The organism is Micromonospora sp. Utrum1 (assembly GCF_057197805.1).
Genome location: NZ_CM170071.1, coordinates 2,579,574 through 2,694,916, shown reverse-complemented (window position 1 = coordinate 2,694,916; position 115,343 = coordinate 2,579,574). Strand labels below are relative to the sequence as shown.

At 73.4% G+C, this 115,343-nt stretch carries 99 protein-coding genes, 3 rRNA genes, 2 pseudogenes and 1 riboswitch (2 of these 105 cut by a window edge); of the genes and pseudogenes, 18 read left to right on the top strand and 86 right to left on the bottom strand.

Features of this window, described 5'->3' with window-relative positions; genetic code table 11:
• The 7 genes from AC0OLQ_RS12885 to recN all read right to left on the bottom strand — a co-directional run.
• Positions 1–2,170 carry the 5' portion of a hypothetical protein gene (locus AC0OLQ_RS12885; RefSeq protein ID WP_484531498.1) on the bottom strand. It extends 185 nt beyond the left edge of the window, so the window shows 2,170 of its 2,355 coding nt (coding positions 1–2,170); its start codon is at positions 2,168–2,170; its stop codon lies beyond the left edge, outside the window.
• Positions 2,170–3,303 carry a glycosyltransferase family 4 protein gene (locus AC0OLQ_RS12880; RefSeq protein ID WP_484531497.1) on the bottom strand — a complete coding sequence of 378 codons (1,134 nt, stop codon included), beginning with the start codon at positions 3,301–3,303 and terminating at the stop codon, positions 2,170–2,172. The genes AC0OLQ_RS12885 and AC0OLQ_RS12880 overlap by 1 nt, the downstream gene beginning before the upstream one ends.
• Positions 3,300–4,994 (bottom strand): murein biosynthesis integral membrane protein MurJ, encoded by a 1,695-nt coding sequence (gene murJ, locus AC0OLQ_RS12875; protein ID WP_484531496.1) that lies wholly within the window; start codon positions 4,992–4,994, stop codon positions 3,300–3,302. Before murJ ends, AC0OLQ_RS12880 begins: the two co-directional genes overlap by 4 nt.
• Position 4,995: 1 nt before the next feature.
• Positions 4,996–5,859: a hypothetical protein gene (locus AC0OLQ_RS12870; RefSeq protein WP_484531495.1), complete on the bottom strand. Its 864-nt coding sequence runs from the start codon at positions 5,857–5,859 to the stop codon at positions 4,996–4,998.
• Between the two features lie 65 nt (positions 5,860–5,924).
• A complete protein-coding gene (locus AC0OLQ_RS12865; RefSeq protein ID WP_484531494.1) occupies positions 5,925–6,866 on the bottom strand; it encodes a copper transporter in 942 nt (313 codons plus the stop codon).
• A 27-nt stretch (positions 6,867–6,893) separates the two neighbouring features.
• On the bottom strand, positions 6,894–8,072 hold the full coding sequence (steA, locus tag AC0OLQ_RS12860) for a putative cytokinetic ring protein SteA (RefSeq protein ID WP_357340766.1): 1,179 nt from the start codon (positions 8,070–8,072) through the stop codon (positions 6,894–6,896).
• Positions 8,073–8,190: 118 nt separating this feature from the next.
• Positions 8,191–9,948 (bottom strand): DNA repair protein RecN, encoded by a 1,758-nt coding sequence (gene recN / locus AC0OLQ_RS12855; protein WP_357340763.1) that lies wholly within the window; start codon positions 9,946–9,948, stop codon positions 8,191–8,193.
• Positions 9,949–10,027: 79 nt separating this feature from the next.
• On the opposite strand from recN, the gene AC0OLQ_RS12850 reads away from it, so the two are divergent.
• Positions 10,028–11,011 (top strand): helix-turn-helix domain-containing protein, encoded by a 984-nt coding sequence (locus AC0OLQ_RS12850; RefSeq protein ID WP_484531493.1) that lies wholly within the window; start codon positions 10,028–10,030, stop codon positions 11,009–11,011.
• 39 nt (positions 11,012–11,050) lie between these two features.
• On the opposite strand, the gene AC0OLQ_RS12845 is transcribed toward AC0OLQ_RS12850, so the two are convergent.
• The 5 genes from AC0OLQ_RS12845 to AC0OLQ_RS12825 all read right to left on the bottom strand — a co-directional run bounded on the left by AC0OLQ_RS12845 (position 11,051) and on the right by AC0OLQ_RS12825 (position 18,120).
• Positions 11,051–14,779, bottom strand: a complete 3,729-nt coding sequence (locus tag AC0OLQ_RS12845) for a S8 family peptidase (protein WP_484531492.1) — start codon at positions 14,777–14,779, stop codon at positions 11,051–11,053.
• 707 nt (positions 14,780–15,486) lie between these two features.
• Complete coding sequence (locus tag AC0OLQ_RS12840) at positions 15,487–16,371, bottom strand: NAD kinase (protein WP_355666292.1); 885 nt, start codon at positions 16,369–16,371, stop codon at positions 15,487–15,489.
• The gene (locus tag AC0OLQ_RS12835; RefSeq protein WP_484531491.1) at positions 16,368–17,222 is read right to left on the bottom strand and encodes a TlyA family RNA methyltransferase; all 855 of its coding nucleotides are present in this window, start codon (positions 17,220–17,222) and stop codon (positions 16,368–16,370) included. The genes AC0OLQ_RS12840 and AC0OLQ_RS12835 overlap by 4 nt, the downstream gene beginning before the upstream one ends.
• Before the next feature lie 23 nt (positions 17,223–17,245).
• Entirely contained in the window at positions 17,246–17,491 is a 246-nt protein-coding gene (locus AC0OLQ_RS12830) for a hypothetical protein (protein WP_484531490.1), read from the bottom strand.
• Entirely contained in the window at positions 17,488–18,120 is a 633-nt protein-coding gene (locus AC0OLQ_RS12825; protein ID WP_484531489.1) for a phasin family protein, read from the bottom strand. The genes AC0OLQ_RS12830 and AC0OLQ_RS12825 overlap by 4 nt, the downstream gene beginning before the upstream one ends.
• A gap of 111 nt (positions 18,121–18,231) precedes the next feature.
• On the opposite strand from AC0OLQ_RS12825, the gene AC0OLQ_RS12820 reads away from it, so the two are divergent.
• Positions 18,232–18,567 carry an SCP2 sterol-binding domain-containing protein gene (locus tag AC0OLQ_RS12820; RefSeq protein WP_484531488.1) on the top strand — a complete coding sequence of 112 codons (336 nt, stop codon included), beginning with the start codon at positions 18,232–18,234 and terminating at the stop codon, positions 18,565–18,567.
• Between the two features lie 9 nt (positions 18,568–18,576).
• Here the strand turns inward: AC0OLQ_RS12820 and AC0OLQ_RS12815 are convergent, their stop codons facing one another.
• Positions 18,577–19,572 (bottom strand): HAD-IIA family hydrolase, encoded by a 996-nt coding sequence (locus AC0OLQ_RS12815; RefSeq protein ID WP_484532337.1) that lies wholly within the window; start codon positions 19,570–19,572, stop codon positions 18,577–18,579.
• 484 nt (positions 19,573–20,056) lie between these two features.
• Positions 20,057–20,789, bottom strand: a pseudogene (locus AC0OLQ_RS12810) (hypothetical protein); the annotation flags it as partial.
• Here AC0OLQ_RS12810 and AC0OLQ_RS12805 point away from each other — a divergent pair.
• Positions 20,766–22,532 (top strand): hypothetical protein, encoded by a 1,767-nt coding sequence (locus tag AC0OLQ_RS12805; RefSeq protein WP_484531487.1) that lies wholly within the window; start codon positions 20,766–20,768, stop codon positions 22,530–22,532. The pseudogene AC0OLQ_RS12810 and the gene AC0OLQ_RS12805 overlap by 24 nt on opposite strands.
• A gap of 91 nt (positions 22,533–22,623) precedes the next feature.
• Here AC0OLQ_RS12805 and rrf read toward each other — a convergent pair.
• From rrf to tyrS, 4 genes are all read right to left on the bottom strand, one after another.
• A 5S ribosomal RNA gene (gene rrf / locus AC0OLQ_RS12800) occupies positions 22,624–22,740 on the bottom strand.
• Positions 22,741–22,814: 74 nt separating this feature from the next.
• Positions 22,815–25,922: ribosomal RNA gene (locus AC0OLQ_RS12795) — 23S ribosomal RNA — on the bottom strand.
• A 375-nt stretch (positions 25,923–26,297) separates the two neighbouring features.
• Positions 26,298–27,812, bottom strand: a 16S ribosomal RNA gene (locus tag AC0OLQ_RS12790).
• Together the 16S, 23S and 5S rRNA genes form the textbook arrangement of a ribosomal RNA operon.
• Positions 27,813–28,456: 644 nt before the next feature.
• Positions 28,457–29,740, bottom strand: coding sequence for a tyrosine--tRNA ligase (tyrS, locus tag AC0OLQ_RS12785; protein WP_484531486.1), 1,284 nt, complete (start codon positions 29,738–29,740; stop codon positions 28,457–28,459).
• A 103-nt stretch (positions 29,741–29,843) separates the two neighbouring features.
• On the opposite strand from tyrS, the gene AC0OLQ_RS12780 reads away from it, so the two are divergent.
• The 4 genes from AC0OLQ_RS12780 to AC0OLQ_RS12765 all read left to right on the top strand — a co-directional run bounded on the left by AC0OLQ_RS12780 (position 29,844) and on the right by AC0OLQ_RS12765 (position 32,218).
• Positions 29,844–30,227, top strand: coding sequence for a PaaI family thioesterase (locus AC0OLQ_RS12780; RefSeq protein ID WP_484532336.1), 384 nt, complete (start codon positions 29,844–29,846; stop codon positions 30,225–30,227).
• A gap of 83 nt (positions 30,228–30,310) precedes the next feature.
• The gene (locus tag AC0OLQ_RS12775; RefSeq protein ID WP_484531485.1) at positions 30,311–31,537 is read left to right on the top strand and encodes an NRAMP family divalent metal transporter; all 1,227 of its coding nucleotides are present in this window, start codon (positions 30,311–30,313) and stop codon (positions 31,535–31,537) included.
• Positions 31,534–31,914: a hypothetical protein gene (locus AC0OLQ_RS12770; RefSeq protein ID WP_484531484.1), complete on the top strand. Its 381-nt coding sequence runs from the start codon at positions 31,534–31,536 to the stop codon at positions 31,912–31,914. The genes AC0OLQ_RS12775 and AC0OLQ_RS12770 overlap by 4 nt, the downstream gene beginning before the upstream one ends.
• Positions 31,901–32,218 carry a PRC-barrel domain containing protein gene (locus AC0OLQ_RS12765; protein ID WP_484531483.1) on the top strand — a complete coding sequence of 106 codons (318 nt, stop codon included), beginning with the start codon at positions 31,901–31,903 and terminating at the stop codon, positions 32,216–32,218. Before AC0OLQ_RS12770 ends, AC0OLQ_RS12765 begins: the two co-directional genes overlap by 14 nt.
• A gap of 3 nt (positions 32,219–32,221) precedes the next feature.
• Here the strand turns inward: AC0OLQ_RS12765 and AC0OLQ_RS12760 are convergent, their stop codons facing one another.
• From AC0OLQ_RS12760 to AC0OLQ_RS12750, 3 genes are all read right to left on the bottom strand, one after another.
• Complete coding sequence (locus AC0OLQ_RS12760; RefSeq protein WP_484531482.1) at positions 32,222–33,556, bottom strand: hemolysin family protein; 1,335 nt, start codon at positions 33,554–33,556, stop codon at positions 32,222–32,224.
• A gap of 126 nt (positions 33,557–33,682) precedes the next feature.
• Positions 33,683–34,309 carry a hypothetical protein gene (locus AC0OLQ_RS12755; RefSeq protein ID WP_484531481.1) on the bottom strand — a complete coding sequence of 209 codons (627 nt, stop codon included), beginning with the start codon at positions 34,307–34,309 and terminating at the stop codon, positions 33,683–33,685.
• 10 nt (positions 34,310–34,319) lie between these two features.
• On the bottom strand, positions 34,320–34,823 hold the full coding sequence (locus AC0OLQ_RS12750) for a GNAT family N-acetyltransferase (RefSeq protein ID WP_484531480.1): 504 nt from the start codon (positions 34,821–34,823) through the stop codon (positions 34,320–34,322).
• A gap of 229 nt (positions 34,824–35,052) precedes the next feature.
• On the opposite strand from AC0OLQ_RS12750, the gene AC0OLQ_RS12745 reads away from it, so the two are divergent.
• Complete coding sequence (locus AC0OLQ_RS12745; RefSeq protein ID WP_484531479.1) at positions 35,053–35,313, top strand: hypothetical protein; 261 nt, start codon at positions 35,053–35,055, stop codon at positions 35,311–35,313.
• Here the strand turns inward: AC0OLQ_RS12745 and AC0OLQ_RS12740 are convergent.
• The gene (locus AC0OLQ_RS12740; protein ID WP_484531478.1) at positions 35,277–35,753 is read right to left on the bottom strand and encodes a cyclic nucleotide-binding domain-containing protein; all 477 of its coding nucleotides are present in this window, start codon (positions 35,751–35,753) and stop codon (positions 35,277–35,279) included. The two genes, AC0OLQ_RS12745 and AC0OLQ_RS12740, sit on opposite strands and share 37 nt — an antisense overlap.
• A gap of 230 nt (positions 35,754–35,983) precedes the next feature.
• On the opposite strand from AC0OLQ_RS12740, the gene AC0OLQ_RS12735 reads away from it, so the two are divergent.
• Positions 35,984–36,874: a universal stress protein gene (locus AC0OLQ_RS12735; protein WP_484531477.1), complete on the top strand. Its 891-nt coding sequence runs from the start codon at positions 35,984–35,986 to the stop codon at positions 36,872–36,874.
• A 21-nt stretch (positions 36,875–36,895) separates the two neighbouring features.
• Here AC0OLQ_RS12735 and AC0OLQ_RS12730 read toward each other — a convergent pair whose 3' ends face one another.
• From AC0OLQ_RS12730 to AC0OLQ_RS12715, 4 genes are all read right to left on the bottom strand, one after another.
• A complete protein-coding gene (locus AC0OLQ_RS12730; RefSeq protein WP_484531476.1) occupies positions 36,896–37,522 on the bottom strand; it encodes an FMN reductase in 627 nt (208 codons plus the stop codon).
• On the bottom strand, positions 37,519–38,658 hold the full coding sequence (locus tag AC0OLQ_RS12725) for an LLM class flavin-dependent oxidoreductase (protein ID WP_484531475.1): 1,140 nt from the start codon (positions 38,656–38,658) through the stop codon (positions 37,519–37,521). The genes AC0OLQ_RS12730 and AC0OLQ_RS12725 overlap by 4 nt, the downstream gene beginning before the upstream one ends.
• Before the next feature lie 139 nt (positions 38,659–38,797).
• Entirely contained in the window at positions 38,798–39,073 is a 276-nt protein-coding gene (locus AC0OLQ_RS12720; RefSeq protein WP_484531474.1) for a ubiquitin-like small modifier protein 1, read from the bottom strand.
• Positions 39,074–40,156 (bottom strand): WD40/YVTN/BNR-like repeat-containing protein, encoded by a 1,083-nt coding sequence (locus AC0OLQ_RS12715; RefSeq protein ID WP_484531473.1) that lies wholly within the window; start codon positions 40,154–40,156, stop codon positions 39,074–39,076.
• A gap of 143 nt (positions 40,157–40,299) precedes the next feature.
• Here AC0OLQ_RS12715 and AC0OLQ_RS12710 point away from each other — a divergent pair, with 143 nt between their 5' ends.
• The gene (locus tag AC0OLQ_RS12710) at positions 40,300–40,932 is read left to right on the top strand and encodes a DNA-3-methyladenine glycosylase (RefSeq protein ID WP_484531472.1); all 633 of its coding nucleotides are present in this window, start codon (positions 40,300–40,302) and stop codon (positions 40,930–40,932) included.
• 73 nt (positions 40,933–41,005) lie between these two features.
• Here AC0OLQ_RS12710 and AC0OLQ_RS12705 read toward each other — a convergent pair whose 3' ends face one another.
• On the bottom strand, positions 41,006–45,238 hold the full coding sequence (locus AC0OLQ_RS12705; RefSeq protein ID WP_484531471.1) for a S8 family serine peptidase: 4,233 nt from the start codon (positions 45,236–45,238) through the stop codon (positions 41,006–41,008).
• A 190-nt stretch (positions 45,239–45,428) separates the two neighbouring features.
• Here AC0OLQ_RS12705 and AC0OLQ_RS12700 point away from each other — a divergent pair, with 190 nt between their 5' ends.
• Positions 45,429–45,863 carry a DNA-binding protein gene (locus tag AC0OLQ_RS12700; RefSeq protein ID WP_484531470.1) on the top strand — a complete coding sequence of 145 codons (435 nt, stop codon included), beginning with the start codon at positions 45,429–45,431 and terminating at the stop codon, positions 45,861–45,863.
• A 63-nt stretch (positions 45,864–45,926) separates the two neighbouring features.
• Complete coding sequence (locus AC0OLQ_RS12695; RefSeq protein ID WP_484531469.1) at positions 45,927–46,280, top strand: MmcQ/YjbR family DNA-binding protein; 354 nt, start codon at positions 45,927–45,929, stop codon at positions 46,278–46,280.
• A gap of 58 nt (positions 46,281–46,338) precedes the next feature.
• Here AC0OLQ_RS12695 and AC0OLQ_RS12690 read toward each other — a convergent pair whose 3' ends face one another.
• The 21 genes and pseudogenes from AC0OLQ_RS12690 to AC0OLQ_RS12590 form a co-directional block, all read right to left on the bottom strand.
• Entirely contained in the window at positions 46,339–46,908 is a 570-nt protein-coding gene (locus tag AC0OLQ_RS12690) for a glycoside hydrolase family 15 protein (RefSeq protein WP_484531468.1), read from the bottom strand.
• Positions 46,821–48,167, bottom strand: a complete 1,347-nt coding sequence (locus tag AC0OLQ_RS12685) for a glycoside hydrolase family 15 protein (RefSeq protein WP_484531467.1) — start codon at positions 48,165–48,167, stop codon at positions 46,821–46,823. Before AC0OLQ_RS12685 ends, AC0OLQ_RS12690 begins: the two co-directional genes overlap by 88 nt.
• 46 nt (positions 48,168–48,213) lie before the next feature.
• Positions 48,214–49,023, bottom strand: coding sequence for an SDR family oxidoreductase (locus AC0OLQ_RS12680; protein ID WP_484531466.1), 810 nt, complete (start codon positions 49,021–49,023; stop codon positions 48,214–48,216).
• Between the two features lie 203 nt (positions 49,024–49,226).
• On the bottom strand, positions 49,227–50,690 hold the full coding sequence (argH, locus tag AC0OLQ_RS12675) for an argininosuccinate lyase (protein ID WP_484532335.1): 1,464 nt from the start codon (positions 50,688–50,690) through the stop codon (positions 49,227–49,229).
• Between the two features lie 79 nt (positions 50,691–50,769).
• On the bottom strand, positions 50,770–51,975 hold the full coding sequence (locus AC0OLQ_RS12670; protein WP_357342551.1) for an argininosuccinate synthase: 1,206 nt from the start codon (positions 51,973–51,975) through the stop codon (positions 50,770–50,772).
• Positions 51,972–52,487 (bottom strand): arginine repressor, encoded by a 516-nt coding sequence (locus AC0OLQ_RS12665; protein ID WP_484531465.1) that lies wholly within the window; start codon positions 52,485–52,487, stop codon positions 51,972–51,974. The genes AC0OLQ_RS12670 and AC0OLQ_RS12665 overlap by 4 nt, the downstream gene beginning before the upstream one ends.
• Entirely contained in the window at positions 52,484–53,458 is a 975-nt protein-coding gene (gene argF, locus AC0OLQ_RS12660; protein ID WP_484532334.1) for an ornithine carbamoyltransferase, read from the bottom strand. The genes AC0OLQ_RS12665 and argF overlap by 4 nt, the downstream gene beginning before the upstream one ends.
• Positions 53,415–54,654 (bottom strand): annotated as a pseudogene (locus AC0OLQ_RS12655) (acetylornithine transaminase); the annotation flags it as partial. The gene argF and the pseudogene AC0OLQ_RS12655, both read right to left, overlap by 44 nt.
• Positions 54,651–55,538: an acetylglutamate kinase gene (argB, locus tag AC0OLQ_RS12650; protein ID WP_484531464.1), complete on the bottom strand. Its 888-nt coding sequence runs from the start codon at positions 55,536–55,538 to the stop codon at positions 54,651–54,653. The gene argB and the pseudogene AC0OLQ_RS12655, both read right to left, overlap by 4 nt.
• 58 nt (positions 55,539–55,596) lie before the next feature.
• The gene (argJ, locus tag AC0OLQ_RS12645) at positions 55,597–56,769 is read right to left on the bottom strand and encodes a bifunctional glutamate N-acetyltransferase/amino-acid acetyltransferase ArgJ (RefSeq protein WP_484531463.1); all 1,173 of its coding nucleotides are present in this window, start codon (positions 56,767–56,769) and stop codon (positions 55,597–55,599) included.
• Positions 56,766–57,767 (bottom strand): N-acetyl-gamma-glutamyl-phosphate reductase, encoded by a 1,002-nt coding sequence (gene argC, locus AC0OLQ_RS12640; RefSeq protein ID WP_484531462.1) that lies wholly within the window; start codon positions 57,765–57,767, stop codon positions 56,766–56,768. The genes argJ and argC overlap by 4 nt, the downstream gene beginning before the upstream one ends.
• A gap of 160 nt (positions 57,768–57,927) precedes the next feature.
• Positions 57,928–60,477 (bottom strand): phenylalanine--tRNA ligase subunit beta, encoded by a 2,550-nt coding sequence (gene pheT / locus AC0OLQ_RS12635; protein ID WP_484531461.1) that lies wholly within the window; start codon positions 60,475–60,477, stop codon positions 57,928–57,930.
• Between the two features lie 40 nt (positions 60,478–60,517).
• Positions 60,518–61,591 (bottom strand): phenylalanine--tRNA ligase subunit alpha, encoded by a 1,074-nt coding sequence (gene pheS, locus AC0OLQ_RS12630; RefSeq protein WP_484531460.1) that lies wholly within the window; start codon positions 61,589–61,591, stop codon positions 60,518–60,520.
• Positions 61,592–61,761: 170 nt separating this feature from the next.
• Entirely contained in the window at positions 61,762–62,646 is an 885-nt protein-coding gene (locus AC0OLQ_RS12625; RefSeq protein ID WP_484531459.1) for a TrmH family RNA methyltransferase, read from the bottom strand.
• A 32-nt stretch (positions 62,647–62,678) separates the two neighbouring features.
• A complete protein-coding gene (gene rplT / locus AC0OLQ_RS12620) occupies positions 62,679–63,071 on the bottom strand; it encodes a 50S ribosomal protein L20 (RefSeq protein ID WP_091263835.1) in 393 nt (130 codons plus the stop codon).
• 32 nt (positions 63,072–63,103) lie between these two features.
• A complete protein-coding gene (gene rpmI / locus AC0OLQ_RS12615) occupies positions 63,104–63,298 on the bottom strand; it encodes a 50S ribosomal protein L35 (protein ID WP_132265097.1) in 195 nt (64 codons plus the stop codon).
• Positions 63,299–63,317: 19 nt separating this feature from the next.
• Positions 63,318–63,968, bottom strand: a complete 651-nt coding sequence (gene infC / locus AC0OLQ_RS12610; protein ID WP_357342532.1) for a translation initiation factor IF-3 — start codon at positions 63,966–63,968, stop codon at positions 63,318–63,320.
• A gap of 326 nt (positions 63,969–64,294) precedes the next feature.
• Positions 64,295–64,756: a PH domain-containing protein gene (locus tag AC0OLQ_RS12605; RefSeq protein WP_357342530.1), complete on the bottom strand. Its 462-nt coding sequence runs from the start codon at positions 64,754–64,756 to the stop codon at positions 64,295–64,297.
• Positions 64,753–65,715: a DMT family transporter gene (locus AC0OLQ_RS12600; protein ID WP_484531458.1), complete on the bottom strand. Its 963-nt coding sequence runs from the start codon at positions 65,713–65,715 to the stop codon at positions 64,753–64,755. Before AC0OLQ_RS12600 ends, AC0OLQ_RS12605 begins: the two co-directional genes overlap by 4 nt.
• A complete protein-coding gene (hisG, locus tag AC0OLQ_RS12595; RefSeq protein ID WP_357342525.1) occupies positions 65,712–66,557 on the bottom strand; it encodes an ATP phosphoribosyltransferase in 846 nt (281 codons plus the stop codon). Before hisG ends, AC0OLQ_RS12600 begins: the two co-directional genes overlap by 4 nt.
• Before the next feature lie 44 nt (positions 66,558–66,601).
• Entirely contained in the window at positions 66,602–66,865 is a 264-nt protein-coding gene (locus AC0OLQ_RS12590; RefSeq protein WP_456178755.1) for a phosphoribosyl-ATP diphosphatase, read from the bottom strand.
• 481 nt (positions 66,866–67,346) lie between these two features.
• On the opposite strand from AC0OLQ_RS12590, the gene AC0OLQ_RS12585 reads away from it, so the two are divergent.
• Positions 67,347–68,312, top strand: a complete 966-nt coding sequence (locus AC0OLQ_RS12585) for a helix-turn-helix domain-containing protein (protein ID WP_484531457.1) — start codon at positions 67,347–67,349, stop codon at positions 68,310–68,312.
• Positions 68,313–68,396: 84 nt separating this feature from the next.
• Here the strand turns inward: AC0OLQ_RS12585 and AC0OLQ_RS12580 are convergent, their stop codons facing one another.
• From AC0OLQ_RS12580 to rpe, 8 genes are all read right to left on the bottom strand, one after another.
• Entirely contained in the window at positions 68,397–72,230 is a 3,834-nt protein-coding gene (locus AC0OLQ_RS12580; RefSeq protein ID WP_484531456.1) for a S8 family serine peptidase, read from the bottom strand.
• Positions 72,231–72,448: 218 nt separating this feature from the next.
• Positions 72,449–72,946 carry a 6,7-dimethyl-8-ribityllumazine synthase gene (gene ribH / locus AC0OLQ_RS12575; protein WP_357342515.1) on the bottom strand — a complete coding sequence of 166 codons (498 nt, stop codon included), beginning with the start codon at positions 72,944–72,946 and terminating at the stop codon, positions 72,449–72,451.
• Between the two features lie 2 nt (positions 72,947–72,948).
• Positions 72,949–74,214, bottom strand: coding sequence for a bifunctional 3,4-dihydroxy-2-butanone-4-phosphate synthase/GTP cyclohydrolase II (locus AC0OLQ_RS12570; protein ID WP_484531455.1), 1,266 nt, complete (start codon positions 74,212–74,214; stop codon positions 72,949–72,951).
• The gene (gene pnuC, locus AC0OLQ_RS12565; RefSeq protein WP_484532333.1) at positions 74,211–74,903 is read right to left on the bottom strand and encodes a nicotinamide riboside transporter PnuC; all 693 of its coding nucleotides are present in this window, start codon (positions 74,901–74,903) and stop codon (positions 74,211–74,213) included. Before pnuC ends, AC0OLQ_RS12570 begins: the two co-directional genes overlap by 4 nt.
• Positions 74,903–75,514 (bottom strand): riboflavin synthase, encoded by a 612-nt coding sequence (locus AC0OLQ_RS12560; protein WP_484531454.1) that lies wholly within the window; start codon positions 75,512–75,514, stop codon positions 74,903–74,905. Before AC0OLQ_RS12560 ends, pnuC begins: the two co-directional genes overlap by 1 nt.
• A 1-nt stretch (position 75,515) precedes the next feature.
• Entirely contained in the window at positions 75,516–76,577 is a 1,062-nt protein-coding gene (gene ribD, locus AC0OLQ_RS12555; RefSeq protein ID WP_357342508.1) for a bifunctional diaminohydroxyphosphoribosylaminopyrimidine deaminase/5-amino-6-(5-phosphoribosylamino)uracil reductase RibD, read from the bottom strand.
• 172 nt (positions 76,578–76,749) lie between these two features.
• A riboswitch (FMN riboswitch) is annotated at positions 76,750–76,922 on the bottom strand.
• An 81-nt stretch (positions 76,923–77,003) separates the two neighbouring features.
• Positions 77,004–77,960 (bottom strand): GGDEF domain-containing response regulator, encoded by a 957-nt coding sequence (locus tag AC0OLQ_RS12550; protein WP_357342506.1) that lies wholly within the window; start codon positions 77,958–77,960, stop codon positions 77,004–77,006.
• Position 77,961: 1 nt separating this feature from the next.
• Positions 77,962–78,642, bottom strand: coding sequence for a ribulose-phosphate 3-epimerase (gene rpe / locus AC0OLQ_RS12545; RefSeq protein ID WP_357342503.1), 681 nt, complete (start codon positions 78,640–78,642; stop codon positions 77,962–77,964).
• Between the two features lie 259 nt (positions 78,643–78,901).
• Between rpe and AC0OLQ_RS12540 the strand changes: the two genes are divergently transcribed.
• Both AC0OLQ_RS12540 and AC0OLQ_RS12535 read left to right on the top strand, forming a co-directional pair.
• Complete coding sequence (locus tag AC0OLQ_RS12540) at positions 78,902–79,789, top strand: septum formation family protein (protein WP_484531453.1); 888 nt, start codon at positions 78,902–78,904, stop codon at positions 79,787–79,789.
• An 87-nt stretch (positions 79,790–79,876) separates the two neighbouring features.
• A complete protein-coding gene (locus AC0OLQ_RS12535; protein WP_484531452.1) occupies positions 79,877–80,767 on the top strand; it encodes a septum formation family protein in 891 nt (296 codons plus the stop codon).
• 42 nt (positions 80,768–80,809) lie between these two features.
• Here AC0OLQ_RS12535 and AC0OLQ_RS12530 read toward each other — a convergent pair whose 3' ends face one another.
• From AC0OLQ_RS12530 to pyrR, 20 genes are all read right to left on the bottom strand, one after another.
• Positions 80,810–82,531: a M28 family metallopeptidase gene (locus AC0OLQ_RS12530; RefSeq protein ID WP_484531451.1), complete on the bottom strand. Its 1,722-nt coding sequence runs from the start codon at positions 82,529–82,531 to the stop codon at positions 80,810–80,812.
• Positions 82,532–82,745: 214 nt separating this feature from the next.
• Positions 82,746–84,320 (bottom strand): RsmB/NOP family class I SAM-dependent RNA methyltransferase, encoded by a 1,575-nt coding sequence (locus tag AC0OLQ_RS12525; protein ID WP_484531450.1) that lies wholly within the window; start codon positions 84,318–84,320, stop codon positions 82,746–82,748.
• Positions 84,317–85,243: a methionyl-tRNA formyltransferase gene (fmt, locus tag AC0OLQ_RS12520; protein WP_484532332.1), complete on the bottom strand. Its 927-nt coding sequence runs from the start codon at positions 85,241–85,243 to the stop codon at positions 84,317–84,319. Before fmt ends, AC0OLQ_RS12525 begins: the two co-directional genes overlap by 4 nt.
• A 5-nt stretch (positions 85,244–85,248) precedes the next feature.
• Positions 85,249–85,809, bottom strand: coding sequence for a peptide deformylase (gene def / locus AC0OLQ_RS12515; protein WP_484531449.1), 561 nt, complete (start codon positions 85,807–85,809; stop codon positions 85,249–85,251).
• 42 nt (positions 85,810–85,851) lie between these two features.
• Entirely contained in the window at positions 85,852–87,153 is a 1,302-nt protein-coding gene (locus AC0OLQ_RS12510; RefSeq protein WP_484532331.1) for a cytochrome P450, read from the bottom strand.
• A gap of 103 nt (positions 87,154–87,256) precedes the next feature.
• On the bottom strand, positions 87,257–88,240 hold the full coding sequence (locus AC0OLQ_RS12505; protein ID WP_357342483.1) for an AAA family ATPase: 984 nt from the start codon (positions 88,238–88,240) through the stop codon (positions 87,257–87,259).
• A gap of 226 nt (positions 88,241–88,466) precedes the next feature.
• Positions 88,467–90,557, bottom strand: a complete 2,091-nt coding sequence (locus AC0OLQ_RS12500) for a primosomal protein N' (RefSeq protein WP_484531448.1) — start codon at positions 90,555–90,557, stop codon at positions 88,467–88,469.
• Between the two features lie 59 nt (positions 90,558–90,616).
• Positions 90,617–91,822 carry a methionine adenosyltransferase gene (gene metK / locus AC0OLQ_RS12495; protein WP_484531447.1) on the bottom strand — a complete coding sequence of 402 codons (1,206 nt, stop codon included), beginning with the start codon at positions 91,820–91,822 and terminating at the stop codon, positions 90,617–90,619.
• Positions 91,823–91,904: 82 nt separating this feature from the next.
• On the bottom strand, positions 91,905–93,113 hold the full coding sequence (gene coaBC, locus AC0OLQ_RS12490) for a bifunctional phosphopantothenoylcysteine decarboxylase/phosphopantothenate--cysteine ligase CoaBC (RefSeq protein ID WP_484531446.1): 1,209 nt from the start codon (positions 93,111–93,113) through the stop codon (positions 91,905–91,907).
• A 15-nt stretch (positions 93,114–93,128) separates the two neighbouring features.
• Positions 93,129–93,392, bottom strand: coding sequence for a DNA-directed RNA polymerase subunit omega (rpoZ, locus tag AC0OLQ_RS12485; RefSeq protein WP_007075826.1), 264 nt, complete (start codon positions 93,390–93,392; stop codon positions 93,129–93,131).
• A 46-nt stretch (positions 93,393–93,438) separates the two neighbouring features.
• On the bottom strand, positions 93,439–93,972 hold the full coding sequence (locus AC0OLQ_RS12480) for a nucleoside/nucleotide kinase family protein (protein ID WP_357342473.1): 534 nt from the start codon (positions 93,970–93,972) through the stop codon (positions 93,439–93,441).
• A 25-nt stretch (positions 93,973–93,997) separates the two neighbouring features.
• Positions 93,998–94,315, bottom strand: a complete 318-nt coding sequence (mihF, locus tag AC0OLQ_RS12475) for an integration host factor, actinobacterial type (RefSeq protein WP_013285515.1) — start codon at positions 94,313–94,315, stop codon at positions 93,998–94,000.
• Positions 94,316–94,494: 179 nt separating this feature from the next.
• Positions 94,495–95,331 (bottom strand): orotidine-5'-phosphate decarboxylase, encoded by an 837-nt coding sequence (gene pyrF, locus AC0OLQ_RS12470; protein WP_484531445.1) that lies wholly within the window; start codon positions 95,329–95,331, stop codon positions 94,495–94,497.
• A gap of 145 nt (positions 95,332–95,476) precedes the next feature.
• A complete protein-coding gene (locus AC0OLQ_RS12465) occupies positions 95,477–96,751 on the bottom strand; it encodes an adenosylmethionine--8-amino-7-oxononanoate transaminase (protein WP_484531444.1) in 1,275 nt (424 codons plus the stop codon).
• Positions 96,752–96,856: 105 nt separating this feature from the next.
• On the bottom strand, positions 96,857–97,876 hold the full coding sequence (locus AC0OLQ_RS12460) for a quinone-dependent dihydroorotate dehydrogenase (protein ID WP_484531443.1): 1,020 nt from the start codon (positions 97,874–97,876) through the stop codon (positions 96,857–96,859).
• Positions 97,877–97,973: 97 nt separating this feature from the next.
• Complete coding sequence (gene carB, locus AC0OLQ_RS12455) at positions 97,974–101,321, bottom strand: carbamoyl-phosphate synthase large subunit (RefSeq protein WP_484531442.1); 3,348 nt, start codon at positions 101,319–101,321, stop codon at positions 97,974–97,976.
• Positions 101,314–102,459 (bottom strand): glutamine-hydrolyzing carbamoyl-phosphate synthase small subunit, encoded by a 1,146-nt coding sequence (gene carA, locus AC0OLQ_RS12450; protein ID WP_484531441.1) that lies wholly within the window; start codon positions 102,457–102,459, stop codon positions 101,314–101,316. Before carA ends, carB begins: the two co-directional genes overlap by 8 nt.
• Complete coding sequence (locus AC0OLQ_RS12445) at positions 102,460–103,737, bottom strand: dihydroorotase (protein ID WP_357342455.1); 1,278 nt, start codon at positions 103,735–103,737, stop codon at positions 102,460–102,462.
• On the bottom strand, positions 103,734–104,660 hold the full coding sequence (locus AC0OLQ_RS12440; protein WP_189198367.1) for an aspartate carbamoyltransferase catalytic subunit: 927 nt from the start codon (positions 104,658–104,660) through the stop codon (positions 103,734–103,736). Before AC0OLQ_RS12440 ends, AC0OLQ_RS12445 begins: the two co-directional genes overlap by 4 nt.
• Complete coding sequence (gene pyrR, locus AC0OLQ_RS12435) at positions 104,657–105,238, bottom strand: bifunctional pyr operon transcriptional regulator/uracil phosphoribosyltransferase PyrR (protein ID WP_484531440.1); 582 nt, start codon at positions 105,236–105,238, stop codon at positions 104,657–104,659. Before pyrR ends, AC0OLQ_RS12440 begins: the two co-directional genes overlap by 4 nt.
• Positions 105,239–105,522: 284 nt before the next feature.
• Between pyrR and bldD the strand changes: the two genes are divergently transcribed.
• Entirely contained in the window at positions 105,523–106,011 is a 489-nt protein-coding gene (gene bldD / locus AC0OLQ_RS12430) for a transcriptional regulator BldD (RefSeq protein ID WP_013285505.1), read from the top strand.
• 69 nt (positions 106,012–106,080) lie between these two features.
• Here the strand turns inward: bldD and nusB are convergent, their stop codons facing one another.
• The 4 genes from nusB to aroB form a co-directional block, all read right to left on the bottom strand.
• Positions 106,081–106,491: a transcription antitermination factor NusB gene (nusB, locus tag AC0OLQ_RS12425; RefSeq protein WP_357342604.1), complete on the bottom strand. Its 411-nt coding sequence runs from the start codon at positions 106,489–106,491 to the stop codon at positions 106,081–106,083.
• Between the two features lie 23 nt (positions 106,492–106,514).
• Positions 106,515–107,072: an elongation factor P gene (efp, locus tag AC0OLQ_RS12420; RefSeq protein ID WP_355639802.1), complete on the bottom strand. Its 558-nt coding sequence runs from the start codon at positions 107,070–107,072 to the stop codon at positions 106,515–106,517.
• 308 nt (positions 107,073–107,380) lie between these two features.
• The gene (aroQ, locus tag AC0OLQ_RS12415) at positions 107,381–107,824 is read right to left on the bottom strand and encodes a type II 3-dehydroquinate dehydratase (protein WP_484531439.1); all 444 of its coding nucleotides are present in this window, start codon (positions 107,822–107,824) and stop codon (positions 107,381–107,383) included.
• Positions 107,821–108,897, bottom strand: coding sequence for a 3-dehydroquinate synthase (aroB, locus tag AC0OLQ_RS12410; protein ID WP_357342446.1), 1,077 nt, complete (start codon positions 108,895–108,897; stop codon positions 107,821–107,823). The genes aroQ and aroB overlap by 4 nt, the downstream gene beginning before the upstream one ends.
• A 137-nt stretch (positions 108,898–109,034) precedes the next feature.
• Between aroB and AC0OLQ_RS12405 the strand changes: the two genes are divergently transcribed.
• The gene (locus AC0OLQ_RS12405; protein WP_484531438.1) at positions 109,035–109,559 is read left to right on the top strand and encodes a DUF2243 domain-containing protein; all 525 of its coding nucleotides are present in this window, start codon (positions 109,035–109,037) and stop codon (positions 109,557–109,559) included.
• Complete coding sequence (locus tag AC0OLQ_RS12400) at positions 109,556–110,329, top strand: cytochrome c oxidase assembly protein (protein ID WP_484531437.1); 774 nt, start codon at positions 109,556–109,558, stop codon at positions 110,327–110,329. Before AC0OLQ_RS12405 ends, AC0OLQ_RS12400 begins: the two co-directional genes overlap by 4 nt.
• Here the strand turns inward: AC0OLQ_RS12400 and AC0OLQ_RS12395 are convergent.
• From AC0OLQ_RS12395 to alaS, 6 genes are all read right to left on the bottom strand, one after another.
• A complete protein-coding gene (locus AC0OLQ_RS12395; protein WP_357342439.1) occupies positions 110,319–110,828 on the bottom strand; it encodes a shikimate kinase in 510 nt (169 codons plus the stop codon). The genes AC0OLQ_RS12400 and AC0OLQ_RS12395 overlap by 11 nt on opposite strands.
• Complete coding sequence (gene aroC / locus AC0OLQ_RS12390; protein WP_484531436.1) at positions 110,825–112,003, bottom strand: chorismate synthase; 1,179 nt, start codon at positions 112,001–112,003, stop codon at positions 110,825–110,827. Before aroC ends, AC0OLQ_RS12395 begins: the two co-directional genes overlap by 4 nt.
• Before the next feature lie 114 nt (positions 112,004–112,117).
• Positions 112,118–112,933: a shikimate dehydrogenase gene (locus tag AC0OLQ_RS12385; RefSeq protein ID WP_484531435.1), complete on the bottom strand. Its 816-nt coding sequence runs from the start codon at positions 112,931–112,933 to the stop codon at positions 112,118–112,120.
• The gene (mltG, locus tag AC0OLQ_RS12380; RefSeq protein WP_484531434.1) at positions 112,933–114,153 is read right to left on the bottom strand and encodes an endolytic transglycosylase MltG; all 1,221 of its coding nucleotides are present in this window, start codon (positions 114,151–114,153) and stop codon (positions 112,933–112,935) included. Before mltG ends, AC0OLQ_RS12385 begins: the two co-directional genes overlap by 1 nt.
• A complete protein-coding gene (gene ruvX, locus AC0OLQ_RS12375; protein ID WP_357342430.1) occupies positions 114,150–114,611 on the bottom strand; it encodes a Holliday junction resolvase RuvX in 462 nt (153 codons plus the stop codon). Before ruvX ends, mltG begins: the two co-directional genes overlap by 4 nt.
• Before the next feature lie 75 nt (positions 114,612–114,686).
• Positions 114,687–115,343: the 3' end of an alanine--tRNA ligase gene (gene alaS / locus AC0OLQ_RS12370; RefSeq protein WP_484531433.1), read on the bottom strand. The gene runs 2,022 nt beyond the window's last position; the window shows 657 of its 2,679 coding nt (coding positions 2,023–2,679); the start codon falls outside the window, past its right edge — the gene reads right to left on this strand; its stop codon occupies positions 114,687–114,689.

The window sequence follows — 115,343 nt, the reverse complement described above, 5'->3', positions numbered from 1 at the left end:
CGCCGCTGGGACGGTCGCCGGTGGGGCCGCCGGGCGGGGCCGACCCGCCCTCGTCGCCCGGACGGCCGCTGCCTGGCTGGGTGCGGTCGGTGGAGTGGTCGAGCACCCGCAGGGCCGCCAGGGCCGCCATCGGCACCACCAGGGCCCCCGCCGCCCCGGCCACGTCCAGCGCCGAGCCGCCCAGCACACCGCCGAGACCGGCGGCCACCCCGGTGCCGGCCATCGCCGCCCGGATCGCCGGGTAGATGCCGAACAGCCGCAGCAGGCCGCCCCAGGGCTGGAGCAGGGCGAACCAGACCAGCGCCGCGCCGGCCAGGGCCAGCACGGTGAGCGGGCTGTTCACCAGGGTCTGGAAGTTGGCGCTGCTCGACCGGTGCACGGTGAGCCCGCCGGTGCCGTCGCCCAGCGCGGCGAGGAACCGGCCCAGGCTGCCCCGCTCGGCCTCCGGCCGACCCACGTCGACCACCGCGAAGCCGATGGTGACCGCCAGCCCGGCCATGGTGGCCCAGGCCAGCCGGCTCACGGTCAGCCAGCCGCCGGAGCAGATCGCGGCGGCGACGCTCACCCCGGCGGTGAGCGCGATCGCACCGATCGAGTCGGCCCCCAGGTAGGGGCTGCCCACGATCACCACGGCCGCCCCGCCGACCGCCACCATCACCATCGGCCGCCAGGCCCGGCGGACCCGCTGGGCCAGCCACCCGCCGCACAGCAGCGAGCCGGCGATGAACACGCCCAGCCCGACGGTGCCCAGCCCGGCGTACCGGCCGCCCTCCAGGGCGGAGTAGCCGACCACGCCGTTGAGCTGCAACCGGGAGCCGGTGAGCACGTCCACCCCGACCACCAGGGTGGCCAGGCCGGCCACCGCGCCGAGCGGCCCGAGGGTGCGCTCGTGGCCGGGGCTGAACCGGACCGCGGCGGTGCCGCCGACGGTCAGCAGGGCGGTCACCGCGGCGAACCACCAGCCGGCGTGCTCGCCCCGCCACCACGGCACGGCGTCGGCGAGCAGGGCGGCCGGCACGGCGAGCGCGGCCGCGATGAGCAGCAACTCCACCACCGCCACCACCCGCCGGGACACCGGCTCGGGTCCGTGCGGGCCGGCGTGCCGGCGGGCCCGGCGCAGCAGCGGCAGCACCGCCACGGCGAGGGCCACCTGCGCGGCGGCGAGCAGGGTGAAGAACCAGCCGGCGACCCGGCGCTGGGCGGCGGCCTCCCGGTCCGCGTCGGCCGGCGCGTCGATCGCGGCGCGCAGGTCGCCGGGGCGGTCGTCGACCGACACGGCGGGCCGGCCGAGGAAGAGCCGCTCGGGCATCGGCCGGCCCAGGGCGGCCAGCGCCGTGGGAGCCAGGTCGACCAGTTGCAGGTAGCCCTCACGGGCGGTGCTCGGCGAGGTCAGCCAGCCCTTGTTCCACCCCGGGCCGTCGGCCACCGCGACGTGCAGCCGGGACGGCGTGTCGGTGTCCGAGACCCCCGCCACCAGGACCAGCGAGCGCGACGGCCGGGCCGCGAGCACCCGGGCGAGCTGAGCGTCCACCTGCCGGGCCTGGGCGGCCCGGCTGGTCGGGTCCTCGCCGTCGACGGTGCCCAGGTCGACGATGCTCAGCACACAGGAGCCGAGCAGCTTCGCCGGGTCGGCGGGGAGCACCGGCGCGTACCGGTCGACCCGGCCGAACGGGCGGGCGGCGGCCACCGCGGCGCCCGGCCCGACCGCCACGGAGCAGCGCACCGACTCGGACAGCGCGCCCGGGGTGGTCCCCCAGGAGAGCCGGTCCTGGTTGTACGCGACCACGCCCTCCTGGTCCGGCAGGTTCGCGCCGATCCCGTCCGGCTGCTCGACGGTCACCCCGCCGGCCGGGCATCCGCCGCCCGGCCGGCTGCCGTTCCAGGCGGCGAAGTTGCCGGCGCCCAGGGTGAGCCAGCCGTCGACCGGGCAGGTGGGCCGGTGCGCGGAGCGGACCGAGAGCGAGCCGATCGAGCCCTGCTCGGCCATCCGCCACAGCGTGGGGGTGGTCTGCGGGTCGACGTCCTCCCAGCGCAGCCCGGCCGCCCCGGCCACCACCACGAAGTCGGCGCTGCGCTCCGGCGCGCCCTGGTCCGGGCGGGCGGCCAGCGCGGTGATGCCGAGCGCCACCACGACCAGGGTAAGCAGCACCGGGGTCAGTCTGCGCAGCATCACCGGTTCCCCGTCGAGTGCTCGGGCGTCAGCTCGGCGTAGAGGTCGAGCAGGGCGCCCGTGGTGTCCGCCTCGGTCGGCCAGGTGGCAGCCCGGGCGGCGCCCCGGCGGGCCAGGTCGGCCCGGCGCGGCTCGTCGTCCAGCAGGTCGCGCACCGCCGCGTCGACGGCGTCCACGTCGCCGGCGGGGACCAGCACCGCGGCGTCGCCGACCAGGTCCGGCAGGCCGCCCACGGCGGTCGCCACCAGCGCCACGCCGGCCCCCAGCGCCTCCTGGGCGAAGAGCTGGCGGGCCTCCCAGTCGCTGGTCACCACGGCAAGGTCGGCGGCGGCGAGCAGGTCGGCCACGTCGGTGCGGTGCCCGAGCAGGGTCACCGGCGCCCGGGTCGTGGAGATCCGCGCGGCCAGCGGCAGGTAGGCGGGCCCGCTCCCGGCGATCACCACCAGCGGCGCGGGCTTCCGGGCCCGCCACCGGGCGGCCGCGTCGACCAGGATGTCGTACCGCTTCTGCGGGTGCAGCCGGCCGACGGAGAGGATCAGCGGGCGGTCGGCCGCGACCCCGAACTCGGCGCGGACGGCGGCGCGGCGGCGGCGCGGCGCGGGGAGCGCCGGCGCGGCGACCGGGGCTAGTCGGGCGTCGGCGGCACCGAGCGCCGCGGCCCGCTCGACCAGGTCGGCGGAGGCGCCCAGCGCGACCCGGACGTTGCGGGCGACGATCCGCTCGGCCAGCCGGGACAGCCCGCCGCGCAGCCCGCCGGCCAGCACGGCGTTGTGCCAGGTGACCACGAGCGGAGCGGCCGGGCGGGCCAGCACGGCGACCAGGCCGGCGCGCAGCCCGTGCGCGTGCACCACGTCGACCGGCGGGTCGGCCAGCGCCCGGCGCAGCGCGGCGACGGCCCGCGCGTCGGCCGGGGTGGGGCTGGCCGGGATCTCCACCGGCGTGAACCGGGCGCCCACCCCGGTGAAGTCGAACTGGTCCTGGGTGGCGGCCGGGCCGCAGACGAGCACGGACGCGCCGGCCTCGGTGAGGCCCCGGGCGATCGAGCGGACGTGCTGCCCCACCCCGCCGGTGCTGGAGGCGAGCACCAGGGCCACCGAACCGGGCCACCGCGGCGCCGACGAGGCGTCCGTCATGAGGAAACGGTCTCCTTTCCGTCGCCCCGCTCCCCGGGGTGCTGCTGCGCCCGCGGGCCGCCGCCCCCGTTGCCCGGGCGCCGCCGGCCGAGCCGGCGGGTCACGGCCGCGAGCAGCGGCCGGAGGTCGCGGGCGTCGGTCAGCCAGGCGACGGCGAGGAACAGGGCGCCGACCACGACCCCGGACAGCATGCCCTGAGCGAGGGCCTCCGCTGTCGTCGGGGTCCCGTCGGAGAGCCCGGCGAGTCCCCGGGCGGTGGCCGCGCCGCCGAGCGCGGCGACCGCGGCGGCGAGCAGGCCGGCGGCCCCGGCCCGCCCCACGCCGGCCAGTGCGGCCGGGCCGGCGGAGCGGACCACGGCGGCGATCAGCAGCCCGCCGAGGAGCAGCATGCCGGCCGAGGTGGCCAGGGCCACCGCGAGCACCCGGTCGGCGAGGGGCAGCAGGTGCCCGAGCAGCACGGCCAGCGCCGGCACGCTGAGCCAGCCGAGCGCGGTGGCGATGGTGGCCGACCGGGTCTCGCCCCGGGCGTAGAGGGCCCGGGTGAGCACCGCGAACAGGCCGTAGCCGAGCAGGCCGGGGGCGAAGCCGGCGATGCCCGCCGCGGCCGTGCCGGCGTCCGCCGGGTCGAAGAAGAAGTGCCCGACCGGGACGGCCGTGCCGACCAGCGCGGCGGCCCCGAGCAGGCTGAACAGCACCACCCCCCGGACCGCCGGGGCGAGCGTCTCCCGATACGCCGGCTCGTCGCCGGCCGCCCGGGCCGCCACCAACGTCGGGTACGCGGCCACCGCCAGCGGCACGGCCAGCACCGCCCAGGGCAGGAAATAGATCGTCTGGGCGAGGTTGTAGACGCCGACGTCGGCGGTCCGGCCGTAGGTGACCTGGTTGAGCGCGACGACCAGGGCGATCTGCTGGGCGGCCACGGTGACCACCCCGGCGGCGGCCAGCCCACCGACCCGGGCCCGGGCGTCGGCGGGGAACCGGAAGCCGGGCCGCGGCCGCAGCCCGAGCCGGCGCAGCGGGATCAGCAGGGACAGCGACAGCACCACCACGCCGAGCGTGGTGCCGGCGGAGAGCAGCAGCTCACCGCCGGGGCCGACCTCGCCGACGCCGGCCAGCCGTCCCTCGACGGCGGTGAAGCCGAGGTAGACCACGATGACGGTCACGCTGGACAGCAGCGGGGCGATCACCGGCCAGGCGAACCGCCGGTGCGCCTGGAGCACTCCGGTGAGCACGATGCCGACGCCGTAGAGCGGCAGCTGGGGGGCGAAGACCCGCAGCATGCGCGCCCCGGACTCCTGCTGGGCGCCGTCCAGGCCGTGGCCGAGCAGCCCCATCAGCGGGTCGGCGAGCAGCGCCACCAGCACCGCGAGCGGCACCAGCAGGCTGAGCGTCCAGGTCAGCAGCGCCCCGGTGGTGGCGGCCACCGCCCGCCGCTCCCCCGCCTCGACCGCGCCGGCCAGCAGCGGTACGACGAGACTGGCCAGCGCCCCGCCGGCGACGATCTCGAAGATGAAGTTCGGGACGTAGTTCGCCACCAGGTAGGCGCCACCGAGGTCGGTGGGGGCGAGCGTCCAGGTGAAGACGGCGGTGCGGCCGAAGCCGGCGAGCCGGCTGACCACGGTGAGGACGGCGATGAGGGCGGCCGCTCCGGCCACGCGGCCGGCGCCGGCGAGGGGAGCCGGTTTCGTCACGTCAGTCGGCGAGCCGACCCAGCTCGTCGAGGTGGCGCAGCCCCGGGGTCCGCTGGATCACCTGGGTGAAGCTCACCTTCTCGCTGGCGGCGGTGAGCGCGGCGAGCACGGCCAGCACGCCGGCCCGGCCCAGCGGCCCGGTGCGCGCGGCCAGGCTCACCCCGAGCAGCGCGCCGAGCGCGTTGGCGCCGCTGTCGCCGAGCATGACCCGCTCGTCGAGGTCCTCCCGGACCAGCCCGGCGGCCGCTCCGACGGCGCCCGCCGCGATGCCCCCGTACGGGCCGGTGGCGAGCGGGGCGCCGAGCAGCATGCCGGACTTCAGCGCCCGGCCGGGGCGCAGGTCGAGCAGGTTGACCAGGTTGGCGGTGCCGGCCACCACGCCGGCGCCGAGCAGCACGTCCAGCCCGCGGCTCAGGGCGCCGGAGCGCTGCCGGCGGGGGTGCGCGGCGACCCGCGGGTCGGCGGCCAGCAGCGCCGCGGCGCCGAGCCCGGCCGCGCCCACCCCGACGATCTTGACCAGCCCCGCGGTGACCCGCCCCTCGCGCAGCGCGGCCAGATGCCCGGCGAAGCCCTTGGCGGCCTTCTGCTCGGGACGCGCGCCGACGATGTCGTCGTAGAGCCCGACGGAGCCCGCCCCCACCCCGGCGACCAGGGCCGCGGCGCCGGCCGGGGCGCTGCCCGCGCTGAGCGCGCCGGCGGTGGCCGCGCCGAGGGCGAGGGCCGGCCCGGCGGCCAGGGTGACGGTGCGGCCCCGGAAGTTGGTGCGCTCCAGCGCCGGGGCACCCGGCGAGCTGCACACCTCCCGCAGCACGTAGCGGGCGGCCAGCGCCCCCGCGCCGACGGCCAGCAGCCGACCCAGTCTCACGCGACCCCTCCGATCCGGATGCCCAGCACGACACGGTACGGACCGGACATCAGCCGGCCCACCGGTCACTGGGGCAGTTTAGGCAGCAGCGCGGCGGCGTTGTCACCGACGCCGTACTGGCCGGCCTTCTTCTCGGTCAGCTGCTGCAGCAGGGCGAGGCTGGTGACCAGCTGCCCCTGCACGGTGTTGGCGTTGTCGACGGTGGAGATGGTCTGGGCGAGCACCGGGTCACCCCGGACCACGGAAACCACGTTGCCGCCGGCCGAGCCCATGCCGCCCACCACGATCGCGCCTGTGCGGTCGAACTGCTCGGCGATCTTCACCACCGACTCGTCCTTCTCCGCCGAGAACTTGTCGACGTACGGCTGGCCGCTGACCAGCACGACCGCCTCGGCGGCGCCGGTGATCTTGTCTTCTGCGGTGAGGTAGCCGGAGCTGACGTACTGCTGGACCACCGCGCGGCGGTCCGCGTCGGTGACCGCCGGGCTGCCCTGCGGCCGGTCCAGCAGCACGCTGGCCAGCAGGGCGCTGGAGGTCTCCACGCCGTGCCCGTTGCCCGGCAGGCCGGCGGTGGGCACGCTGTTCGGGCGGGCGGCGGTGACGGCCAGCTCCAGCAGGTTGTTGTTGCTGTCCGGGTTGATGAACTTGTCCTGCACGTCGAGCCGGCCGGTGACGTTGGCGCCCGCGAGCTGGAGCATCTTCACCACGCCCTCGGTGTGGTCGCGGCCGCTGGGCAGGCTGAGCACCAGCACCCGCCGGCCGCTCAGCTTGCCGGGGAGGACGACCTGCGCCATCTCGGCGGCGAAGTCCTCCTCCATGTCGAGTTCCTTCTGGAGGTTGTTGACCGACTGGCGCATCAGCGAGTTGTCCTTGCTGAGCCCGTTGACCCGCTCCTTGAGCGAGTCGGCCACCGGCCCGTTGAGCGCGGCCGTGCCGACCACCAGGCCGATCGCCAACGCCAGGAAGACCGCGGTCAGGGACACCACGTGGTAGCGGAAGTTGATCACGCTTGCAGCCTCTTGATCGTCGGGGAGCTAGAAGAGCTGGCCGAGCTGGAACACGAAATTGTCCCACCACTCCGACACCACACCCAAATACGCCTTGCCGACCGTGGAGACCGCCACCGCGGAGGCCATCGCGGCCACCGCCGAGAGGATGAGCAGCAGCAGGGAGGAACCGGAGATGCTCTGCCGGTAGAGCCGGCTGACGCCCTTGGCGTCGACCAGCTTGCCGCCCACCTTCAGCCGGGTCAGGAAGGTCGAGGCCATGCCGCCCCGGCCCTTGTCGAGGAACTCCACCAGCGTGGCGTGGGTGCCGACCGCCACCAGCAGCGAGGCGCCCTTCTCGTCGGCCAGCAGCATGGCCAGGTCCTCGCTGGTGGCCGCGGCCGGGAAGGTGATCGCCGGCACCCCGAGGCCGTTGACCCGGGGCAGGCCCGGCGCCCGGCCGTCCGGATAGGCGTGCACGATCACCTCGGCGCCGCAGCGCAGCACGTCGTCGGTGACCGAGTCCATGTCACCGATGATCATGTCAGGGGTGTAGCCGGCCTCGACCAGCGCGTCGGCGCCGCCGTCCACGCCGATCAGCACCGGCTTGAACTCCCGGATGTAGGGGCGCAGCACGTCCAGGTCGGCCTTGTAGTCGTAGCCGCGGACCACGATCAGGCAGTGCCGGCCCTGGAGCTGGGTCTGGATCTCCGGCACGCCGACACCGTCGAGCAGCAGGTCGCGCTCCTGCTTGAGGTAGTCCATGGTGTTGGCGGCGAACGCCTCCAACTGCACCGACAGCCCCTCCCGGGCGTCGGCCATCGACTTGGCGACCGTCTCGGCGTCCTGCAGGGTTCCGTGGGCCACCGGCTCCTCGCCGACGAAGACCGTGTTGCCCTCGATGCGCACCACGACGCCCTCGCGGATCTGCTCGAAGACGCTCTCGCCGAGGTCGTCCAGGAGCGGGATGCCGGCCGAGATCAGCACCTCGGGGCCGAGGTTCGGGTAGCGCCCGGAGACCGACGGCTTGGCGTTGAGCACGGCGCCGACACCGACAGCGACCAACGAGTCGGCCGCCACCCGGTCCAGGTCGACGTGGTCGATCACCGCGATGTCACCGGGGCGGAGCCGGCCGACCAGGCGTTTCGTCCGGCGGTCGAGGCGCGCGGTACCGAGGATCGAGCCCGGTTCCGCGTTCCGGGTCCGGCGCAACGTGGGTAGACGCATCGTGACCATCCTGGCATGTGAGGCAGGTATTGCTGTCGCGACATGCCTGAGCAGGGCCGCCTACCCAGGGAAGCACACCGGAGCGCACCCCGGTGTGCTTGCGCTCACAATCTCGGGATCACGGGCGCCTTTCCTTGGCCGCCACGGCCAGGAGTTCCTCGGCGTGGGCGATACCCAGATCGGAATCCGGCAAACCCGCGAGCATCCGGGCCAGCTCCCGGGCCCGCTCGGTGTCCTCCACCACCCGCACACCGCTGGTGGTGACCGCTCCCCCGGTGTCCTTCGCCACCACCAGGTGCCGGTCGGCGAACGCGGCGACCTGCGGCAGGTGGGTGACCACGAGCACCTGGTGGCTGCGGGCCAGCCGGGCCAGCCGGCGGCCGATCTCCACCGCCGCCTGCCCGCCGACGCCGGCGTCGACCTCGTCGAAGACCAGGGTGGGCGGGCCGCCGGAGCCGGCGAACACCACCTCGATGGCGAGCATCACCCGCGACAGCTCGCCGCCGGAGGCGCCCCGCTGCAACGGCAGCGCCGGCGCACCCGGGTGGGCGAGCAGCCGCAGCTCCACCTCGTCGGCGCCGTCCGGGCCGACGCCGGCCTCGACCCCGTTGACCGGCAGGCTCGGCTCGGCCCGCCCGGCCGGCCGGGGCAGCACGGCCACCTCGATCCGGGCGTGCGGCATGGCCAGCCCGGCCAGCTCGACGGTGACCTGCTCGGCGAAGCGGACCGCGGCCTCCTGCCGGGAGGTGGAGACCCGGCCGGCCAGGTCGGCCACCTCACCGGCGAGCCGGGACGCCTCCTTGTCCAGCTCGTCCAGCAGCTCGTCGGAGGTGTCCAGGTCGGACAGCCGGGTGCGGGCCCGCTCGGCCCAGGCGATCACGCCGTCGACGTCGTCGGCGTATTTCCGGGTGAGCCCGCGCAGCGCGGCCCGGCGCTCGTAGACGGTCTGCAGGCGGGCCGGGTCGGCGTCCAGCGCGGCCAGGTAGGTCGACAGCTCGGCGGAGACGTCGGTGACCAGGGTGGCCGCCTCCTCCAGCCGGGCGGCCAGCTCGCCGAGGGCGGGATCCGTGCCGGCCTGCGCCTCCAGCGTGCGCCGGGCGGTGCCGAGCAGCGCGGTGGCGTCGGGGGTGTCGTCGGCCGCCTCCACGCCGCCGGCCACGCACTGCTGGGCGATCTGGGCGGCGGTGCGCAGCCCCTCGGCGTGCTCCAGGCGCTGCGCCTCGGCCTTCAGCTCGTCGTCCTCGCCGGGCTGGGGGTCGACCCGGGTGATCTCGTCGAGGCCGAGCCGGAGCAGGTCGGCCTCCTGGTTGCGCTCGCGGGCGTTGCGCCGCCGGTCGGCCAGGTCGTCGACCACCGCCCGCCACCGGGTGTACGCCTCGCGCAGCGCGTCGAGCAGCTTCTCGTGCTCCGGACCGGCGAACCGGTCGAGCGCGGCCCGCTGCTCGGCCGGACGCAGCAGGCGGAGCTGGTCGGACTGGCCGTGCACGGCCACCACCTGCTCACCGACCTCGCCCAGCATCGACACCGGCATGGCGCGGCCGCCCAGGTGCGCCCGGGACCGGCCCTCGACGGTGACGGTGCGGCTCAGCAGCAGCGAGCCGTCCTCGTCGGGCTCGCCGCCCGCGTCGGTGATCCGGGCGTGCACCGTCCCGGCCACCCGGCCGTCCAGGCGCAGCCGGCCCTCCACCACCGCGCGGCCCGGCTGGGCCCGGACCCGGCCGGCGTCGGCCCGGCCGCCGAAGAGCAGGCCGAGGCCGGTCACCACCATGGTCTTGCCCGCACCGGTCTCGCCGGTGATGACGTTCATCCCGCCGGTCAGCGGCAGCGTGGTGTCCTCGATGACGCCCAGTCCGGTGATGCGCAGCTCTTCCAGCACAGCACCCGACAGTAGACGCGTCCTCCGACACTTGACCAGCCGGCGCGGGGCAGCCGGCGGGGTCGTACAGTTCTGCCCCGTGCTGGACGTGATCGGCCTGACCCCGGACGAGGAGCAGCTCTACCGCTGCCTGGTGCAGCTCACGACCGCGCGGGTCGGGGAGCTGGCCGAGCGGCTGGGCCGCCCACGCGCGGACATCCTGGCCCAGCTCGACGCCCTGCGCGGCAAGGGACTGGTGCTGCCGACCGGGCCGGATCCCGACGCGCCGCTGCGGCCGCTGGCGCCCGACGTCCCGCTCGGCCAGGCGCTGCTGCGCCGCCAGGAGGCGCTGGAGTCGGCCCGCGCGGCGGTCACCCAGCTCACCGAGGAGTACCGGGCCGGGATGCGCCGGCACGACGTCGGGCACCTGGTCGAGGTGGTCACCGGCGGCGGGGCGCTCCGCGAGCGCCTGCGCGACCTGCAGAACGGCGCCCGGATCGAGGTGCTCTGGTTCTGCCGGGCCAACCCGCTGGCCATGTCGGGCCAGGAGAACGTCGAGGAGTTCGACGCGCTGGCCCGCGGGGTCCGCTACCGGGCCATCTACGAACGCGAGATGCTCCTCGAACCGGGCGCCCTGGCGGACATCGAGCAGGGCGTACGCGCCGGTGAGCAGGCCCGGGTCCTCGACCGGCTGCCCGTCCGGCTGGCCATCGTGGACGGCCGCACGGCGGTCTGCCCGCTGGTGCCGGAGCGGGGCAGCGGCGAACCGACGGCCGCGGTGATCGGCCGCAGCCAACTGCTGGACGCGCTGCTCGCCCTCTTCGAGAGCCACTGGCTGATGGCGACGCCGCTGGGCTCGTCCGCCCCACCGGTCGGGCAGGACGGGGACGGCTACCGGCCGGATCCCGACGAGGCCCGGCTGCTGTCGCTCTTCGTGGCCGGGGTGCCGGACAAGTCGATCGCCTCGCAGCTCGGCGTGAGCCGGCGTACGGTGCAACGCCGGCTGGCCGACCTGATGGAGCTCGCCGGCGTGGACACCCGGCCGGGGCTGGCCTTCCAGGTCGCCCGGCGGGGCTGGATCTGAGCCGGGCGGGGCGGCACCGGGCCGCCCCGCCCGCCCCGCTCAGCGCAGCCCGTACGCGTCCAGCACGGTCTGCTCGACGGTGTTCCCGGCGCGGTCCCGGGCGTGCGTCCGCAGCGACACCGCCCCGTGTCCCGCGGGCACCACGGCGGCGAACCCGGTGCCGGAGCCGTGCACCGGCACCGCCCGCCAGGTCTTCCCGCCGTCGAACGACACCTCGACCCGGACCTCGCCGCCGGTCGGCGCCGGCAGTCCGGCCGGCTGGCGCAGCGTCAGCTCCAGCCGGTGCGGGCGGCCGGCGGCCACCTCGCCGTGCAGGTCGGCCGGGACCCGGTAGTCGACCTGGAGCAGCGGCAGCGGCCGGGCGGCGTCCCCGTCCGGGCGGGCCGAGGTGAACTCCCAGGCCGTCTCGGTACGCGTGGCGAACCGCCACTCGGCCGAGGAGCGCTCGGTGGTGACGTCCAGCCGGTAGCGGGCCGGACCCGGGGTGGTCGGCACGGGCGCCCAGCCGCCGGAGAGGTCGGCGATCTGCTGCCCATCCCGGCTCAGCCGGGCCTGCACGGTGTCCTGCTCCTCGCTGAACCCGGCCGCGCCGTAGTGGCCGTCCGCGTCGACGAACTCGGCCACCCGCAGGTCCAGGGTGTCGCCGGTACGGGTGGGCGCCGTCGCGCCCGCCGGCACGGCCGGCCGGACCACCGGGGCGTGCCAGGTCTCGCTGACCCGGTCGTCGGCGGCGTACCGGCGGGGCTGCTCGGTGAGCCCGCCGGTCAGCGGCCCCCAGTCGGACCAGCCGAGCTGGTGCATCACCCGCTGCTGCCACCAGGAGTCACCGGCGCTGACGAACTCCTGCCGCACGGTGCCGGTACGCACCATCCGCTGGTCGTCGTTCCAGGAGTACTCCTGCCACGGGCGCCAGGCGAAGCGCTGCTCGCTGGCCCAGTCGAACCCGCCGGTGTCGGCGTAGCGGGCGGTCACCTCGGCGGTGTTGTCCGCGGTCACCCGGTGCCGGATCCGGTCCGGGACCCGTCCCTTCGACACCTGGAACACGTCGTAGAGGTAGGGGCTGTCCACGGTCAGCGTCAGGTCCAGCGTCGCGCGCCCGGTCTTCGCCGCGGCGATCATCCGCTGCCCGTCGTCGTACGCGACCACCAGCGACGGAAGCGGCAGACGGTCCCCGGTGGGGCGCCAGACCGTCCACGCGCTGAAGTCCGCCGGCCGGACGATCAGCACCGCCGCGGCGCCGGCCGCCGCGGCCGCGGCGATCTGCTCGTCCTCGGCGCGGTCCGGGCTGCCCGCGACCAGCGCCGCGGCGCCCCGGGCCCCGGCCAGCTCGGCGGCGGTGCCGTCACCCGCCCAGACCAGCGGCAGCTTCCGCCGGCCGGCCGGCGCCGGCGACTGGCCCAGCAGGTTGATGTCCAGCGGACCGGCGACGTTGCTGACCTGGGCGTCCACCATGGGCGCGACCAGCTGCCAGCGGGAGGAGAACTCGAACTCGCCCCGGCGCACCGACCGGGTCGGCGTGACGTTCACCTGCTGGACCGTGCTGAACGCCATCACGCCGTGGTCCACCTCCCGGCCGTTGCCGAAGACCCGGTGCTCGTAGAAGCTGATCGTGTCGCGCTGCTCGGTCGGCTTCGGCGTCTCGATCCGCACCGGCGTGCCCTTGCGCGGGTCGAGTACCACGGTCAGGTCACGGTCGACGGTCAGCTCCGGGTCGGTGACCAGGGTGAGCTGCTCGTCCAGCGGGGCGCCGTGCTCGATGAGCGCCTCGACGAGGTACGGGCCCTCCTCGACCTGCACCTGCCACTCCATGCCGGGGAGAAGGAATCCGAGTTGGTCGGACTCCCGGTGCTCGCCGAACAGGGTCACCACCGGCGCCGCGCCCGGCTGCCCGCGCAGGTCCAGCGCCTTGAGGGTCACCGAGTGCTGCGGGCCGCTGAGGGTCAGGCCCACGGCGGTACGCACGGCGACGCCGTCCGCGCCGGTCGCCACCAGCCACCCGCCGTGCACGCCGCGGTCCAGCTTCGCGGGGTCCGCCCGCAGCGGGACGGCCACGCTGCCACCGGCCGGCACGGTCACCTCCGTGCCCGGCAGCGACACCCCGTCCGGCTCGGCCGCGTCGTTGTCCAGGTTGCGCAGCTCCAGGGCCAGCCGCAGGGTCTGCGGGGACGCCGTGCCGTTGGTGTACGTCACGGTCCGCTCCACCGCCGCACCGCCGGTCGACATCCGGCCGAAGTCGGCGGTGGCCGAGCCGTACACCCGCTGGCTCAGCGCGCGCGCCACGTCGACGCGGCCGCCGCCCTGCTCGAAGACGGTCAGCGTGGGATTGGCCCGCGTCGTGCTGACCAAGGCGTCCTTGAGCTGCCCGGCGGTCCAGTCCGGGTGTTCCTGAGCGATGATCGCAGCCGCGCCGGCCACGTGCGGGGTGGCCATCGACGTCCCGGACGCCGCGGTGTACGCGTCGTCCACCGGCGTACCCATGCTCGTGCCGGAGGCGCGGGCGGCGACGATGCCGACGCCCGGCGCGGTGATCTCCGGCTTGAGGCCGTTGTCGCCCACCCGGGGCCCGCGGCTGGAGAAGTCCGCCAGGTTGTCGTCGCGGTCCACCGCGCCGACGGTGAGCGCCCCGCTGGCCGCGCCCGGCGTGCCGACGGTGCCCGCGGCGCCCTCGTTGCCGGCGGCGATCACGAAGAGTGTGCCGGTCTCGGCGGTGAGGTCGTTGACCGACTGGCTCATCGGGTCGGTGCCGTCGGTGGCCGGGCCGCCGAGGCTCATGCTGACCACCTTCGCGCCGGAGTGGGCGGCCCACTCCATGCCCGCGATGATCCCCGAGTCGTAGCCGCTGCCGTCGTCGTCGAGCACCTTGCCGATGAGCAGCCGCGCACCGGGCGCGACGCCCTTGCGCAGCCCGTCGGAGGCGGCGCCGCTGCCCGCGATGGTGGCCGCCACGTGGGTGCCGTGGCCGTGCCCGTCGCGGGTGCTGCCGCCGCCGGTGAAGTCCTGCGCCTCGGCGATCCGTCCGGCCAGGTCGGGGTGGGTGGCGTCGACGCCGGTGTCGAGCACCGCGACCCGCACGCCGGTGCCGTCCCGGCCGGCCGCCCAGGCCGCCGGGGCGCCGATCTGCGGCACGCTGTGCTCGAGCGCCGGGTGCACCCGTCCGTCGAGCCAGACCCGGGCGATACCGGCGCCGAGCCGGGGCGTGGCGCCGGCGGTCCGGGCCGCCGGCGCGCCGCGCAGCGTGGTCCAGAGGCCGCCGAGGTCGGCCTTGCCGACCCGCATGGCGGCCCCGTTGATGCTCTCCAGCGGGCGGGCCGCGGTGGCGCCGGCCAACGGCCGGACGCGACCGGAGGCCGGTTCCTGGTACCGCACGATCAGCGGCAGCGCGCTCTGCGCGGCGTCGCCGTAGCCCTCGGCGGCCAGCTCCTCCACGTCGAACAGGTTCGGGTCCAGCAACCCGGCGGAGAGGTACGGGACGACGTCGCTGGGCAGCACGCGCAGCCCGCCGTCGGCCGACACGGTGTGGAAGGTGACCCGCTCCCGGCCGGGGGCGGGACGGACCGTGGCGGCGACCCGGCCGGACGCGGCCTGGACCAGATCGACCTGGTCGCCGGTGATCAGGGTGATGCGGGCGGGCGCGACGCCCGGTGCGGGGGTGGCGGCCGGGCTCGGGCCGGCGGGCCGTGCGGGCGGGTCGGCGGACGCCGGTGCGGCGAGTCCGACCACCAACGCGCCGACCGCGCCGGCGGCCAGCCAGCGTGGGGACCGGTGCATGCGATGCGCTCCTCTGCTCGGTGGCCGGCCTCGGGGGGGTGAGGCCGGCCGACCGGAGTCTGCGACGGAGATCATCGGTTGGTCACTAGGTACGCCACGCCGCACCAGCGACATGTCGCCAGGTGGACACGGCACGACCGCGGTCGGACCACCCGGTGTCGGGCGGGTTGCCGCTGGACGGGGTGCGGGATGGCGGCCGGGCGGGGCGGCCGATGGCCGGGGTGCCGGAACGAGCGCGTCGCCGCCCGGTTCGTGAGCCGCCGTTTCCTCCGACGGCGGCTCGCCGATCCGGCCGACCCGACCGGGGTCGAAACCCGGCCGGGCGCGGCTCGCCGTCCGCCCGCCGCGGCCGGCCGCGACTCCTCCGACACCCCGACCGTCGTGGACCCGACCACCCCCTGGTCAGGGCCACGACCGCCGGACTGCGCGGCCCGGGCGGACACGGGCCTCACCGCCCCGCCCGGACTCCACCTCGGCGCAGCCCGGGCGCCCCGATCGCCGTCCCGCGGACGGCGTGCCGGCCCCGGCAATCGCGCCCCGCCGCAGTGGCGGGACCACCCGCCCAGCCCGTTCCGGCGTATGCCGGGACCCGGCGCGGCGTGCCGTCGTCGGGGGAGGCTCCTACCGTAACCCGCCCACGGCCGGGCCCGGGTACGCCGAACGGGCCGACGCGAGGTCGGCCCGACGGGTCTTCGCTGAGTCGCCGGTCAGCGACGACTGCCGCGCCAGCCCTGCACGGGCAGGTCGAACTTGGCCACCAGCCGGTCGGTGAACGGCCGCTCCTGCAACCGGACGATGCGCACCGGCAGCGCGCCCCGGCGCACGGTGACCCGGGCGCCCGGGGGCAGGTCGTAGACCCGCCGGCCGTCGCAGCTGAGCACCGCCAGCGTGGTGAACGGGTCCACGGTGATCGCGAAGGTGGAGGTCGGCGCCGTGACGAGCGGGCGGCTGAACAGCGCGTGCGCGCTGATCGGCACCAGCAGCAGCGCCTCCACCTCCGGCCAGACCACCGGCCCGCCGCCGGAGAACGCGTACGCGGTGGAGCCGGTCGGGGTCGCGCAGACCACGCCGTCGCAGCCGTAGCGGGACAGCGGCCGGCCGTCCACGTCGACGAGCAGCTCCAGCATCTGGGCCCGCTCGCCCTTCTCCACGCTGATCTCGTTCAACGCCCACGACTCGATGGTCGGGCCGCCCTCGAACTCGGCGGTGACGTCGAGGGTGAGCCGCTCGTCCACGGTGTAGTTGCGCCCGACCACGTCGCGCACCGCGCGGTCGAGGTCGTCGATCTCCGCCTCGGCGAGGAAGCCGACCTTGCCGAGATTGATGCCGAGCAGCGGCGCCTTGGCCGGGCGGGCCAGCTCGGCGGCGCGCAGGAAGGTGCCGTCCCCGCCGAGCGCGAAGACGATCTCCGCGCCCTCGGCGGCCTCCGGGCCGGTGACCGGCACCACGCCGGGCAGGTCCAGGTCGTCGGCCTCCTCGGCGACCACCCGCACCTCGAAGCCGGCGGCGATGAGGTCGGCCGCCACCGCGCGGGCGTGCTCCGTGCTGCGCCGACGGCCCGTGTGCGTCACCAGCAGAGCGGTCCGGCTCACCCGGGCACCTCCTCAGTCGTGGCCTCCGGCGCGGGGGCCGGAAATCCCTGCGGGCCGGCGGCGACCACCGCGCGTACCCGGTCGGGGTCCGCGGCGGGCGCGTCCCGGCGTAACCATACGAAGAACTCCACGTTGCCGCTCGGCCCGGGCAGCGGGCTGGCGGCCACGCCGGCCAGGCCCAGCCCGAGCCGCGCGGCCGCGGCGGCCACGTCGAGCACGGCCTCGGCGCGCAACTCCGGGTCGCGGACCACCCCGCCGGCGCCGACCCGCTCCTTGCCGACCTCGAACTGCGGCTTGACCATCAGCGCCAGGTCGCCGTCGGGCCGCGTGCAGCCGGCCAGCGCGGGCAGCACCAGCCGCAGCGAGATGAACGACAGGTCGGCCACCGTCAGGTCGACCGGGCCGCCGATCGCCTCCGGCGTGAGGGTACGCACGTTGGTGCGCTCGAAGACGTGCACCCGGTCGTCGTTCCGCAGCGACCAGGCGAGCTGCCCGTAGCCGACGTCGACCGCCACCACCTCGGCGGCGTCGGCGCGCAACAGCACGTCGGTGAAGCCGCCGGTGGAGGCGCCCGCGTCCAGGCAGCGCCGGCCCGCCACGGTCAGCCCGCCGGGGGTGAACGCGGCGAGCGCCCCGGCCAGCTTGTGGCCGCCCCGGGAGACGTACTCCGCGGCCGGGTCCTCGCCGGTGACCAGCAGCGGGTCGGCCGGGTCGACCATCGCGGCGGCCTTGCGGGCCGGCACCCCGCGGAGCTGGACGCGACCGGCCTCCACCAGCGCGGCAGCCTGCTCCCGGGAGCGGGCCAGGCCGCGGCGGACGAGTTCGGCATCCAGCCGGATACGACGTGCCATCGGTGGTTCTTCTCCGCCTCGGTTCAGGCCTGGTCGATGCTGGCCAGGGTCTCGCGCAGCGTCTCGTACGCCGCCTCGTACTGGGCGATCTGGTCCGCCGGGGAGAGCGGCTCGGCGTTGATCATGGCTTGCACGGCGGCGTCCACCGCCGGGTGCCGCGCCTCGCCGATCTCCTCGACCGGCGCCGGCCGCACGCCCGGGGGAGGGCCGGGCCGGGGACCGGCCGGCGACGGTCCGGGCCGCGGGCCGGGACGGAAGGGTGCGGTCACGAGCCGGCACCGCCGGTCGGCTTACGGCCGGCGGCCTTCTTCGCTAGGCGGGCCGGCGCGGCCGGCGACTCCTCGGCCGGGGTGCGCGCGACGGTGGCCGCCGGCTTTTTGGCGATCGCCTTCTTCGCCACGGGCTTCTTCGCGACCGCCTTGGTGCGTGCGGGCGCGGGAGGCGCCGAGACCGGTACCTCCGCGCCGGGCGTCGTCGCGGGCGGCTCCTCGGCGGCCAGGTCCCCGGAGGGCGTCACCTCGCCGGCTCCCGCCGTCTCGGCGGCCGGGCCGGGGCCGGCCGGCGCGGGCGCGGCGGCGGCCTCCGGCGCGCCGGTGACCTTCGCCTCGCGCAACTGCCGCTCCAGGTCGTGCACCCGGCGGGTCAGCTCGGCGACCTCATCGGCCGTGGCCAGCCCGACCGCGCCCAGCGCGCGGTCCACCTCGAAGCGGACCAGCTTGGTCAGCGCCTCCCGGTTCGCCAGGCCGGTCGAGACCAGCTCCTCGGCGAGCGTCTGGAGCTGGGCGGCGGTCGCGCCGCCCTGGCCGACCACGCGCTTCACCGCGTCCTGGGCCTTCTTCCGAGGCGCCTCCGTCAGGCCCATGGCCAGCTCGAGGTAGGCGCGCCACGCGTCCTGCATGCCTGATTCCTTCCGCGGAGCGGGGTGTGCAGGTGCCACGCTACCGGGCGCCCCGGACGCCCCATTGCGGTACGGTGCCGGGAACGGCGTGGCGCGTGACGAGGAGACGATGTGGCCAGCGTGGACGAGTGCCGGCAGGCGTTGCAGGACCTGGCCGCCCGGCTGGACCGGCACGCCGACGTGCAGGACCGGATCGACCTCGACCGCACCCTCGCCTGCCGCGTCACCGACCTGGACACCGCGTTCCACGGGCGCCTCGAGGGCGGCCGGCTCGTCGACCTGGCCGACGGCGACGACCCGAAGGCGAAGATCGCGCTGAGCATCAGCAGCGACGACCTGATCGCCCTGGTGCGCGGTCAGCTCGACATCATGAAGGCGGTGGGCTCCCGACGGGTGTCCGTCAAGGCCAACCCGTTCGACCTGATGAAGCTGCGCAAGCTGCTCTGAGCCGGGCGGTCAGTCCGCCAGGCCGAGCGCGGCCAGGGCCCTGTCCGCCGCCGCCGACACCGGCCGCACCCGCGGGCGGGCCGCCGTCGACCAGGCCACCGCGCAGAGCGCCGCGAGGGCGTCCAGCGGGCGTCCCGCGCCGTCGAGGGCGAGCCCCCGGTCGGTCACCGTCGCCGACCAGCCGCCGGCGTCCGCCGCGCCCGGCACCCGCACCACGGCCGCCGGGTCGAAGAGCCCGGCCAGGTCGAAGGAGACGTACGCGGGCCGGCGCGACTCGGGCGCGGCCAGCAGCTCGGCCACGTCGCTGACCCCGGTGAGCACCAGCAGGCTGTCCAGGCCGGCCCGGCGCGCGCCCTCGATGTCGGTGTCCAGCCGGTCGCCGACCACCAGGGTCCGCCCCGTGCCGGCCCGGCGCGCGGCGGTGGCGAACAGCGCCGGCTCCGGCTTGCCCACCACCACGTCGGGATCCCGCCCGAGCGCCGTGCGGAGCACCGCCACCAGCGAGCCGTTGCCCGGCAGCGGGCCCCGCGGGCTGGGCAGGGTCCGGTCGGTGTTGGTGGCATACCAGGGCGCGCCCGCCCGAACCGCCAGGGACGCCTCGGCCAGGTCGGACCAGCCGACCTGCGGGCCGTACCCCTGGGCCACGGCCGCCGGCTGCTCGTCGACGGTCGACACCGGGCGCAGGCCCACGGCGCGCAGCTCCGCGCGCAGCGCCTCGGCGCCGACCACCAGCACCGGCGCGCCGGCGGGCAGCCGGTCACGCAACAGCTCGGCGGTGGCGGCCGCGGAGGTGAGCACCTCCTCCGGCCCGGCCGGCACACCCATGCCGGTCAGCAGGTCGGCCACCTCGCTGGAGCGGCGCGAGGCGTTGTTCGTCGCGTACGCGACCGCCCGCCCCTCGGCGTGCAGCCGGGCGACCGCCTCGACCGCGCCGGGGATCGGCCGGTCGATCAGGTAGATCACCCCGTCCAGGTCGAAGACGACCAGGGTGTACCCGTCGACCAGCCGGCCGCCCGTTCCGGCCCGGTCGCGTTCCCCGCGATCCGGACCGGAACCCGCGTCCCCGGCGCTCCCGGTCACCGGCGCTCCGACTCCGCCGGCCCTTCGCCCGTCGCGTCCCCGCCCCGGGCGTCCTCGCCGGTGGCGTCGACGGCGGCGGCGCGGGTGTCGGCCGCGAGCGAGCGCGCCTCCGCGTCGGTCAACTCGTCGTCGCCCAGGTCCGCCGCGTTCCGGTCCCGGTACCCGGCACCCTCGCCGGCCGGCGCCGCGTCAGCGGAGTCGACGGCCATGGCGTCGGCCGTGTCGGCATCGGCCCGCAGCCGAGCGTCGCCCTCGAGGTCGTCGTCCTCGTGGCCCTCGTCGCCCTGGTCCGCGTCGCCGTCCTGGTCGTCGTCCTGGTCGAGGTCGTCGTCCTCGTCCTCGTCGTCGTAGTCGTCGTCGTCCTCGTCGAGGTCGTCGTCGTCTTCGTCGTCGCGGTCGTCGTCCTCGTTCTCGTCGAGGTCGTCGTCGTCGCGGTCGTCGTCCTCGTCGTCGTCCTCGTCGGAGCCGCCGGTCAGGTCGGCGTCGGGACGGGCCGGCACGGCGCCCGGGGTGCCGGGGCCGGCGGCGAGCTCCTCGTCCTCCTCGTCGTCACCTTCGATGACGACGCCGTCCAGCTCCAGCAGCCGCTCGGCGGCGTCGGTCTCGCCCTCGGCGTCCACGTCGGCGGCCCGGGAGAACCACTCCCGTCCCTCCTCGCGCCGGCCCACCGCCAGCAGCGCGTCGGCGTACGCGTAGCGCAGCCGCGCCGCCCACGGCTCGGTCGACTCGGCGGTCAGCTCGGGCACCTGGAGCATGGCCACGGCCGCGTCCTTCTGCCCGAGGTCGCCCCGCGCCCCGGCGGCCACGATCAGCAGCTCGATGGCGACGGCCTGGTCGAGCTTGTCCCGGTCCGCCCCGCGGAACAGGTCGATGGCCCGCTCCGGGCGGCCCAGCGCCCGCTCGCAGTCGGCCAGCACCGCCAGGTGGCTCTGCAGCCCGGTCATCCGGTGGTAGGTGCGCAGCTCGGCGATGGCCGTCTGCCACTCCCCCGCGTGGTACGCGGCCAGCCCGACGGCCTCCCGCACCGCGGCGATCCGCGAGGCGAGCCGGCGGGCGGCCATGGCGTGCGCCAGGGCCTCGGGCGGGTTGTCGTCGATCAGCAGCCCGGTCGCGACCAGGTGCCGGGCGACGGTCTCCGCCACCGGCTTGGCGAGCGAGAGCAACTCGGCCCGGACGGCCGAGTCGAGGTCGCTGGCGACCACGTCGTCCGGCAGCACCGGCGCCGCACCCGTACGCCCCTCGGCGCGCTCGTCCTGCCGCTCGCGGTACGCGCCCTCCTCGCGACGGTCGTCGCGGCCGTAGCCCCGGCGCTCCCCGTCCCGCTCGGTACGCTCCCGACCGCCGCGGAAGCCACCCTCGCGCTCGTCGCGACGGGGGCCGGCGGGCCGCTCGTCACGACGGAAGCCCTCGCGACGCTCACCCCCAGCGAAGCCCTCACGGCGCTCGCCACCACGGAAGCCGCCCTCGCGGCGCTCACCGCCACGGAAACCGCCACCCTCACGGTCGCCACCGCGGAAGCCACCCTCACGGCGCTCGCCGCCACGGAAGCCACCTTCGCGGCGCTCGCCACCGGCGAAGCCCTCACGGCGCTCGCCACCACGGAAGCCGCCCTCGCGACGCTCACCGCCACGGAAACCGCCACCCTCACGGTCGCCACCGCGGAAGCCACCCTCACGGCGCTCGCCGCCACGGAAGCCACCTTCGCGGCGCTCGCCACCGGCGAAGCCCTCACGGCGCTCGCCACCACGGAAGCCACCTTCGCGACGCTCACCGCCACGGAAACCGCCACCCTCACGGTCGCCACCGCGGAAGCCGCCCTCGCGGCGCTCGCCGCCACGGAAGCCACCTTCGCGGCGCTCGCCGCCGGCGAAGCCCTCACGGCGTTCGCCACCACGGAAGCCGCCCTCGCGGCGATCGCCGCCACGGAAGCCACCTTCGCGGCGCTCGCCGCCGGCGAAGCCCTCACGGCGCTCGCCACCACGGAAGCCGCCCTCGCGGCGCTCGCCACCACGGAAGCCGCCCTCACGGCGCTCGCCACCACGGAAGCCACCTTCGCGGCGCTCACCGCCACGGAAACCGCCCTCACGGTCGCCACCGCGGAAGCCACCTTCGCGGCGCTCGCCGCCGGCGACGCCCTCACGGCGCTCACCACCACGGAAGCCGCCCTCGCGGCGCTCACCGCCACGGAAACCGCCACCCTCACGGTCGCCACCGCGGAAGCCGCCCTCACGGCGCTCACCGCCGCGGAAACCGCCCTCACGACGGTCCCCGCCACGGAAGCCACCCTCACGGCGCTCACCGCCGGCGACGCCCTCACGGCGCTCACCACCACGGAAGCCACCTTCGCGGCGCTCACCGCCACGGAAGCCGCCACCCTCACGGTCGCCACCGCGGAAGCCGCCCTCACGGCGCTCACCGCCGCGGAAGCCACCTTCGCGGCGCTCACCGCCACGGAAGCCGCCACCTTCACGGTCACCACCGCGGAAACCGCCCTCCCGACGGTCCCCGCCACGGAAGCCACCCTCGCGGCGCTCACCGCCGGCGAAGCCCTCACGGCGCTCACCACCGCGGAAGCCACCTTCGCGGCGCTCACCGCCACGGGAGCCGCCCTCGCGGTCGCCACTGCGGAATCCGCCCTCACGACGGTCCCCACCAGCGAAGCCCTCACGGCGCTCACCACCGGCGGAGCCCTCGCGGCGGTCGCCGCCGCGGAAACCACCCTCACGGCGGTCGCCGGCGCGGGACGCGCCCCGCGGACCGCCCGAGCGGTCGTCGCGGTCGCCCCGGTACGACGGACGGTCGTCGCGGCGGGCGTCGCCGCGCCCCTGCCCACGCTCGGCGCGGTCCTCGTAACGACGGGGGCGATCCTCGCCCTGCGGTCCTGAACTCACAGGTACATCCTTCCTCATTGCGTCTCCAAGGACGCTAACGCAGTCGAGGGCCGACCCTGCTGGGGCGGCCCTCGACTGGAAGATTGTCCGGCGGTGTCCTACTCTCCCACACCCTCCCGAGTGCAGTACCATCGGCGCTGGAGGGCTTAGCTTCCGGGTTCGGAATGTGACCGGGCGTTTCCCCTCCGCCATGACCGCCGTAACTCTATGAACATGTCAAAACAACCCGTGGTTGTTCGCTCGTTCAGAGTTGCACAGTGGACGCGTAGCAGCTTGGTAGTCAAGTCCTCGGCCTATTAGTACCGGTCAACTGAACCCGTTACCGGGCTTACATTTCCGGCCTATCAACCCAGTCGTCTAGCTGGGGGCCTTACCCCACAAAGTGGGTGGGATACCTCATCTTGAAGCGAGCTTCCCGCTTAGATGCTTTCAGCGGTTATCCCTTCCGAACGTAGCTAACCAGCCGTGCCCCTGGCGGGACAACTGGCACACCAGAGGTTCGTCCGTCCCGGTCCTCTCGTACTAGGGACAGCCCTTCTCAAGTATCCTACGCGCACGGCGGATAGGGACCGAACTGTCTCACGACGTTCTAAACCCAGCTCGCGTACCGCTTTAATGGGCGAACAGCCCAACCCTTGGGACCTGCTACAGCCCCAGGATGCGACGAGCCGACATCGAGGTGCCAAACCATCCCGTCGATATGGACTCTTGGGGAAGATCAGCCTGTTATCCCCGGGGTACCTTTTATCCGTTGAGCGACACCGCTTCCACATGCCAGTGCCGGATCACTAGTCCCGACTTTCGTCCCTGCTCGACCTGTCAGTCTCACAGTCAAGCTCCCTTGTGCACTTGCACTCAACACCTGATTGCCAACCAGGCTGAGGGAACCTTTGGGCGCCTCCGTTACCCTTTAGGAGGCAACCGCCCCAGTTAAACTACCCACCAGACACTGTCCCTGAACCGGATAACGGTCCGAAGTTAGATACCCAAATCAACCAGAGTGGTATTTCAAGATTGCCTCCCCACCAACTGGCGTTGATGGTTCACCGGCTCCCACCTATCCTACACAAGCTAATTCGGATACCAATGTCAAGCTATAGTAAAGGTCCCGGGGTCTTTCCGTCCTGCCGCGCGTAACGAGCATCTTTACTCGTAATGCAATTTCGCCGGGCCTGTGGTTGAGACAGTGGGGAAGTCGTTACGCCATTCGTGCAGGTCGGAACTTACCCGACAAGGAATTTCGCTACCTTAGGATGGTTATAGTTACCACCGCCGTTTACTGGCGCTTAAGTTCTCCGCTTCGCCCCGAAGAGCTAACAGGTCCCCTTAACGTTCCAGCACCGGGCAGGCGTCAGTCCATATACATCGAATTACTTCTTCGCATGGACCTGTGTTTTTAGTAAACAGTCGCTTCCCCCTGCTCTCTGCGGCCATACAACGCTCCACCCGCGCGGGGCTTCACGTCTCCGGCCCCCCTTCTCCCTAAGTTACGGGGGCAATTTGCCGAGTTCCTTAACCACAGTTCGCCCGATCGCCTCGGTATTCTCTACCTGACCACCTGTGTCGGTTTGGGGTACGGGCCGCTAAGAACTCGCTAGAGGCTTTTCTCGGCAGCATAGGATCACTGACTTCACCTGAATCGGCTCGGCATCACGTCTCAGCCTATATGCGCCGCGGATTTGCCTACGGCACGGCCTACACGCTTACCCCGGCACAACCACCGGCCGGGCTCAGCTACCTTCCTGCGTCACCCCATCGCTTGACTACTACCCGCCAGGTTCCCACGCTCCCCACCATTGACCCGAAGGTCGCCGGCGGTTCGGGTGGTTAGCACAACGAGGTTCGTCAGGGTCGCTCTTTCGCGGGTACGGGAATATCAACCCGTTGTCCATCGACTACGCCTCTCGGCCTCGCCTTAGGTCCCGACTCACCCAGGGCGGATTAGCCTGGCCCTGGAACCCTTGGTCATCCGGCGGAAGGGTTTCTCACCCTTCTTTCGCTACTCATGCCTGCATTCTCACTCGTGCCGCGTCCACAACTGGGTCACCCCGTTGCTTCACTCGCGGCACGACGCTCCCCTACCCATCCACACACCTGCACAAGGAATCAAGTCCCAGCGAGGTTGAAATGTGAATGCCACAGCTTCGGCGGTGTGCTTGAGCCCCGCTACATTGTCGGCGCGGAACCACTTGACCAGTGAGCTATTACGCACTCTTTAAAGGGTGGCTGCTTCTAAGCCAACCTCCTGGTTGTCTATGCGACCCCACATCCTTTTCCACTTAGCACACGCTTAGGGGCCTTAGCTGGTGATCTGGGCTGTTTCCCTCTCGACTACGAAGCTTATCCCCCGCAGTCTCACTGCCGCGCTCTCACTTACCGGCATTCGGAGTTTGGCTGATTTCGGTAAGCTTGTGGGCCCCCTAGACCATCCAGTGCTCTACCTCCGGCAAGAAACACGCGACGCTGCACCTAAATGCATTTCGGGGAGAACCAGCTATCACGGAGTTTGATTGGCCTTTCACCCCTAACCACAGGTCATCCCCCAACTTTTCAACGTTGGTGGGTTCGGCCCTCCACGCGGTCTTACCCGCGCTTCAGCCTGCCCATGGCTAGATCACTCCGCTTCGGGTCTAGAGCATGCGACTACAGCGCCCTATTCAGACTCGCTTTCGCTACGGCTCCCCCACACGGGTTAACCTCGCCACATGCCACTAACTCGCAGGCTCATTCTTCAAAAGGCACGCCGTCACCCCGCAAGGCTCCGACGGATTGTAGGCGAACGGTTTCAGGTACTATTTCACTCCCCTCCCGGGGTACTTTTCACCATTCCCTCACGGTACTCGTCCGCTATCGGTCACCAGGAAGTATTTAGGCTTACCAGGTGGTCCTGGCAGATTCACGGCAGATTTCAGGGGTCCGCCGCTACTCGGGAACACCCACAGAAGGTCAGCAACTTTCACCTACCGGACTATCACCGTCTACGGTCAGCCATTCCAGACTGTTCGACTAGCCACTGACTTTGTAACTCCTCGAGTGCATGTCAGTACACTCAGCGGGGTCCCACAACCCCGACCACGCAACCCCTGACAGGTATCACACGCAGCCGGTTTAGCCTAGATCCGCTTTCGCTCGCCACTACTCACGGAATCACTTGTTGTTTTCTCTTCCTACGGGTACTGAGATGTTTCACTTCCCCGCGTTCCCTCCACACACCCTATGTGTTCAGGTGTGGGTGACACCACATGACTGGTGCCGGGTTTCCCCATTCGGACACCCTGGGATCACAGCTTGGTTGACAGCTCCCCCAGGCCTATCGCGGCCTCCCACGTCCTTCATCGGCTCCTGGTGCCAAGGCATCCACCGTTCGCCCTTGACAACTTGACCACAAAGATGCTCGCGTCCACTGTGCAATTCTCAACAAACGACCAACCCACAACCTGATACGCCCCACACCAGCCCGGCAATTCCGCCGGCGGTATGCGAGGCCAGGTCATGCCTGGCAGCCTACGGAGCTCACGCTCCGCTCAAGGCTCTGAAAGACAACCAATGGTTGTTCCTTCAGGACCCAACAGGGTGCTTTACATCCTCCCCCAGCCGCACCAGGACCTCGTTCCACACCACCAGTGAAGGTGGCCGTACTAGAAGGAACCCAGCCGTTGCCAGGGAAAGACTCGCCAGTGTCTCCGCCATTGAGCACCCCGACCCGACATCCGCGGGCCGCGGGCTCCTTACACCCTTTCGGGTGAAGGTGCTCCTTAGAAAGGAGGTGATCCAGCCGCACCTTCCGGTACGGCTACCTTGTTACGACTTCGTCCCAATCGCCAGCCCCACCTTCGACGGCTCCCTCCACAAGGGTTGGGCCACCGGCTTCGGGTGTTGCCGACTTTCGTGACGTGACGGGCGGTGTGTACAAGGCCCGGGAACGTATTCACCGCAGCGTTGCTGATCTGCGATTACTAGCGACTCCGACTTCACGGGGTCGAGTTGCAGACCCCGATCCGAACTGAGACCGGCTTTTTGGGATTCGCTCCACCTCACGGTATCGCAGCCCATTGTACCGGCCATTGTAGCATGCGTGAAGCCCTGGACATAAGGGGCATGATGACTTGACGTCATCCCCACCTTCCTCCGAGTTGACCCCGGCAGTCTTCGATGAGTCCCCGCCATAACGCGCTGGCAACATCGAACGAGGGTTGCGCTCGTTGCGGGACTTAACCCAACATCTCACGACACGAGCTGACGACAGCCATGCACCACCTGTGACCGCCCCCGAAGGACCCGACATCTCTGCCGGTTTTGCGGCCATGTCAAACCCAGGTAAGGTTCTTCGCGTTGCATCGAATTAATCCGCATGCTCCGCCGCTTGTGCGGGCCCCCGTCAATTCCTTTGAGTTTTAGCCTTGCGGCCGTACTCCCCAGGCGGGGCGCTTAATGCGTTAGCTGCGGCACAGGGAACCGGAGAGGCCCCCCACACCTAGCGCCCAACGTTTACAGCGTGGACTACCAGGGTATCTAATCCTGTTCGCTCCCCACGCTTTCGCTCCTCAGCGTCAGTATCGGCCCAGAGACCCGCCTTCGCCACCGGTGTTCCTCCTGATATCTGCGCATTTCACCGCTACACCAGGAATTCCAGTCTCCCCTACCGAACTCTAGCCTGCCCGTATCGACTGCAGGCCCGCAGTTGAGCTGCGGGTTTTCACAGTCGACGCGACAAGCCGCCTACGAGCTCTTTACGCCCAATAAATCCGGACAACGCTCGCGCCCTACGTCTTACCGCGGCTGCTGGCACGTAGTTGGCCGGCGCTTCTTCTGCAGGTACCGTCACTTACGCTTCGTCCCTGCTGAAAGAGGTTTACAACCCGAAGGCCGTCATCCCTCACGCGGCGTCGCTGCATCAGGCTTCCGCCCATTGTGCAATATTCCCCACTGCTGCCTCCCGTAGGAGTCTGGGCCGTGTCTCAGTCCCAGTGTGGCCGGTCGCCCTCTCAGGCCGGCTACCCGTCGTCGCCTTGGTAGGCCATCACCCCACCAACAAGCTGATAGGCCGCGAGCCCATCCCAGGCCGAAAAACTTTCCACCAAGCCTCATGCGAGGCCAGGTCATATTCGGTATTAGCCCCGGTTTCCCGGGGTTATCCCAAAGCCTAGGGCAGGTTGCTCACGTGTTACTCACCCGTTCGCCGCTCGAGTACCCCGAAGGGCCTTTCCGCTCGACTTGCATGTGTTAAGCACGCCGCCAGCGTTCGTCCTGAGCCAGGATCAAACTCTCCAACAAAAATCTTTGTTGAACAATCATCCTGACAACAAAAGTGTTGCCAAAGGAATCCCAACCAGCCAAACCAAAAGGCCTGACCAGTCCGGGGTATAAATCAATTTGGCACTGGCTTAACAAGCACCCTGTTGAGTTCTCAAAGAACAACCACACACCATCCGGAAACCCCGCACCAGCAGGACCCCCGTCCGGGGCATTTCGTTCAACCGCCCGCCGCTCTCGCGCCGGGCACTTTTACTACGTTACCCGGCGGTTTCCGCGGTGTCAAACCGGTGTTTCGCGGTTTGTCATTGCTTCCACCCTTTTGCCGGGCACCACTATTCGACCGACTCGCGCCGGGCGCCTCGTGGATTTCGGCAGGACGGCCGCCGCGGTTTCCCGCTCGCTCGTCCGTGTCCCTGCCGGTCGACAACCTTACCCGGTCGGTTCCGCCTCGCCAAATCCGCCTCGCGGCGGATCCGGGGCACCGCCCGGTCCGGGTTCCGATGGAGTCAACCATCCTCGCCCGGCGGTCATTCCCGCGCTCCGGCCTCTCAGGTCTTTCGCCTGTTTCGTCCGTTCCGCGCTGGCAGAGAGAAAGTTACGCGCCCAGCGGATTGATCGTCAAATCCGCTGGGCGCGTCCCGCGTCACACTGTCGACGGAGAGCTATTTGCGCAGCTCAACGCCCGCGAACGAGCGCTTGCCCCGGCGCAGCACGAGGTAGCGGCCGTGCAGCAGGTCCGCCGGCGACACCGTCGCGTCCACCTCGGCGATGCGGACGTTGTTGACGTAGGCGCCGCCCTCGGCGATGACCCGCCGGGCCTCCTTCATGCTCGGTACCAGGCCCGACTCCTTGAGCAGGCCCGCGACGTCGGGCAGCTCGTCGAGGTGCACCAGACCGGCCTCGGTAAGCGCGGCGCGCAGGGTCTCCGGGGACAGCTCCTCCAGCGAGCCGCGACCGAAGAGCGCCTGACTGGCCGCGACGGCCTGGGCCATCTCCCGCTCCCCGTGCACCAGGGTGGTCAGCTCCTCGGCGAGCGCCCGCTGGGCGAGCCGCGCCTGCGGCCGTTCCGCCGTGGCCTTCTCCAACTCCTCCAGCTCCTCACGGGAGCGGAAGCTGAAGTAGCGCAGGTAGCGGGTGACGTCGCGGTCGTCGGCGTTGACCCAGAACTGGTAGAAGGCGTACGGGCTGGTCATCTCCGGGTCGAGCCAGACCGCGCCGGTCTCGCTCTTGCCGAACTTGGTGCCGTCGGACTTGGTGACCAGCGGGGTGGTGAACGCCTCCACCGGGCCGGCGCCACGGCGGCGGATGTAGTCCACCCCGGCGGTGATGTTGCCCCACTGGTCCGAGCCGCCGTACTGGAGCTGGCAGCCGTGCCGGCGGTGCAGTTCGAAGAAGTCGTTGGCCTGCAGGAGCTGGTAGCTGAACTCGGTGAAGCTGATGCCGGACTCCAGCCGGGCCCGCACCACCTCGCGGGCCAGCATCTTGTTCACCGGGAAGTGCTTGCCGACGTCGCGCAGGAACTCCACCACCGACATCTCGCCGGTCCAGTCCAGGTTGTTGACCAGCCGGGCCGCGTTCTCCCCGGTGTACGAGACGAACGGGGCGAGCTGGTCGTGGATGCGCTGGACCCAGCCGGCCACCACCTCGGGCGGGTTGAGGGTCCGCTCCGCGGTCTCCTTCGGGTCCCCGATCTGGCCGGTGGCGCCGCCGACCAGCAGCAGCGGCCGGTGCCCGGCGAGCTGGAGCCGGCGCGCGGTGATGACCTGCATGAGGTGGCCGACGTGCAGGCTGGGCGCGGTCGGATCGAAGCCCACATAGAAGGTGGCCACCCCGCCGTCGAGCAGCTCGCGCAGCTCGTCGAGGCCGGTCGAGTCCTGGATCAGGCCCCGCCACAGCAGGTCTTCGGTCAGGGAGTCCCGCGCCTGCGGGAGGTTGCTGTCGGTCACGGCTACCGATTCTCCCCCATCACCGGCCTCGGCCCGTACCGGGTTTGCCGAAGGCGGGCGACTAGGCTGGCGGCTCCACCGACAGGAGGGGGCCGCCGTGGAGATGCCGGACGTGACCGGGGGCTTCGTCGCCCTGTTGGGTCTGAAGTTCGACGAGGTGAGCGGGGACCGGGTGGCGATCCGCTGGCAGGTCCGTCCGGAGCTGCACCAGCCGTACGGGATCCAGCACGGTGGGGTCTACTGCTCGGTGGTGGAGACGGCGGCCAGCATCGGCGGCGCGCTGTGGCTGGGTGACAAGGGCAAGGTCGTCGGGGTCTCCAACCAGACCGACTTCCTGCGGGCCGTCCGCGACGGCGAGCTGACCGCGGTCGGCACCCCGATCCACCGGGGCCGCAGCCAGCAGCTCTGGCTCGTGGAGATCACCGACGAGGGCGGCCGGCTGGTCGCGCGCGGCCAGGTGCGGCTGCAGAACCTCACCGCCGCCTGATCCCGGGCTGGCCGATTCGCCCGAGAACGGGGATCTGACGCCGATATCGTCGCGTCGATGAGACCGCCCGTTCCCGAGCCGACGTGAGGAAGCTCCTCGCGGCCACGCTCGGCGTGCTCTCCGCCGTCGGCGGTTTCGTCGACATCGGCGACCTGGTGGCGGCGAGCCAGGCCGGCGCCCGCTTCGGGATGGCCCACTCCTGGGTGCTGCTCGTCGGGGTGGTGGGCATCTGCGCGTACGCGGAAATGGCCGGCCGGATCGCGGCGGTGAGCGGCCGGGCGGTGTTCGACCTGGTCCGGGAGCGGCTGGGGCCGCGGGTGGCGCTGCTCAACCTGGTCGCCTCCTGGCTGGTCACGGTGATCACCCTGGCCGCCGAGCTGGGCGGGGTGGCGCTGGCGTTGCAGCTCGCGACCGGGTTGAGCTACCTGCTCTGGGTGCCGGTGGCCGCGGTGGCGGTCTGGCTGGTGCTGTGGCGGATGCGCTTCGCGCTGATGGAACGGGTCTTCGGGCTGGCCGGGCTGGCGCTGCTGGTCTTCGCGGTGGCGCTGTTCGCGCTGCCCACCGACTGGGCGGAGCTCGGGCACGGGGCGCTGCGGATCAGCTCCGCCGGCGAGGGCTGGTCGGTGTACTGGTTCGTGGCGGTGGCCCTGTTCGCCTCGACGGTCAGCCCGTACGAGGTGTTCTTCTTCTCCTCCGGCGGGGTCGAGGAGCGGTGGAGCGCCGCCGACCTGGCGCACGCCCGGTCGAACGTGCTGATCGGCTTCCCGGTCGGCGGCTTCCTGGCGCTGTCGTTGATCGCCGTGGCGACGGTTGCCTACCACCCGTCGGGGGCGTCGCTGGACACCCTCGACCAGGTGGCTCGGCCGGTGGTGACCGCGCTGGGCGGGGCCGGCCTGGCCGTCGCGGTGCTGGCGTTCTTCGCGGTGACCTTCGGGGCGGCGTTGGAGACCGGGCTGTCGGCGGCGTACGCGGCGTCGCAGTACTTCGGCTGGCAGTGGGGCAAGCGGGTCAGCCCGCGGGAGGCGGCCCGGTTCCACAGCGTGCTGCTCGTCGGGCTGCTGCTGGGGGTGCTGCTTCTGATGACCGCCGTGGACCCGGTCCGGCTCACCGAGTACATGCTGGTGCTCAGCGCGGTGGTGCTGCCGCTGACCTACCTGCCGATCCTCGTGGTGGCGAATGATCGCAACTACCTCGGCGACCGGGTCAACGGGTGGTGGACGAACCTGCTCGGGGCGGTGTTCCTGCTGCTCATCGTCGCCGCCTCGGTGGCGGCGATCCCCCTGGCGATCATCACGAGGATGGGGCGATGAGGATCCAGCTCGCCAAACAGTTGCTCGACCGGCAGATCGTCGACGTCGACGGCCGGCTCGTCGGCCGGGTCGACGACATCGCGCTCGCCATCGACGAGGAGGGCTACCCGTACGTGGACTGCCTGCTCAGCGGCCAGGCGGCGCTCGGGCAGCGGATCGGCGGCCGGATCGGGCGGCTCCTGGTGGCCGTCGCGGACCGGTTCACCGACGACCCGCCGGTGCCGCCGCTGCGCATCCCGCTCACCCAGATCGACCGGGTGGACAGCGTGGTGCGGCTGCGCTGCCCGGCGGCCGACCTGCCGCCCTCGCCGGTGGAGTCCTGGCTGCGCCGGCACCTGATCGACCGGATTCCGGGGGCGAACCGTGCGGGCGGGTGAGCTGCTCGGCCGGACCGCGTACGACCTGCGCGGGCGGCGGTTGGGCCGGGTGGTCGACGTGGTGGTGCGGGGCGGCTGGCCGCCGGAGCGGCTGCGGGTCACGGACGTGATCGTCGCGGGCCACTGGTGGACCCGGGTCACCAGCCGGCTGATCGGGCCGGAGCGGCACCCGTCGGGACCGTGGCTGCTGCGCGCGATGACCCGGGTGCTGGGGCGCAGCACCCGTCAGGTGTCCGCCGACTCGGTGCAGTTGCTCCCGCCGGTGCCGGACTTCCCGTTCGGCCCGCCGGCCGAGCACCGCTGAGGGTCAGCCGCGCGCCTGGTCGAGCACCGGGGCGTCGGCGGCGTCGGCGTCCTCGGGACGGTCACGGCGGACGTGCCGGCGGACCCGGACCTCGGTGATGGCGTGATGGTCGACGCCGCCCACGGCGAGGTCCCAGCCGTCGACCCGGACCCGCTCCCCGGCCACCGTGGGGATGTGCCCGAGGCAGATGAGCACCAGCCCGGCGATGGTGGTGTAGTCGCCGGCGGGGCGGTTGGGCAGCTCGACGCCGAGGTCGGTGAGGTCGTGCACCGGGAAGGTGCCGGGCAGCACCAGCGTCCCGTCCTCCTCGGTGCGCACCGAGCTGAGGTCCCGGTCGGTCTCGTCGTAGATCTCGCCGACGATTTCCTCGAGGATGTCCTCCAGGGTGACGATGCCGTCGACCGCGCCGCGCTCGTCGACCACCAGCGCGATGTGCTGGCGCTCCGCTTTGAACTGGCGCAGCGCGTCGACCACCGGCAGCGAGTCCGGCAGCAGCATGGGCGGCCGGGCGATCTCGTCCACCGGCCGGTCGTCGGGGACGCCGACCAGGTCGCGCAGGTGGATCACCCCGACCGCGTCGTCCAGGCCACCGTGCCGGACCACCGGCGCCCGGGAGTGGCCGGTCGCGGCCAGGACCAGCCGGGCGGCCTCCGCGGTCGTCCCGCTGTCCAGGGTGAAGACCTGCAACCGGGGTACGAGCACCGCGCGCAGTTGCCGGTCCGCGATCTCCACGGCGCCGGCGATGATGGTGCGCTGCTCCTTGGTGAAGCCGTGGTTGCCGGCCACGATGTCGCGCAGCTCGTCCGGGCCGATCTCGTCCGGCTCGTGCTTCGGGTTCAGCCCGAACAGGCGGACCACCAGGTCGCTGGTGGCGCCGAGGGCCCAGACCGCCGGGCGGGTGAGGGCGGCCAGCAGGTCGAGCGGGCGGGCCACGACGAGGGCCCACCGCTCGGCGGACTGCATGGCGATCCGCTTCGGCGCCAGCTCGCCGAAGACCAGGGTGACGAAGGTGAGCGCCAGGGTGACCGCGACGATGGCGACCGTCTCGGCGGCGTCGCCGAACACCCCGAGCAGTGGGACGAGGGGCTTCGCGAGGGACACCGCCGCGGCGGCGGAGGCCAGGAAGCCGGCCAGGGTGATGCCGATCTGGATGGTGGCGAGGAACCGGTTGGGGTCCTTGGCGAGCCGGGCCAGGGTGCGGCCGGCGCGGCTGCCGCGTTCCAGCCGCTGGAGCTGGCTGTCGCGCAGCGAGACCAGGGCCATCTCGCTGCCGGCGAAGGCCGCGTTGACGATCACCAGAACTCCGACCAGGGCCAGCTGGCTCCAGTAGCTCTGCACGCCCGGTTCTCTCCCCCTCGACCCGCCCCGGGCCGGCCGCCATGGCCGCCCCGTCGCCGACCGGTGCCGGGCGGCGTCGCCCCTCTGTGCCCCGCGGGCGGGCCGGGCAATCCTCCGGGCGGCCGATCAGGCGGGCGCGGACAGGTCCAGCACGTACGCGTCGCCCTCGGGGCGGAAGCCGAGCCGGTGGTAGTAGGGGGCGACCATGCCGCGCGGGCTGACCACCCGGCGGAAGCCCCGGTCGGTGAAGAGCCGGCTGCGCCGGTAGACGAACTCGCCCGGGGTGAAGTCGCGGAACGGCGGGGTCACGTAGTCGAGGTCGATCTGTGCCACCCCGCCGGGCTCGGCGTGCGAGACCACCACGCCGACCACCTCGTCGGCGCGGACCACCAGGAACGCCGAGCGGTCGGCGGCGGCCGGGTCCCAGTGGAAGTCCGGGTTGAACCGGGCGATGTCGGCGGCGTGCACCCGCAGGGTGTGGGCCAGGAAGGCGTCGCCGGTGCCCACCTCGACCACCTCGTAGGTCCGCTCGTCGTGCCGGGTGGCGAGCATCTTCCGCAGGTACCACACGTTGATCACGGCGAGCACGACGTTGAGCCCGACCATGGGCCACACGTGCACGGCGGCGTTGTAGCCGATCAGGATGAGGCAGCCGAGCAGGTTGAGCGCGCGCAGCCGCAGGAGGCGGGTCTGCAGCAGCGACCAGACCAGCAGCGCGGAGCCGGCCCAGCCGACGAGTTCCAGCCAGTTCACCCCGGGGAGACTAGTGGTCGCCCTGGTCAGCCGCCTCGCCGGGCAGCTCCAGGACGTACTCCTCGACCTCGGCGCCGCGGCCCTCGGCGTATCCGGAGTCCTCGCCGACCACCACGAAGCCGCACTTGCGCAGCACGGCGAGGGAGGCGGCGTTGTCCTTGGCGGCGCGCGCGTGCACCGGCCGCTGCGGCAGCTCGCGCAGCAGCGCGGCGAGCGCGGCGGTGGCGTGCCCCCGGCCCCAGCGGGCCGGGTCGATCCAGTAGCTGACCTCGGTGCGCTCCCCCACCGGGAACGCGGCCACGCGGCCGACCACCGCGCCGTCGACGGTCACGGTGCGGTTGACGATGCGCGGATCGGCGCGGATGCGCGCCCAGTGTGCGTCGAAGGCGGCCCGGTCGGCCGGATCCTTGGGGCCGAAGGCGGCCATCCAGTTGGCCTGCGGATCCTGCTCGTGGGCGAAGAACGCGGGCAGGTCCTCGTCACGTACCGGGCGGAGCCGCACCTCACTGGTCACCGCCGGAGGATAACCGGGGCCACCGACAGGACCGGGACGTCCGACGCGGTCCGCGTCCGGCTGCGCCGCCCCGCCTCCGGTATCGGGGCGAGGCAGTCCGCCGACGGGCGGACGTCAGGTCACCCGGGCGATGGACCGGCGCCGGGATCGGCGCCGGACGAGCCGGGTGGGAGCAGAGGATCCACGGGTGAACAGGATGCTTCAGCGCCCGCGCAGGCGAGCTCTTTCGATGCGCACCCTCCGACCTTCCGTCACCGGGCCGACGGCGGCCGGCCCGCGGGCCCTGGGCCCGACGGCGGCCGCGCCGCTGGCGCTCGCCGCGGCGGCGCTCGGCGCGGTGGCGATCGGCCGGCTGATGATCGCCCGCCTGGCCGTCCGGCGGGCGGTGATCCGGGAGCTGCGGATCGGCCGGCTGGAGGTGGACGACCTGGTCGTCCACCGGCACACGGTCGGTCAGCCGGTCGGCGGCAGCACCGCCGGGAGATCGTAGAGGTCGAGCAGGCGGACCCGGGCGGCCTGGAGCCGGTCCACCACGACGCTCATGAAGCGGGTGGTGAGCTGCCGGCCCAGCGCGTCGTCGGACTCCATCAGCCGGCGCACGCCCGCGGCGCTGAGTTCGACCGCGGTGCTGCGCTGGACGGCGACAGCGCCGAACTGCCAGCGGTAGGGCGGGAAGAGCCAGGACCAGCCGAGCACCCCGCCCGGGCCGATCGTCTCGATCCCCACGTCACCGCGGCGGGGCACCGGGAAGTCCAGCGCCACCTGGCCGCCGCGGACCAGCCAGAACCTCTCGGCCGGCTGCCCGGCGCGGAACAGCCGGTGCCCGGGGTGCCAGACCACCGGGCGGGCGTAGCCGGTCAGCGGGGACAGCCACTCCTCGGGCAGCCCGGCGAGGAAGGGGTGTGCGCGGAGCATCTCCAGCGGGGTCATCGGTCGCTCGCCTCCCAGGTGGGACGAGGAACCCGGCCGCCCACCGGGTCCCGGTGGGTGCGGGTCACTGTCGGGCCGGATCGTCCCGACTCCAGCTGACACCCGTCCGGCCCGAACCGCCAGGGCCGTTGGTCCCGGGCCGCGCGGGCGCAAGGCCTCCGCCGGCGGCCGTCGGAGTTCGGGCGCCACGGGCCCGGCTGTCGTCGACAATGGGCGGAGCCACCGGAAGGATGCCGATGAACCGACCTGTCGTGGTGGGTGTCGACGGATCGTCGACCAGTCTCACCGCCGCCGAACACGCCGCCCGGGCCGCCGTCGCGCGGTCCCGGCCGCTGCACCTGGTGCACGGCTACCTGCACCCGCTCGGCTACGGCGTGCCGCTCAACCCGTACGACCTCGGGGTGCCGGCGCCGACCGCGGAATCGCGGAAGATGCTGGAGCAGGCGGCCGCCGAGCTGGTCGACCGGCATCCGACCCTGCGGGTGGAGGTGCGCCAGGTGGCCGGCGGCCCGGGCGTCACCCTGATCGAGGAATCCCGCCGGGCCGAGCTCGTGGTGGTGGGCAGCCGGGGCGTGGGCGGCTTCGCCGGGCTGCTGCTCGGCTCGGTCAGCAACCAGGTGGCGCAGCACGCGCACTGCCCGGTACTGGTGGTCCGCCCGGCGGAGCAGCCCATCCCGGTGCGGGGGCCGGTGCTGGTCGGGGTCGACGGCTCCGAGTCGGCCGGGTACGCCGTCCGGCTCGCCGCCGACGAGGCGGTCCGCCGGGACGCCGACCTGGTGCTGGTGCACGTGCGCGTGCCGGAGCGGGGCGCGGTGGCGCCGGAGGCCGCGGCGGAATCCACCGCCGCGGCGCAGGCCGAGTCGGCGGAGCTGCTGGCCGGGGCCGCCGCCCGGATCCGCACGGACCATCCGGTGCTGAGCGTGGTCGAGCGGCCCATGCGGGGCGAGTCCCCGGAGCGGGCGCTGATCGAGGCGAGCGGGGAGGCGGCGCTGGTGGTGGTCGGCTCCCGGGGCCGGGGTGGCTTCGCCGGGCTGCTGCTCGGCTCGGTCAGCCAGGCGCTGGTGCAGCACGCCCACTGCCCGGTGCTGGTGGCCCACCCCTACGAGCCGGCCGACGACTGAGGTCGCCGGCCGGCGTCGGGGTCAGGCCCCGTTGCGGCCGGCGAGCAGGTCCTCGAAGCTGGTGGTGAGGGCGAACGGGTCGGCCGGGCCGGTCGCCGCCGGGCGGCGGTCCACCTGCTCGGCCAGCTCGATCCCGGCCCGCCGGATCCGGGCCCGCAGCGCGCTGTCCTCGCCGTCGCCGGCCCAGTCCTCCGGCGCGGCGAAGACCGCCGTCGGCATCACCACCGCCCGCAGGTACGCGAACATCGGCCGGACCGCGTGCTCCAGGGCGAGCGAGTGCCGGGCGGTGCCGCCGGTGGCGCCGATCAGCACCGGCCGGTCGGCCAGCGCCTCCTTCTCCACCACGTCGAAGAACGACTTGAACAGCCCGCTGTACGAGGCGGTGAAGATCGGGGTGACGGCGATCAGACCGTCGGCCCCGGCCACGGTGTCCAGCGCCGCGCGCAGGGCAGCCGGCGGGAATCCGGTGAGCAGGTGGTTGACCACGTCGTGGGCGTGCTCGCGCAGCTCCACGGTGTGGATCTCCACCTCGGCGCCGCGCCGGACCAGCTCGTCGCGGGCGGCCGCGGCGAGCTGGTCGGCGAGCAGCCGGGTCGACGAGGGCTGACCGAGGCCGGCCGAGACGACCGCCAGGGTCCGCCGGGTCATCGGTCCTCCTCGGGCGCCTTGCCGGTCACGTCGTCGACGGCGTGGACCGGGCTGTCCTTGGCGCCGCCTGCCGCGGCCAGCAGCGAGGCGTGCGTCGGCGCCTCGGGCACGTGCGCGGGACGCAGCGAGTCGAACTCCTTGCGCAGCACGGGAACGACCTCCTCGCCCAGGAGGTCGAGCTGCTCCAGGACGGTCTTCAGCGGCAGCCCGGCGTGGTCCATCAGGAAGAGCTGGCGCTGGTAGTCGCCGACGTACTCGCGGAAGCCCAGCGTCCGGTCGATGACCTGCTGCGGGCTGCCCACGGTCAGCGGGGTCTCCCGGGTGAACTCCTCCATCGACGGCCCGTGCCCGTAGACCGGGGCGTTGTCGAAGTACGGCCGGAACTCGCGTACCGCGTCCTGCGAGTTCTTCCGCATGAAGACCTGGCCGCCGAGGCCGACAATGGCCTGGTCCGCGGAGCCGTGGCCGTAGTGCGCGAAGCGCTGCCGGTAGAGGTCCACCATCCGCTGGGTGTGCTCCTTCGGCCAGAAGATGTGGTTGGCGAAGAAGCCGTCGCCGTAGTAGGCGGCCTGCTCGGCGATCTCGGGGCTGCGGATCGAGCCGTGCCAGACGAACGGCGGCACGCCGTCGAGCGGGCGTGGGGTCGAGGTGAACGACTGCAGCGGGGTGCGGAACCGGCCCTTCCAGTCGACCACGTCCTCGCGCCACAGCCGGCGCAGCAGGTCGTAGTTCTCGATGGCGAGCGGGATGCCGTTGCGGATGTCCTGCCCGAACCAGGGGTAGACCGGGCCGGTGTTGCCGCGGCCCATCATCAGGTCCACCCGGCCGTCGGCCAGGTGCTGCAGCATCGCGTAGTCCTCGGCGAGCTTCACCGGGTCGTTGGTGGTGATCAGCGTGGTCGCGGTGGACAGCAGCAGCCGCTCGGTGCGGGCCGCGATGTGGCCGAGCAGGGTGGTGGGCGACGACGGCACGAACGGCGGGTTGTGGTGCTCGCCGGTGGCGAACACGTCCAGCCCGACCTCCTCGGCCTTCAGCGCGATGGCCACCATGGCCTTGATCCGCTCATGCTCGGACGGCAGCCGCCCGTTGGTCGGGTCGACCGTGACGTCGCCGACGGTGAAGACTCCGAACTGCATGACCAGCTCCTTGCGTGGGGTCCGGACCGATGCGGCCCGGAATCGCTGCGCACAACATATTTGACGCAGCAACTATTCCGCCCCGGCCCCACCGCCGCGTGGCCCGGCTCACCCACGGCACGCCCGCAGTGAGGGTGGTTCAGCCGCCGGCCACCGAGGGCAGCACCTGCACCTCGGCGCCGTCGGCGACCGCCGCGTCCAGGCCACCGACGTGGCGGCAGTCCTCGCCGTCGACGTAGACGTTGACGTACCGGCGCAGCTCGCCGCGCTCGTCGCGGATCCGGCGGGCCAGCCGGGGCCAGGCGGTGGCCAGCTCGTCGAGGACCGCGCGCAGCGTGCCGGTGGCGGCCACAGTCAGCCGGCCCTCGCCGCCGGTCTCGGCGCGGAGCGGCCCGGGCAGCAGCACAGTGACCACTCAGACCTCCACGGCCCGGACGCAGAGCACGTCCGGCAGGTGCGCGGCGACCAGCGACCAGGAGTCGCCGTCGTCGGCGCTGGCGTAGACCTCGCCCGAGCGGGTGCCGAAGTAGACCCCGGCCGGGTCGTGGTCGTCGGCGCACATGGCGTCGCGCAGCACCGAGGGATAGAAGGGCCCCTCGGGCAGGCCGGCGGTGAGCGGCTCCCAGCTCTCGCCCGCGTCGGCCGAGCGGTAGACCCGGCAGCGCCGGTCGACCGGGAACCGCTCGGCATCGGCGGTCAGCGGGAAAGCGTAGACCGTGCCCGGGCGGGAGGGGTGGGCGACGATCGGGAAGCCGAAGTCGCTGGGCAGGCCCGCGGCGATCGAGGTCCAGCTGCGGCCGTCGTCGTCGGAACGGTAGACGCCGTGGTGGTTCTGCGCGTACAGCCGGGCGGGGTGGCCGGCGTCGCGGGCGATCTTGTGGACGCACTGGCCGAACTCGGGCCACTCGTCGGGGAGGAAGTACGCCCGGATGCCGGTGTTGCCCGGCGCCCAGCTCGCCCCCGCGTCCTCGGTGCGGTAGACCCCGCCGGTGGACATCGCCACCGTCATCCGGGCCGGGTCGCTCGGGTGCGGGAGCACGCTGTGGACGGCCTGGCCGCCGAAGCCCGCGCCCCACCGCTCCCGGTGCGGGTGGTCCCAGAGCGCCCGGACCAGGCTGAAGCTGCGCCCGCCGTCCTGGGAGCGGAACAGCGCGGACGGTTCGGTGCCCGCCCACACCACGTCGGGCTGGTCCGGGCCCGCCGGGGTGAGCTGCCAGACCCGCCCCAGGCTGGCCCCGGTCTCGGCCGGGAACGCCACCGGCGCCTGCTCCGGCTCCTGCCAGGAGTCGCCCAGGTCGTCGCTGGTGGCCACGCTGGGGCCGAAGTGCGAGCTGGTCATGCCGGCCAGCAGCCGGGGCCGGTCGGGGCGCTTGTCGACGGCGACCGCGTAGACCCCGGTCATCGGGAAGTGCGGGCCGCTCACCGCCCAGTCGCGCCGGTCGGGGCTGGTGGCCAGGAAGAGGCCCTTGCCGGTGCCGATCGCGAGCAGGGTCGCCATGACGTCCTCCATCGTCGGGGTGCCGTGATTATCGCCACACCCACCGACAGGATTCCCACCCGACGCGCCCAGCGCCGGTCACCGTCCGGCGGCGTCATCGCTGTCGGTTTGTCGATCGCCGGTTTCCGTCGTTTCCTGGACCGGTGGACTACTCCTGGCTTCATGCTCCCGCCGCAGAGGTGCCCGAGACGGCGCAGACGCTCCTCGGCTGGGAGCTCTCGGCCGGGGGCGTCCGGATCAGGCTGACCGAGGTCGAGGCGTACGCGGGCACCGGCGAAGACCCCGCCTCGCATGCTCATCGGGGGCCCACCCCCAGGACCAGGGTCATGTTCGGGCCGCCCGGGCATGCCTACACCTACTTCGTGTTCGGCGTTCACTGGTGCTTGAACATCGTCTGCGGCCGGGAGGGAGAGGCGGCGGCGGTGCTGCTGCGAGCGGGCGAGGTCGTGGACGGCTTGGACCTGGCCCGCAAGCGCCGCGGGGAGGTGGCGGACCGCGACCTCGCGCGGGGGCCGGCTCGGCTGGTCGTCGCGCTGGGAGTCAGCGCCGAAGCGAACGGCACTTCGGTCCTCGACGGGACGGGCCCGCTCCTGTTGACGCCACCCACCCGTCCGGTTGCGCCGGCAGCAATCTCCGCAGGCCCGCGGGTCGGGGTGGCCGCTGCGCACGACGTTCCATGGCGTTTCTGGATCACCGGTGATGCCACGGTGAGCACCTACCGTCGTCACGTACCCAGGCGTCGAAATGGAGAGCGGACCGCCGGGCCTCGCGCGTAGGCGATCTCTCGACCGTCGTCGGCCGAGCCGCTGGGACGCCATCGACGCGGCGCCCCAGCGACACGGCTGTCGGTCAGTCGCGGATCGGCAGCCGATAGACGCCACCGGAGCCGGTGCCGGCGTACAACCAGCGGCCGTCGGGACTGGTCACCAGGGCGCGCACCGACGGATCGGGCAGACCCGCGCCGATGTTCACCCAGGTACGACCGCCGTCCGTGCTGCGCAGCACGCCCCGGCCACCGCGGATCAACCCGGCCGGCGAGTACGCGCCGGTGCCGGCGTACAGGTTGTCCCCGGACGCGACGATCTGGCTGACCTGGATGGGCAGCCCGTCCCGGCCGGCACCCAGCTGGTGCGCCGCCGTGAAGGTACGTCCCCCGTCGGTGCTCACCCGGATCTCCGCGCCCCCGACGACGATTCGACGCTTGTCGACGCTCAGCGCGGTCACCGGACCGTCGAGCACCTTCACCCGGGTGGCGCCGCCGTCGTCGGAGCGCCACAGGCCGTCCTCGTCGCCCAGCCACACCCGCCTGGCGTCCCCGGGGTCACCCGCGACCGCCGAGTACAGCGCCTTGTGGTCGATCTTCTTCCACGACGTGCCGCCGTCCCGGCTGACGAAGAGCCCTCTGCCCCGCAGGTCGACGTAGGGGATGAAGATCTGCCGGGGGTCGGCCGGGTGCACCGCGAGCCCCAGTGGGGTGCCGTCGAGCTGGACGACGTCGGACCAGGTGGCGCCCGCGTCCCGGCTGCGCACGAGCCGGCCGAGGGACAGGGCGTCCCGGTAGAGCTTCCAGACCGTCCGGGGATCGGACGGCGAGACCGCCAGCCCGCTGACCGTCAGTCCCGCCTGACCCTCGGCGCCGGAGGCGCCCCAGTCCAGTTGGGCCGGATCCGCCGGGAGTTGCGCGCTGTACAGGTCGACGTCCGTGCCGGCGAGCAGCTTCTCGTCGGTCACCGCGAGCTCGTTGACCGACTGCCCGGGTACGCCGACGCGGGTGAAGGTCTTCGCGTCGCCGGTGGCGTACACGCCCACACCCTCCATGCCGAGCAGCAGCGTACGGTCGTCGCCCGGCCACTGCGCCACGTCGTACGTGGTCGCGTGGACCGGCTTCTCGACCCGGCTCCAGGTCCGGCCGCGGTCGCGGCTCAGCTGCGCCTCGTCGGACCCGTCGGCCAGCAGGGTGTCGCCCGTGCCGCTGACCGCGGCCAGGTTGTCAACTGCCGTCATCCGCTGCCAGTTCCTGCCGCTGTCGGTGGTGCCCCAGACGCTGTCGTCGATCTGGCCCACCACCACGGTCTCGCCGACCACGGCCAGGCTCCTGGGCCAGGTGGTGTAGTCGCCGACGGCACGGACGAGCTGCGGGACACCGGACAGACCGGCCCACCGCCAGATGCCGTCGTCGGTCGCCACGTACAGGTCTTCCCCGGCGAACTCCGTGCCCCAGACGCCACCCGTCCACGGGGCGGCCGTCGCCGTCCAGGTCTCACCACCGTCCCGGCTGGTCCGGAGGGTGTCACCGGTCACCGCGACCAGCGTGCCGGACGGATCCTGGGCGAACCCGTCGACCCACGCGTCCGGGAAGGACAGCGTCTGCCAGGTCCTGCCGGCGTCGTCCGTGCGCAGCACCCTGCCGTGGTAGGTGTCCCAGTTGTTGACGGCGACCCACATCCGGTCCGCCCGCTTCTGGTCGATCAGCACCTTCGGCTGGCTCGCGGTGCCGGCCACCGGGGTGAGCCGCTCGTACCGCCAGGTACGGGCGTGGTCGGTGGTGAGCCAGATACCGGCGGTGTAGGACGGCGCGACCACGAGCCGGTTCGGGTCGGCGGCGGTGGTGCTCACCGTGCCGCCGGTCGAGTTCGGCCCGACCAGTTCCCAGCGGCTGTCGCCCTGCGGCTCCGCGACGTCGAACGTGGTCCGCCCGACCAGCGTCGGTCCGGACGCCGTGGGCACCGTGACCGTCGCCGTGTGGACGCCGGGCTCGGATCCGATGACCGGGGCCCGCCACCACAGGTCGTGGTCGGCCTGCATGGTCACCGCGGTCTGCTGGCCGCTCAGCGAGCGGATCGTCACGGTGGGCGCGGCGGCGGCCGACTCCAGCGTGTACGTGAAGACCTCGGTGTGGCCGTCGCTCGGGTCGGGCGAGACGTACACCTCGGGGGTACGCACCGCGAGCAGGTACGGCACCCGCAGGTCCGGCGTGCCCTCGGGCGCGTCGACGGTCAGCCAGCCGGAGACGTCGCCACTGCCCTGGTCCGGACCGGTGGTGGTGATCCGTACGGTCACCGTGGCTCGGCCGCCGGCGGCGACCGTCACCGTGCTCGGTTCGACCTGGGCCGTACCGGGACTGCCGGCCGCAGGGGTGATGCCGAGACGCAGCCGCTGGGGCTCGTCACCGTCGTTGCGCAGCGCCACCGTGCGGGTGGCCCGCACCTGGTCGCGGGACAGGTCGGCCAGGCCGAACGACAGCGCGGGCGGATCGGCGGTCACCACGGCGCCGACCGCCGAGGCGACGTCCAGCCGGCCGGCCCCCGCCACGGCGGGCCCGTTCGGCACGGCCCTGGCCGAGCCGATCAGCGCGGCGGCGACCCGAGGCGCGGGCAGCTCCGGCCGGAGTTGACGCAGCAGCGCGGCCGCTCCGGCGACGTGCGGGGCGGCCATGCTGGTGCCGCTGAGCCGGAAGACGCCGGACGCCCAGAGGTCGGTCGGCACCGACGAGCGGATCTCCACCCCGGGGGCGACGATCTCGGGCTTGAGCTGCCAGCGCGGGCCGGGGCCGCGGGAGGAGAAGTCGGCGATCTCGTCGGTGGCGTCCTCGCCGGAGATGGTGATCCGTGTCCGACCGGCGGCCAGCAGGGTGTGGAACTGCAGGTACTGGTTGGGGTCGAAGGAGTCGAGGATGACCAGCCGGTCGAAGCGCAGGTCGTCCTCGGCGCCGAGGGTGGTCGACGCCTTGGCGGGCAGCACCCCCGGCTCCATCGGCCCGAGGTCGACGCCGGGGTTGTAGCGGATCGCGGCGATGGCGCCCCGCCGTTCCGCCTCCATCAGGAGGTCCACGTCGAAGTTCACCACGCCGGCGAGGAGCACCACCTTGCCGCGGATGTCGCCCGCCCTGGCGAGGTCGTCCGGGGTGCCCTCGCCGAGATCCACCACGTCGCCGGTCACCGGCCTGGCGGGCGGGTTGGCCGAAGACGGGTTGCGGATCGCCTCGACCCGCTCCCGGACGGGGCTGGCCAGGTGCGCGACCGGTTGACGCAGGCCGCTGGTGGAGGCGCCGACCGCGATCACCCCGTCGGCGGCGGCCGGGCTGCCGATGGTCCGCTCGCCCGGGCCGGAGTTTCCGGCGGCGGCGACCACCACCACGCCGGCCTGGGCGGCCCGGGTCGCGGCCTGTCCGATCGGATCGGTGCCGTCGCCCTGGCCGCCGAAGCTCATGTTGATCACGTCGGCCCGGTTCGGGTTGGCCGGGTCGACCGCGGCCTCGATGCCGGCGAGGATGTCCTCGTCGGTACCGGACCCGCCCGCGTCGAACACCTTGTACGCGGTGAGCGTGGCGTCCGGCGCGACGCCGGTGACCGCCATGGGACCGCCCGCGCCGGTGCCCGCGATGATGCCCGCCACGTGGGTGCCGTGGGCGTTGTCGTCGGCCGGGTCGGCGTCGTCGTTGACGAAGTCGTAGCCGCCGGCGACCTTGTAGCCGGGGCCGAAGCCGCCGCCCAGCGCGGGGTGCCGGTAGTCGATGCCGGTGTCGATGACCGCCACGGTGACGCCGGCGCCGCGTACCGGCCGGCCGGCCGGGTCCTTGCGCTGCCAGACCTGCGGGGCGCCGATCAGCGGCACGCTGTCCAATGGGGCCGCCGCGCCGCCGCCCGGCCCGGTGCGGAGGTTCGCCGGTGCGCCGTCCACGGCATGGATCTGGAACGTCTGTACGCCGTGCACCGACTTGACGCCCGGCAGCCGGCGCAGGGCGTCGACCTGGCCGGCCGGCACCTCCACCGCCATGCCGGGCAGCAGGACGTGGTACGACCGCCGGTGGGTGAGCGTGATCCGGGCGCGCCTGGCCGCTTCGGTCACACCGTGCTCGACGCCGTCGACGGCGGCGCGGGCCTGGCGTACCCGGTCGGCCGACTGCGCGTCGACGGTGCCGGGCCCGGGCGCGGCGGCGATCGTCGGGGTCGCCTCGAACTCGACGATCACGGTCTGGGGTGGCCCGCTCGCGGGCGCGGCGGTCGCCGCACCCGCGGTGAGCAGAGTCAATGCCAGGAGCGGGACCGTCGCTGTGGCGACGGCCCGTCTGCCGGCGGTCATGGACATGATCATGGCTATGAAGCGAACTAGTCCCGCCCGCCGTGGGCAACGGCTGGCAAACGTCACGTTGGCGCCGTGGCACATCCTGGCCACGGCCAGGTGAACGCCTGAACCCCGAGCGACCTCGCCCAGAGGTGAGCATGAATTGCTTTCAACGGGGTGTTGACAAAGAGTCGTTCAAGGGTGTGGGATGAACGACATGGTCACGCTGGACAACGACCCGTTCACCGCTCCGGATGCTGCCCAGGCGCGGGCGCACCGCAACTACGCGGCGCTGCTGCGGATCGCCGAGCGGCACGCCGGCACCGACGCCCGCCGCCGGCGCTACGCGCACCCCGACGTCCCCGACGCCTACGAGGCGGCGACGCTGGTGATGGCGCTCGCCGGCGGGGCGGAGCTGGCGGAGGGCGAGGAACCGGTCGACCAGGCGGACCTGATGGCCGCGCTGACCCTGATCCCGCACGTGCGCGCCGAGGTCGACGCGCTGGAGGCGGGGCTGTTGCAGGTGGCCCGCGGCCGGGGGATGACCTGGCAGGCGATCGCCTTCGGGCTGGGGCTGGGCAGCGCCCAGGCGGCCCGCCAGCGCTACGAGCGGCTGACCGTGCGCACCGGCACCGGCGACTGAGCACCGGCCGACTGTCACCGCGGCGGGTGAGACTGGTCCGGTGACCGGCACGAGAGGGATGCGATGACGCGCGAGGAGATGCTGTCCTACTGCCTGGCGAAGCCGGGCGCCTGGCTGGACCAGCCGTGGGAGGGCGACGAGGTGGTCAAGGTGGGCAGCCGGATCTTCGCCTTCCTCGGGTCCGCCGACGGCGAGGCGCGGGTGGGGGTCAAGTGCGGCCCGTCCCGCGAGGTCGCCGACGAGTGGGTGCACCGGTTCCCCGAGGACGCCCGCCCCTCCCCCTACATCGGCCGCTCGGGTTGGAACACCCTCCGGCTCGGCGGCGACATCCCCGACGACGAGCTGCGAGAGGCGCTCGACGGGTCGTACGACGCGGTGGTGGCGAAGCTGCCCAAGCGCGAGCGCCCCACGGGCTGACGGGCCCCGACCACTGTGGTGACCAGTCGCTGCGAAACGTCGCGGCCGGGCTTGCGGGTCAGGCGGTCGCGTCGGATGTGGCCCGGGCCAGGCTCACCCCGCCGGCGATGATCCCGATGTGACTGAATGCTTGCGGGAAGTTGCCGATGAAGGCACCCGTGGCGGGGTCGATCTGTTCGGACAGCAGACCGAGCGGGCTCGTCCTCGCGCACAAGGACCCGTACAGCTCGTGCGCCTCTTCGAGGCGTCCCTGCTGGACGAGGTTCTCGACCAGCCAGAAGCTGCACAGCACGAAGGCGCCCTCGTCGCCTGTGATCCCGTCCGGCGCGTCCTCGTGCAGGTAGCGGTAGAGCAGCCCGTCCCCGGCGGACAGCCGTTGGGCGACAGCGGCAGTGGTGGCGACCATCCGGGGATGGGTGGCGGGTAGCACCCGCCGCAGTGGCAGGGCCAGCAGGCTCGCGTCGAGCACTCCGCCGCCGTCGAGATGAGCGCTGAGCGTCTGGGCCTTCTCGTCCCAGGACCCCTCGAGGACACGTCGGGTCAGCTCGGCGGCCGCCGCACGCCACCGGGCTGTCGATCCGGGCAGGCCGAGCTGTTCGGCGAGGGCCGCCGCCCGATCCAGCGCCACCTGGCACATCCCGGCCGAGTAGGTGAACACCCGGCCGCGCCCCGGATCTCCCAGAGCCCCTGATCCGGTTCCCGCCACGCCCACTCGGCGGCGTCAGCGAGCCCGCGCAGTTGGGCCCACAGGGCCGGCTGGAGCTCCCCTCCGCCGCGTACCCATTGGTCAGCGCCGTCGAGCACTTCTCCGTAGACGTCGTGCTGGCGCTGGTCGGCCGCGCCGTTGCCCCAGTGCACGGGGGCCGAGCCGCGGTAGCCCTCCAGCCCCGGGTCCTCGATGTCGTCGGGCACCGGGCCGCCGTCGAGGGTGTACATGATCCGTGGTTGCCGGCTGCGCTCGAAGGCGTCGAGCACCCATCCGAGGAACGCGTCCGCTTCGTTCCGGAATCCGACGCGGCGCATGGCGAACACGGTGAAGGCGGCGTCGCGGACCCACACGTAGCGGTAGTCCCAGTTGCGGACGCCCCCGATCGGTGCGGGCAGCGAGGACGTCGGTGCTGCCACCATGCCGCCGTTGACCCAGTCGTCGCACAGCTTGAGAGTGATCGCCGAGCGACGGACCAGGGGCTCCTGAGGACCGCTGTAGGTGAAGTGGGCAATCCAGCGTCGCCACGCGTCCGCCGTCGTCGCCAGCATCTCCTCGGCGTCGAAGCGGTGGTGGCGGTGGACCCGGCCCCAGGAGAGCACCAGGTCCAGGTGTTCGCCTTCCCGCAGGTCGAAGGTGGCCGGCAGGCTCGTCAGCGGGCGATCGGCGCGCAGGTGCAGTCGCAGGTCGGGTCGCCGGGAGGGCCGAATTTCCAGGCCGTCGAACGCGGCGTGGGTCTGGCCGCCGTCGCGGGGCTGCAGGTCGACGTCCAGCCGGACCGTGCCGTCGAGGACGCGCGCCGAGCGCACGAGTTCCGCGCGTCCGGCCGGTGCGTCGTCGGTGAGATCGGCGCCCGGGCGCACCACGATCGCATCGGTGATCTGGAGCAGGCCGGTGGCGGTGCGCAGCTCGGTGACCAGGACAGCGGTGTCCGGGAGGTAGTGCTGTCGCGCCTCGCGCAGATCCTGCGCGGTGACGGTGAAGTGCCCGCCGCGCTGCTTGTCGAGCAGGCCGGCGAGAACCGGTTCGGCATCGAAGCGGGGTAGGCACAGCCAGGGAATCGAGCCGTCGACGCCGACGAGCGCCACGGTCGCGCCGTCCCCGATCAGACCCATGTCCTCCAGGCGAAGGTAGCCGTCGGGCCGGTGCACGGGCCGCAAGGGAGGGTTCAGGTCAAGCATCGGCTCGCCTCCTGACGTGGCACCCCGGCGCCCGGGGCCACCTCGTTCAACGGGCGAGAACCCGGCCGCCGAACAGGGCCAACGTCTCACCGGTGACGTAGCTGCTGTCCGCGTTGCTGGCGAAGAACAGGAAGGCGGGGGCGATCTCCTCGGGCTGCGCGGGCCGGCCCAGCGGTACGCCGTCGGTCTGGTCCCCGTACCCGGCCAGCTGCTCGGGACTACGGCTGGAGGCGTTCAACGGGGTCCACACCGGTCCGGGCGCTACACAGTTCACCCGGATGCCCCGCCCGGTCAGTTCCGTCGCCAGCGACTTGGTGAAGGTGTGGATCGCGCCGTTGGTCTCCGCGTACCCGATGAGCGACGGGTTGCCCTCGAAACCGGCGACCGAACCGCAATTGACGATGCAGCCGCCCGCGGGCAGGTGCGGCAGCGCCGCGCGTGCCATGTAGAAGTAGGCCGACACGTTGGTGCGGAACAGCTCGTCGAGAGCGTCGTCCGGAACGTCCGCCAGCGACGAGTACTGGAACAGGATGGCGGCGTTGTTCACCAGGATGTCCAGCCGGCCGAACTCCGCGACGGTGCGCTCCACCGCCGAGTCGCAGAACGAGGAGTCCTTCACGTCTCCGGTCAGCACCAGGCAGCGCCGTCCCTCCTGCCCCACCAGTTCACGAACGTGGTCCGCGTCCTCCTGCTCCTCGGGCAGGCACACGATGGCCACGTCCGCCCCCTCCCGGGCGAACAGGATCGCGACGGCGGCGCCGATGCCGCTGTCCCCTCCGGTGATCAGCGCGGCGCAGTCGGTGAGTTTTCCGGATCCGCGCAGCGCCTTCGCCTGGTTGCGCGGCCGCGGATCCATCCGGGCATCCAGTCCCGGCCTCGGCTGGGACTGCCCGGGAAACGGTGGCGTGGGCTGTTCGACAACTCTGTCCATCACGTCGCCCCCTAGGTCCCGCCGCGCATGCCCCTTGCCGCACCGGCTAAACACGGCCCAGGCCCCCAGCGTGATGCTGGGGGCCTGGGCATGCGTCATCCGACGGCGTCGGCCGGCGACCTGGTGACTCAGCGGGGCACCACCCGCTCGGCGGTCCAGTCCCGCCAGCCGGCCAGCTTGTCCGCGGCGGCGGCGAGCTGGTCGGCCACCGGCGCGGGGCCGGTGGAGCCGGGGGTGATCCGGGCGGCCAGGGCGGAGCGCACCGAGAGCACGTCCCGCACCGAGGGGTCGAGGTGCTCGCTGACCGCGGCCAGGTCCTCGTCGGAGACCTCGTCCAGGGCGCAGTCACGGGCCACGCAGAGCGCCACCAGCTTGCCGGTGATCTCGTGCGCGGCGCGGAACGGCACGTTCCGGCGGACCAGCCAGTCGGCGACCTCGGTGGCCAGCGAGAAGCCCACCGGCGCGGCGGCCACCAGGCGGTCGACCCGGACGGTCATCGTGGAGATCATTCCGGCGAGCGCGGGCAGCAGCAGCTCCAGGGTGTCGACCGCGTCGAACGCCGGCTCCTTGTCCTCCTGCATGTCCCGGTCGTAGGTCATCGGCAGGCCCTTGAGCATGGTGAGCACGCTCATCAGGCCGCCGACCAGACGGCCGGACTTGCCCCGGGCCAGCTCGGCGATGTCCGCGTTCTTCTTCTGCGGCATGATCGACGACCCGGTGGCGAACGCGTCGTCCAGCTCGACCCAGCCGAACTCGTGCGACGTCCACAGCACCACCTCCTCGCCAAGGCGGGACAGGTGCACGCCGATCATCGCGGTGGCGAAGAGGAACTCGGCGACGAAGTCCCGGTCGGCCACCGCGTCCATCGAGTTGGCGAAGGACGTGCGGAAGCCCAGTTCCTTGGCCACCGCCACCGGGTCCAGCGGCAGGCCGGAGCCGGCGAGCGCGCCCGCGCCGAGCGGGCTGACGGCGCACCGGTGGTCCCAGTCACGCAGCCGCTCCAGGTCCCTCAGCAGCGGCTGCACGTGGGCGAGCAGCCAGTGCCCGAAGGTGACCGGCTGGGCGTGCTGGAGATGGGTCATGCCGGGCGCGGCGGTCTCCACGTGCCGCTCCGCCTGCTCGACCAGGGCCTCGGCCAGCTCGACCAGCCGGGCGGCCACGCCGCGGGCGTGGTCGCGCAGGTAGAGGCGCATGTCGGTGGCGACCTGGTCGTTGCGGGAGCGGCCGGCGCGCAGCTTGCCGCCGAGGCTGCCGAGCCGCTCCAGCAGGCCGCGCTCCAGGGCGGTGTGCACGTCCTCGTCGTCGACCGTGGGCCGGAACGCCCCGGAGGCGCAGGCGGCCTCCAGGTCGTCCAGTGCGGCCAGGATCTTCCCCAGCTCCTCCGGGTCGAGCAGGCCGGCGCCGGCCAGCACCCGGGCGTGCGCCCGGGAGCCGGCGATGTCGTACGGGGCGAGGCGCCAGTCGAACTGGACGCTCACCGACAGCCGCGCGAGCGCCTCGGCGGGCCCGCCGGCGAACCGGCCTCCCCAGAGACTCGTCCGGTTGGCGGGGGCGCTGTTCTCGGTCAGGCTCTTGTCGTCCACCCCACCCATTGTGGCAGCGCTCACCTTTCGCTCCCGACTGCGGGGCTCACTCGCCCCGCTCCTTCACTCCTCGCGCTCGCACTCACGGTCAGGAGCCGCCCAGCCGGGCGTCCCGAGCGGCCGCCATCTTGCTGGGCAGGCCCCACAGCTGCACGAAGCCCTTGGCGAGGGACTGGTCGAAGGTGTCGCCGGTGTCGTAGGTGGCCATGCCGAAGTCGTAGAGGCTGGCCTCCGAGCGCCGGCCGGTGACGGTGGCCCGGCCCCCGTGCAGGGTGAGCCGCACCTCGCCGGAGACGTGCTGCTGGGCGTCGTCGATGAACGCGTCGAGCGACTGCTTCAGCGGCGAGAACCAGAGGCCGTCGTAGACCAGCTCGCCCCAGCGCTGGTCGACGCCGCGCTTGAACCGGGCCAGGTCCCGCTCGACGGTGACCGCCTCCAGCTCCTGGTGGGCGGCGATCAGCGCGATCGCGCCCGGGGCCTCGTACACCTCGCGGCTCTTGATGCCGACCAGGCGGTCCTCGACCATGTCGAGCCGGCCGACGCCCTGGGCGCCGGCGCGCCGGTTCAGCTCCAGGATCGCCTGGTACGGGGTGACGGTCTCGCCGTCGACGGCGACCGGCACGCCGGCGTCGAAGGTGATGACCACCTCGTCGGCGTCGCGCGGCTCGGCCGGGTCGGCCGTGTAGGAGTAGAGGTCCTCGATCGGGCCGTTCCAGATGTCCTCCAGGAAGCCGGTCTCCACGGCGCGGCCCCACAGGTTCTGGTCGATGGAGTACGGCGACTTCGCCGACACGTCGATCGGCAGCCCCTTCTCCTCGGCGAAGGCGATGGCCTTGTCCCGGGTCCAGGCGAAGTCCCGAGCCGGGGCGATGATCTTCAGGTCGGGGGCGAGCGCGCTCAGGCCGACCTCGAAGCGGACCTGGTCGTTGCCCTTGCCGGTGCAACCGTGCGACACGATGGTGCCGCCGTGCTTCTTCGCCGCGGCCACCAGGTGCTTGACGATCAGCGGCCGGGACAGCGCGGAGACCAGCGGGTAGCGGTCCATGTAGAGGGCGTTGGCCCGGATGGCCGGCAGGCAGTACTCGGCGGCGAACTCGTCGCGCGCGTCGACCACCTCCGACTCGACGGCGCCGCAGTCCAGCGCGCGCTGCCGGATGGCGTTCAGGTCCTCGCCGCCCTGGCCGACGTCGACCGCGACCGCGATCACCTCGGCGCCGGTCTGCTCGGCCAGGTAGGGAATGGCGACGGAGGTGTCGAGACCCCCGGAGTACGCCAGGACGACCCGCTCGGTCATGGTGTGGTGCTCCCTTCAACGTTCTCTTCCCGGCGGGCCCACGCGGCGAGCTTGTCGCCCAGTGCGGCGCCGCCGTCGGCCTCGCGGGCCACGACGAGGATGGTGTCGTCGCCGGCGATGGTGCCGACGATCTCGGACAGGCCTGCTCGGTCCAACGCGCTGGCCAGGTACTGGGCTGCGCCCGGCGGGGTGCGCAGCACGGCGATGTTGCCGCTGGAGTCGACCCCGTTGAGCAGTTCGCGCATCAGCCGGACGAGGCGGGCCGGTGCGGCCTCGGCCTCCCGCAGCGGCCGGTGGCCGTCCTCCGGGATCAGGTAGACGCCCCGCCCGTCGCCGCCGCGCGCGGTGACCGCCCCGAGTTCCTTGAGGTCCCGGGACAGGGTGGCCTGGGTGACCTGGATGCCGTCACCGGCGAGCAGGTCGGCCAGCTCGGTCTGCGAGTGGACGGCCTGGTCGCGGATCAGCTCGACGATGCGGGCGTGCCGGGCGGTACGGGTCAGCGGGGCGGTCACCGAGCCTCCTTGGTCGCGGCTGCGGGGCTCGCAGGCTCACTCCTCGCGCTCCCGGATGTCTCCAGGAGAAACGTCAGCAGCGCCTTCTGGGCGTGCAGGCGATTCTCCGCCTGGTCGAAGACGGCGCTGCGCGGCCCGTCGAGCACCTCGTCGGTGATCTCCTCGCCCCGGTGGGCGGGCAGGCAGTGCAGCACGATCACGTCGGCCGCAGCGTGGCCGAGCAGCGCGTCGTTGACCTGGTACGGCAGGAAGGGAGTGATCCGGTCCTGGCCGTCGGACTCCTGGCCCATCGAGGTCCAGGTGTCGGTGGCGACCACGTCGGCGGCGCGGACCGCCTCGACCGGGTCGGTGAGCACCCGGACCGAGCCGCCGATGCCGGAGGCGATCTTCTCGGCCCGGGCCACGATCTCGGGCTCCGGCTGGAAACCGGCCGGGCCGGCGATCCGCACGTGCATCCCGGCGGTCGCCCCGGCCAGCAGGTACGAGTGCGCCATGTTGTTCGCGGCGTCCCCGAGGTAGGCCAGGGTATGCCCGGCGGTGGCGCCGAAGTGTTCGCGGACGGTGAGCAGGTCGGCCAGGAGCTGGCAGGGGTGGTAGGTGTCGGTGAGCGCGTTGACCACCGGCACGGTGGCGTGCGTGGCGACCTCGGCGATCCGGTCGTCGCCGTGGGTGCGCAGCACGATCGCGGCGACGTAGCGGGACAGCACCCGGCCGGCGTCGGCCAGCGTCTCGCCCCGGCCGAAGTGGGTGACCTGGGTGTCCACCACGAGCGGGTGCCCGCCCAGCTCGGCGATGCCGGCGTCGAAGGAGATCCGGGTGCGCAGGCTCTGCTTGTCGAAGAGCACCGCCACCGACTTCGGCCCGGCGAGGGGCTGGAACGCGAACCGGTCGGCCTTCATCCGGGCGGCCAGGTCGAGCACGGTGGCCTGCTCGGCGGGCGAGAGGTCGTCGTCCCGCAGGAAGTGCCGGATCATGCGGGGACCTCCGTGGCGGTGGGGGCGGGAGCGGCGGCATGGAGGGCGGCCGGCAGCGCGGCGAGGAAGGCGTCGACCTGCTCGGCGCTGAGGATCAGCGGCGGGGCGAGCCGGACCACGCCCGGCTGCACCGGGTTGACCAGGAAGCCCGCCTCGCGCAGCGCGCCGGCCAGCGCGCCGGAGACCGGCGCGTCGAGCACGATGCCGAGCAGCAGCCCGGCGCCGCGGACACCGGCGACGAGGGGGTGGCCGAGCGCCTCGACGCCGCGGCGCAGCCGCTCCCCGATCCGCTTGACGTGGTCGAGCAACCCCTCGTTGGCGATGGTGGCGACCACGGCGAGCGCCGCCGCGCAGCTGATCGGGTTGCCCCCGAACGTGGTCCCGTGCGAGCCGGGGCGCAGCAGTTCGGCGGCCCGCCCGAAGGCCAGGCAGGCGCCGAGCGGCAGTCCGCCGCCGAGCCCCTTGGCCAGGGTGACCACGTCCGGCTCGACGCCCTCGGCCTGGTGGGCGAACCAGTGCCCGGTGCGGCCGACGCCGGTCTGCACCTCGTCGAGCACCAGCAGCGCGCCGTGCGCGGCGGTGATCCGGCGGGCCTCGGCCAGGTAGCCGGGCGGCGGGACGACGACGCCGTTCTCTCCCTGGATCGGCTCGATGATCACCATGGCGGTGGCGTCGGTGACCGCCCCGGCCAGGGCGGCCGCGTCGCCGTACGGCACGTGGGTGACCTCGCCGGGCAGCGGGCGGAACGGGTCGGCCTTGGCGGGCTGCCCGGTCAGCGCCAGGGCGCCCATGGTCCGGCCGTGGAAGCCGCCGTGGGTGGCCACCACGTGGGTGCGTCCGGTGAGCCGGGAGAGCTTGAACGCCGCCTCGTTGGCCTCGGCGCCGGAGTTGGCCAGGAACACCCGGCCGGGGCGGCCGGCCAGGGCCAGGAGCAGCTCGGCCAGGGCCACCGGCGGCTCGGCGACGAACAGGTTGGACACGTGCCCGAGGGTGGCGACCTGCCGGGACACGGCGGCCACCACGGCCGGGTGGGCGTGGCCGAGGGCGTTGACGGCGATGCCGCCGAGCAGGTCGACGTACTCCCGGCCGGCCTCGTCGACCACGACGGCGCCGGAGCCGGAGACGAGCGCCAGCGGCGGGGTGCCGTAGTTGTCCATCATGGCCTGGCCCCAGCGTTCGACCAGCGTGCTCATGACGAGATCACCATCGTGCCGAATCCTTCCGAGGTGAACACTTCGAGGAGCGTGGAGTGGGCGACCCGGCCGTCGACGACGTGCGCGGCGGGCACTCCCCCGCGCACCGCCCGCAGGCAGGCCTCCATCTTGGGGACCATCCCGGATTCCAGGGACGGCAGCAGCTTCGCCAGGTCGTCGGTGGTGATCTCGCTGACCAGGCTGGCCGTGTCGGGCCAGTCGGCGTAGAGGCCGGGCACGTCGGTGAGGACGACCAGCTTGCGCGCCTCCAGCGCGATGGCGAGCGCGGCGGCGGCCGTGTCGGCGTTGAGGTTGTGCAGCACCCCGTCGACGTCCGGCGCGACCGTGGAGATGACCGGGATCCGGCCGGCCGCGATGAGGTCGGCCACCGCCGAGACGTCCACCGACTCCACGTCGCCCACCTGCCCGACGTCGACCGGCTCCCCGTCCACGTACGCCGGGCGGCGCACCGCGGTGAACAGGCCGGCGTCCTCGCCGGAGAGGCCGACGGCGAACGGGCCGTGCGCGTTGATCAGCCCGACCAGCTCGCGGCCGACCTGCCCGACGAGGACCATCCGGACGACGTCCATGGCCTCGGGGGTGGTGACCCGCAGGCCGCCCTTGAACTCGCTGGCGATGCCGAGCCGGCCGAGCATGGCGGAGATCTGCGGACCGCCGCCGTGCACGACGACCGGCTTGAGGCCGGCGTACCGGAGGAAGACCATGTCCGCGGCGAACGCCCGCTGAAGGTCGGGGTCGACCATGGCATTGCCGCCGTACTTGACCACGACGGTGGCGCCGGAGAAGCGGGCCAGCCAGGGCAGGGCCTCGATCAGCGTCTCGGCCTTGACCTGGGCCCGGGTGAGATCGGCGGTGAGGCTCATGACCGCGCCCGCTTCCCGTTAGCGACTGCGGGACTCCGCTCCGCTGCGTTCCTCGCGCTCACGACGAGTACGCCGAGTTCTCGTGCACGTACGCGTGCGACAGGTCGTTGGTCCAGATCGTCGCCGCCGCGTCGCCGGCGTGCAGGTCGATCCGGATGGTGACGTCCCGCCCGGTGAGGTCGACCTTGGCCCGGTCCTCGGCGGCGGCGCCGCCCCGGCACACCCAGACCCCGTTGACCGCGACGTCCACGCCGTCCGGCTCGAAGGCGGCGGCGGTGGTGCCGACGGCGGCGAGGATCCGCCCCCAGTTCGGGTCGTTGCCGAACAAGGCGGTCTTGACCAGGTTGTTCCGGGCCACCGAGCGGCCCACCTCGACCGCGTCGTCCTCGTCGGCCGCGCCGACCACGTCGATGGCGATCTGCTTGGTGGCGCCCTCGGCGTCGGCGATCAGCTGCTGGGCCAGGTCGTGGCAGGCGGCGGTGACCGCGGCGGTCAGCTCCGCCTCGGTCGGCTCGATACCGGACGCGCCGCTGGCCAGCAGCAGCACGGTGTCGTTGGTGGACATGCAGCCGTCGGAGTCGACCCGGTCGAAGGTGACCCGGGTGGCGGCCCGCAGCGCGGCGTCCAGGGTCTCCGGCCCGGCCACCGCGTCGGTGGTGAGCACGCAGAGCATGGTGGCCATGGCCGGGGCGAGCATCCCGGCGCCCTTGGCCATGCCGCCGACGGTCCAGCCGCTCCCCCGGGCCACGGTGGTCTTGGGCCGGGTGTCGGTGGTCATGATCGCCTCGGCGGCCGGGTGACCGCCGTCGCGGGACAGGCCGCGCACCGCGCCGCGGACGCCCGGGAGCAGCTTCTCCATGGGCAGCCGCTCGCCGATCAGGCCGGTGGAGCAGACCGCCACCTCGCCGGCGCCGACCATGAGCCGGGGGCTGCTGGCGGTGAGCGCGGCGGCGGTGTGCTCGGCGGTGGCGTGGGTGTCCTGGAAGCCGGCCGGGCCGGTGCAGGCGTTGGCGCCGCCGGAGTTGAGGACCACGGCGCGGACCACGCCGCCACGGACGACCTGCTGGGTCCAGAGCACCGGGGCGGCCTTGACCCGGTTGGCGGTGAAGACGCCGGCGACCCCGGCGTCGGGTCCGTCGTTGACGACGAGGGCGACGTCGCCGGCGCCGTCGGCCTTGAGGCCGGCGGCCACGCCGGCGGCGCGGAAGCCCCGGGGGGTGGTGACTGTCATGGCGCGACTCCGAAGGTCGACAGGCCGGTGGTCTCGGGGAGGTCGAACATCAGGTTGGCGTTCTGCACGGCCTGGCCGGCCGCGCCCTTGCCCAGGTTGTCGATGGCGCTGACCACGATCACCCGGCCGGAGTCGGCGTCGACGGTGGCCTGGAGGTGGCAGGAGTTGCCGCCGGCCGTGGCGGCGGTGTGCGGCCACGCCCCCTCGGGCAGCAGGTGCACGAAGGGCTCGTCGGCGTACGCCCCGGCCAGCACCTCGCGCGGATCGACGTCGCCGGTGGGGACGGCGGTGACGGTGGCCAGGATGCCCCGCGGCATGGGTGCCAGGACCGGGGTGAAGGAGAGGCTGGTCGCGCCGGTGGCCTGCTTGATCTCCGGCACGTGCTGGTGGGCGCCGACCTTGTAGGGCGACAGGTCGCCCATCACCTCGCTGCCGAGCAGGTGGGGCTTGGCGGCCCGGCCGGCGCCGGAGGTGCCGGAGGCGGCGACCACCACCACGTCGGCGGGGAAGACGGCGCCGGCGGCGATCAGCGGGGCGAGCGCCAGGGTGGTGGCGACCGCGTAGCAGCCGGTGCTGGCCACCCGGTCGGCCGCGGCGATGGCGGCTCGCTGGCCGGGCAGTTCGGGCAGGCCGTAGGTCCAGGCGCCGGCGTGGTCGCCGCCGTAGTAGCGGTCCCAGGCGTCGGCGTCGCGCAGCCGGTGGTCGGCGCCGAGGTCCACCACCTTGACCGAGCCGGGCAGGGCCGCGGCCAGGGCCGCCGACTGGCCGTGCGGCAGGGCCAGGAAGACCAGGTCCGCGTCGGCCAGGGCGGTCGGGTCGGTCGCCCCGAAGGCCAGGTCCAGCCCGGCGAGCTGCGGGTGTACGGCGGCGACGGGCCGGCCGGCCGAGGCGTGGGCGGTGGCGGCGACCAGGTCGAACTCGGGGTGGCCGGCGAGCAGCCGGAGCAGCTCGCCGCCGGCGTACCCGCTCGCCCCGGCGACCGCGACTCGGATGCCCATACTCACCTCCGCATGACTATGCAACGAAGGCTAGCAGTGATGATCCGCCCCTGCAAGTTCATACGGCGTGATGCATGAAACTGCGCAGCGGGTGGGAAACCCTCGACAGACGGCGACGGCCCTGCGGGTGAACCCGCAGGGCCGTCGTAACCGGCGTTCGTCAGGCGCCGCGCAGCGTGGCGCCGAAGCGGCGGGCGGCCTCGGCCACCGCCGCGTCACGGGCGGCCACCGCCTCCTCGCCCGCGAGGGTCCGGTCCGGTGCCCGGAACGTCAGCTTGTACGCCAGCGACCGGCGGCCCGCGCCGAGCTGCTCGGACGCGTACACGTCGAAGAGCCGGACGTCCTCCAGCAGCGGGCCGGCCCCCTCGACGAGGGCCCGTTCCACCTCGGCGGCCGGGACCGACTCGTCCACCACCAGCGCCACGTCGATCAGCGCGGGCGGGAAGGTGGAGACGGCCGGGCCGGCCACCACCGGCGCGGCGGGCAGCGCGTCCAGGTTCAGCTCCATGACGCTGGTCCGCCGGGGCAGCTCCAGCGTCGCCACCACGTTCGGGTGCAGCTCACCGGCGTACCCGACCACCGTGTCGTCCACCAGCAGCTCGGCGCAGCGGCCGGGGTGCCAGGGGGCCCGCTCGGCGGCCCGGACGGTGACCCGGTCGGCCGGGAGGCCGGCGGCGGCCAGCACGGTCCGGCCGGCCTCGACGGCGTCCGCCCAGCCGGCCGCGCGGCCCGCGCCCCACCAGCCGGTCGGCTCCATCTCGCCGGTGAGCGCCACGGCGACGTGCCGCGGCTGGTCCGGCACCACCGCGTCGGCGCGGGCGAATTCCTCGTCGGTCGGGCGCCGGTCCACCCCCATGGCCGGCGGGGCGCCGGCGCCCGGACGCGGGTGGAACACCACGCCGATCTCGTAGATCGCCACGTCCCGCTGGCCCCGGCCGACGTTGCGCTTGAGGATGCCGAGCAGCGGGCCGAGCAGCGTGGTGCGCAGCAGCGGCTCCTCCTCGGACAACGGGTTGGCCACCCGCACCGCAGGCCGGCGCGGGTCGTCGGCCGGCAGGCCGAGCTGGTCGACCAGCTCTGCGGAGACGAACGGGTGCGCCAGGACCTCGACGTACCCGCGCTCGGCGAGGGACCGGGCGACCGCCCGGCGACGCTGCTGCTGCGCGGTCAGGCCGCGGCCGGGAGGCGCGGTGGGCAGCACCGACGACACCCGGTCGTAGCCGTCGAGGCGAACGACCTCCTCGACCAGATCGGCCGGGTCGGTGAGGTCGGGCCGCCAGGTCGGCGGCATCACGCTCAGCACCTCGCCGCCCGCCGCGGCGGCCACGCCGGTCTCGCCCGGGTCCTCGCCGAGCCGGTCGGCGCCCCGGGTGACCGTGCAGCCGACCTGCTCCAGCAGCTCCACCACCCGCTCCGGCGGGTACGCCACGCCGACCCGGCGCGACGGCAGGTCCACCGGCAGGGCCACCGGGGTACGCGGCCGGACGTGGTCGAGGTCGAGGATCTCGGCGCCGACCGTGCCACCGGCGTGCTCGGTGAGCAGCCGGACCGCCTTCTCCAGCGCCACCAGCGGGAGCGCCGGGTCGACGCCCCGCTCCCAGCGCTTGGCCGCCTCGCTGAACAGCTTGTGCCGCCGGGCGGTGCGGCCGACCATGGCCGGGTCCCAGTGCGCCGCCTCGAAGAGCACGTTCGTGGTGGAGGCGACGACCTCGCTGGTCTCGCCGCCCATCACCGCGGCGAGCGAGATCGGCCCGGTGTCGTCGCAGATCACCATGTCCTCGGCGACCAGCGTGCGGGTGACCCCGTCCAGGGTGGTCAGCTTCTCCCCCGGCTCGGCCCGGCGGACCACCAGCGGGCCGCTGATCCGGTCGGCGTCGAAGGCGTGCATCGGCTGGCCGAGTTCGAGCATCAGGTAGTTGGTGATGTCGACCGGCAGCGAGATGCTGCGGACGCCGGCCACGGTGAGCCGCCGGGACAGCCAGCCGGGGGTCTGCGCGGTCGGGTCGACGCCGCGGACCATCCGGGCGGCGAACCGGTCGCAGCCGACGATGTCGCGCACCTCGACCGGGTACGCCGGCTCGGCGGTCGCGCCCGGGGCCGGGAGGTCGGCGGGGTCGTGGAACGGCACCCCGAGGGCGTGGGACAGCTCGCGGGCGAGACCCCGGACGCTGAGCGCGTACCCGCGGTCCGGGGTGATCTCCAGCTCGACCACGACGTCGTCGAGGCCGACCACCGGGCGGGCGTCGTCGCCCGGCTTGGCCGGGGTGTCCTCGGGCAGCACGATGATGCCCGCGTGGTCGTCGCCCAGGCCCAACTCCTTCGCGGAGGTGATCATGCCGGCGGAGGTGCGCCCGTACGTCTTCCGCGCACCGATGTGGAAGTCGCCGGGCAGCACGCCGCCGGGGAGGATCACCACGACCCGGTCGCCCTGGGCGAAGTTGCGCGCCCCGCAGACGATCTCCTGCGGCTCGCCGGTGCCGTTGGCGGCACCGACGTCCACCTTGCAGAAGCGGATCGGCTTCTTGAAGCCGGTCAGCTCCTCGATCTCCAGCACCTCACCGACCACCAGCGGGCCGGTGACGGTCTCCCGCAGGTCCACCACCGAGTCGACCTCGATGCCGAGGTCGACCAGCGCCTGCTCCAGGTCGCCGGTGGGCAGGTCGGCCGGGAGGTCGACGTACTCCCGCAGCCAACTGACAGAAACTCGCATGACTGTTAAACCACCGTCTCCGTAACTCGTGCCCGCACCGTCAGACCCCGAACGCGCGGGTGAACCGCACGTCGCCCTCGGCCATGTCCCGCATGTCGCTGACCCCGTGCCGGAACATCACGGTCCGGTCGATGCCCATGCCGAAGGCGAATCCGGAGTAGACCTCCGGGTCGATGCCGCAGGCGCGCAGCACCCGCGGGTTCACCATGCCGCAGCCGCCCCACTCGACCCACTGCGGACCGTCCCGGTGCTCCGGGAACCAGACGTCGAACTCGGCGGACGGCTCGGTGAACGGGAAGTAGTGCGGCCGGAACCGGGTCTTCGCGCCCTCGCCGAACATGGCCCGGGCGAAGTGGTCCAGCGTGCCGCGCAGGTGCGCCATGGTGATGCCCTTGTCGACCACCAGGCCCTCGACCTGGTGGAAGACCGGGGCGTGGGTGGCGTCCAGCTCGTCGGTGCGGTAGACCCGGCCGGGCACCACCACGTAGATCGGCGGCTTGCGGGTCAGCATGGTGCGCGCCTGCACCGGCGAGGTGTGGGTGCGCAGCACCAGGCCCGAACTCTCCGCGCCCGTCGAGGGGGCGATGTGGAAGGTGTCCATGAGGCCGCGCGCCGGGTGGTCGGCGGGGATGTTCAGCGCGTCGAAGTTGGTCCACTCCAGCTCGACCTCGGGGCCCTCGGCCACCTCGTAGCCCATCCCGATGAACAGGTCGCTGATCTGCTCCATCAGGGTGCTCAACGGGTGGCGGGCGCCACGCGGCCGCCGGTCGTAGGGCAGGGTCACGTCGACCCGCTCCTCGACCAGCACCCGCTCGGCCTGCTCGCGCTCCAGGATTTCCTGCCGGGCCGCGTACGCGGTCTCGATGGCGCGACGGGCCTCGTTGACCCGCTTGCCGGCGTTGGACTTCGCGGCCGGCGGCAGCGCGCCGATCTCCCGGCGCGCCAGCGACACCGGGGACCGGTCCCCGAGGTGCGCCGGGCGCAGCGCGGTCAGCGCGTCCGGGTCGGCGGCGGCGGCGAACGCCTTCTCGGCGTCGGCCACGGCCGCGGCCAGGGCGTCCGGGTCGAGCAGGGCGACCTGCTTCGGGTCGTACGGATCGTTGCGGTAGCTCATGGCGTACGGGCACTCCCTCACGGCGGCGCCGGCCCTCACGGGCGGCTAGGCGAGTCTACGGACGCGCGGCTTCGCCGCAGCCCGCCGGTGGGAGTCGAGCAGGAGGAAGGGTCAGGCCCGCCGCCCGCCGACACCGGCGGGCTGGCTAAACGAACGCCGTGGCGCGTTCATCATTCGGCTGACTCCCCTGCTGTGTGGCCGCGCGGACCCGCGGGTCGGCGCAGCGCTCTCGCTGAAGCGTACAGGCAGACGGCCGCGGCCGCAGCCAGGTTCAGGCTCTCGGCGCGCCCGTGCAGCGGCACCCGGACCCGGGCGTCGGCCGCGGCGGTCAACTCCTCGGGCAGCCCGTGCGCCTCGGAACCGAAGAGCCAGGCGGTCGCGGCGGCGAGCCGGCCGGCGTCGGCGAGGTCGTCGAGGTCGCTGTCGCCGTACCCGGTCGTGGCCAGGACGGTGAGGCCGGCGGAGCGCAGCGCGGCGACCACGGCGACCGGCTCGGTGGCGCGGACCACGTCGACGTGGAACAGGCTGCCGGCGGAGGCCCGCACGCACTTGCCGTTGTAGGGGTCGACGGCGTCGCCCGCGAAGATCACCGCGCCGGCGCCGGCCGCGTCGGCGGTGCGCAGCACGGTACCGGCGTTGCCGGGGTCGCGGATCTCGGCGAGCACCGCGACCAGGCGGGGCCCGCGCGCCAGGGCGGCGTCCAGGGGTACGTCGAGGTGCCGGCAGACCGCGACCAGGCCCTGCGGGGCGACGGTCTCGGCGAGCGCGGCGAGCGCCTCGTCGGTGACCTCGGAGATCGGCACGTCGGCCCGGGCCGCGAGCGCGGCGAGGTCGGCGTACCGGTCCAGGGCGGCCGGGGTGCCGAACAGCTCGACCACCGTGCCGGCGCGGGCGAGCGCCTCGCGGACGGCCTGCGGCCCCTCGGCCAGGAACCGGCCGGTGGTCTCCCGGTCCCGCCGGCGCTGGAGCCGGCGGGCGGCGACCACCCGCGGGGTACGCGGGGTGAACGGGCCGGGAACAGCGTCGAGGCGCCTCCCGCGCGATGGTGACTGCATGGGAGACGCCTCGATCTGCTGGTACGGGTGGGTCAGGCGGCCTGGGCCGCGGCGCCACCGGTGCCCTCGGCCGCCACGGCGGCGCGGGCCAGCTCGACGATCGCGGCGAACGCCGCGGCGTCGTTGACGGCCAGGTCGGCCAGGATCTTGCGGTCGACCTCGATGCCGGCCAGGCGCAGGCCCTGGATCAGCCGGTTGTAGGTCAGGCCGTTGGCCCGGGCGCCGGCGTTGATCCGCTGGATCCAGAGCTGCCGGAAGTCGCCCTTGCGGTCACGACGGTCCCGGTAGGAGTACTGCATCGAGTGCAGCACCTGCTCCTTGGCCTTGCGGTAGAGCCGGGAGCGCTGACCGCGGTAACCGCTCGCGGTCTCCAGCAGGGTACGACGCTTCTTCTGGGCGTTCACAGCCCGCTTGACGCGTGCCATCTCAACTCCTCTATCGGTTCAGGTGGCGCGCGTCAGCGGCCGAGCAGCTTCTTGATTCGCTTGACGTCAGCCTTGACCAGCTCGACGGTGCCGGTCAGCCGGCGGGTCCGGGTGGAGGCCTTCTTCTCCAGGTTGTGGCGGAGGCCGGCCTGCTGGGCAACGATCTTGCCCTTGCCGGTCACCTTGACCCGCTTGCCCATCCCCGTGTGGCTCTTCATCTTCGGCATGTGGAACGTCTTCTCCCTGTTACTGGCCGCTGGTGTCAGCGGTCGGGCCGGTCTCACCGGCTGTTGCGGTCTCGCCGGCCTCCGGGGTCTCGCCACCTGCCGGGGCGGCGGACTCCTCCGCGGCCCGGTCCCGCGGTCCACCGCGGGACGCCGTCGCGGCGACCGCGGAGGCCTTCACGGCCCGGTGCGGAGCGAGCACCATGATCATGTTTCGGCCGTCCTGCTTCGGCGCGGCCTCGACGTAACCCAGGTCCGTGATCTCGGACTCGAGCCGGCGCAGGAGCCGGTAACCCAGCTCCGGGCGGCTCTGCTCGCGACCGCGGAACATGATCGTCACCTTGACCTTGTCGCCCGCCTTGAGGAACCGCACCACGTGACCCTTCTTGGTCTCGTAGTCGTGCGGGTCGATCTTCGGCCGGAGCTTCATCTCCTTGATGACGGTCTGCTGCTGGTTACGCCGCGCTTCGCGCGCCTTCAGTGCGCTCTCGTACTTGAACTTGCCGAAGTCCATGAGCTTGCACACCGGCGGGCGCGCCATCGGCGCAACCTCGACCAGGTCCAGGTCGACGTCCGCGGCCAGCTGCAGGGCGCGCTCCAGCGGGACGATGCCCACCTGCTCACCCTCAGGGCCGACCAGTCGGACCTCACGTGCCCGGATCTGCTCGTTCACGCGTGGTTCGACGCTGATGGGGCCTCCTCGAGTCGAGTCTTCTACGGTGCCGACTCCGCGGGCTCCCGGACGGGAGCCGACCCGGAAAGCAGAAGGCCCCGGCGCATGCCAGGGCCTACTCGACCGGTCGGCACGATCACAGGATCGCGCATCCGGGACCGGGACGTGCCCGGAACCGGGAGACCGGGACCCGGCCACCTACGGGGGCGACTCGGGTGGGAGCAGGCGCTCCGCTTCAGGACCGCCCGAAGGGCAGTCTGGTCGACTCCGCAACACTACACCCTCGGCCCAGCACTCCCCAAACCGGGCCGACCGGGGCGGCGCGGTCAGCGCGGGGTGGCCAGGGCGGCCAGGTGGGCCTGGTGCAGGCGGCGCAGGGCGCGAACCGCCTCCACGGCCCGCTCCTTGTCGGCGGCTTGGAGGGCGACCATCGGCAGCAGGTCGTCGTCGTGCAGCTCCAGGCTGGCCCACGGGGCGCCCCGGTCGAACCGGACCCCGCGGATCACCTCCCAGGGCAGCTCGTAGGAGCTGATCACGTTGCGGACCCGGACGCCCCGGGCGTCGGCCACCACCCGGGGGCGGGTGAAGAGCAGGAAGCCGAGGGCCCCGAAGACGCCCAGCCCCACCATGGCGAGCTGGTCGCCCCGCTGGAACGAGCCGTAGCCGTCGCCGGTCGCTCCGCGCAGGGAGGTGGCCACCAGGCTGAACACCACCAGCAGCGTGACGGCCGACGCCCAGCAGACCACCCGGACCCGCCGCGGCCGCACGGTCACCACTGAATCGCTCACGAGACCAGTCTGCCATCCGGTTCGCGCTCCGGCTCCGCCGCCACACGCCGTGGCGCGCGCCGCCCCAGGCCGGCCACCAGCACCGCCACCCCGGTGAGCGCCGCCCCCGCCAGCACCGGCAGCCGGACCCCGGCGCCGCCGGGCAGCGCCACGTCCAGCAGCAGGGCTCCGCCGAGCTGCCCGGCCACCAGCGCCAGGCCGGTGCGCAGCACCCCGGCGGCGCGGACACCGACCAGCAGGGCGAGCACGATGCCGACGCCGAACAGGCCACCGACGTAGAGCCACCACTCGGTGGGCCAGCTCGGGTGGCGGGTGAGCACGCCAGCCAGCGCCGCCACCGCGGCGATCACCGAGGTGCTGACCGCGAAGTTCACCGCCAGCCCGGCGGCCGGGCCGACGGCCGCCGCGACCCGCCCGTTGAGCGCGGACTGCAGCGCCACCGCCAGGCCGCCGGCGACCGAGAGCAGCACCAGCCCGACCGCCAGGTCGCCGACCGGCCGGCCGAGCTGGGCCAGGGTCACCGCGGCGATCCCGAGCAGCGCCCCGACCACCCGGGGCCCGGTGAGCGGCAGCCGGCCCGTCGCGGCCAGCCCGGCCCGGTCGACGGTCAGCCCGCCGAGGCTACCCCCGGCCACCTGGGCGATCGTGAAGATCGCCACCCCGAGCGCCGGCACGACGAACGGGCCGATCACCACGATCGCCGCCCCGCCCAGGCCGCCCAGGTAGGCCCACCAGGGCAGTCCGGAGCGGCGCAGCCCGGCCAGCCCGGCCCGCATCGACGGGACGGCGACCAGGCCGAGCAGCACGATCAGGCAGCCGCCGAGGTTGTTGACCACCGCGCCGACGAGCGGGTCGCCGGCCCGCTCACCCAGCTCGGCGTTGACCACGCCCTGCGCGGCCGAGGCCACCCCGCCCAGGACCACCACGGCCAGGGCGGCCGGGAGCGGCAGCGGCCTCACAGCCGGCAGGCGTGGATGTTGGTGACCAGGATGGCCCGGGCGCCCAGCTCGTAGAGCTCGTCCATGATCCGGTGCACGTCGTCGCGGAGCACCATGGCCTGCACCGCCACCCAGCCCTCCCGGTGCAGCGGGGAGACCGTCGGCGACTCGATGCCCGGGGTGAGCGAGCTGGCCCGGTCCAGCAGTCCGGCCGGCACGTCGTAGGCGAGCATCACGTAGCGCCGGGCTACCAGCACGCCGTGCAGCCGGCGCAGCAGCTGCTCCTGCTGGGCGCTGCCGGCGCTGCCGGCGCGGCGGACCAGCACCGCGGACGAGCGCAGCAGCGGCTCACCGAAGACCACCAGGCCGGCCTGGCGCAGGGTGGCGCCGGTCTCCACCACGTCGGCGACCACGTCGGCCACGCCGAGCCGGATGGCGTTCTCCACCGCGCCGTCCAGCCGGATCACCTCGGCCTTGATGTCCAGCTCGGCCAGGTGCCGCTCGACCAGCCCGGGGTACGCGGTGGCGATCCGGTGCCCGCCGAGCTGCTGGACCGAGTCCACGTCGCCGGGGCGGGCGGCGAACCGGAAGGTGGCCCGGCCGAAGCCGAGGTCGACGATCTCCTCGGCCGGCGCGCCGGAGTCGACCAGCAGGTCGCGCCCCGTGACGCCGACGTCCAGGTCGCCGGAGCCGACGTAGGTGGCGATGTCCTTGGGGCGCAGGTAGAAGAACTCGATGTCGTTGGGCTCGTCCCGGCAGACCAGGTCCTTCGGGTCGGTGCGCTGGCGGTAGCCCGCCTCGCGCAGCATCCCGGCGGCCGACTCGGCCAGGGCGCCCTTGTTGGGTACGGCGACACGCAGCATGGGAGTGCTCCTTCGATCGATCAGGTGATCAGCGGATAGGGCACTCAGAGATGTCGGTAGACGTCCTTCAGTTCGAGACCGGTGGCCAGCATCAGCACCTGGGCCTGGTAGAGCAGCTGGGAGATCTCCTCCGCAGCTCGCTCCGGACCCTCGTGCTCGGCCGCCATCCACGACTCGGCCGCCTCCTCGACGACCTTCTTGCCGATGAAGTGCACCCCCCGCTCGAGCGCGGCGACCGTGCCCGAGCCCGGGGTGCCGGCGGCGGCCTTGGCCTGCAGCTCGGCGAACAGCTCCTCGAACGTCTTCACGGGAGGCGATTCTTCCAGCCGTGCGGACCGGCGGCACGCTCCGGGGTGGGGACGGGGTGTTGCCGAGCGCGCCTCACCTCCGGTCACGCCGGCCGACGCCGCCCCGCCGTCGCCGCCAGGGAGTCCCGCACCACTTGGCGAAACTCCGCCGGGCGGTTCGCGTGCACCGCGTGCCCGCCGTCGATGCGGCGCTGTGATCCGCGTCAACCGCTCCCATCACGCGGGAAGTTGTTCAGCTCGGTCACCACCGCCTTTCGTGCGGCCCAGTGGTACGGCAGCTCACCGTCAAGAGAGCCGGATTGGCGCTGCGTAGCAGATCGGCCGGGCCGGCGACGGCGTCAGCAGCGAAGGGGCCGCGGTGTACGGCTGCCGCCGACCGAGGACTGGACAGGATCTTGACGGCCGCCTGGGAGCGCTCCAGGATCGGGCCCAGCGGACCCGCGGCCGGGGTGGGCCGCCCTAGTCGGGGTGTGGTGGTCAGTTGCTGGGCGCATTCGGTCTGACCGGGTCGGAGGAGAAGGTCTACCTGGAGCTGGTCGGTGGTCGACCGGGCACCGCGACGGAACTCGCCGAACGCCTCGCCATCGGCGTCGACGAGATCGAGGAGGCGCTCGCCCGGCTCGGGCGTTCCGGTCTCGTGCGCGTGATCGCCGGTCGTGCCGGCGCCGCCCCGCCCGACCTGGCCATCGACTCGCTGCTGGCCCAGCGCGTGCGGGAGTTGGAGGAGGCGCGGACCGGTCTGTGGGAGTGGCTGCGGCAGCAGCGCGGAGCGGACCCGATCGACCAGGGCGTCCAGATGGTGGTCGGTGTGGCGCCGCTCATGCAGACGTTCGACCAGTTGCTGCGCGGCGCGCAGGAGGAGGTGCTCGGGTTCGAGTGCCCGCCCTACGCTCCGCAGCTCAACGACAATCCCACCGAGCTGGAACTGCTCGGTCGGGGCGTCGCCTTCCGCGTGGTGTACGACCGGCGCGCGCTGGAACGACCGGGCGCCGCGGCCCACATCGGCCGGTTCGTGGCCGCCGGCGAGCAGGCGCGGGTCGCGGTGAACGTGCCCGGAAAGCTGGCGGTGGCCGACCGGCGGATGGCCATGCTGTCGTTGCCCGGCGGGACGGAGAGCACGGAACCCTGGGCGGTGATGGTGCGTGGCGCCACCTGGGTCGAAGTGCTCGTGGCGCTGTTCACCGAGGTATGGGACAGGTCCACGCCCCTCCGGCTCGCCCCGGCCACCGCGGTCCTCGACGACGTCGACCGGCGGGCGGTGCCCACCCCGGTCGACCTGCGGATCCTGTCCCTGCTGATGACCGGCCTGCCGGACAAAGCGGTCGCATCCCAACTGGGCGTCTCCGTGCGTACCGTGCAGCGGCGGCTGCGGCAGCTGATGGACGTGACCGGGAGCGCGACCCGGATGCAGCTCGGGTGGTTCGCGGCCCGCAACGACTGGCTGTGACACCGGCCGCCGCGAGCGGGTCGGAGCGCGGACAGGTCGTGGGCCGTCCCGCCGGGTGTCGGCGGGACGGCCCACGACGGCAGGTCAGTTCGTGACCGTGACCGACACGGTGACCGGGGTCACCGCGTGCTTCGCGCCGTCGTTCGTGATGAGAACGGTGGCGACGTGGGTACCCGGAGCCAGGCCGGTGGTGTCGACGGTGATGGTGAAGTCCTGCTTCGTCCCGGGCTCCACCTGACCGGACCCGGCGACGGACAGCCACGGCACGTCGCTGTAGGCCGGGAGCGACCCGTCGACGTGGTAGACCTTGCTGCCGTACGGGCGGAAGATGGCGTTGCCGACCACCCACAGGTTGCCCTGCTCGTCGAGGTCCAGTCCGGCGCCGCTGAGCGGGTTCGGGTCGGGGTCCGGCACCGAGGCCAGCGCCGCACAGCTGTCCGGGTCCAGCGCCCAGATCGACTCCTCGCTGTCCTGGTTGATGCCCCACAGCACGTTGTGCTTCTCGTTGAGCGCCAGCCCGGTCATCCACGGGATGGGCGGCGTGCACTCGCCGAGCACCGACCCGGGCTGCGGGTGGGACAGACCGGCGAGGTGCCGGATGACGCCGTCACCGCTGAGGTAGAAGGTGTCGTCCGAGGCGCGGTACGCCAGCCCGTAGTAGAGCTTGCCGGCCCACGGCCCGGTGATCGTCTCCTTCACCTCCAGGGTGTCCGGATCGAAGCAGACGATCGGCAGGTCCCCGATGAACGACATCTTCGGCGCGCACATCAGGTTGCGGTTGGCCACGTACGCCATGTCCGAGGGCCAGCCGCCGATGTCCAGCACACCCTTGGCGAGCGACCGGCCGTCGGTGGCGAAGCGCTGCAACTGTCCCCACAGGTACGAGTTGGAGACGATCAGCTCCCCGTTTCGGTAGCCGGCGCCGTAGGCGGTGTAGAAGTCCTTCACCGGGAACGAGCTGAGCAGCTTGCCGGGCACACCGGCCGGTGGCGTCGGCGAGTTGATCTCCCGGGCCAGCCAGCTGGCCGGCAGGTCACCGCGGTTGGTCAGGGTCACCGTCGCGGTCCGGGTCGTCCCGGCCTGGGCGCTCAGCGTGACGGCGCTCCGGTTGGCCACCAGCAGCGGCGTACGCAGGTCGAGGTCCCGGGTCACCACCTCCGTCTCGCGGACGGCGACGGTGGCCGCGGGCAGGTCGTAGCCGGGCTGCAGGCCGTGCACCGTCACCGCCCCGGCCGGCGCCTCCAGCTGGTAGAAGCCGTCGGCGTCGGTGGTCGCGGTGATCGGCTGCGGCGCGTCCGGCGACTCCACCTGCACGGTGGCGCCGGCGAGCGGCTGGCGGTCGTTCGCGTCGCGGACCGTGCCGCGCAGCAGGCCGTGGCCCGGCACCCGGAAGGTCACCGCGGCGCGGTCGTCCAGCACCGCCTCGTCCCGCGAGTACGTGATCGCCGCCCGTCCGCTGGCATCCTCGATGCCGACGGTCGCCGAACCTCCGGCCGCGGTGCCGTTGCCGAGGCCGCGGTACTGGATGCCGACCGTGCCGTTCTCGTCGAGCCGCACCTGGACGTCCACCCGGGTCTTCGGTGCGCTCTTCAGCGCGGCCCGGTGCCAGGTCACCACGAACTGCCGCGCCGCCCCGGAGCCGGACGCGGCGGTGCGCACGGTCGAGGCGTCGTCGAGGACGAGGTCGTCCCAGAACGCGTAGACGGCCGCGGGTGCGACCGCGGGGGCGGGCAGCGGGCCGTTGCCGCCCACGGACGTGCCGGTGTCGCCGCCGAAGGTCAGGTAACCGTCGGTGTGCACGCCGATCCGGGTGTACGTCGTGCCGTAGAAGGTCATCGGGAACGGCAGGTCCACCGCCCGGCTGGCGGTGTCGCCGCTGAGGGCGAGCACACGACCGCCGTCGACCCAGTTCGCGGCGGCCGATCCCGCGGCGTACCCGTGCCGGTCGGTCTTGGCGGCGAGCGCCACGTCGACCGTCTCCGGCCCGTCCACGGTCAGCGCCACGGTCTTCGGGGCCAGCCACCGCCCGTACTCGACCAGCAAGTCGTAGCCGGCCTCGGGCAGCATCCCCGTGTAGCGGCCGTCGTCGCCGGTGACGAACGGCGGGAACGTCTCGCCGGCCAGCGACAGGCGCGCGCCGGCGACCGGCTTGCCGGCCGGGTCGGTGACGGTGCCCTGCACCGGGTGCCAGGCAGCGGACTCGGACAGGTCCACGGTGAGGTCGGCCGTCCCGTCGCCGGGCACGGTGATGGTCTGCCGCTGCGTGCGCTGCGCGAAGAACGTGGCGGTCAGGGTGTACTCGCCGGCCGGGACCCGGCCCAGCTGGACGCCGCCACCGGCGTCGGTGCGGGCGGTCCGGGTCACCGCGGAGGAGGTGAGGGTGATCTGCGCTCCGGGCAGCGGGTTGCCGCCCCGGGTCGCGTGCACCACCACACCGCCCAGCTGCGCCGTCGACGCCTGGGTCACCAGGTCGTACGCGTCCAGCCGGCCCTCGCCGTAGACGTTGTTGTCGGCCGCGGTGCCGCCGCACTGCCGATCGTCGACGTCGTGCGCGGTGCGGTCCAGCAGCTGCCGGGTCGTGGCCACGTCACGGCGCAGGTTCGGCACCGCCGACCAGGCGAGGGCGACCGCGCCCGCGACGTGCGGGGCGGCCATCGACGTGCCGTCCATGACGGCGTAGTCGCCGCCGGGCACGGTGGACACGATGCCCACCCCGGGTGCGGTGATGTCCGGGCGGATCGCGCCCTCGCGGCCCGGGCCGCGGCTCGAGAACGAGCCGATGGCGCCGGTGGAGTCGGTCGCGCCGACCGCGTAGGTCAGCGGGTTGCTACCCGGGTAGCCGGCCGTGGCGCAGGGATCGGATCCGTTGTCGGCCTCGTTGCCGACCGAGAAGACGGGGAAGATTCCGGCGGCGACCCAGGTGTCGACGATCTGGTCGTAGAAGGTGCTGCCGTCGTCGACGGCGCCCCAGGAGTTGTTGATGATGTCCGGCGCGAGGTCGGGCCGGGGGTTCTGGCCGGCGCGGTCGGTCGGCGCGATCATCCACTGCCCCGCGGCGAGCAGCGAGGCGTCGGTGCAGTAGTTGTACTCGCAGCCCTTGGCCGCGATCCAGGTGGCACCCGGGGCGACACCGGTGGCCCGGCCGGCGCCGTCGTCGCCGACCATCGTCCCCACCGTGTGGGTGCCGTGTCCGTAGTTGTCGCAGGGCGCGCCGGACGGGCAGATCCCGGTCGGGTCGAACCAGTTGTAGTCGTGGGAGTAGGTGCCGTCGTCGCGGGTGCCGCGGTACTGCCGGACCAGCGCCGGGTGGTCGTACTGCACCCCGGAGTCGATGCTGCCGACGACGATGCCGTCACCGCGGGCGCCGTACTCGTTCCACACCTTGTCGGCGCCGACGGACGTGAGGTTCCACAGCAGCGGGCTGTCGGCGGCGGCGGTGGCGCCCGCGGTGCGGACCGGCTCCTCCAGCTTGGTCCCGCCGATCGGGGTGATCCGGGCGACCTCCGCCCGGCCGGCCAGGTCGGTCACCAGATCCAGGTCACCGGTGACCGCGATGACGTTCGCGATCCAGTACGGCGTGAAGTCGGCCCGCCGGTCCCGCAGCAGCTTCCGGAGCCCGCCCTGGGTCCGCTCGGCGTGCGCCACCTTGGTCTCGTACACCCGGGTGGTGCGGGCCGTCCGGCCCGCCCTGCCGGCGGCGGACCGCTCGACCCGGTCCAGCTCCGCGTCGTCCAGGCGGGCCTCGTCGGCCAGCTCGACGAAGACGCGCATGCTGGTGCCGGCGCGCAGCGGGGCGAGCACCTGGGGATCCACCTTGCGCAGTGGGTCCGGCGCGGCGGCGGTGGGGGCGGCCGCCAGGGCCGTGCCGGTGGGCAGTGCGAGCAGCAGGGCCAGTGTCGCGGCGACAGCGGCCGTCACACGGGTCGTTCCGTGTCTGGATCTGAACATGACGACGTTTCCTCCTCCAGGCGGTGCCGAGTGAGGTCGGCACCGCCGTCGAGGATTCTCGGCTGCCAGAAGTTCAGCTCGCCGTCATGATCGATGGCGGAGAAAGGACATGTCCGGTCTCCGCCACCCCTGGTCGGCCGCATCGCACCGGGGCTGGCCGGTCGGCGGCGGGTCGCGGGCCTCGCGGCTCAGACGCCGAAGCCGACCCGCTGGCCGCTGGTGGCCAGGCCGCGGATCGCCAGCGCGGCGTCCAGCGCCGCCACGGTGGCCGCCCAGCCCTTGTCCTCCGCCGAGCCGGGCAGCCCGGCCCGGTCCCGGGCCTGCTCGATGTTCTCCACGGTGAGCACCCCGTGGGCCACCGGCTTGCCCTCGTCCAGCGCCACCCGGGTCAGCCCCTCGGTGACCGACTGGCAGACGTAGTCGAAGTGGGCGGTGGCGCCCCGCACCACCACGCCGAGGGCGACGACCACGTCGTACCGGCGGGCCATCGCCTGGGCCACCACGGGCAGCTCGACCGAGCCGGCCACCCGGGCCACCACCGACCGCGCGCCGCACGCCTCGGCCGCGGCCACCGCCCGCTCGACCATGTGGTCGGTGAGGTCGCCGTGCCAGCGCGCGGCCACGATGCCGACGGTCAGCCCGCCGGCGTCCACCGCGGTCACGCCCGGTTCGCCGAAACCCGCCATGTCTATGCTCCGATCTCGTTGCCGGCGACCGGGCGGCCCATCGGCGCCTCGGTCACCTCGTCCAGCCCCTCCAGGAGGTGGCCCATCCGGTCCCGCTTGGTCCGCAGGTAGCGCACGTTCTCCGGGTTGGACCGCACGGGCAGTCCCTCCCGGCCGCTCACCGTGAGGCCGTACCCCTCCAGGCCGGCCCGCTTCGCGGGGTTGTTGGTCAGCAGCCGCATCGAGCGGACGCCGAGGTCGTAGAGGATCTGCGCGCCGGTGCCGTAGTCCCGGGCATCGGCCGGCAGGCCCAGGTCGAGGTTCGCGTCCACGGTGTCCCGGCCCTGGTCCTGGAGCTGGTACGCCTGGAGCTTGTGCAGCAGGCCGATGCCCCGCCCCTCGTGCCCGCGCACGTAGAGCACCACGCCGCGCCCCTCCTGGGCCACCCGGGCCAGCGCGGCCTGCAACTGCGGGCCGCAGTCGCAGCGCAGCGAGCCGAAGACGTCGCCGGTGAGGCACTCGGAGTGCACCCGGACCAGCACGTCCTTCCCGTCGCCCAGGTCGCCCATAACCAGCGCCACGTGCTCGGCGGGGTCGTGCTCGGCGCGGTAGCCGAGCGCCTGGAACACCCCGTACGGGGTGGGCATCCGCGCCTCGGCGACCTGCTCGACCTGCTTCTCGGTGCGCCGCCGGTAGGCGATCAGATCGGCGATGGTGACCAGGGTCAGCCCGTGCTCGGCGCAGAACTTCTCCAGGTCCGGCAGGCGCATCATGGTGCCGTCGTCGTTGACCAGCTCGCAGAGCACCCCGGCCGGGCGCAGCCCGGCCAGCCGGGTCAGGTCCACGGCCGCCTCGGTGTGCCCGGGGCGGCGCAGCACCCCGCCCTCGCGGGCGCGCAGCGGCACCACGTGCCCGGGGCGGGCCAGGTCGGTCGGGTCGGTCGACGCGGCGGCGAGCAGCCGGATGGTGTGCGACCGGTCGGCGGCGGAGATGCCGGTGGAGATCCCCTCCCGGGCGTCCACGGTCACCGTGTACGCGGTGCCCCGCCGGTCCTGGTTGGTGTGGTGCATGGGCGGCAGGTCCAGCCGGTCGCACTCGCTCTCGGTGAGCGGCACGCAGATGTAGCCGGAGGTGTAGCGGACCATGAACGCGACCAGCTCCGGGGTGGCCAGCTCGGCCGCGAAGATCAGGTCGCCCTCGTTCTCCCGGTCCTCGTCGTCGACCACGACGACGGGCCGGCCGGCGGCGATGTCCGCCACCGCCTGCTCGATGCTCCCGAAAGTGCTCATGCCACGGCCTCCGAGTACGTCGGCGGAATCGGGGTGCGGGCGGGCGGGGTCGCCCGGGAGGTGCGCCACCAGGCGTACAGGCCGACGGCGCAGAACCCGCCGTAGACCAGGTACATGGCGGCCGACGGGTAGAACCCGCCCTGGAGCAGCAGCGGCACGCCGACCGCGTCGACGGCGATCCAGATGAGCCAGAACTCCACCCAGCCCCGGGCCATGCCGTAGGTGGCGAGCAGGCTGCCGACCAGGATCCAGGCATCCGGCAGCGGCCCCCAGGAGCCCAGCGCGCCCAGCACCGGGTACGCGGCCGCGGTGCCCACCGCCGCGGCGGCGAGCAGACCCAGCCGTTCCCGCCAGGTGGCCCAGCGCGGGGTGACCGCCGCCTGCTCCCCGCCGGAGCGGCGGTTGCGCGACCAGCGCCACCAGCCGTAGACGCTGACGGCGAAGAAGAAGACCTGCCGGCCGGCCTGGCCGTAGAGGTCGTGCGCCTGCGGGGTGGCGAAGACGCCGCCCAGGAAGACGGTGAACAGCAACGCGTTGCCGATCATGCCGACCGGCCAGGCCCAGACCAGCCGGCGCAGCCCGAACAGCGCCGAGACGAGACCGAAGACGTTACCGACGATCTCCCGGACCAGCACCGGCGAGCCGGCCACGTGCACCTGGGCGTCGAGCAGCCAGCCGAGCGGTCCCATCACCGCTCACCGCCCGCCGCGCGGTCGCCGAGCAGCCGCTCGACGTACTTGGCCAGCACGTCGACCTCGAGGTTGACCGGGTCGCCGACGTCCTTGGCGCCGAGGGTGGTGAGCTTGAGGGTGGTGGGGATCAGCCCGACCGAGAACCAGTCGTCGCCGACCTCGGCGACGGTCAGCGAGATGCCGTCGACGGTGATCGAGCCCTTCTCCACCACGTAGCGGGACAGGTCGGCGGGGAGCCGGAACCGGACCGTCTCCCACTGCGCGGCCGGCTCCCGGTGCAGCACCTCGCCGACGCCGTCGACGTGGCCCTGCACCAGGTGGCCGCCGAGGCGGCTGTTCAGCGCCGCGGCCCGCTCCAGGTTGACCGGGTCGCCGGGACGCAGCGCGCCGAGCGCGGTGCGGCGCAGCGTCTCGCCCATCACGTCGGCGGTGAAGATCCCGCCGTCGACGTCGACCACGGTGAGACAGACCCCGTTGACCGCGATCGAGTCGCCGTGCCGGGCGTCCGAGGTGACCAGCGGGCCGCGGACCGCGACCAGCGCCGAGTCACCCCCGGTTTCGCTGGTCCGGACGATCTCGCCCAGTTCCTCGACGATGCCGGTGAACATGTCAGGCCTCCCTCTTCCGGGGCAGCGCGGTGATCCGCAGGTCGGGGCCGACCTGCGTAACGTCGGTGAGCTCCAGATCGATGGCGTCGGCGATGGTGGTCACGCCGGCGTCCAGGAGCGCGGTCGGGCCGGCGCCGAGCAGCTTCGGCGCGACGTACCCGACGATCTTGTCGACCAGGCCGGCGGCGAGGAACGCGCCGGCCAGGGTGGGGCCGCCCTCCAGCAGCGCGGCCCGCACGCCGCGGTGGTGCAGCTCCGCGAGCAGCGCCGCGAGGTCGACCTTGCCGTCCGGGCCGGCCCCGACCTCCGCGGCGGTGGCGACCCAGGTCCGGGCGGCGCCGTCGCGGACCCGGGCCTCGGCCGGGGTACGCCCCGAGCTGTCCACCACCACGCGCAGCGGCTGCCGGATGGCCAGGGTGCCGTCGCGCAGGTTGCGCGCGGTGAGCCGGGGATCGTCGGCGAGCACGGTGCCCACCCCGGCGATCACCGCGTCGACGGTGCCGCGCAGGGCGTGTACGTCGATCCGGGCCGCCTCGGAGGTGATCCACATGCTGGTGCCGTCGGCCGCCGCGGAGCGCCCGTCGAGGGTGGCCGCGTACTTCCAGATCAGGTACGGCCAGCCGCGGCGCATCGAGGTGAGCCAGGCGATGTTGCCGGCCTCGGCCTCCTCGGTGCGTACCCCGAGTTCGACCTGGACGCCGGCGGCGCGCAGGGTGGCCGCGCCGCCGGAGGCGACCGGGTTGGGGTCCGGAACGGCGATCACCACGCGGGCGACGCCGGCGGCGATGAGCGCGTGGCTGCAGGGGCCGGTGCGGCCGGTGTGGTCGCAGGGTTCCAGGGTGACCACCGCGGTGCCGCCGCGGGCGCGCTTGCCGGCCTGGGCCAGCGCGACGATCTCGGCGTGCGGACCGCCCGCGTACGCGTGGAAGCCCTCGCCGGCGACCTCGCCGTCGGCGTCCAGCAGGACGCAGCCGACCACCGGGTTGGGGCTGGTCGCGCCGAGGCCGCGGGCGGCCAGCGCGATCGCGCGACGCATCGCCTCGTCCGTGGAGACGCTCGACATCGCCAGCCCTGCCCTCTCGCTCGTCGGTCGACGCGCGGGCGGGTCAGGGAGCGTGCGGCACGGGTGCCGCGGACACGCGGCGGCGGAGATCCGGGGACGGCACAGCCGACCCCGGGGGGCCCACGCGGCGGCTGAGGGTGCTCAGCGCGCCCGGCAGGGCTCTCCCCGTCCCGCGCGCTGTCTCCCATCCGGACTTTCTGGGGGCGGACGAGCCGCACCCCAACCGTCGGCCCCGGATTCTCACCAGGTCCACCGTCCGGCCGAAGCCGTCCGGGTCGCGGGCTTACCACGGTCGGACCGTGGATCACCGCCGGTTCGGAATTTCACCGAGCCCCGCCAGCGCGTGGTGGGTACACCGGAAGTCTTACACGTCGGGCGGCGCGTCGCGCCACAGAGGCGAGCTACCTCACAGGGAACTGAGCACGATCACGTAACTCCGCGGCGGCGGTCCACCGCCACGTACGAGCCGGGTTGGCTCTTGGCGACCGTTTTCATCTCGGATGCCACGGCGATCGCCTCCAGCGGGTCGGTGAAGCGTTTGCCGGAGTCGGAGAGGGAGACGCCGATCGAGAGGGTGACCAGGGCGGCCCGGCGGATGTTGCCCCGCCGGTCCTTCAGCTCGACGAAGCCGCGCTCCCGGTCGGTGGCGTCGTAGAGGGCGTCGGCGGCCTTCTCGAAGTCGACCACGGCCCGGCTGGTCAGCGGCCGGACCTGGGACGGGGTGCAGACGATGACGAAGTCGTCGCCGCCGACGTGGCCGAGGAAGGCCGGCGGCAGGCCGATCGAGACCACCGCCCGGTGCAGGCTGCGGGCCAGCGCGGAGATGAACTCGTCGCCGCGGACGAAGCCGTAGCGGTCGTTGACGCTCTTGAACCGGTCGATGTCGATGTAGCCGACGGCGTAGTCGACGCCGCTGCGCACCCGGTCGCTGATCTCCCGCCGGATCCGGCTGTTGCCGGGCAGCCCGGTCAGCGGGGAGACCTCCCGGAACTCCTTGTTGCGGCGCAGCGTGGAGCTGACCCGGGCGACCAGTTCGGCGGTGTCGAACGGCTTGACCAGGTAGTCGTCCGCGCCGGCGCTGAGGCCGTTGACCTTGTCGGAGGTCATCCCCTTGGCGGTCAGCATGATCACCGGCAGGGCAGAGGTCATCGGGTCGGCGCGCAGCCGGCGGGTCAGCTCCAGGCCGTCGATCCGCGGCATCATCAGGTCGACCACGGCCAGGTCCGGCCGGTGCCGCTCGATGACCTCCAGGGCCTCCTGGCCGTCGCCGGCGTGCAGCACCTCGAAGCCGTGCAGCCGCAGGTTGAACTCGACGAAGCGGGCGATGTCCTCGTCGTCGTCGACGACCAGGATGACGTCGGGTCGATCGCCGGCCGGCTCCATCTCAGCCCCCGGTCGTCGCGCGTTCCGCCAGGCCGCGCAGCCGGCGGACCGCCTCGGCCGGGTCGTCGGCGCCGTAGACCGCGGTGCCGGCGACGAAGGCGTCGGCGCCCGCCGCGGCGGCCTGTTCGATGGTGTCCGCGGCGATCCCGCCGTCCACCTCGATACGCAGCTCCAGGTGCCCGCTCGCCGCGTGCCGCCGGGCGGCGCGCACCTTGTCCAGCAGATGGGGGATGAACCGCTGGCCGCCGAAGCCGGCCTTGATCGTCATGATCAGCAGCGTGTCGAAGCTCGGCAGCAGCTCCAGGTACGGCTCGATCGGGGTGTCCCGGTCGATCGCCAGCCCCGCCTTCGCCCCGGCCGACCGCAGGTCCTTGGCCAGCGCCACCGGGTCGTCGCACGCCTCGGCGTGGAACGTCACGTTGTACGCCCCGGCGTCGGCGTACCCGGGGGCCCAGCGGCGCGGGTCCTCGATCATGAGGTGCACGTCGAAGGGCAGCTCGGTCGCCGCGCGCAGGCTCTGCACCACCGGCAGCCCGATCGTCAGATTGGGCACGAAGTGGTTGTCCATGACGTCCACGTGCAACCAGTCGGCGGCGTGCTCGACGGCGCGGACCTCGTCGGCGAGGCGGGCGAAGTCGGCGGCCAGGATGCTGGGCGCGACGATCAGCGGCGGTACGGTCACCGGGCCAGTGTACGAACGCGGTCACCCACCGCCGCCAGCGCGGCACCGTCGGGAACTCGCTGTGATCCAGACGTGACCCCCGGTGCAGAATCGGCCCGTCCGGCGCGGATAATCGGCACGAAAAGCCATCCGCGACTGGCCGATCGATCGAAACGGGGCGAAACTCCTACAGGGACGGTCACACATGCTGCACGCCCGGCCGCGGGGAACGCCGCACGGGCCGCGGCGACCGGCTGCCATCTCCCGGGAAGGGCGGACGATGCGACGGTGGCTCCTGGCGCTGGCGCTGGCCGGCACGGCGACGGTGGTCCTGACCGGCTGTGTCCCACCGCACCGGGCCGACGGTGACCTCACCGACGACTGGGCCGCGCTGCCGGCGCCCCGCCTGTTCGTCCCCGCCACGGACGCCTGCCTGCCCCGGCTCACCGCCGTGGTGCAGGCCGCCACCTACGACACGGTGGACTGCGCGGGCAGCCACCTGGCCGAGGCGGTGCACGTCGGCACCTTCACCGGAGCGGCGGCGCAGGGCGCCCGGCCGGAGCCGGGCTCACCCGCGCTGCGGACCGCCCGCGCCGAGTGTGACCAGCGGGCCCGGGAGGTGATCGGCGGGGACTGGCACTCCGCCCGGCTCACCCTGAACATCGCGCTGCCCCCGGTGACCGCCTGGGTGGCCGGGGCCCGCTGGTTCCGCTGCGACCTGGCCGAGACCGACAGCATCGACAACACCCGGCCGGTCAACCGGGTGGGCAGCCTGCGCGGCGCCATGGTCGGCGACAGCCCGCTGGTGCACCGCTGTTTCGACCCGAAGCTGATCGGCGACAACCTGAACTACATGGCCCCGGTGCTCTGCACCGAGCCGCACCGCGCCGAGTTCGTCGGCGTCTTCGAGGAGCGGGACATGAGCTGGCCGGACTTCACCCGGTCGGCCCCGCAGGTGCACCAGCGCTGCATGGCGCTGATCGCCGCCTTCGCCGCGGTGCCCAACAACGCCGACCTGCCGTACCGGGCCGGTTCCATCTTCTATCCGCCGTCGCAGCGGGAATGGGAGGAGGGCGACCGGGGCGTGCGCTGTTTCCTGTGGAGCGACGACCGGAAGCTGACCCGCTCGATGCGCGGGGCCGGCCCGGAGGGACTACCCGTCATCTGAGCTCCGGTGCCGTATGCTGCACCGCCGAGGCGTACCCGGCGCTCCGCGCCGGTCGCGCCACCACGGACGACGGGGAGGTCGGTCGCGATGCGGCGATGGTGGGCGGTGGTCGCCGTGAGCGTGACGGCGGCGTTGGCACTCGGCGGCTGCGGCGCGCCGGCCGGGGTCGACCGCGACCTGGCCGACGACTGGCCCGCGTTCGGCGCCCCGGCGGCCTTCGTGCCCCAGTCGGGCGCCTGCCACCCCACCATCCAGGACGTCGGCTACCTCAGCGGCTACAACCCGGTCGACTGCGCCGCCACCCACCGGGCCGAGACGCTGCACGTGGGCACCCTGACCGGCCCGGACGCCGGGCGCGGCGCTCCCCCGCGGGCCGGGTCGGCCGGCACCCGGACCGCGCAGGCCGAGTGCACCAAGCAGGTCAACAAGGCCGTCGGCGCCGACTGGCGCTCGGGGCGGCTGCAACTGTCGGTGGTCTTCCCGTCGGCGCTGGCCTGGACGGGCGGGGCCCGCTGGTTCCGCTGCGACGTCTCCGAGGTGGCCAGCCTGGACGACCGCAGCGTCACCCCGCGCAGCGGCAGCCTGCGCAACGCCCTGAAGGCCGGCTCGCCGCTGGCGCTGAGCTGCTTCAACCCGAAGATCGTCAAGGACGACGTGACGGAGATGCGGCCCGTCGCCTGCACCGCCAAGCACCACGCCGAGTTCGTCGGGATCTACCAGTTCCCCGATGTCAGCTACACCGAGTTCCAGCGCACCCCCATGCGGGCCCACAAGGGATGCCGCGGGCTGATCGCGAAGTACGTCAAGGTGCCGAACAACAGCGACATGGTCTACCGGTCCGGCACGATCATCTACCACCCCTTCAAGGAGGAGTGGCAGGACGGCGACCGGGGCGTGCAGTGCTTCCTCTGGCTCTCCGACCGGACGCTGACCCGCTCGCTCAAGGGCGGCGGCAGCAAGGCGCTGCCGATCAACTGAGCGGGAGCGGGGTGCGCCGCGGGCGCACCCCGCCCGGATCGCTCAGCCCACCTGCAGCGTGACGTCGTCGATGACGAAGCTGGTCTGGAGCGAGGCGTCCTCCACCCCGGTCCACTTCAGCGTGACGGTCTGCCCGGCGTAGGCGGCCAGGTTGAAGCTGCGCTGCGTGTAACCGGATGCGGCGTTGAGGTTGGAGTAGCTGGCCAGGGTGGTCGTGCCGACCTGCACGGTCAGCCGGTCGTAGGCGGTGCCCGTGGTGGTCTCGGCCGTGTCGATGTGCAGCCAGAACGACAGGGTGTAGCTCGCGCACCCGGCCGGGATGCTCACCGACTGCGACAGCGTGTCGGTGTGGGTGCTGCCGTAGCCGTCCAGCCAGGCCTTGTAGGAGCCGGTCCGGGCCGCCTGGCTCGACGAGTTGGTGATGACGCCGGAGGTGGCGGTCCACGGCGTGCTGCCGGATTCGAAGCTGCTGTTGCCGATGAGCTGGCCGCCGGCGCAGCCGCCGGTGCCGGTGACCGTGAGGGTGTAGCCGACGCTGCGGGTGACCGAGCCGGTGCCGATGACCGTGATGGTGAACGTGCCGGTGGTCGCCGTCGCGGAGGCCGTGACCGTCATCGTGGCCGAGCCGCCCGAGGTGACCGAGGACGGGCTGAAGCTCACCGTCACCCCGCTGGGGGCCCCGGTGGCCGAGAGGTTCACGGTCTGGGCGCTGCCACCGGTGGTGGCGGTGCTGACCGTGGCGGTGGTGGAGCCGCCCCGGGCGACGCTGCCGGAGGTCGGGCTCACCGCGACGGAGAAGTCGTTGGTCGGGGTGCCACCGCCGACCGCGAGCTGCCAGATCGCGTACGCCACGCCGTCGGCGCTGCGGTTGAGCACCGTCGCGCTGATGTTGGCGGTGGTGTCGCAGGAGCGGTGGTAGCAGGGGTCGTACGCGGAGTTCGCCGTGCCGCCCCACTTGGCGGCCTGGGTGCTGGTCTTGCGCGCGCTGGCGCCGGCCGCGTAACCCGAGGTGGGAATGCCGGCCTGCTGGAAGGAGTAGTCGTCGGAGCGGCCCTGGCCCTCGACGTTCTCCTCCGGCTGGAGGTTGAGCGAGTCCCAGTACGCCTTCAGCGGCGCCGCCGTCGTGGAGGTGAGCCGGTTGATGAAGTAGCCGCCGTTGGTCGAGGCGACCATGTCGAAGTTGTAGTAGCCCTTGATGTAGCCGCGCTGGGTGGCGCTGAGCTGGTTGACGTAGAACTCCGAGCCGTTGAGGCCCTGCTCCTCGTCGGTCCACCACGCGAACCGCACCCGCTTGGTCATGCTCGGGTTCTGCTGCGCCAGGACCAGCGCGTTCTCCAGCAGGGTGGCCGAGCCGGAGCCGTTGTCGTTGATGCCCGGGCCGGCCGAGACGCTGTCCAGGTGGGCGCCGAACATGACCACCTGGTCGGCAGGGCCCTGCGGCCACTCGGCGATCAGGTTGTTCGACGGGTAGGTGCAGGTGGAGCAGTACTGCTCGCTGACCGTGTAGCCGGCGGCCTGGAGCTTGGCCTTCACGTAGCTGACCGAGGCGGTGTAGCCGGCCGAGCCGGCCCGCCGGTTGCCGCCGTTGTTGCCGGCGATCGTGTTGAGCTGGGTGAGGTGGGCCTGGACGTTGGTCACCGAGATGTCCGGCGCCGCGGCGGCGAGCGCGGGGGCGGCGCCGGCCGGTGCGGGGGCGGCCAGGGTCGCCGTGACGGCGGCGAAGAGGGCGAGCGCGAGGCCCGCGGTCGGCGTTCTGCGTCTCATGGAGACTCCTTGTGGGGGTCGGCGGGACGTACTGGCGGGGTGGCGCGACCCGTGGGCTCCGGTGGGGGCCCCGGTGTCGGCGGACCGGTGATCGGAACAGTTACATGTATCGATGTAAGAGTCAACCGGGGGTGTCACACGACGCACGGAGCGGGGCCGCCGTCACCGGCGGCCCCGCTCCGCGTTCACCTGCACCCGTCGATCGGGTCCCCGCTCAGCCCCGGCGCAGCACCGCCAGGAACATCGCATCGGTGCCGTGCCGCTGCGGCCACAGCTGGACGGTCGGGCCGTCCCCCAGCCCGGGCATGCCGGCGGGCAGCAGCGGCCGGGCGTCGACGAAGTCGACCGGGAAGCCACACCGGCGGGACGCCTCGGTCACCGTCACGTGCGTCTCCACGGTGTGCGGCGAGCAGGTCACGTAGGCGACCAGGCCGCCCGGCCGGACCGCGCGCAGCGCGGCGGTGAGCAACTCCCGCTGCAACCGGGTCAGCGGCGGCAGGTCCGACGGCTGGCGGCGCCAGCGGGACTCGGGCCGGCGGCGCAGCGAGCCGAGCCCGGTGCACGGTGCGTCGACCAGCACCCGGTCGAAGTGCCCCTCCGGCAGCTTCGGGTCGGCGCCGACCGTGCGGCCGTCGGTGTTCACCACGGTGACCGGCAACGCCCGGGTGGCCTGGGCGACCAGCCGGGCCCGGTGCTCGGCGACCTCCACCGCGGTGAGCCGGGCGCCGCGCTCCGCGGCCAGGGCGCCGAGCAGGCCGGCCTTGCCGCCGGGGCCGGCACACAGGTCGAGCCAGCGGCCGTCCGGGCCGTCCAGCGGCGCCACCGCGAGGGCGTTCGCCACCAGCTGGGAGCCCTCGTCCTGGACGTGCGCCCGTCCGTCGGCCACCGCTGCCAGCTCCCCCGGCGCGCCGCCGGAGAGATAGACCGCGTACGGCGAGAAGGCGCCCGGGGCCCCGCCGACCTCGTCGGCCAGCGCCACCGGGTCGGCCAGCCCCGGCCGGGCGCACAGGTGCACCGGCGGGCGCTCGTTGTCCTCGATGAGCAGACGGGCGGTCTCGCGCAGGTCGCCGCCGAGCGCCTCGGCGAAGGCCCGGACGATCCACTGCGGGTGGCTGTACGCCAGCGCGAGGTGGCCGATCGGGTCGGTCTCCTCGGACGGGGCGAGCTTCGCCACCCAGCCGTCCGAGTCCCGGCCCGCCACCTCCCGGAGCACCGCGTTGGCGAAGCCGGTGGCCCCGGGCCCGACGATCCGGACCAGGTCCACGGTGGACGACACGGCCGCGTGCGCCGGCACCCGGGTGTGCAGGATCTGGTACGTCCCGAGTCGCAGCGCGTCCCGCACCGGCGGGTCGATCCGCTGCACGTCCCGGCCGGCCGCGTCGGTGATGATCGCGTCCAGGGTGCCGGTGTGCCGCAGCGTGCCGTAGGTCAGCTCGGTGGCGAAGGCCGCGTCCCGGCCGGTCAGCCCCTCGTCCCGGAGCATCGCCGGCAGCACCAGGTTGGCGTACGCGTCGTCCCGGTGCACCGCCGCGATCGCCTGGTACGCGACGTGCCGGGGCAGGTCCACGGGCGGCCGGGCCGGACGCCGGACACCGCCGCGCCGGTCGGCGCCGAAGCGCCCCTCGCGCGGCCCGTCGGCCCGGCGCCCGGGACGCTCGCCGCGCTCCGGCCGGCCGCGGTCGTCCCGGGGCCGCTCGCCGCCGGAGAACCGCCCGGCGTCGCCGGACCGGCCGCCGCGCGGACCGTCGTCGGAGAAGCGCTCGCCCCGGGGCTCGGACGGCCCGGTCACGCGAGCACCTCGCCGGCGGCGACGCGGGCGCCGCGCGCCCAGTCGCCGGCCGACATGGCCTTTTTGCCGGCCGCGCGTACCTCGCCGAGCTGCACCGGGACGGTGCCCGTGCCGGCCAGGACCCGGGACTTCTCCACCAGCAGCTCGCCGGGTTTCAGCTCCGGGCCGTTGGCCACCGGGGTGACCGGTCCGAGCTTGACCCGGTCGCCACGGAAGGTGGTCCACGGGCCGGGGGCCGGGGTGCAGGCGCGGATCCGGCGGTCCACCGCGAAGGCCGGGTCGGCCCAGCGGACCCGGGCGTCCTCCACGGTCAGCTTCGGCGCCAGGGAGACCCCGTCGGCCGGCTGCGGCTCGGCCCTTGCGGTGCCGGCCGCCAGCGCGTCGAGCACGGCGACCAGCAGCCCGGCCCCGGAGTCGGCGAGCCGCTCCAGCAGGTCGCCGGAGGTGTCGGCGGGCCGGATCTCGTCGGTGACGGTGCCGTAGACCGGGCCGGTGTCCAGCCCTTCCTCCAACTGGAAGACGCTGGCCCCGGTCAGCGCGTCGCCGTGCAGCACGGCGTGCTGCACGGGCGCAGCGCCGCGCCAGGCGGGCAGCAGCGAGAAGTGCAGGTTGATCCAGCCCAGCCGGGGGATCTCCAGCGCCGCCGGCGGCACCAGCGCGCCGTAGGCGACCACCGGCACGCAGTCCGGGGCCAGCTCGCGGAGCCGGTCGAGGAACTCGGGCTCGCGGGGCCGGGCCGGGGTGAGCACCTCGACGCCGTGCGCGTCGGCCCAGGCGCCGACCGGGGAGCGGACCAGGCCCCGGCCCCGGCCGGCGGGCGCGTCGGGGCGGGTGACCACGGCGGCCAGCTCGTGGCCGGAGCCGGCGATCGCGTCCAGCGCGGGTACGGCGACGGCCGGCGTGCCGGCGAAGACCAGGCGCATCCGGGTCACCGCCCCAGGCCGAACGGGTTGCCGGCGGCGTGCGGGCTGAGCTTGACGGTCGGCGGGGCGGCCTCGTCGTACCACTCGGCCTGGCGGATCGCCTTCATGGCCTCCTTGCGGCCGGCCGGGTCGAGCCGGTCGACGAAGAGCACCCCGTCGAGGTGGTCGGTCTCGTGCTGCACGCAGCGGGCCATCAGGCCGGTGCCGACGATCTGCAGCGGGTCGCCGTAGCCGTTGAAGCCCTTGGCGATGACGTTCTGCCGGCGCTTCGTGTCGAAGTAGAGCCCCGGGATGGACAGGCAGCCCTCCGGGCCGTCCTGCTCCTCCTCGTCGGGGAACTCCAGCACCGGGTTGACCAGGTGGCCGAGGACGTCGTCCACGTCGAAGGTGAACACCCGCAGGCCCACCCCGAGCTGCGGCGCGGCCAGGCCGGCGCCGTTCTGCTCGCGCATCGTGTCGGTCAGGTCGGCGATCAGCTTGCGCAGCTCGGCGTCGAATTCGACGACCGGGTCGGCCGGCGTGCGCAGCACCGGATCGCCGAACAGACGGATGGGCTGAACGGTCACGCGGAGTGGCTCCTTGTCTGGGACGAGTGGTGCCGTACCAGTCTACGGAGTCGATCCGGTCGCCCCGGCCGGCGTACCGCGATCGGTGACCGGGGCCGCCCCGTCACCCACGGTGACCGGCAGGGTGGCGTACCCGCGCAGGGTGAGCCGGCTCCGCCGCTCGGGCGTCCCGGCCAGGGCCAGCTCGGGCAGGCGGCGCAGCAGCAGCGGGAACGCCACCTGCGCCTCCAGCCGGGCCAGGCCGGCGCCGAGACAGTAGTGCGGGCCGGCGCCGAAGGAGAGCGGGTGGATCTGCGGGCGCCAGGGGTCGAAGCGCTCGGGCGCCGGGTAGCGGCGGGGATCCCGGTTCGCCGCGCCGAGCATCACGATGATCCAGCTCTCGGCGGGCAGGTCGACGTCGCCGTGCCGGGACGGGGCGGTGCTCATCCGGGAGGTGAGCTGCACCGGTGAGTCGTACCGCAGCAGCTCGTCAACGTAGCCGGGCGCGAACTCGGGGTGCTCGCGCAGCGTCGCCGCCTCCCGGGGATGGTCGAGGAGCACCACCAGGCCGTTGCCGAGCAGGTTGGTGGTGGTCTCGAAGCCGGCCACCAGCAGCACGATCAGGTTGGCCAGCAGCTCGTCGCCGGAGAGGCGCTCGCCGTCGGTGTCGGCCCTCATTCGGTCCGGAGCGCCGCCTGGCGGCGCGGAGGCCGAATTATGGCCGTCGTGCGCCTGCACCAGCGCGGTGGTCAGGTCGTCGGCCGGGGCCCTGCGCCGGGCCGCGACCAGCTCCGTGAAGTAGTCGCGCAGCTCGGCCGCGCCCCGGTCGGCCACGGCCAGCTCCTCGGGGGTGATCTCGGGCTCCAGCACGCCGGTCAGGTCGGCGGCCCAGCGCCGGAACAGCGGCCGGTCGGCCGCCGGCACACCGAGCAGCGCGCAGATCACGGCCACCGGCAGCGGGTACGCGAACTCGGCCATGAAGTCGACCGGGGCGCCGTCGCGACCCCGGGCCAGCATCCCGTCGACCAGCGCGTGGGCCTGCGCCTCGACCACGTCCTGCAGGGCGGCGATCCGGCGCGGGGTGAAGGCGCCGGCCGCCAGCCGCCGCATCCGGCTGTGGTCGGGCGGGTTGGTGCGCAGCATCGACCGGGAGATCGACAGCACCGCCGGGCTCTCCCGCCAGCCGGGCATGAACTGGTCGCGCAGGTCGTCGTCCATCACCCCGAACCGGGCGTCGCGGAGAATCGCGTCGGCCTCCGCGTAGCCGGTCACCACGTAGAAGACCGGCCCGGCCTGGACCACCGTGCCGTGCGCGCGCAACCGCTCGTACGTCGGGTACGGGTCGACCCGCCCCGACGGTGACATCAGCAGCGCGAGGGCGTCAGCAGGATCCACGATCGGCCTCCCCAGGCATCGGAGACCCTCATCATGCTCCGGTCCGCCCGATCGGGCGATCCCCGCGGCCCGCTCAGGCGCCGGCGCCCGGCTCCCCCGCCAGCACCGCGTCCCCGCCCAGCAGGGCGTGCTCGGGCAGCGGCAGCTGGAGGCCGTGCGCGGCCTCCCAGTCGTGGATCAGGCTGGGTCGGGCCTGGGCGGCGAAGAAGTCGACCGCGCTCAGCCCGCCGACCACCGGCTCGTCGACCTCGGCGACCAGCCGGGCGGGGACCAGCGGGAAGCCGCTCTGCAGGGCGGCGCTGAGCCGGCGGTGACCGTCGACCACGAAGAAGTACTCGCCGGTGTAGCCGATGGTCAGCGGCTCCAGGGCCTCGTCGCCGGACTCGGCCACCTCACCGACGAACTCCGAGTCCCACAGCCCGCGCAGGGTGGCGATGTCCTCCGTCGGGTAGACCCGGGCCGGGTCGAGCAGCAGCAGCGACTGCCCGTCGCGCAGCACGTCCGCGCCGAGCCGCCCCTCGTAGACGTCGACGACGTGCTGGATCACCTGCTCCGGGGTGGCCCGGGTGGTGTCGCAGATCAGGTCGTAGTTGCGCAGCCGGGCCTTGTCGACGCCGTAGCGCACGATGAACCGGCCGCGCTCGCTCTCGCTGCGCTCCCGGAGCTTGGCCTTGGCCTCCTCCAGTGAGGTGTAGCTCTCCGCCGGGCCGGACGGGCGGGCCAGCACCCGCCGGGCCGCCTCGGTCGGCTCGGTGATCATGTGCACCTTGAGCGCGTCGGTGAAGAAGTGCCAGGCCAGCCGGGAGTCCATCACCAGGCTCTCGCCGGAAGCGGCGATGTCCCGCTGGAGCTGGTCGACGTAGCCGTCGACGGCCTGGTCCAGCTCGGCGTGCAGGTTGAGCTGGAGGGCGGTCATCTGCCGCTCCTGGGCCATCTGGCGGTAGAGGTCGCCGACGCTGACCCGGCGCAGCCCCAGACGCTTGGCGATCTCGACGGAGACGGTGCTCTTGCCACTGCCGAGGTCACCGTTGAAGACGATCGACTGACGAACGGTCACGACTGGTCCACCCCTGATCACCGGCTGATTGACATCATCGAATCCGCGTCGGCTCGACGCACTCCCGCTTCGCCGCGCCGCGCCCGGGAGCCGTCGTGCGCCTGGGCATGACGGGCGATGCTATCACGCGTTCTCCACCCATTTGCCGCACGAGGCGTGCGACAAACCCCAGCTCACGACCGTACGCGACGGCCCGGGTGCGCGACGTCAGGGGTGGTGGGCGGGCTCAGAACAGGCTGAGCGGGTCGATCTGGAGCCGGACCGGGTCGGCCGCCTTGCGCGCGCTGCGCTGCCCGGCGGCCGCGTGCAGCGCGTCGGCCAGGGCGGCGGCCCGGGCCCGGGGCACCCGGACCAGCATCCGCTCCCGCCCCTCGTCGGCCGGCACCGGGCCCAGCACCTCGGCGCCGTCGGGCAGCCGGGTACCGGCCAGCAGATCCGCCACCGCGTCGGCGACGCCGGTGACGCTGGCCATCCGCACCGCCGGCGGGAAGCCCAGCTCACGGCGCTCTGCCAGTTCCCGGCCGGCGAACCAGGCGGAGTCCCAGCGCAGCAGCGCCTGCACCGGTGCGAGGGCGCCGTCGGCGACCACCACCACCCGGCCGCCGGCCGGCCCGGGCCGGGCCAGCGCGGCGGCGGCCAGCCAGCGGCGCAACGCCTCCTCCCCGGCCCGCAGGTCGGCGCGGGTGAGCAGGGCCCACGAGTCGAGCAGCAGCACCGCCCCGTAGCCGCCGTCGACCACCGGCTCCGCGCCCGGGGTGGCGATCACCAAGCCGGCGCCGGCCGGCACCGTGGCCAGCACCTCCTCCCGCCCGGAGGTGCGCACCGGCACCCCGGGGAACGCCCGGCCCAGCTCCTCGGCGGTCCGCCGGGCGCCGGTGACCGAGGCGCGCAGCCGCCGCCCGCCGCACTCCGGGCAGGCGTACGCGGCGGCGACCCGGCCGCACCAGCGGCAGGCGGGCACCCCCTCGGCCGACGGCAGGCCCAGCGGACCGGCGCAGTGCGGGCAGCGGGCCGGGGTCCGGCAGTCGGCGCAGGCCACCGAGGGCAGGTAGCCGCGACGGGGCACCTGCACCAGCACCGGCAGGTCGGCGCGGAGCGCGTCCCGGGCGGTGGTCCAGGCCAGGCTGGGCAGCCGGGCGGAGGCGGCCCCGGGGTCCCGGGCCAGGTGCGGGTCGTCCCCGGTCGGCGCGATCGCCGGCATCCGGGCCCGCACGGTCGCCCGGTCGGCCACCACCTCGCGGGCCCAGCCGGTCTCCACCAGCAACTGGGCCTCGGCGGTGCGGGCGTAGCCGCCGACCAGGGCGGCGGCATTGCCGAGCTGGGCCCGGGTGAGCAGCACCTCGCGGGCGTGCGGGTAGGGCGCCCGGGGCTCGGCGTGCAGGTCGTCGCCGTCGTCCCAGACGGCGACCAGGCCGAGCCGCTCGACCGGGGCGAACATGGCCGCCCGGGTGCCGATCACCACGGGCACGTCGCCGCGGCGGGCGGCGAGGAAGGCGCGGTAGCGGCGGGCCGGTCCGGCCGCCGCGGAGAGGCAGGCGTGCCGCCCGGGCCCGAGGACGGCGGTCAGGGCGGCGTCGAGGCGGTCCAGGTCCCGGGCGTCGGCCACCACGACCACGGCGCCCCGGCCGCCGGCCACGGTGGCGGCGACGGCGTCGGCGTACCGGTCGGCCCAGTCCTCGCCGGGCAGCGCGGACCAGACGGCCCGGGGGGCCCGACCGGCGGTGAGGGCGCGCAGAAGGGCCGGCCCGGCGGGGTAGTCCCGCCAGCCGCGTGGATCGACCGGGGTGGGCGCGTCCGGACCGGCCGAGCCGGCAGCGGGGCCGGCGTCTCCGGAGGCCGGGTCAGCCTCTCCGGAGGCCGTGCCCGCGTCTCCGGAGGTCGGGTCAGCGGTTCTGGGGGCCGGGTCAGCGGTTCTGGGGGCCGGGTCGGTGTCTCCGGGCGCGGTCGGCGGGGTGGCGGGGTCGGCGGTCGGCGGCGGGGTGGCCGGGTCGCTCGCGGTGACGTCCTTCTCGACCCGGGCGTGCCGGGGCGGGACGGCGAGCCGGAGCACGTCGGCGAGGCTGCCGGCGTAGCGGTCGGCGACCGCGCGGGCCAGTTCGGCCACCTCCGGCGCCAGCACCGGCACCGGGGAGACCACCTTCTCCAGGTACGCCAGCCGGGGGTGCGCGGACTCCGCGACGCGTTCCAGCAGCCAGCCGTCGACGAGCTGCCCGGCGAAGCGGACCTTCACCCGGACCCCGGGCCGGGCGTCGGCGTCCAGGGTGTCGGGGACGAGGTAGTCGAAGGGGCGGTCGAGGTGCGGCAGCGGCACGTCCACGCAGACGCGAGCGACCGGCGACCCCTCGGCGGGTCGCCGGTCGCCGCGCCTGGTGCCGGTCAGGCTCCCGCGGCCGACTTGAGGTCGGCGGCCCGGTCGGTGCTCTCCCAGGTCAGGTCCGGCAGCTCCCGGCCGAAGTGGCCGTAGGCGGCGGTCTGCTGGTAGATCGGGCGGAGCAGGTTGAGGTCCCGGATGATCGCGGCCGGGCGGAGGTCGAAGACCTCGGCGACGGCCTTCTCGATCGAGGCGACCGGCACGGTCTCGGTGCCGAAGGTCTCGATGAAGAGGCTCACCGGGTGGGCCTTGCCGATCGCGTACGCGACCTGCGCCTCGCAGCGCTCGGCCAGGCCGGCGGCGACCACGTTCTTGGCCACCCAGCGCATCGCGTACGCGGCGGAGCGGTCCACCTTGGACGGGTCCTTGCCGGAGAACGCGCCGCCACCGTGGCGGGCGTAACCGCCGTAGGTGTCGACGATGATCTTCCGGCCGGTGAGGCCGGCGTCGCCCATCGGGCCGCCGATCTCGAAGCGCCCGGTCGGGTTGACCAGCAGCCGGTAGCCCTCGGTGTCCAGGCCGAGGCCCTCCAGCTCGGGGGTGATGACGTGGTCGCGGACGTCCGGGGTGAGCAGCGACTCGAGCGAGATGTCGGCCGCGTGCTGGCTGGAGACCACCACGGTGTCGAGCCGCACCGGGCGCAGCCCGTCGTACTCGATGGTCACCTGGGTCTTGCCGTCCGGCCGCAGGTAGGGGACGCTGCCGTCCTTGCGCACCTGGGCGAGCCGGCGGGCCAGCCGGTGGGCCAGCGCGATCGGCAGCGGCATCAGTTCGGGCGTCTCGGAGCAGGCGAAGCCGAACATCATGCCCTGGTCGCCGGCGCCCTGCGCGTCCAGCGCGCTCTCCGACGAGCCGGTACGCAGCTCGAACGCGTTGTCCACGCCCTGCGCGATGTCGGCCGACTGGGCGCCGATGGAGACGCTCACGCCGCAGGAGGCGCCGTCGAAGCCCTTCTTCGACGAGTCGTAGCCGATCGACAGGATGGTGTCCCGCACGATGGTCGGGATGTCGGCGTACGCCTTCGTGGTCACCTCGCCGGCGACGTGCACCTGGCCGGTGGTGATCAGGGTCTCGACCGCGACCCGGCTGTGCGGGTCCTGGGCGAGCAGTGCGTCGAGAATGCCGTCACTGATCTGGTCGGCGATCTTGTCCGGGTGGCCTTCCGTGACCGATTCGGACGTGAAGAGACGTGTCACGGCACTCCTAAGCATGTGAAGACTTTTAAAGGTCGCTCGGCGGCAGTTTAGTCACCGTGCTCCCAGAGTGACCCGGGGAACCGAGGGTGACCAACCGTCAGGATTGCTCACTCAGCCGGGCGACCACGAGGTCCCAGACGGCGTCGGCCAGGTCCTCCTTGGGCTGCTCGGGCATCCGGTGCACCGACCCGTCCGCTCCGATCACCGTGGCGGCGTTGGTCTCGGCCCCGAAGACCTTGTCCACCCCCACCTCGTTGATCACGATGAGGTCGGCGCGCTTGCGGGCAAGCTTGGCCCGGCCGTTGGCCTCGGCGTCGCCGGTCTCTGCGGCGAAGACCACCAGCACCTGCTCCGGCCGCCGGCGTCGACCCAGCTCGGCCGCGATGTCCGGGTTGGTGACCAGCTCGATCGTGGGCGCGCTGCCGTCGTCCGACTTCTTGATCTTACCGGGCGCGTACGTCGCCGGGCGGAAATCGGCGGGCGCGGCGGCCATCACCACGGCGTCCGCGTCGGCGGCCGCCGCCAGGGTCGCCTTGCGCAGGTCCTCGGTGCTGCCCACCCGGACCAGGTCCGCGCCGGCCGGGTCGGCGAGCGCGACGTTGGCCGAGACCAGGGTGACCCGGGCGCCCCGGGCCACGGCGGCCCGGGCGAACGCGTAGCCCTGCTTGCCGGAGGAGCGGTTGCCGAGGAAGCGGACCGGGTCGAGCGGCTCGCGGGTGCCGCCGGCGGTGACCACCACGTGCCGGCCGGCCAGGTCGGCCGGGGCGGCGCCGCCGCGGGCCAGCGCCCGGCGGGCGACCGCGAAGATCTCGGCCGGGTCGGGCAGCCGGCCCTTGCCGGTGTCCTTGCCGGTGAGCCGGCCGACCGCGGGCTCGATCACCACGACGCCGCGGGACCGCAGGGTGGCCACGTTGGCGACGGTGGCCGGGTGCTCCCACATCTCGGTGTGCATGGCCGGCGCCAGCACCACGGGGCAGCGCGCCGTCAGCAGGGTGTTGGTGAGCAGGTCGTCGGCGAGGCCGTGGGCGGCCTTGGCGAGCAGGTCGGCGGTGGTGGGCGTCACCACCACCAGGTCGGCGTGCTGCCCGAGGCGCACGTGCGGCACCTCGTGCACGTCGGACCAGACGTCGTCAGCCACCGGCTGGCCGGAGAGCGCGGCCCAGGTCGGCGCCCCGATGAAACGGAGCGCCGACGCGGTCGGCACGACCCGGACCCGGTGACCCGACTCGGTGAAGAGCCGGAGCAGCTCACACGCCTTGTAGGCGGCGATGCCGCCACCGACCCCGAGGACGATCTCGGCGGCCATCGGCGCGGGCGGGGCTTACGGCTGGTCGGTCGGCTCGGCGGTGAGCAGACCCGCGTTGATCTCGCGCATGGCGATGGAGAGCGGCTTCTCCTGGGGGGTGGTCTCCACCAGCGGGCCGACGTACTCCAGCAGGCCCTCACCGAGCTGGCTGTAGTAGGCGTTGACCTGGCGCGCGCGCTTGGCGGCGAAGATGACCAGCGCGTACTTCGAGGTGGTCTTCTCGAGGAGCTCGTCGATCGGCGGGTTGGTGATGCCTTCGGGGTTGGCGATGGATCCCACGAAATAACCTCTGCGTCTTTGTGCACCGCCCGGAGGCGGTGGCCTCTCAACCGCTCGGGCGCGGTCGGGCCGGAGCCAGGAAGGAAGAACCGAGCAAGCCTACCAGCTCCCCGGCCGCACGCTCGGTCCGGTCATGCAGCACGGCGTGTGCGAAGGCGGCCGCGAGGGCCGGGTCCGGCCGGTACGCCGGCGGGGCGAGCAGCACCAGCCGCGCGTCCGGGGCCACGGCCCGGACGGCGAGCGCGCCCGGCAGGTCCAGCGGGAGCAGCACGGGCCGCCCCTCGGCGAGCCGGGACCGCACGCCCGCGCGCGGCACCCCGCGCCGGTAGGGCCCGATCCGGCTCCACTCCAGCAGTTCGTCGGCCGCGATCATCCGGTCGAAGCCGGCCGGGTCGAGGAAGAGCCGGTCGACGCCGTCCACCTCGCCGGGACACGCCGGCCGGGTGGTCGCGGCGACCGGCACCCACACGGACGGAAAGCGCGCCCGGACCAGCTCGACGACACTCCCCCGGCCGGCCCCCGAAGGTCCGGCCAGGACAGTGAGCCGAGCCGCCGGGCGCGCCTCGTCATCCGTGCTCACCGCTTGTTTCTACACGGTGGGCCGTTCAGTTGGCGGCGAACTCTCCAAGCAGCGCCTTGCGCTGCTGCTCGCCCAGGCCACGCAGCCGGCGGCTGTCAGCGATCTTGAGCTTCTCCATGATCTGGGTGGCTCGGATCTTGCCGATGCCCGGCATCGCCTGGAGCACGGCCGAAACCTTCAGCTTGCCCACGACGTCGTCGGACTCGGCCCGCTCGAGGACGGTGGCGAGGGTGGTCTTGCCCTGCTTGAGCTGCTCCTTCAGCTCAGCACGGGCCTTGCGGATCTCCGCGGCCTTCTCCAGCGCGGCAGCGCGCTGTTCGGGGGTCAGTGACGGGAGCGGCACCAGTTCTCCTCAGGTCCCTAGTACGACGGGCGGGGCGCACCGCCGCATCTGTGAAACGTGGTGTCGCTGGCAACCAAAGGGGTCCGTGGTTCCCAGCGCGGGGAAAACTAGCGGTCAACGGAGTTTTCGGCAACGTGGACGCGCGAAGATCAACGGAAAGTGACCGAGCCGTCAGTCAGTTACGAGGTGGTCAGGGCGGCCCGGCACTCGGCCAGCACACGGTCGGTGGCGGCCCGCAGGGCGGCCTGGTCCGGCCCCGCGCCCAGCACCTCGCGGGAGTACGACGGCAGCACCGAGGGCAGGCTGGAGCCGAAGACGGTACGCAGGTCGGCGGCCGTCGCGCCCTGCGCGCCCAGCCCGGGGGCGAGCAGCGGACCGTTCACCGCGGCGAGGTCGTGGCCCGTGTCACCGATCGTCGCGCCGACCACCAGCCCGAAGCTGCCGAGGGGCTCGGCACCCCGGTTGAGCTGCGAAATCTCGTCGATGACGGTCTGCGCCACGGTGCGCCCGTCGGCTCCGACGGCGCGCTGCACGGCGGCTCCCTCGGGGTTCGAGGTGAGCGCCAGGACGAAGACCCCGCCGCCGTGCGCGGCCGCCAACTCGAACATCGGCGCGAGCGAACCCACCCCGAGGTAGGGGCTCGCGGTGACCGCGTCGACATACAGCGGGCTGGATGGATCGAGGTACGCCGAGGCGTACGCGCTGACCGTCGAGCCGATGTCGCCGCGCTTGACGTCGAGGAGAACGAGCGAGCCCGAATTTCGCAACTGTCGGATAGTTGACTCAAGAATTCCGACACCACGGGACCCGAAGCGCTCGAAGAACGCCGACTGGGGCTTGACCACGGCCACCCGGTCGCCGATGGCCTCCACCACGATCCGGCAGAACCGGTCGAGGCCCTCCACGTCGTCGGGCAGTCCCCAGCGGGCGAGCAGCCCCGGGTGCGGGTCGATCCCCACGCAGAGCGGTCCCCGCTCGGCCACGGCCCGGTGCAGGCGGGCGCCGAAGGTCTCCATGCGACTCTCCCTCTCCCTCGCGGCCTCGCGCCGCGCTGTCCGGCGACGGGTACGCCGCCGCTCGTGCTCCTGTCCCGGCCGCCGCGCGGTGGCCGGACCGTCCTGCCGCCACCGGACGCCGGTCGCCGGTGGCGCTCCCGCCGGCTCAGCCCGCCTTGACCGCCGCCTCGATCCCGGCCGCGATCCGGGCCACGTCCGCCTCGTCAGTGACGTACGGGGGCATGGTGTAGACCAGGTCCCGGAACGGCCGCAGCCAGACGCCCTGCCCGACGGCGGCGGCGGTCGCCCGCGGGATGTCCACCTCGTGGTCGAGCTGCACCACGCCGATCGCGCCCAACACCCGCACGTCGGCCACCCCGGGGGTGCCGCGGAGCGGCTCCAGGCCGGCCCGCAGCCCGTCGGAGATCCTCGCCACCCGCCGCGCCCAGTCCGCGCCCCGCAGCAGACCCAGGGAGGCGTTGGCGACCGCGCAGGCGAGCGGGTTGCCCATGAAGGTCGGGCCGTGCGCCAGCACCCCGTCGGCGGAGATGGCCCGGGCCACCTCGGGGGTGCAGAGCGCCGCGGCCAGGGTGAGGTAGCCGCCGGTGAGCGCCTTGCCGACGCACAGCACGTCCGGGGCGACCCCGGCGTGCTCGGCGGCGAACATGGTGCCGGTCCGGCCGAAGCCGGTGGCGATCTCGTCGAAGACCAGCAGGATCCCGTGCGCCCGGGTCACCTCGCGCAGCACCCGCAGGTAGTGCGGGTGGTGGAAGCGCATCCCGCCGGCACCCTGCACCACCGGCTCCACGATCACCGCGGCCAGCTCGCCGGCGTGCCGCTCCACCGCGTCCACCAGCACCGCCTCGTACGCCGGGTCGGGCGGAGTGTCGAAGCCGGCCGGCGGCACCGGTGCGAACACCTGCCGGGGCAGCACGTCCCCCCAGAGGTGGTGCATGCCGCCCTCCGGGTCGCAGACGCTCATCGGGTGGAACGTGTCGCCGTGGTAGCCGCCCCGCCAGGTACCCAGCCGGCGACGTTCCGGCCGCCCCAGGGCCCGCTGGTACTGCAGGCACATCTTCACCGCCACCTCGACGCTGACCGACCCGGAATCGGCCAGGAAGACGTGCTCCAGGCCGTCCGGGGCCAGCTCCACCAGGGTCCGCGCGAGGCGCACCGCTGGCTCGTGGGTGAGGCCGCCGAACATCACGTGGCTCATCCGGCCGAGCTGGTCGGTGACCGCGGCGTCCAGCACCGGGTGCCGGTAGCCGTGGATCGCCGCCCACCAGGACGACATCCCGTCGACCAGTTCCCGCCCGTCGGCCAGCCGCAGCCGAACGCCCTCGGCACTGTCCACCACATACGGTGCACTGGCCGGCGGCAGGGCCGCGTAGGGGTGCCAGACGTGCCGCCGGTCAGCGGCAAGAATCTCCTCAGGCGTCACGGCTCTCCTCCCCCCTCCCCCGCGATCTTGCAGTTCGGGCCCGCGATCTGCCCGAACTGAGCGATACGCCGGGGCAGCAACTGCAGGATCGCGCGGAGGGTCGGGTCAGTGGGGTGGTGGGACGGTGCGGGTGATGGCGCGGACCAGGGCCGGGCCACGGTAGATGAAGCCCGTGTAGAGCTGCACCAGGCTCGCGCCGGCGTCGAACATCCGGGCCGCGTCGTCCGGGTCGAGGATGCCGCCGACGCCGATCACCGGCAGCCGGCCGCCGGTCTCCCGGTGCACGAAGGCGACCACCTCGCGGGCCCGCCGGCTCAGCGGGCGGCCGGAGAGGCCGCCGGTCTCCGCGCCCCGCGCCCGGTCGGCCGGGGCGAGCCCGTCGCGGGCCAGGGTGGTGTTGGTCGCGATCACCCCGGCCGCGCCACGGGCGAGGCAGACCTCCAGCAGCTCGGCGACGGCCGGCTCGGTGAGGTCGGGGGCGATCTTCACGAGCACCGGCTTCTCTCCCACCAGTGCCGCGAGCAGCGCGTCCAGGTGGGCACGGTCCTGAAGGGACCGCAGCCCGGGGGTGTTCGGCGAGGACACGTTGACCGCGAAGTAGTCCCCGTGCCCCTTCAGCGCGCGGTAGGAGGCCAGGTAGTCCTCGACGGCCCCGTCCAGCGGGGTCACCTTGGACTTGCCGAGCGAGATGCCCAGCGGCACGCCGATCGGGCGCGACAGCGCCGCCAGCCGGGCCGCGAGGGCCTCGGCGCCGGCGTTGTTGAAACCCATCCGGTTGACCACGGCCTCGCTGTCACGCAGCCGGAACAGCCGCGGCCGGGGGTTGCCCGGCTGGGCGTGCGCGGTCACCGTGCCGACCTCGACGAAGCCGAAGCCCAGCGCCGGCCAGGCCGGCAGGGCCACCCCGTTCTTGTCCATCCCGGCCGCCAGCCCCACCGGGTTCGGGAAGTCCACCCCGAACACGGTGCGCGGCGCGGCCCGGAAGTATCGCGCCCGCAGCGCGCCGAGCAGGGCCGCCCGCCGGGACACCCCGGCGAGCCGCTCCAGCGTCCACTCGTGCGCCGCCTCGGCGTCCCCGCCCCCGATCCGGAACAGCCGGGGCCGCACCACCTTCTCGAAGATCACCGCCCGTCCACCCCCGCTGCGCTGATCATGAGGTTGACGGCGGAGTCGATCTCCTCGACTGCCGCCAACCTCATGATCGACGCGGGTTCCGGGGCGGTCACTCGCCGGCCCGGAGGGCGGCGTGGAGCTCCTGGAGAGGGCGGACGCGCATGTCGCCCCGGATGCGTGCCTCGATGCCCATGACGGCCGCCGCGGCGCCCGGCACCGTGGTGACGCAGGGGATGTCGGCCGTCACGGCGGCGCTGCGGATCTCGTAGCCGTCGGAGCGGGCGCTCGCGCCGGAGCCCTGCGGGGTGTTCACCACCAGGGCCACGTCGCCGCCGAGGATCAGCGAGACCGCGTCCTCGCCCTCGCCCGACTCGTAGTGCTTGCGGATCTGCTCGCAGGCGATGCCGTGCCGGCGCAGCACCTCGGCCGTGCCGGTGGTGGCGACGATCTCGAAGCCCAGGTCGGCCAGGCGCTTGATCGGGAAGATCATGCCCCGCTTGTCCCGGTTGGCCACCGAGACGAAGATCTTCCCGGCGGTCGGCAGCGACCCATACGCGGCGGACTGCGACTTGGCGAAGGCGTGGCCGAAGTTGGTGTCGATGCCCATGACCTCGCCGGTGGACTTCATCTCCGGGCCGAGCAGCACGTCGATGCCCTTGCCGGACGGGGTGCGGAACCGCTTGAACGGCAGCACCGCCTCCTTGACCGCGATCGGGGCGTCGGCGGGCATGGTCCCGCCGTCCCCGGTGGGCGGCAGCATCCCCTCGGCGCGCAGCTCGGCGATGGTGGCGCCGAGCGCGATCCGGGCCGCCGCCTTGGCCAGCGGCACGGCGGTGGCCTTGGAGACGAACGGGACCGTCCGGGAGGCGCGCGGGTTGGCCTCCAGCACGTACAGCATGTCGCCCTGGAGCGCGTACTGGACGTTGAGCAGGCCCTTCACCCCGACCCCGCGGGCGATCTCCTCGGTGTAGCGGCGCACCTGGGCCAGGTGCGAGCCGGCCAGGGTGATCGGCGGCAGCGCGCAGGACGAATCGCCGGAGTGGATGCCGGCCTCCTCGATGTGCTCCATCACGCCGCCCAGGTAGACCGCGCCGTCGGCGTCGACGAGGGCGTCCACGTCGATCTCGATGGCGTCGTCGAGGAAGCGGTCCACCAGTACCGGGTGGTCCGGTGAGATGTCGGTGGCCCGGCCGATGTAGTCGCGCAGGGTGGGGTCGTCGTAGACGATCTCCATGCCCCGCCCGCCGAGCACGTACGACGGGCGGACCAGCACCGGGTACCCGATCTCGTCGGCGATCGCCTTGGCCTGGTCGTAGGAGGTGGCCATGCCGTGCGCCGGGGCGCGCAGCCCGGCCCGGGCCAGCACCGCGCCGAACGCGCCGCGCTCCTCGGCCAGGTGGATCGACTCCGGGGAGGTGCCGACGATCGGCACGCCGGCGTTCTTGAGCCGCTGGGCCAGGCCGAGCGGGGTCTGCCCGCCGAGCTGGACGACCACCCCGACCACGCCGGGCCCGCCGGCCGCCTTGCCGGAGGTGTCCTCGGCGTGCCAGACCTCCAGCACGTCCTCGAAGGTGAGCGGCTCGAAGTAGAGCCGGTCGGCGGTGTCGTAGTCGGTGGAGACGGTCTCCGGGTTGCAGTTGACCATGACCGTCTCGTAGCCGACCTCCCGGAGCGCCATGACGGCGTGCACGCAGGAGTAGTCGAACTCGATGCCCTGCCCGATCCGGTTCGGCCCGGAACCCAGGATGAGCACCTTGGGCCGGTCCGAGGGCCCGACCTCGGTCTCCTGGTCGTAGGTCGAGTAGTGGTACGGCGTGGTCGCCGCGAACTCGGCCGCGCAGGTGTCCACCGTCTTGTAGACCGGGCGGACGCCGAGCCGGTGGCGCAGGGTGCGGACGCCGTCCTCGGCGGCCAGCTCGGGGCGGAGCGCGGCGAGCTGCCGGTCGGAGAGGCCGGCCCGCTTGGCCCGGCGCAGCAGGTCGGCGTCGAGCACCGGGGCGTCGACGATCTCGGCGCGCAGCTCCACCAGCGCGGCGATCTGGTCCAGGAACCAGGGGTCCATCCCGCCGGACGCCTCGGCCACCTCGGCGATCGAGGCGCCCAGCCGCAGCGCTCGCTCGACGGTGTAGATCCGGCCGTCGTGCGGCATCCGCAGCGCGGCGAGGGTGTTCTCCTTCGTCGCGCCCGCCGGGTCGGGCCGGGTCCAGAACCCGCTGGCCCGGGTCTCCATGGAGCGCATCGCCTTGTTCAGCGCCTCGGTGAAGTTGCGCCCGAGGCTCATGGCCTCGCCCACCGACTTCATGGTGGTGGTCAGCTCCGGGTCCGCGCCGGGGAACTTCTCGAACGCGAACCGGGGGATCTTCACCACCACGTAGTCCAGGGTCGGCTCGAACGCCGCCGGGGTCTTCAGGGTGATGTCGTTGGGGATCTCGTCGAGGGTGTAGCCGATGGCCAGCTTCGCGGCGATCTTGGCGATCGGGAAGCCGGTGGCCTTCGACGCGAGGGCCGAGGAGCGGGACACCCGCGGGTTCATCTCGATCACGACGATCCGGCCGTCGGCCGGGTTCACCGCGAACTGGATGTTGCAGCCGCCGGTGTCGACCCCGACCTCGCGGAGCACCGCGATGCCCAGGTCGCGCAGGCGCTGGTACTCCCGGTCGGTCAGCGTCATGGCCGGCGCGACGGTGACGCTGTCGCCGGTGTGCACGCCCATCGGGTCGACGTTCTCGATCGAGCAGACCACCACCACGTTGTCGTGGCGGTCGCGCATGAGTTCGAGCTCGTACTCCTTCCAGCCGAGCACGCTCTCCTCGATGAGCACCTCGTGCACGGGGCTGGCGGCCAGGCCGGCGCCGGCGATCCGGGTCAGGTCCTCGTCGGTGTGCGCCATGCCGGAGCCGAGGCCGCCCATGGTGAAGGACGGCCGGATCACCACCGGAAGGCCCAGCTCGCCGACGGTGTCGCGGACCTCGTCCATCGAGTGGCAGACCCGGGAACGGGGCACGAGCGACGACGGGTCGGCCAGGCCGAGGCGTACGCCGGCCTTGGCGACGATGTCCTTGAACAGCTGCCGGTCCTCGCCCCGGTTGATGGCGTCGATGTTGGCGCCGATCAGCTCGACGCCGTACTTCTCCAGGACGCCCGCCTCGTGCAGGGCGACCGCGGTGTTCAGCGCCGTCTGCCCGCCCAGGGTGGGCAGCAGCGCGTCGGGGCGCTCCTTGGCGATGACCAGCTCGACGAACTCCGGGGTGATCGGCTCGACGTACGTGGCGTCGGCGAACTCCGGGTCGGTCATGATCGTCGCCGGGTTGGAGTTGACCAGGCTGACCCGGATCCCCTCGCTGCGAAGCACCCGGCAGGCCTGGGTGCCGGAGTAGTCGAACTCGCAGGCCTGGCCGATGACGATCGGCCCGGAGCCGATCACCAGAACGTGCTTGAGGTCGGTCCGCTTAGGCATTCTTACCGCCTTCGATCAGCTCGGCGAAACGGTCGAAGAGGTAGTCCGCGTCGTGCGGGCCGGCCGCCGCCTCCGGGTGGTACTGGACGGTGAAGGCGGGCACGTCCTTGGCCCGCAGCCCCTCGACCACGTTGTCATTGAGGCAGACATGGGACACCTGGACGCCGCCGAACTCGGTCTCGATCACCTGGTCGGGCACGACCACGCCGGACTCCGCACCCGGCACCTGCACGGCGAAGCCGTGGTTGTGGCTGGTCACCTCGACCTTGCCGGTGGCCCGGTCGACCACCGGCTGGTTGATGCCGCGGTGGCCGTAGCCGAGCTTGTAGGTGCCGAAGCCGAGCGCCCGGCCGAGGATCTGGCTGCCGAAGCAGATGCCGAACAGCGGGATCCGCCGGCCCAGCACCTCCCGGGCCAGCGCGACCGGCGCGTCGGCGGTGGCCGGGTCGCCCGGTCCGGGCGAGAAGAAGACGGCGTCCGCGCCGGTGGCCAGCAGGTCCTCGATGGAGGAGCCGGCGGGCAGCACGTGGGTGGTCACGCCGCGGGCGGCGAGCCGGCGCGGCACGTTGCGCTTGATGCCCAGGTCGAGGGCCGCCACGGTGAACCGGTGCTCGCCCTGTGCCTGCACCACGTACGGCTCGGGGGTGGTCACCTCGGCGGAGAGGTCCGCGCCGACCATCTGCGGCGCGCGGCGGACCCGATCGAGCAGCGCCGCCGGGTCGTCGTCGACGCTGGAGATGCCGACCCGCATGGCGCCGCGCTCGCGCAGGTGCCGGGTGAGCGCCCGGGTGTCCACGCCGCTGATGCCGACCACGCCCTCGGCGGCGAGCCGGTCCTCCAGGCCGCCGGTGGCCCGCCAGTTGGAGCCGATCCGGGCCGGGTCGCGCACCACGTAGCCGGCCACCCAGATCCGGCCGGACTCGTCGTCCTCGCCGTTGACACCGGTGTTGCCGATGTGCGGCGCGGTCTGCACCACCACCTGCCGGTGGTAGGAGGGGTCGGTGAGGGTCTCCTGGTAGCCGGTCATGCCGGTGTTGAAGACCGCCTCACCGAAGGTCTCCCCGACGCTGCCGTACGCCTCGCCGTGGAACGTGCGCCCGTCCTCCAGGACGAGGATCGCGCTTCTGCGCTTCGCCATTTACTTGACAGCCTTTCCGTCCAGGACCGTCGGCTCGCCGCGCAGGAAGGTCGCCACGATGCGACCCGGTAGCGTCATGCGGGCGTACGGGGTGTTGCGACTGCGACTGGCCAGCTCCGCCGGCTCGACGACGCGGCGGGCGGCCGGGTCGACCAGGGTCAGGTTGGCCGGCACGCCGGGGGCCGGGTCGAGGCCGTGGCCGTCCAGCCCGGCGATCCGGGCCGGGGCGCGGGACATCCGCTCGGCGATCAGGTCCCACTGCGGCCCGAGCACGTCCAGTGCGATGGAGAGCGCCGTCTCCAGGCCGAGCATGCCCGGCCGGGCGTACGCCCACTCGCACTCCTTGTCCTCCACGGCGTGCGGCGCGTGGTCGGTGGCGACGATGTCGATCACGCCCTCGGCCAGGGCCGCCCGCAGCGCGGCGACGTCGGACGCGGTGCGCAGCGGCGGGTTGACCTTGTAGACCGGGTCGTAGCTGGCAGCCTTCTCGTCGGTGAGCAGCAGGTGGTGCGGGGTCACCTCGGCGGTGACCTTCACCCCGCGTGCCTTGGCGTGCCGCAGCACCTCGACGCTGCCGGCGGTGGAGACGTGGCAGATGTGCAGCCGGCTGCCGACGTGCTCGGCTAGCAGCACGTCCCGGGCGATGATCGCCTCTTCGGCGACCGCCGGCCAGCCGGTCAGCCCGAGCCGGGTGGAGACCTCACCCTCGTGCATCTGCGCGCCCTCGGTGAGCCGGGGCTCCTCGGCGTGCTGGGCGACGACCCCGTCGAACGCCTTGACGTACTCCAGGGCCCGGCGCATCAGCTTCGGGTCGGCGACGCAGTGCCCGTCGTCGGAGAAGATCCGTACCCGGGCCGCCGAGTCGGCCATCGCGCCCAGTTCGGCCAGGCGCTCGCCGGCCAGGCCGACGGTGACCGCGCCGATGGGCTGCACGTCGACCAGGCCGGCCTCCCGGCCGAGCCGCCAAACCTGCTCGACCACGCCCGCCGTGTCGGCCACCGGCGAGGTGTTCGCCATGGCGCAGACCGCGGTGTAGCCGCCGAGCGCCGCCGCCCGGGAGCCGGACTCGACGGTCTCGGCGTCCTCCCGGCCCGGCTCGCGCAGGTGGGTGTGCAGGTCGACCAGGCCGGGCAGGGCCACCAGGCCGGTGGCGTCGAGCACCGTGGCGTCCGGCGCGGTCAGCCCGGCGCCCGTCGCGGCCACGACGCCGTCGCGGATCAGCAGGTCGGTCGGCGCGGCGCCGACCACACTCACGTTTCTGATCAGGTACGCGGTCACCGGTTGTTCCCTCCGAGCAGCAGGTAGAGGACGGCCATCCGCACGGAGACCCCGTTGGCGACCTGTTCGACGATGGTGGAGCGGGGCGAGTCGGCCACCTCGGGCGTGATCTCCATCCCCCGGTTCATCGGGCCGGGGTGCATGACGATCGCGTGCTCGGGCAGCCGGCGCATCCGCGGCCCGTCCAGCCCGTAGCGGCGGGCGTACTCGCGGGCCGAGGGGAAGTAGGAGTCGTTCATCCGCTCCCGCTGCACCCGCAGCATCATCACCACGTCCACACCGGGAAGAACGGTGTCGAGGTCGTAGGAGACGTCGGTGCCGGGGGCGAGGGCGGGCGAGATGTCGACCGGGATGAGGGTCGGCGGGCCGACCAGGGTGACCTTCGCCCCGAGGGTGGAGAGCAGCAGCACGTTGGAGCGGGCCACCCGGGAGTGCAGCACGTCGCCGACGATCGCCACGTGCAGGCCGTCCAGGCGGCCCAGCCGGGAGCGCATCGTGTAGGCGTCGAGCAGCGCCTGGGTGGGGTGCTCGTGGGTGCCGTCGCCGGCGTTGACCACCGAGCCGTCCACCCAGTTGGCCAGCCGGTGCGGGGCCCCGGAGGCGGGGTGCCGGACGACCACCGCGTCGGCCCCCATGGCCTGGAGGGTGAGCGCGGTGTCCTTCAGGCTCTCCCCCTTGGCCACGCTGGAGCCCTTGGCGGAGAAGTTGATCACGTCGGCGCTGAGCCGCTTGGCGGCCGCCTCGAACGAGATCCGGGTGCGGGTGGAGTCCTCGTAGAAGAGGTTGACCACGGTGCGGCCGCGCAGCGCGGGCAGCTTCTTGACCTCGCGGCCGGCCACCGTGGCCATCTCGGCCGCGGTGTCGAGGATCTGGGTGGCGGTCGCGGCGTCCAGATCGGCGCCGGAGAGCAGGTGGCGGATCACGCGGCACCCCCGTAGAGACGAACCTCGTCGGCGCCGTCGGTCTCGGCCAGGGTGACCTTGACCTTCTCGGCGAGCGCGGTGGGGATGTTCTTGCCGACGTAGTCGGCGCGGATCGGCAACTGGCGGTGCCCCCGGTCGACCAGGACGGCGAGCTGCACCGAGGCCGGGCGGCCGACGTCGCTGAGCGCGTCCAGGGCGGCCCGCACGGTGCGGCCGGAGAAGAGCACGTCGTCGACGAGGATCACCCGCCGGCCGTCGATCCCGCCCGGCGGCAGGTCGGTGGGGCCGACCGCGCGGGTGGCGTGCCGGCGCAGGTCGTCGCGGTAGAGCGTGATGTCGAGCACGCCGACCGGGACGGTCACGTCCTCGAAGGTGCTGATCCGGGCGGCGAGCCGCCGCGCGAGCGGGACGCCGCGGGTGGGGATGCCGAGCAGCACGGTGTCGGCGGCGCCCTGGGTCTTCTCCAGGATCTGGTGGGCGATGCGGTCGACCACCCGCGACACGTCGGCGGCGGCGAGGATCACCTTCACCGAGGGTTGTCGCGGCGGCGACGAGTGGGCAGCCGGTGGGTAGGCCACGGCGGACCTCCTTCCCCGCCTCACGGGACGGGTCGTTAAAGGACGTCTGGTTGACCGGGCGGGCCGCGGAGGGCCCGCGCCGGGGCTTCACGCCACGTTACCAGCGGTCACCGGGTCAGCCGTCGCCGGTCCTGACCAGCGGGTCAGCGTGGAGAAATGCGGACAAGCCGTACCCGTGCCCAACTGGGGTCGTCACGAACACTTGACCGCGTGTCGCAATCCCCGTACCGTCACGCTCCGTAGCGATAGCTGGGAGAACCCCGAGCAGCACTGGGAGTGTCCGAATGCCCTCTGAATACGCCAAGTCGCTGGGCGCCCGCCTGCGCTCCATCCGCCAGCAGCAGGGCCTGTCCCTGCAGGGTGTGGAGGAGAAGTCGAACGGGCGGTGGAAGGCCGTGGTGGTCGGCTCGTACGAGCGTGGCGACCGCGCCGTCACCGTGTCCCGCCTGGCGGAGCTGGCCGACTTCTACCGCGTTCCCGTCTCGGAACTGCTGCCCGACGGCAGCGGAGTGCGCCACGAGCCCACCAGCAAGATCGTGCTGGACCTGGAGCGGCTCTACGACGAGGCCTCCGAGGACCTGGCCTACGTCGCCCGGTACGCCCGCGCCATCCAGCAGCAGCGCGGCGACTACAACGGCCGGGTGCTCTCCATCCGCGCCGACGACCTGCGCGCCCTCGCGATCGTCTACGACGCCTCGCCGTCGGGCCTGATCGAGCGGCTCACCGAGCACGGTGTGCTGGTCGCCGACCCGCGGGCGTTCTTCGCGTCCTGACCGACCGCTGTCGCACACGAAAGGGCCCGTGCCGGACGGCACGGGCCCTTTCGTCGCGTACGGGGTGTTTCAGCGGGTGGCGTACTCGGCGATCCGGCCAAGGATGCCGTTGAGGAAGCGCGGCGAGTCGTCGGTCGACATCTGCCGGGCCAGCTCGACGGCCTCGCTGATCGCCACCGCGTCGTCGATCTCGTCGACGTAGAGCAGCTCGTAGACCGCGATCCGGGCCAGGTTGCGGTCGACCGCCGGCATCCGGTCCAGCGTCCAGCCCTCGGCGTAGCTGGCGATCACCTCGTCGATCCGGTCCAGGTGCGCCGCGACGCCCTCGACCAGGCCGACCGCGTAGTCCACGTGGTCCGGGCGCGGCTTCTCGATCCGCTCCAGGTAGCCGGCGAGCACCTCGACCGGCGGCCGGTCCCGCAGGTCGGCCTCGAAGAGCACGTCCAGCGCCCGCTTGCGCGCCTTGCGGCGCGCCGGCATCTGCTGCTTGGGACCCTCGGCCATCAGGCTCGGCCGAGGTAACGGCCGTCGCGGGTGTCGACCTTGATCTTCTCGCCGGTGGTGATGAAGAGCGGAACCTGGACGGTGGCGCCGGTCTCGACGGTGGCCGGCTTGTTGCCGCCGGTCGACCGGTCGCCCTGCAGGCCCGGCTCGGTGTAGGTGATCTCGAGCACGACCGAGGTCGGCAGCTCGATGTAGAGCGGCACACTCTCGTGGGTGGCGACGGTGGCCTCGGCCTCGGGGAGGAGGTAGTTGGCCGCCTCACCGACGGTGCCGCCGGGGACGGTGATCTGGTCGAACGTCTCCAGGTCCATGAAGACGTAGTCCTCGCCGTCGGCGTAGAGGTACTGCATGGTGCGCTTGTCGACGGTGGCGGTCTCGACCTTGGTGCCCGCGTTGAAGGTCTTGTCGACCACCTTGCCGGACAGCACGTTCTTCAGCGTGGTACGCACGAACGCACCGCCCTTACCGGGCTTGACGTGCTGGAACTCGACGACGGCCCACAGCTCGCCGTCGAGGTTGAGTACCAGGCCGTTCTTGAGGTCGTTGGTGGAGGCCATTTCCTGCCTTGATCTTCAATTGGCGGACAGACCCACGAAGTCTACTAGCTGTGTCGAACCGGGGCCGCCGCGCTGCGTACCGGCCTCGGCCCACCGACCCGGTTCACCCGTCCGAACGTGCCGAACGTCACGCACCGCACCCGAACCCACCACCCCAGCCCCAGCCCACCCGGCCGCCGCTTTGCTCTGCAGCCACCGGCGCACAGTGGCTCTCCGCGATCACCATGTGCCGCGCTGCGGGTGGCGCAACTCCGGAGAGCCACCACAGCCGCCGGCTGGCGCAGCCGGGCGGGATCCGGGCCGGCTCGTCAGCCGCCGTCGGCGGCGGGGCGGCCGGCCAGGTGGTGCAGCGCCAGCCGGTAGCCGTCCACGCCCAACCCGCAGATCACCCCGGTGGCCACCGCGGAGACCACCGAGTGGTGCCGGAACTCCTCGCGGGCGTGGATGTTGGAGATGTGCACCTCGACCAGCGGGCCGCGGAGCATGGCGCAGGCGTCCCGGACCGCGATCGAGTAGTGCGACCAGGCTGCCGGGTTGAGCACCACCGCCGCGCCCTCGTCGGCCGCCGCGTGCAGCCAGCCCAGCAGCTCGTGCTCGGCGTCGGTCTGCCGGACCACCACGTCCAGCCCCAGCTCGCGGCCGGTCTCCTCGCACATGGTCACCAGGTCCGCGTAGCTGGTCACCCCGTAGACGTCGACCTGGCGGGTGCCGAGCCGGCCCAGGTTCGGCCCGTTGAGCACGTACACCCTCATGAGCTGATCTCCCGGTACGCCGCCGCCAGCAGCTCGTCCGACGGCGCCTCGAGGATCGCCGGGCGGGCCAGGCCGTCCAGCACCACGAAGCGCAGCACGCTGCCCCGGGCCTTCTTGTCCACCCGCATCGCGGCGAGCAGCTCCGGCCAGGCGTCGGCCCGGTAGCCGGTGGGCAGGTCGAGCGCCGCCAGCACGGCCCGGTGCCGCTCCGCGGTGGCCGCGTCCAGCCGCCCGGCGAGCCGGGCCAGGGTGGCCGCGTAGACCAGGCCCACCGCGACGGCGTGGCCGTGCCGCCAGCGGTAGCCCTCCACCTTCTCGATCGCGTGCGCCAGGGTGTGCCCGTAGTTGAGCACCTCGCGCACCCCGGACTCGCGCAGGTCGCCGGAGACCACGTCGGCCTTGACCCGCACCGCCCGTTCGACCAGCTCGCGGGTCACCGGCCCGGTCGGGTCCAGCGCGGCGGCCGGCTCCCGCTCCACCAGGTCGAGGATCGCCGGGTCGGCGATGAACCCGCACTTGACCACCTCGGCCATCCCGGCGGCCAGGTCGGCCGGCGGCAGGCTGTCCAGCGTCGCCAGGTCGCAGATCACCCCGGCCGGCGGGTGGAAGGCACCGACCAGGTTCTTGCCGGCGGCGGTGTTGATCCCGGTCTTGCCGCCGACGGCGGCGTCGACCATGCCCAGCAGCGAGGTCGCCACCGGCACCCAGCGCACCCCGCGCAGCCAGCTGGCCGCGACGAAGCCGGCCAGGTCGGTGACCGCGCCGCCGCCCACCCCGACCACCGCGTCGGTGCGGGTGAAGCCGGCGTCGCCGAGCCGGTCCCAGCAGGCGGCCGCCACGTCGACGTGCTTGGCCGCCTCGGCGTCCGGCACCTCGATGAGCAGCGGGGCCACCCCGGCCGCGCGCACCCGCTCGGCCAACTCCTCGGCCAGCCCCTTGAGCGGGGGCGCGTGCAGGAAGGCCACCCGCTCGGCGCCGGGCAGCAGCCGGGGCGGCGGGTCGAGCAGGTCGCGTCCCACCAGCACGTCGTACGGCCGCTCGCCGCCGACCGGGATCCGGGTCACCTCGTCCATCGCCGGCAGCCTAGTCGAGCGGACGGCCCCGGGGCGGCGAGTGTCCACTCCGTGGCCGCCGGGCGTCACCGACGTTTGACCGCACAGGAGCGGGCAGTAACTGTGGGACGAGACCCCCCGACGGCGGAGGTACAGGCATGACCCGATCAACCATCGACGGCGCGGACATCCGGGTGCCGGCGACCATCCTCGGGGTGGGACTCGGCGGGTTCGTCGACGGGATCCTGCTCCACCAGCTGCTCCAGTGGCACCACCTGCTGAGCAGCACGGACAGCGACCGGATCGGGATCAGGTACTACCCGGTGGACACGGTGGCCGGGCTGAAGATGAACAGCCTCTGGGACGGCCTGTTCCACACGGTCACCTGGGTGGCGGTGCTGACCGGGCTGGCCCTGCTCTACGCCCGGGTCACCCGGTCCCGGGGCCGGCTGTGGCGCTCCCCCGCGCTGTGGGGCTGGGCGCTCGTCGGCTGGGGCCTGTTCAACCTGGTCGAGGGGATCGTCGACCACCAGATCCTCGGCATCCACCACGTGCGTACCGGCCCGCACCAGCTCTGGTGGGACCTGGGCTTCCTGGCGCTCGGCGCGGTCCTCGTGGCCGTCGGGTGGGCGGTGCAGCGGCGGGCGGACGTCGTGGACCTCTGCGCCCCGGAGCGGCGGTGAGCCTGGCCCACGCCGGGCACCCGGCCGGCGGCTTCCCGGCCGCCGCGCTCGTACCCCTGCTGCTGTTCTGGGCCTACCTGGCGGCGGCGCTGCGGCAACGGGACCCGGACCGGCCCGGGTGGGACCACCGGCGGACGGCGAGCTTCGGCCTCGGCGCGGCGCTGCTCGCCGCCGGGCTGCTGCTGCCCACCACCGACCTGCCCGGGCACATGGCCCAGCACCTGCTGCTCGGCATGCTGGCGCCGCTGGCCCTGGTGCTCGGCGCGCCCGGCTCGCTGGCGCTGCGCACGGTGGATCGGCGGGTCGGGCGGGCCGCGCTGCGGCTGCTGCGGCACCCGGCCCTCCGGGCGCTCGCCCACCCGGTGACCGGCCTGCTGCTCACCGCGGGCGGGCTCTGGCTGCTCTACCTGACCCCGCTCTACCGGGCCACCCTGACCCATCCGGCGCTGCACACGCTGGTGCTGCTGCACTTCGTGCTCAGCGGCTTCCTGTTCACCTGGTCCATCGCCGGTCCGGATCCCGGTCCGCACCGCCCCCGCGTCCCGGTCCGCCTGGTGGTGCTCGGGGTGGGCGTGGCGGCGCACGCCGTGCTCGCCCAACTGCTCTACGCCGGCGTGCTGGTGGACGTGCCGGCGACCGGCGACGATCTGCGGGCCGGCGCGACTCTCATGTACTACGGCGGGGACCTGGCCGAGATCCTGCTCGCCCTCGCCCTGCTGGTCACCTGGCGGCCGGAGCGGGCCCCCCGGCCGGTGCCGGTCAGGGCTTGAGCAGGGCGGCGACCTCGGTGGCGATCTCCTCCGGGGTACGCCCGTCGGTGCGCACGGTCGCCGTGGCCACCTCGGTGTAGAGCGGGCGGCGCTGCTCCATCAGGTGCTTGAGGGTGGCGCGCGGGTTCAGCGCCAGCAGCGGCCGGCCGGAGCCCAGCCCGACCCGCTTCACGGCGTCGGGCAGCTCCACCGACAGGTGCACCACGGTGTGCCCGATCAGCGCGGCGCGGTTCTCCTCGGCGAGGACCGCGCCGCCGCCGAGGGCGAGCACCCCGGCGTGCGAGGCCAGCCCCGCCGCCACGGCGGCCCGTTCGAGGGTACGGAAGTGCTCCTCCCCCTCGTCCACGAAGATGTCCGGGATCGGCTTGCCGGCGAGCTGCTCGATGTCGGTGTCGGTGTCCCGGAACTCGACGCCGAGCGCCGCGGCGAGCGCCTGCCCCACCGTGGTCTTGCCGGAGCCGGGCGCCCCGACCAGCACGCAGACCGGCCGGGTGCTCACTTGATCACCAGCGCGTCGAGGTAGCCGGACAGGTTGCGGCGCATCTCGGCGACCGAGTCGCCGCCGAACTTCTCCACCGCCGCCTCGGCCAGCACCAGCGCCACCATGGCCTCGGCCACCACGGCCGCCGCCGGCACCGCGCACACGTCGGAGCGCTGGTTGATCGCTGTGGCCGGCTCGCCGGTGAGCACGTCGACCGTGGACAGCGCCCGGTTCAGCGAGGAGATCGGCTTCATGGCCGCCTTCACCCGCAGCGGCTCGCCGGTGGTGATGCCACCCTCCAGCCCGCCGGCCCGATCGGTCACCCGGCGCACGCCGGTGGCGGTGGGCAGGATCTCGTCGTGCGCCTCGGAGCCGCGGGAGCGCGCCTGGAGCCAGCCGTCGCCGATCTCCACGCCCTTGATGGCCTGGATCGACATCAGCGCGGTGGCCAGCCGGGCGTCGAGCTTGCGGTCCCACTGCACGTGGCTGCCCAGGCCCGGCGGCACCCCGTACGCCAGCACCTCGACCACGCCGCCCAGCGTGTCGGCGGCCTTCTTCGCTGCGTCGACCTCGGCGACCATCCGGGCGCTGGCCTCCGGGTCGAGGCAGCGCAGCGGGTCGGCGTCGATCCGGGTCGCGTCGGACGGGGCGGGGCGCAACCCGGGCTTCACGGCCACCGGGCCCAGCTCCACCACGTGCGAGACGATCTCGATGCCGAGGGCCTGCTTGACCAGGGCCTTGGCGACGGCGCCCACGGCGACCCGGGCGGCGGTCTCCCGGGCGCTGGCCCGCTCCAGGATCGGCCGGGCGTCCGTGTGGCCGTACTTCTGCATGCCCGCCAGGTCGGCGTGGCCGGGGCGGGGGCGGGTGAGCGGGGCGTTGCGGGCCTGCCCGGCCAGCTCGTCCGCGTCGACCGGGTCGGCGGCCATCACGGTGCGCCACTTCGGCCACTCCGAGTTGCCCACCCGGATGGCCACCGGGCTGCCCAGCGTCAGGCCGTGCCGGAGCCCGCCGATGATCTCGACCTCGTCCTGCTCGAAGGACATCCGGGCGCCCCGGCCGTAGCCGAGCCGGCGCCGGGCCAGCTCGCCGGAGATCTCCGCGGTGGTCACCTCGATGCCGGCGGGCACTCCCTCCAGCAGCGCGACGAGGGCGGGTCCGTGCGATTCACCTGCAGTCAGCCAGCGCAACACAGCGGTCAGTCTGTCACGCCCGGTGTCCACCGCGTCGCCGTGCCCGCCGCGTCCCGCCCTGCGGACGCGCCCGTCCGGTCGGCGGGCGCGCGGCCCGGGCCACGCCCCTCAGGGTCAGGCCACGGCGCGGGCCTCGGCCAGCGCGGCGCGCATCGCCTCCCGGGGCGCGGACACCCCGGTGAACTGCTCGAACTGGCCGAGCGCCTGGGCGAGCAGCAGGTCCAGCCCGGAGACCACCCGGCAGCCGGCCGCCAGCGCCGCGGCGGCCAGCGGGGTGGGCCACGGGTCGTAGACCACGTCGAAGAAGACCGTCGCCGGCCGCCAGTCGAAGTTGTCGGCGAGCGGGTCGGCCACGCCCTTCGGCACCGTGGAGACCACCAGGTCCGCCCGGGCGTGCGCCGGGTCGCCGTCCCAGGGCGCGCCGACCAGCGGGACGCCGACCGCCTCGGCCATCAGGCACAGCTCCTGTACCGCCTCCGGCCGGCGAGCCACCACGGTGACCTCGGCCGCGCCGATCCGGGCCGCCGCCGCGACGGCCGCCCGGGCGGTGCCGCCCGCCCCGAGCACGGTCACCGTCGCACCGGCCGCACAGCCGGCGGCGGTCAGCACGTCGACCATGCCGGCGATGTCGGTGTTGTCGGCGTACCAGGTGCCGTCCGGGCGGCGTACCAGGGTGTTGGCGGCGCCGACCGCGGCGGCGACCGGCGAGACCTCGTCGGCCAGCGCGAGCGCGGCCTCCTTGCCCGGCATGGTGACCGACAGGCCGGCCCACTCCGGGCCCAGGCCCGCGACCAGGCCGGCCAGCTCGTCGGCTCCGCACTCGATCCGGGTGTACGACCACCCGGTCAGCCCGGCCGCCGCGTACCCGGCGTTGTGGATCACCGGGGAGAGCGAGTGGGCGATGGGCCGGCCGACCACGGCGGCCCTCATCAACTGCAGTTCTCCCCGGTGAGCACCTTGTTGTCGCACATCTGCTTCTGCAGCTTGCGGAAGTCGGCGTCGTTCGAGCCGTAGCCCATGGTGCCCTTCTGGTCCACCGTCATGAAGAAGATCCAGTCACCGGGCGGCGGCTCCAGGGCGCCCTTGAGCGCTGCCTCGCCCGGGTTGCTGATCGGGGTGATCGGCAGGCCCGCCACGTTGTGCGTGTTGTAGGGGTTCTTCAGGTCGTTGATCTCGCTCTGCAGCAGGTCGTCGGAGTCCTTCGGATCCTTGCCCTGGAGGCGGAAGTAGTAGTTGATGCCGCTGTCGATGCCGAGGCACTTGCAGCCGATCTTGCCGGCGTAGACCCGGTTGTAGATCACCCGGGAGACCTTCGGCAGGTCCACCGCGTTGACCGACTCCGCCTCGGCGATCGAGGCGGTGATCAGCGCCTCGTACGGGGAGATCTTCCGTTCCTTCTGCGCCCGGTCGACGAAGTCGAGCTGCTGGGCGACCCGGAGGAACTCGTTCACCATCATCGACAGGATCTGCTCGGCCGTGGCCTTCGGCGGGATCTCGTAGGTGGACGGGTAGAGGAAGCCCTCGATGCTCTTCGGGCCCTTCTTGCCGTCCTCGCGGTTGAACCAGTAGGCGGGCACGCCCAGCTTGACCGGGTCCTTCGCGGCGGTCTGGAAGTCCTTGACCGGGATCTTGGTCTGCTTGGAGAGGATCTGGTAGATGTTCAGGCTGATGGTGCCCTCGGGGATGGTCACCCCGTTGACCACCCGGCTCTTCGGGTCGAGCATCAGTGTGATCACGTCCGCGGCCTTCATCTGCTTGCGGACCTTGTAGCGGCCGACCTGGATGTTCTTGCTGCGCGAGTTCGCGTCGGCGGCCTCGATGAACGCCTTGGTGCTCTTCACCACACCGGCCTCGAAGAGGGTGTTCCCGATGTCGGTGAGGGTGTCGCCGGCCTTCACCTCGACCAGCGCCTCGCCCGTGCCCGGGCCGTCGTAGTCGGGGGTGACGAAGTGGTTGCGGATCCGGTCGAAGCCGACGTACGCGCCACCGCCGATGCCGCCCAGCAGCACCAGCGCCATGAGCAGGGCGAAGATGGTCTTGCCCCGGCCGCCACCCGACCCGCCGTTGCGCTTGCGCACGGCGCCGCGCCGGTGCCGGCCCTTCTCCCCCCTCTCCGCCTCGTCGAACCCCAGATCAAGATCGTCGATCATTGCGTCCGCCTCCGCTGCGCGTCCAGCCAGCTCTGCAGAATCTCCACCGCGGCGGCCTGGTCGACCACCGCCCGTTGGCGCTTTCCCCGGACGCCCCGTTCGGCCAGCCTACGACTAGCCACCACGGTCGACATCCTCTCGTCCGTCAGCGTCACCGGAATCGGCCCCATTACATCGGCCAACCGGGCAGCGTACGCCGAGACGTTCGCCGCCGCGGGGCCGTGCTTTCCGGCGAGGTTGACCGGCAGACCCACCACGATCTCGACCGCCTCGTGCTCGGCGGCCAGCCGGACCAGCTCGGCGATGTCGGTGGGCACGGCGTCCGGCGCGGCCGTCAGGTCGCGGGCGAGGGTGACCAGCGGGGTGGCCAGGATGCCGTGCGGGTCGGACCGGGCCACCCCGACGCGCACCTGCCCGACGTCGACGCCGAGCCGGACACCACGGGACAGGTCAGCCATCTACCGGACACTTCCCCCCGGGTACGGGCCAGGGCGGACCCGGCGGTCCGCCCTGGCGTCGATCGGTGCGCATCATCAGGCGTCGGCGATCGCCTTCTCCACGGTGGCCAGCAGGTTCGGCGCCTCCGCGGCGGGCAGTCCACCGCCCTGGGCGAGGTCGTCGCTGCCGCCGCCCCGACCGGAGAAGGCCGCCTTCACCAGGTCCTTCGCGGTCAGCCCCCGGCCCCGGGCGGCCTGGTTCACCGCCACCACCAGGGACGCCTTGCCGCCCGCCCGGGCGGCCACCGCGACCACGGCCGGGCGGGCCGGGTCGATCCGGCCCCGGATCTCCTGGGCCAGGGTCCGGACGTCGTTGCCGGCCGCGCCCTCGGGCGCCTCGGTGCCGACGTACGCCACGCCCCGGACGTCCTTCGCCTGCGCCGCCAGGGCCGCGGCCCCGCCGAGCACGAGCTGGGCGCGGAGCTTCTCCAGCTCCTTCTCCGCGTCGCGGAGCTGGGTGACGGTCTGCTCGACCCGGTCGGCGACCTGGTCGCCCGGCACCCGGAACAGCTCGGCGAGCCGGGAGACCAGCAGGTGCTCGCGGGCCAGGAAGCCGAAGGCGTCCATGCCGACCAGCGCCTCGATCCGGCGCACGCCGGAGCCGACCGACGCCTCGGAGAGGATCTTGACGAGGCCGAGCTGGGCCGAGCGGGCCACGTGCGTGCCGCCGCACAGCTCGCGGGCGTAGTCGCC

Coding starts and splice junctions, on each gene's coding strand:
- AC0OLQ_RS12745 (WP_484531479.1), top strand. CDS start 35,053: ATGCGCACCCTCCGACCTTCCGTCACCGGGCCGACGGCGGCCGGCCCG.
- AC0OLQ_RS12560 (WP_484531454.1), bottom strand. CDS start 75,514: ATGTTCACCGGCATCGTCGAGGAACTGGGCGAGATCGTCCGGACCAGC.
- AC0OLQ_RS12835 (WP_484531491.1), bottom strand. CDS start 17,222: ATGGCACGTCGTATCCGGCTGGATGCCGAACTCGTCCGCCGCGGCCTG.
- ribD (WP_357342508.1), bottom strand. CDS start 76,577: ATGTCGAGCGTCTCCACGGACGAGGCGATGCGTCGCGCGATCGCGCTG.
- efp (WP_355639802.1), bottom strand. CDS start 107,072: ATGGCCTCCACCAACGACCTCAAGAACGGCCTGGTACTCAACCTCGAC.
- AC0OLQ_RS12510 (WP_484532331.1), bottom strand. CDS start 87,153: ATGTCACCGTCGGGGCGGGTCGACCCGTACCCGACGTACGAGCGGTTG.
- AC0OLQ_RS12535 (WP_484531452.1), top strand. CDS start 79,877: ATGCGGCGATGGTGGGCGGTGGTCGCCGTGAGCGTGACGGCGGCGTTG.
- AC0OLQ_RS12685 (WP_484531467.1), bottom strand. CDS start 48,167: ATGCTTGACCTGAACCCTCCCTTGCGGCCCGTGCACCGGCCCGACGGC.
- AC0OLQ_RS12695 (WP_484531469.1), top strand. CDS start 45,927: ATGACGCGCGAGGAGATGCTGTCCTACTGCCTGGCGAAGCCGGGCGCC.
- AC0OLQ_RS12705 (WP_484531471.1), bottom strand. CDS start 45,238: ATGACCGCCGGCAGACGGGCCGTCGCCACAGCGACGGTCCCGCTCCTG.
- AC0OLQ_RS12540 (WP_484531453.1), top strand. CDS start 78,902: ATGCGACGGTGGCTCCTGGCGCTGGCGCTGGCCGGCACGGCGACGGTG.
- AC0OLQ_RS12530 (WP_484531451.1), bottom strand. CDS start 82,531: ATGAGACGCAGAACGCCGACCGCGGGCCTCGCGCTCGCCCTCTTCGCC.
- nusB (WP_357342604.1), bottom strand. CDS start 106,491: ATGCCGGCGCGCCGCAAGGCGCGCAAGCGGGCGCTGGACGTGCTCTTC.
- AC0OLQ_RS12735 (WP_484531477.1), top strand. CDS start 35,984: ATGCCGATGAACCGACCTGTCGTGGTGGGTGTCGACGGATCGTCGACC.
- AC0OLQ_RS12670 (WP_357342551.1), bottom strand. CDS start 51,975: ATGACCGAGCGGGTCGTCCTGGCGTACTCCGGGGGTCTCGACACCTCC.
- pheS (WP_484531460.1), bottom strand. CDS start 61,591: ATGAGCTACCGCAACGATCCGTACGACCCGAAGCAGGTCGCCCTGCTC.
- AC0OLQ_RS12550 (WP_357342506.1), bottom strand. CDS start 77,960: ATGGAGCCGGCCGGCGATCGACCCGACGTCATCCTGGTCGTCGACGAC.
- mltG (WP_484531434.1), bottom strand. CDS start 114,153: ATGATCGACGATCTTGATCTGGGGTTCGACGAGGCGGAGAGGGGGGAG.
- metK (WP_484531447.1), bottom strand. CDS start 91,822: ATGCTTAGGAGTGCCGTGACACGTCTCTTCACGTCCGAATCGGTCACG.
- AC0OLQ_RS12405 (WP_484531438.1), top strand. CDS start 109,035: ATGACCCGATCAACCATCGACGGCGCGGACATCCGGGTGCCGGCGACC.
- pnuC (WP_484532333.1), bottom strand. CDS start 74,903: ATGGGACCGCTCGGCTGGCTGCTCGACGCCCAGGTGCACGTGGCCGGC.
- AC0OLQ_RS12825 (WP_484531489.1), bottom strand. CDS start 18,120: ATGCAGGACGCGTGGCGCGCCTACCTCGAGCTGGCCATGGGCCTGACG.
- argC (WP_484531462.1), bottom strand. CDS start 57,767: ATGGGCATCCGAGTCGCGGTCGCCGGGGCGAGCGGGTACGCCGGCGGC.
- AC0OLQ_RS12740 (WP_484531478.1), bottom strand. CDS start 35,753: ATGACCCCGCTGGAGATGCTCCGCGCACACCCCTTCCTCGCCGGGCTG.
- AC0OLQ_RS12385 (WP_484531435.1), bottom strand. CDS start 112,933: ATGAGGGCCGCCGTGGTCGGCCGGCCCATCGCCCACTCGCTCTCCCCG.
- rpmI (WP_132265097.1), bottom strand. CDS start 63,298: ATGCCGAAGATGAAGAGCCACACGGGGATGGGCAAGCGGGTCAAGGTG.
- hisG (WP_357342525.1), bottom strand. CDS start 66,557: ATGCTGCGTGTCGCCGTACCCAACAAGGGCGCCCTGGCCGAGTCGGCC.
- rplT (WP_091263835.1), bottom strand. CDS start 63,071: ATGGCACGCGTCAAGCGGGCTGTGAACGCCCAGAAGAAGCGTCGTACC.
- AC0OLQ_RS12625 (WP_484531459.1), bottom strand. CDS start 62,646: ATGCAGTCACCATCGCGCGGGAGGCGCCTCGACGCTGTTCCCGGCCCG.
- AC0OLQ_RS12780 (WP_484532336.1), top strand. CDS start 29,844: ATGCCGGACGTGACCGGGGGCTTCGTCGCCCTGTTGGGTCTGAAGTTC.
- ribH (WP_357342515.1), bottom strand. CDS start 72,946: ATGGCGGGTTTCGGCGAACCGGGCGTGACCGCGGTGGACGCCGGCGGG.
- AC0OLQ_RS12680 (WP_484531466.1), bottom strand. CDS start 49,023: ATGGATCCGCGGCCGCGCAACCAGGCGAAGGCGCTGCGCGGATCCGGA.
- carB (WP_484531442.1), bottom strand. CDS start 101,321: ATGCCTAAGCGGACCGACCTCAAGCACGTTCTGGTGATCGGCTCCGGG.
- aroB (WP_357342446.1), bottom strand. CDS start 108,897: ATGGACGAGGTGACCCGGATCCCGGTCGGCGGCGAGCGGCCGTACGAC.
- AC0OLQ_RS12570 (WP_484531455.1), bottom strand. CDS start 74,214: ATGAGCACTTTCGGGAGCATCGAGCAGGCGGTGGCGGACATCGCCGCC.
- argH (WP_484532335.1), bottom strand. CDS start 50,690: ATGGGTGGGGTGGACGACAAGAGCCTGACCGAGAACAGCGCCCCCGCC.
- AC0OLQ_RS12880 (WP_484531497.1), bottom strand. CDS start 3,303: ATGACGGACGCCTCGTCGGCGCCGCGGTGGCCCGGTTCGGTGGCCCTG.
- argB (WP_484531464.1), bottom strand. CDS start 55,538: ATGAGCCTCACCGCCGATCTCACCCGGGCCCAGGTCAAGGCCGAGACG.
- bldD (WP_013285505.1), top strand. CDS start 105,523: ATGCCCTCTGAATACGCCAAGTCGCTGGGCGCCCGCCTGCGCTCCATC.
- pheT (WP_484531461.1), bottom strand. CDS start 60,477: ATGCGAGTTTCTGTCAGTTGGCTGCGGGAGTACGTCGACCTCCCGGCC.
- carA (WP_484531441.1), bottom strand. CDS start 102,459: ATGGCGAAGCGCAGAAGCGCGATCCTCGTCCTGGAGGACGGGCGCACG.
- AC0OLQ_RS12715 (WP_484531473.1), bottom strand. CDS start 40,156: ATGGCGACCCTGCTCGCGATCGGCACCGGCAAGGGCCTCTTCCTGGCC.
- aroQ (WP_484531439.1), bottom strand. CDS start 107,824: ATGAGGGTGTACGTGCTCAACGGGCCGAACCTGGGCCGGCTCGGCACC.
- fmt (WP_484532332.1), bottom strand. CDS start 85,243: ATGCGCCTGGTCTTCGCCGGCACGCCGGCCGTCGCCGTACCCGCGCTG.
- steA (WP_357340766.1), bottom strand. CDS start 8,072: ATGCGTCTACCCACGTTGCGCCGGACCCGGAACGCGGAACCGGGCTCG.
- argJ (WP_484531463.1), bottom strand. CDS start 56,769: ATGACAGTCACCACCCCCCGGGGCTTCCGCGCCGCCGGCGTGGCCGCC.
- coaBC (WP_484531446.1), bottom strand. CDS start 93,113: ATGGCCGCCGAGATCGTCCTCGGGGTCGGTGGCGGCATCGCCGCCTAC.
- AC0OLQ_RS12770 (WP_484531484.1), top strand. CDS start 31,534: ATGAGGATCCAGCTCGCCAAACAGTTGCTCGACCGGCAGATCGTCGAC.
- AC0OLQ_RS12700 (WP_484531470.1), top strand. CDS start 45,429: ATGAACGACATGGTCACGCTGGACAACGACCCGTTCACCGCTCCGGAT.
- AC0OLQ_RS12730 (WP_484531476.1), bottom strand. CDS start 37,522: ATGACCCGGCGGACCCTGGCGGTCGTCTCGGCCGGCCTCGGTCAGCCC.
- AC0OLQ_RS12845 (WP_484531492.1), bottom strand. CDS start 14,779: ATGCACCGGTCCCCACGCTGGCTGGCCGCCGGCGCGGTCGGCGCGTTG.
- pyrF (WP_484531445.1), bottom strand. CDS start 95,331: ATGGAGACCTTCGGCGCCCGCCTGCACCGGGCCGTGGCCGAGCGGGGA.
- ruvX (WP_357342430.1), bottom strand. CDS start 114,611: ATGGCTGACCTGTCCCGTGGTGTCCGGCTCGGCGTCGACGTCGGGCAG.
- AC0OLQ_RS12725 (WP_484531475.1), bottom strand. CDS start 38,658: ATGCAGTTCGGAGTCTTCACCGTCGGCGACGTCACGGTCGACCCGACC.